We start from the raw sequence: 113,333 nt of genomic DNA on the forward strand, positions 1-113,333 counted from the left end.
GTCTGGAGCGCGCCGGCTGGGCGTCCGCGGCGGCCGAGACACGTGCCCTGGCCGCCCTGGTCGCGCTCGCGCGGGGCCGCCGGGAGCACGCGCGGCGCCTTCTCGCCCAGGCCCGCGAGGGCGGCACGGTGAGCACGAGAGTCGCCGTCCGGCACGCCACGGCGCTGCTGCGGATCGCCGACGGCGACCGGCGCGGCGCGACCGCCGCGGTCCGCGCGGGCCTGCGGGCGGTGGACGAGCACGCCGCCGCCCTCGGCGCGGCCGAACTGCGCGGACGCGCCGCCGGCTGGTCCGCCGAGCTGGCCGCGCTCGGCGTACGACTCGCTCGTGGGCCGCGGGAGCTGCTGCTCGCCGCCGAACGCGGCCGGGCCATCGCCGACCGGCCGCCCGCCGTACGTCCGCCGCGCGACCGGCGGCTGGCCGGGCTCCTGGCCGAGCTGCGCCGGGTCAGCGCCGAGGTGCCGCACCGGCCCGCGCTGCTCTCCGCGCAGGCGCGGCTGGAGGACGCCGTCCGCGCCCGTACCCGGCGGCTGACCTCCACCCGGCCGGCGGTCCGCGGCTGGAAGTGGCTCGTGCCCGCGCTGCGGGAGACCCTCGGCGACCGGGTGTTCGCCGAACTGATCCGCGACGGCGACGACCTGCTCGCGGTGACCGTGGCGGACGGCCGCTGCCGCCGCGTGGCGCTCGGCCCGTACGCCGGTGCCGAGCACGACGTACGGCTGCTGCGCTTCGCGGTGTCGCGCCTCGCGCGGGAGGCGGACGGTGAGGCGGCGGAGCGCGGCCTGGCGGCAGCGGCGGGGCGGCTGGACGCGCGGCTGCTCGGCCCGCTACGGCTCGGCGACCGGCCGCTGGTGCTGGCTCCCACCGGGGCGCTGCACGGCCTGCCGTGGGCGGCGCTGCCGTCGCTGGCGGGACGGGCGGTGACCGTCACGCCGTCGGCCGCGGGCTGGCTGCGGGCGCTGGGGGCGCCCGCGTCGTCCGGGCACGTGACGCTCGTCGCCGGGCCGGACCTCGGGCATGCCGCCCGCGAGGTGGCCGCGGTGCGCGAGCGGTACCCCGGCGCGGTGGTGCTGGAGGGCGCCGCCGCGACGGCGGGCGCGGTCCGTACGGCCCTGGACGGGGCCGCGATCGCCCATCTCGCCGTGCACGGTGAGTTCCGGGCCGGCAACGCCTTGTTCTCCGGCCTCCGCCTCGCGGACGGCCCGCTGGTCGCCTACGACCTCGACCACCTGCGCCGGCCGCCACGGCTGATGATCCTGTCCGCGTGCGACGCGGGGCGGGCCGACGTCCGCGCGGGCGAGGCGGTCATCGGCATGGTCGGCTGCGCCCTGGCTTACGGCGCCGCCACCGTGATCGCCGGCGTCACCCCGGTCGGCGACGCCGCCGCCCGGGAACTCATGGTCGGCCTGCACACGCGCCTGGCGGCGGGCACGCCCCCGGCGGAGGCCCTCGCCGGCGCACCCCGGCCGCGGGCCGCCCTCGGGTTCGTCTGCTTCGGCGCGGGCCGGTGAGCCGCGGGCCGGTACGACGCGAGCCGCGGGAACACGGGCCGGTGAGATACGGGCTGGTGAGGCATGGCGGCGGGACCGCCCGGTAGCGTACGGGCGTGACCGAGCGGATCTTCACCCTCAGTGAGGCGCGCGCGCTGCTTCCCGAGGTGCGCGCGCGGGTCGACGCGATCGTGGCGGCACGCGCCGACCTCGCCGAGCTGTCGTACGCGCTGCGGTCGGGTCAGGCCTCGCGTCTCGGCGGCAAGCCGGAGCAGAAGGGGTACGAGGCGCGCATCGACGAGGCCGTGGGATGGTTCACCATCCAGGGCATCGAGGTGAAGAGCCTGGCCCCCGTGCTCATCGACTTCCCCGCGTACCACGCGGGCCGGTCGGTGCGCCTGTGCCTCCTGGAGGGCGAGCGGGAGCTGACCTGGTACCACCGGACCGAACTCGGCTTCGCCGGCCGCCGCCGTCTGCCGGGCGCCTGACCGGCCTACGACCTGTCGCCGGCGCCCGTCGGCGAGGCGGGCTTCCGGGGGTGCTCAGGCGAAGTAGTGGTCCTCCTTGAGATCGGCGATCAGCCCCGGGCGGGTCGGCTGCCACCCGAGCAGATCACGGGTGATCCGCGCCGAGGCGGGGCCGTCGAATCCCCAGAAGCGACTGAGCCAGCCGACGTACTCTCCGGCCTGTTCGGGGGTGACGGAGACGGCGGGGATGCCGAGACGCGCGGCGAAGATCTCGGCGACCTCGCGGATCGGGACGCCCTCGTCGCCGACCGCGTGCAGCACCGAGCCGGCCGGCGCGGACTCGAGCGCCAGGCGGAACAGGCGCGCGGCGTCGTCGCGGTGGACCGCCGGCCAGCGGTTGGTTCCGTCGCCGACGTAGGCCGCGGCGCCCTTCTCGCGCGCGAAGCCGATCGCGGTCGGGATGAACCCGTTGTCGCCGTCGCCGTGAGTGGCCGGTGGTATCCGCACGACCGAGGAGCGGACTCCGCGGTCGGCGAGCGCGAGAGTGTGGTGGGCGTTGGCGATCCGCCCGTTCGCGCCGCTGACCCGGATGTCACGGTCGCCCGTGCCGGCGGCCAGGCCGTCGCGTTCGGTGGCGACGACGCCGGGCGGGAGCCCGAGCACGCCGAGGATGCCCGAGGCGATGACGAACGGCTTGCCGGAGCCGGCGAGGGCCTCGCCGAAGGCCTCGATCGCCGCGCGGTCGGCGGCGGTGGCCCCGGCGTAGTCGCCGGCGAAGGCGATGTCGTGCTTGAACGCGAGGTGGACGACGCCGTCGGACGAGGCGGCGGCGTCGCGCAGGGTGTCGAGGTCGTCGAGCGAGCCCGGGCGGACCTCGGCGCCCGCGGCCCGCAGGGTCTGGGCCGCGGCGTCGGAGCGGGCCAGTCCGGTGACCTTGTGGCCGGCGGCGGTGAGCTCGGGGACGAGCCCGCGGCCGATCCAGCCCGACGCTCCGGTGACGAGAACTCTCATGGAAGACCTCCAGGACGTGGGTGCCCGCCGAGCGGTCCGCGGCGCGCACCCCTTGATGTCAGCCACTATTCTTTGTACGGTCGTACTAGAAATGTCAAGCTGAGATGAACACCTGGAGGCAGCGATGGCGGGGCGGCCGGTCGACCATCAGCGGCGGGCCGAACTGCTCGACGCGGTGGTCGACTACACGGTCGAGCACGGCTTCTCCGACCTGTCGTGGCGGCCGGTCGCCGCCGCCCTCGGGGTTTCGCCCACGACGCTGGTGCATCGCTTCGGCACCAAGGAGCAGATGCTCGTGGCGATCCTCGGGCGCTTGCGGGAACGCATCTTCGCGGCCACGAACGACGCGATCGGCGAAAAGCCCGACCTGGCGACGGCGGCGCGCGCGGTCTGGACCCGGACCTCCGACCCGCGACGGGGGGCGGAGTTCAGGCTGTTCTTCGCCGTCTACGGGCGCGCTCTGCAGGCACCGGAGCAGTTCGCGGGATTCCTCGATCGGGTCGTCGCCGACTGGATGAACGCCCTACGCGAGGCGCAGGGGCCCGGCACCGACCCGGCGACCGCGACGCGCACGGCCACGCTGGTGATCGCGACCATCCGCGGGCTGCTGCTCGACCTGCTCGCCACCGGCGACCGCGACCGGGTCCAGGACGCGGCCGAGAGCTTCCTCACCACGCTCGAACACCAAGACACGGGCCAACGCCGCTGAGCCGCCGGACGCGCGCGGCGGTGACCCATCGGGCGGCCGAGCCGGTGGACGGTGGGACCGGCCGGAGGGCGAACCCCGGACCGGCCCCACGACCACCCGGAAGCCGCCGGAATGGCCGCCGTCCCACCGCGCGGCGGACGGGGATGGTGAGAGACGGGCCCTAGTCGCTCGTTTCGACCGGGCGGGCGGGGTCGGTGATCCAGTCGGACCATGAGCCGGCGTACAGGGCGGCCGGCACCCCGGCGATGGTCAGGGCCAGGATCTCGTGGGCGGCGGTCACGCCGGAGCCGCAGTACGCGCCCACCTCGGCCGCGTCGGTCGCGCCGAGGCCGGCGAAGCGTTCGCGGAGCAGGCCGGCCGGCAGGAAGCGGCCGTCGACTCCCACGTTGCCGTGCGTCGGCGCGTTGACCGCGCCCGGGATGTGGCCCGCGACCGGGTCGACCGGCTCGATCTCGCCGCGGTAGCGCTCCGGCGCGCGGGCGTCGAGCAGCACGCCGTCCTTGGCCACGGCCAGCGCGCCGTCCGCGTCGAGGAGCGGCAGGTGTCCCGGCGCGGCGGTGAAGTCGCCCTCCCGCACCGTGGGCACCTCGGTCGTGACGGGCCGCCCGGCGTCCACCCAGGCGTGGTAGCCGCCGTCGAGGACGCGCACCCGGTCGTGCCCGAAATAGCGCAGCGTCCACCAGGCGCGGGCCGCGGCGGTGGCGTCGGCGTCGTCGTAGACGACGACGAGGTCGCCCTGGCGTACGCCGGCGCGCCGCATCGCCTCCTGGAAGGCCGACGCGTCGGGGAGCGGATGGCGGCCTCCGGCGCCGGGCGGCGCCGCGAGATCGTGGTCGAGGTCGATGAAGACCGCGCCGGGCAGGTGACCACGCCGGTACGCCTCGATGCCGGGCGGACCGCCGAGACGCCAGCGGACATCGAGGAGGGCCACGCCTCCTCGGGTCCGGACAAGTGACGGAACGTCGATGAGAGGGTGCACACCGCCAGTCTGACCGGTGACCGCACCGTCCGCGAGCGTCGGCTCCTCGTTCATGATTCCCCCGTGAAAGTGAGCAGAGGCACGAGCTGTTCGGCCGGCACGAGAGAGCCGTGCATGCCGACCAGCGAGGACTCCAGCGGCTCGGCCTGAGTGGCGACGATCGCCAGGTCGGCGTACGGCACGGCGACCACGTCGCCGACCCGGTCCGCCATAGTGGCCGAAACCGGCCCGAAAAGGCCGACCGTTATCGCCTCGTCCCGTGTCATCACCCACGCCTGCCCCGCGAACCGCTCCCGCCACACGGCGAGCACGTCGGGGGCCGCGCCCTCCCGCGTGTACAGGTGCCGGGCCCGCGGCTCGCCGCCCAGCAGCGCCACGCCCTCGCGCAGGGCGGGCTCGGCGTCGACGTCGACGCGTGCGGCCGGGTCGGTCATGCCGTGGTCGGCGGTGACGTAGAGGGCGGCGTCCGGTGGCATCACCTCGGCGAGGCGGCGGACGAGCAGGTCGACGAAGGACAGATGGTGCCGCCAGGCGGGCGAGCGCGAGCCGTGGAGGTGACCGGTGGCGTCCAGCTCGCTGTGGTAGACGGTGACGAAGGACCGCTCCCCCTGGCGTACGGCGTGCTCGGCGCCGGCGACGAGCGGGCCGAGCGCGTCCGCCGGCACGTAGCGGGCGCCGCGGTACACCGCGCGGGTCAGCCCGCTGTGCGCGAACGCCCGCGTCGAGACGTGCGCCGCCGCGACGCCCGCAGCGGCGGCCCGTTCGTACACGGTCGCCGACGGCTGCCAGGCGAGCGGGTCGACACCGTCGTCCCAGCGCAGGCAGTTGAGCAGGCGCCCCTCCCCCGGGATGGCCACCTGGTAGCCGAACAGGCCGTGGCCGCCCGGCGCCCGGCCGGTGCCGAAGGAGCCCAGGCTGGTCGCGGTGGTCGACGGGAAGCCGGCGGTCAGCTCGTGCCCGGCGAGGGAGGACAGGAACGGCGCGGCGCCGGCGTGGGCGCGCAGCAGCTCCCACCCCATGCCGTCGACGAGCAGCACGCAGGCGCGCGGCAGCGCGGGCAGGCCCAGGACGTTCACGTGCCCCGGGACGCCCAGCGCGGCCAGCACGGACGGCGTGAGGTCGGCCAGAGATCGACGGCCGTACGCGGGAACGGGAAGGCTCATCGCTCGCGCTGCGCGATGACCTCCGAGAGCGCCTGGGCGAAGGCCAGGGCCTGCTCGACCGCGTCGGCGCCGTCGGCCGCCTCGCTGACCCGCAGCGAAAGGTCGTCGGCGGTCAGAGTGCCGGTGTAGCCGTGGTCGGCCTCGCAGGACTCGTCACCGCAGGAGGCGGGCTCCAGATCGACGTGAGAGATCACTCCCCAGCCGATGGTGACCATCACCTCGGTCGGCGGGACACCGGGAACGTAGGAGGCGGGTTCGGGCACGACGCGCGTCACCGCCACGGACTGGACCCGGCCGAGGCGGACCGCCTCCGTCGTGGTCGAGGCGTGCGGATGCGGCATCGCCTCGGTGGGCGGATGCTCGTCGGTGTGACAGACGAGCAGGCGGGTGGGCGACAGGACGAGCACGGTGACATGCCGGCGTACCTCCATCGCCGGATCGAACGTCGCCTCGTGGTGGACGACATACGCGATCACGGACTCGGTGCCCAGAACCGACTCGACGGCGTCCGCGACGAGCGCGGGGTAGTAGCCGCTCCGCTCGATCGCCGTGCGCAGCCCGTGAGCCATCGCTCGGGTTTCCCTCATGACCCCATCCTGCACTGCCCGGGCGTCACACGCACACGTGCGGGTACAGAAGCGGCATGACTGGTACAGCGGCCTCCCCCACTCCGCCGATGCCCGAGCCCCCGATGCCCCCGCCGGAACCCCCGACACCGCCGCCGGAGCCGCCGCCGGGACCTGTGCCGCCGGCCCCCGGACCGCCCCAGCCGGTCCCCGAGCCGACCCCGAGCCCGATCCCGCCGGTCCCCGAGCCCGTGCCGCCGCCGCAGCCCGAGGAGACACCCCTCTAGGGCCCCAGGTTCCTGAGCCGGCGGGCGTCCTCGGCGGGCCGCCCGTGCGGTCCGGCCAGGCGCAGGCGGGCGCCGCGTACGACCGCGCCCCCCGGGCCGGCCAGCACCGGTTCGAGGTCCAGCCGGGCGACCTCGGGCAGGTCGTCGGCGAGGCGCGACGCCCGGAGCAGCAGGTCCTCCAGCGCTCCGGTGTCGACCGGCTCGGCGCCCCGGTGGCCCAGCAGCAGCGGGGCGGTGCGCACGGCGCGCACCATCTCGGCCGCCTCGACGTCGGTCAGCGGCGCCAGCCGGTACGCCCGGTCCTCCAGGAGCTCGGCGGTCACGTCGTCCAGCCCGAACGACACGATCGCGCCGAACGAGGGGTCCTCGGACGTGCTGATCCGCGTCGCGATGCCGTGCCCGTCCTCCCGGACCGTGATGCCGTAGCAGGCCAGCAGCGCGGCGGTCTCCTCCGGTGAGGGCGTCTCCTGCCCGGCGAGTTCGCCGACGAGCGCGCGGGCCCGGTCCCGGTCCACCCCCGGCAGGTCCGGGATCCGCCCGTGCGGCCGGCGGCGCCAGCCCGCGTACCGGACGGCGTACGCCAGGGCGCGCACCGCGCTCTCCGGCGCCGGGTACGACGGGACGGACCCGTGCAGCAGGCCGCGTTCGCCCAGGTAAGCCGCGATGACGGGCGTGTCCGCGCCGTCGGCGGCGGCGACGATCGCGGCGGCGACGTCGGCGGTCCTGGTGCCGTGGACGGCCGGGGCGAACACGGTGACGACGGCGTCGATCCCCTCGTCGGCGAAGGCCTCCTCCAGCGCGGCGGTGAAGTCGCCGGGCCCCGCCTCGGGCCCGAGGTCGACCGGCCGCCGCGGGCGCAGGCCCGCGACGGTGGCCGCGTCCTGGACGAGGAGCCCGATCGAGTCGGAGTTGCCGACGATCGCGACCCGGTCGCCGCGCGGCAGGGGCTGGTACGCGAGGAGCTGCGCGACGTCGAACAGCTCCCCGAGCGAGTCCACCCGCACCAGCCCCGCCTGCGCGAACAGGGCGCTGACGGCGTGGTCGGGCAGGCTGAGGGCCTGAGCCGCGTGGCCCAGCGGCACGCCCTGGGTCGTCCGTCCGCTCTTGACCGCGACGATCGGCTTCCGCAGGCTGATCCGGCGGGCCAGCCGCGTGAACTTGCGCGGGTTGCCGATCGACTCCAGGTAGAGCAGGACGACCGCGGTGTCCGGATCCTCCTCCCAGTACTGCATCAGGTCGTTGCCCGAGACGTCGGCGCGGTTGCCCGCGGACACGAACGTCGACAGCCCGAGATCGCGCTCGGCGGCCCACTTCAGGATCGTGATGCCGAGGGCGCCGGACTGGGAGAAGAACCCGATGGGCCCGTGGCGCGGCAGCGTCGGCGCGAGGGTGGCGTTCAGTCCGTTGGCGTTGTTGGCGATGCCCAGGCAGTTCGGCCCGACCACGCGCATGCCGCCCGCCCGTGCCAGGCGTACGAGCTCGTTCTGCCGCTCGCGGCCCTCCGGGCCGGTCTCGCCGAACCCGGAGGACAGGACGACGAGGCCGTGCACGTCCTTGGCCGCGCACTGCGCGACCACGTCGCCCACCACCTCGGCGGGCACCGCCACGACGGCGAGGTCCACCTCACCGGGCACGTCGCCGATGGTCTTGTAGGCCCGGACGCTGGAGACGGCGGTGGCGCTGGGGTGCACGGGGTAGACGGGCCCGGCGAAACCGCCCGCGAGCAGGTTGCGCAGCACGCTCTGGCCCACGCTGTGCTCCTCGCGGCTGGCGCCGATCACCGCGACCGAGCGCGGCGACAGCAGCCGGCCGATCGAGCGGGACTCGGCCCGGTGCTCGCGGGCCGCCATGACCTCCCGGGAGGTCTCGGTGGGCTCCAGGTCGAGGGTGAGGGTCAGGACGCCTTCCTCGTACCGCTGCTCGGCCTTGTAGCCCGCATCGCGGAAGACCTTGCTCATGCGGCGGTTCTCGGGCAGGACGTCGGCGATGAAGCGGGTGATGCCGCGTTCGCGCGCCGCGGCGGCGATGTGCTCCAGGAGCACGCTGGCCACCCCGCGGCCCTGGTGGGCGTCCTCGACGAGGAACGCCACCTCGGCGGTGTCCGCTCCGGAGCGCAGGCGGTCGTAGCGGACGACGGCCACCATCGCGCCCCCGATGGTCGCGATGAGCGCCACCCGGTCGTCGTAGTCGACCGTGGTGAAGTGCTCGACCTCCCGGTCGGTCAGCCGCGGGCGCGGGGAGAAGAACCGGTAGTAGATAGACTCCGGAGAGAGCCTGGCATAGAACTCGCGTAGCAGTCCGGCGTCATCCGCCCGGATGGGGCGAAGATGCGCTGTTCCCCCATCGGCGAGGACGACGTCGGCCTCCCATTGGTCGGGATACGGCACAGGTCGAGAGTAATGCGAGATGCTGAAATCGCGTCTCGTTCGATACCCATCCGGGTACCCGGAGCTGTTAGGTTTTTGCTCCGGGTCGCAGCTCCCGCTCGCCCACAAGGGCGGCGACCGCAGAACAGGGTGGTGACGTCATGACGCGCGTGGTCGTGGTCGGTGATCTTATGACCGATGCCGTCGCGCGGGCAGCATACCCGCTGGCGAAAGGCGGCGACACGCCCGCCAAGGTGACGATGCACGGCGGCGGTTCCGGCGCCAACGTCGCGTCCTGGCTCGCCGTCGAGGGCGTCGAGGCCGCCTTCGTCGGGCGCCGCGGCGCCGACATCACGGGCCGCAACCGTGACATGGAACTCATGGGCTACGGCGTCGACGCCCGGCTCGTCATGGACCCCGAACGCGCCACCGGCACCTGTGTGGTCATGGTCACCCACAAGGGCGACCGCACCATGCTGTCGGACCCGGGGGCCAACGCCGCGCTCCTGCCCGAGGACATCCCGCAGGATCTGTTCGCCCCCGGCGCGCACCTGCACGTGTCCGGATACTCCCTGCTCAACGAGGGGTCCCGGCAGGCGGCGCTGCACGCCATGAAGCTCGCGCAGAGCGCCCAGATGTCGATCACCGTCGACGGCGGCGCCAACTCCCTGCTCAAGCGGGCCGGCGCCGAGCCGTTCCTCGACTGGTCCCAGGGCGCCCGGCTGCTGATCGTCAACGCCGCCCAGGCCGAGGCCCTGACCGGCCGGGACAACCCCGAACAGGCCGCCAAGGTCCTGACCGCGTGGTACTCCCAGGTCGTGGTGAAGCTCGCCGAGGACGGCGCGCTCTGGTACACCAACGGCCGCGCCGAGCCCGTGCGCGTCCCGGCGGAGCCGGTCGAGGAGGTCATCGACGGCACCGGCGGCGGCGACGCGTTCACGGCGGGCTTCCTGCCGGCGTGGCTCGACGGCAAGCCCCCGGCCGAGGCCCTGGCCGCGGGGTGCCACCTCGCCGCCCGCGCGATCGGCCACCTGGGCGCCCGCCCGATCCTCTGACTCCCGATCCGGCGTTCCCGCACGGACCCGGCGGCCGGTAAGGCTCAGTCGCGAGGACCGTCCGGCGGTGAGGGCACGAAGTCGTACGGTGCCAGCGGACCCAGGACGCGGAGTTTGATCCGGCCCGCCCAGCGGTAGCCGAGTTCGTCCACGGCCTTGCGGAAGCTCGCCTGGTCGTCCGCGGAGACGAGGAAGGCCGCGTCCGCGGCGGTGTCCTCGTCGACCGGGGGGCGCGGGGCGACGGAGACGGCGTGAGACGACAGCGTCTGCACGAGTTCTTCGGTGTCGACCTCGCGCTTGGCGTCGAGAGCGTGGATGATCAGCTCGCCGAGATGGACGCGGTCGTAGTACGCGGCGGCCTCCGGGAGCCCGCGCAGGCTCTCCCTCAGCCGCATGAGCTCCGGCTCCTCGGCGAGGACCTCGCGCAGCACCGTGTCCTGGACGTAGGTGGCCGACACGCTGAACTCCGCCCGGCCCTCCAGGTCGGCGAGGACGCCGGTGAACCAGTCGTAGTACGGCTCGAGCATCTCCTCCACCACGCCCGCGGCCGTGGTCACCACGGCGCTGAACCGCAGCGGCAGCATGGTGGTGTGCCCCGCCAGCGACGCGACGACGTTCTCGTGCGCGAGGAGGTCCTCGCGGGTGCCCAGCGCCCCGGTGGGCGGGATCTCGCTGATCACACCGGCGAGGTCGCCGTGCCGGACCAGGCGGACCCGGCAACCGCCGGCGCCGAGCAGGCCTTCGGGGACACGCGTGGACGCCGGCACGATGCCGTACACGTAGCAGACCCGCGTCTCCGGATCCTCCGCCTCGGCGTCCCGCGGTATGGCCACGACGCGCCCTCCCTCCGGGGCGGCGAAGTGCGGGACGCCGGTCTCGTCGTACCCGCCGTCGGAGGGCTGGCCGTCCTCCGTACGGGCGGACGGAACGCCGGCCGGTCCGGCGATGCCGGGCACGGGCGGACCGGTGTGCACGGGAACACGGGTGGCCGGGACACAGAAGGCACCGAACACCGGTACGGTCGCCGACGCCGGACCCGACGCCGCGACGGCGGGCCGCGTCTTCCGAGTCAGCCCGAACAGCCAGGCCCCGCGGGCCGCTCCGTTGGTGTTCATACCCTTCCCCCGACGACCAGTGCCCGACGAAACCGGACACCGCTGGCCACAAACCGCAAAACCCACTTTACCTGGGAAGATAGCGGCGAAAAGGATTGTTTCGGATTCGCGAATCGCGCCGGGCCACCGCCGTCCAACCCCTACCGGCCACCGCCGCCCACCTCCCGTCGCGACCGCGCCCAGGCTCGGCGTGCCGGTCGTGTCAGGGTCAGGACGTCACCGCGAGTGCGAGCGGCAGGACCGCCGGGGCGCCGGCCTCCCGCAGCAGCTTCGCCGCGACGGTCACCGTCCAGCCGGTGTCGACCTGGTCGTCCACCAGCAGCACCGGGCCGGTGAGGTCGCCGAGACCCTCCGGGACGGCCATGGCGTTCCAGAGCGTGCGGACCCGCTGGGCGCTGTTGTGCCGGCGAGGCCCCGGGCCGCCGGCGGTGTAGGCGATCTCGCCGAGATAGGGCAGCCGGCCGATCGTGGCGACGCGCCGCGCCAGGTCGGCGATCATGCGGGGGCGGGTCGCGGACGCCATGGCGACCACCGCGGCCGGGCGTTGCTCCCAGTCCCACGCGGACAGCACCGAGACGATCGCGGCGAAGATCTCGTCGGTCACCGGGGCGTCGGGCGCGCCCTCGGCCAGGACGCCGCGCAGCCGGTTGCCCCAGCCGAGGTCGGTGAGCCGTCCCAGCGCGCGGCCGGGCTCGGCCTGCAGGCCCGGCGGGATCCGGCCCGCGATGCCCTCGGCCTTCATTCCCGTCGGCCACATACGGCGCGGTGTCACCTCGACGCCCGGGCGGCTCAGCCGGTCGCGGGCGGACGCGGCGCCGGCGTCGGAGACCTCGGCGGAACGGTGGTGGCCGGTGCAGTTGTCGCAGCGCCCGCACGGGGCGGCCTCGGGATCGTCCAGTTCGCGGCGGAGGAACTCCATGCGGCAGTCGCCGGTCGCCTCGTAGTCGAGCATGGCGCGCTGCTCGCGGGAGCGCTCGGCCGCGACGCGCTCGTAGCGCTCGCGGTCGTAGGCCCACGGCTCGCCGGTCGCGGTCCAGCCGCCGCGCACCCGGCGTACGGCGCCGTCGACGTCGAGGACCTTGAGCATCATCTCCAGGCGGCTGCGCCCCAGGTCGACGCGGGTCTCCAGGGCGGCCGTGGACAGTGTGCCCTCCTCCTCCAGCACGCGCAGCGCCAGGCGTACGACCTGCTCGGAGGGGAAGGCCAGGCCGGCGAAGTACGCCCAGATCTCGCGATCTTCGGCGCCCGGCAGGAGGATCACCTCGGCCCGCTCGACGCCGCGGCCGGCGCGGCCGATCTGCTGGTAGTAGGCGACCGGCGACTGCGGCGCGCCCACGTGCACGATGAAGCCGAGGTCGGGCTTGTCGAAGCCCATGCCCAGGGCGCTGGTCGCGACGAGTGCCTTGACCTTGTTGTCGAGGAGGTCCTGCTCGGCCTGGAGGCGCTCGGCCTGCTCGGTCTGGCCGGTGTAGGCGACGACGGCGTATCCGCGGTCACGCAGGAACGCGGCGATCTCCTGCGCCGCCGCGACGGTGAGCGTGTAGACGATGCCGGATCCGGGCAGCTCGGCGAGCCGCTCCGCGAGCCAGGCCAGCCGGTGCTCGGCGCCCGGCAGGCGTACGACGGACAGGCGCAGGCTCTCCCGGTCGAGCGGCCCGCGCAGGACGAGCGTCTCGTCTCCGGCGCTGAGCTGGTCGGCGACGTCGCGGGTCACCCGCGCGTTGGCGGTCGCGGTGGTGGCCAGCACGGGGATGCCGGGCGGCAGGTCGGCGAAGAGCGTGCGGAGCCGGCGGTAGTCGGGCCGGAAGTCGTGGCCCCAGTCGGAGATGCAGTGCGCCTCGTCGACGACCACCAGGCCCGCGCCGGCCGCGAGCTTGGGCAGGACCTGGTCGCGGAAGTCGGGGTTGTTGAGGCGCTCGGGGCTGACGAGCAGCAGGTCGACGGCGCCGTCCTGGACGTCGGCGAAGACCCGCTCCCAGTCGTCGGTGTTGGAGGAGTTGATCGTGGCGGCGTGGATGCCGGCCCGCTCGGCGGCGGCGATCTGGTTGCGCATGAGGGCGAGCAGCGGGCTGACGATCACCGTCGGGCCGGCACCGCGCTCCCGCAGCAGGGCGGTGGCGATGAAGTAGACCGCGGACTTGCCCCACCCGGTGCGCTGGACGACGAGGGCGCGCCGCCGCTCGACGACCAGGGCGCGGATCGCGGTCCACTGGTCCTCACGGAGCCGGGCGTGCTCCCCGGCGAGCTCGCGCAGGCGCGCCTCGGCGCGCTCCCTCAACCCGATGTCGTCGACCATGGGTTCCTTGGTATCAGCACCCACCGTCGGTTGTGACGCCGCTCGGGAGATCGCGGCTCAGCGGCTCGCGGCGAGCTCGGGCTGGATGACGGCGTCGAGCAGGCCCGGGAACCGGGCGTCGAGGTCGTCGCGGCGGAGCGTGAGGAGGCGCCGGGCGCCCTGGACCCGGGAGTGCGTGATGCCCGCCTCGCGCAGGATGCGCAGGTGGTGGGACATCGTGGACTTGCTGACCTCGAGCCCGGCGTCGTGCTGGATCTGCCCGCAGGAGGACTCGCCGACGCGGGCCAGCGTGCGCACGGTCGCCAGGCGCGCGGGATCGGCCAGCGCCGCCAGCACCTTGGGCATGCTCAGCTCCTCCGCCGGAGGGTGGATCACCTCTTCGCTCACGGGGCCTCCTTCGTCGGCGCCGCGAGCGAAACGCTGCTGCGCTTGCCCGTTCGTTCGTTCCGCTCACTCACCTGTCAAGCATAAATCAGATTTGCCAGGAGTTCGACTCTCGTCGTACTGTTCGACAGTCTTCAAACACTTCGACGATCATCGAACTTCGGGAGCGACGTGTCTTCATCCCTCTCCACTCCTGATCCACGCCGTTGGATGATGCTGCCGGTCATCCTGTCGGCGACGTTCATGGCGATGTTCGACTTCTTCGTCGTCAACGTCGCCGCCCCGTCCCTCGAACAGGATCTGAACGCCGGCCAGGCCGCGCTGGAACTCGTCGTCGGCGGCTACGCCTTCACGTACGCCGGCGGCATGGTGACCGGCGGACGGCTGGGCGATCTGTTCGGCTACCGGCGGCTGTTCCTGACCGGCATGGCGGCCTTCACCGTCGCCTCGCTGCTGTGCGGCCTGGCCCGGTCGCCGGGCGAGCTCGTCGCCGCGCGGCTGCTCCAGGGGCTCACCGGGGCGGCCATGGTGCCGCAGGTGCTCGCTTTGATCACCGCGACGTTCCCGGCGGGCGAGCGGGCGCGGGCGATGTCGTGGTTCGGCGTGACGACCGGGGTCGGCTCGATCGCCGGGCAGGTGCTCGGCGGCCTCCTCCTCGAAGCGAACGTCCTGGGCCTGGGCTGGCGGGTCATCTTCCTGGTCAACGTGCCGGTGGGCGTGGTCGCGCTGGCGTTCGCGCTGCGGCTGCTGCCGCACCACCGGGCCTCGCGGCGGCCCCGGCTCGATCCGCTCGGTGCGCTCGGCGTCTCGGCCGGGCTCGCCCTCCTGCTCGTGCCGCTCATCCTCGGCCGCGAGGAGGGCTGGCCGGCCTGGACCTGGCTGTCCATGGCGGTGTCCATGCCGCTCCTGGCCGCCACTCTGGCCTGGGAGCTGCGGCTCACCCGCCGGGGCGGTGAGCCGCTGCTCGACCTGACGCTCTTCCGCAACCGCGCCTTCGCGGCCGGCCTGCCGGTGAACGTGGCCTTCATGTCCTTCTTCGCGAGCTTCATGTTCGTGCTCACGCTGCTGCTGCAGGGCGGGCTGGGCCTGTCGCCGCTGGAGGCCGGCCTGACGTTCATGCCGATGGGCGTGCTGTTCTCGGTGACCTCGCTCCTGGGCCGTTCCCTGGCCGCCAGGTACGGCCTGCGGGTGATGACCGTGGGCGGCTCGATCACCGCGCTGGGCATCCTGGTGTTGATCGTCGAACTCCAGGCGCTGGGCGGAGCGATCACCCCGGCGTGGCTGCTCGCGCCGATGGCTCTGGTCGGCCTGGGCAACGGGCTGATGCTGCCCACGCTCATCGGGGCGGTGCTGGCCGGCATCGACCCGCGGCACGGCGGTGCGGCGGCGGGCGTACTGACGACGACACAGCAGTTCGCGAGCGCGGCGGGGGTCGCGGTGCTGGGCGCGGTGTTCTTCGGCGGCCTGGGGGACCACCCCTCGCGGGAGGACTTCGCCGCGGCGGCGGAGGCGGTCGCGTTCCTGGCCCTGGCCCTGGTGCTGACCGCGACCGCCCTGATCCTGCTCCTCCCCCGCCCGGCGGCACGCCCGGCACCGGCGGTGGAGCCGGAACCCTCCCTGGAGGCCGCCTGAGCCCGGTCCTCAGGCGGCCGGTGCGCCTACTCCGCCTGAGGAACGTTCTGCAGGATCTCCAGGGATGGTGAGGTCACGTCGCCGTGGCCGGACAGCCGCAGCGTCAGCTCGGTCTCGGCGAGCAGGCACCGCAGCACGTGCCGTACGCCCGCCTCGCCCGCCAGCGCCAGCCCGTACGCGTACGGGCGGGCCACCAGCACCGCCCGGGCGCCCAGCGCGAGGGCCTTGACCACGTCCGCGCCCGAGCGGATGCCACTGTCGAACAGCACGTCGATCTGGTCGCCGACGGCGTGGGTGATGGGCGGCAGCGCGTCCAGGGCGGCGATCGCGCCGTCGACCTGGCGTCCGCCGTGGTTGGACACGACGATGCCGTCCATGCCCGCGTCGACCGCGCGGCGGGCGTCTTCGGTGTCCTGGATGCCCTTGAGCGCGATCGGGCCGTCCCAGTGCTCCCGCAGGAACGCGAGATCGTCCCAGGTCAGCGACGGGTTACCGAACAGCGAGACCCAGTGCAGGATCGGATCGTCGCCCGCTCTGGCGGAGAAGACCGGGTCGGCGAAGTAGTTCTGGTTGCCCAGGCCGCGCAGGAACGGCAGGTAGGCGTTGTCGAGGTCATGGGGCCGCCAGGCGAGCATGAAGGTGTCCAGCGTGACGACGAGCGCCGTGTAGCCGGCCGCCTTCGCCCTCTCGAGGAAGCTGATCGCCAGATCCCGGTCGTTCGGCCAGTACAGCTGGTACCACCGGGGCCCGGCCGCCTCCGCGACCTCCTCCAGCGTGTGCGAGGCGGCCGTGCTCAGCACCATGGTGACGCCCATCGCCCCGGCCGCCCGCGCGACCGCCAGCTCGCCGTCGGGGTGCAGCTGGCGCAGCACGCCGACGGGGCCGAGGAGCACCGGAGCGGGCAGCGTCTCGCCGAGCACCCGGGTCGTGAGGTCGCAGGTCGGGTGGCCGGCCAGCATCCGCGGCACCAGCCGGCGGCGCCGGAACGCCTCGCGGTTCTCCCGTGCCGTGTCGCCCGTTCCGGCCGCCCCCGCGACATAGTCGTACGCCTCGCGGGAGAGCTTCTCCCTGGCCAGGGGTTCGAGCCGGGTCAGGTCGGTCGGCAGGGAGGGGATGATGTCGGTGAGGCCGTTCAGATAGATCTCATTCTGGAAGTCGGCGTACATGCGGCACTCCCCAGCTCATAGACGAATCCGTCCGCCATCTTCCACCATGGGTCCGCGGCACGCCGACGTTCACGGCGCAACCTGTCGGGCCGACCCGTCACAATGACAGTTATGGCACGACGCGGCACGCAGACCCCTCCCCCGCCGGACTTCGAAGAGAACATCGTCGACGTCGATGTCTCAGAGGAGATGCGGGGCAGTTACCTCGAGTACGCCTACTCGGTCATCTACCAGCGGGCGCTCCCCGACGCGCGCGACGGGCTCAAGCCCGTGCAGCGCCGCATCCTCTACTCGATGAACGAGATGGGCCTGCGGCCCGACCGTGGCCACGTCAAGTGCGCCCGGGTCGTCGGCGAGGTGATGGGCAAGCTCCACCCCCACGGCGACTCGGCGATCTACGACGCGCTCGTGCGCCTGGCGCAGCCCTGGTCGATGCGCATGCGGCTCGTCGACGGGCACGGCAACTTCGGCTCGCTCGGCGGCGACGACTCGCCCGCCGCGATGCGGTACACCGAGGCCCGCATGTCCCGCGAGGCCGCCCTCATGGTGGCGAGCATCGACGAGGAGACCGTCGACTTCCGCCCCAACTACGACGGCCAGGAGCAGGAGCCGGAGGTGCTGCCCTCGGCGTTCCCGAACCTCCTGGTCAACGGCAGCTCCGGCATCGCGGTCGGCATGGCGACCAACATGGCGCCGCACAACCTCGGCGAGGTGATCGCCGCCGCGCGACACCTGATCGACAACCCCGAGGCGTCGCTCGATGACCTGATGCGGTTCGTGCCCGGCCCCGACCTGCCGACCGGCGGCAAGATCGTGGGCCTGGACGGCATTCGTGACGCGTACGAGACCGGCCGCGGGATCTTCCGCACCCGCGCCACCGCCCACATCGAGAACGTCACGCCGCGCCGCAAGGGCATCGTCGTCACCGAGCTCCCTTACGCCGTGGGCCCCGAGCGCGTGGTCTCCAAGATCAAGGACCTCGTCAACGCCAAGAAGATCTCGGGCATCTCCGACCTGAAGGACCTCACCGACCGGCAGCAGGGCCTCCGCCTGGTCATCGAGATCAAGAACGGCTTCCACCCCGAGGCGGTGCTGGAGGAGCTCTACCGGCTGACGCCGATGGAGGAGACGTTCGGCATCAACAACGTCGCCCTCGTCGACGGGCAGCCGCGCACGCTGGGCCTGCGCGACCTGCTCCAGGTGTACGTCGACCACCGCATCGACGTCGTACGCCGCCGCAGCCTGTTCCGCCGCAAGAAGCGCGAGGACCGCCTGCACCTCGTCGACGGTCTCGTCATCGCGCTGCTCAACATCGACGAGGTCATCCGGGTCATCCGCGAGAGCGAGGACTCGGCCGAGGCGAAGACGCGCCTGATGTCCGCGTTCGAGCTGTCGGAGATCCAGGCGCAGTACATCCTCGACACGCCGCTGCGCCGCCTGACCAAGTACGACCGGCTCGAGCTGGAGAACGAGAAGGAACGCCTCACCCGCGAGATCGCCGAGCTGACCGAGATCCTGGAGTCGGAGGCCAAGCTGCGGGCGCTGGTCTCCGGCGAGCTGGCCGAGATCGCCAAGACGTACGGCACGCCGCGCCGCACCGTCCTGCTGGAGTCCTCGGGCCAGACCAAGACGGCCGCGGTGCCGCTGGAGGTGGCCGACGACCCGTGCCGGGTGTTGCTGTCCTCGACCGGCCTGCTGGCCCGTACGACGTCGATGGAGCCGCTGCCCGGCGAGGGGGCGCGCGCACCCCACGACGTGGTCGTGTCGATCGTGAGCGCGACCGCGCGCGGCCAGGTCGGCGCCGTGACGAGCGCGGGCCGGATGATCCGGGTGGACGTCCTCGACCTGCCCGCGCTGCCCTCGTCGGCCGCCCCGCCGTCGCTGGCGGGCGGCGCGCCGATGAGCGAGTTCGTCACGCTGGAGAAGGACGAGACCGTGGTCGGCCTGGCATCGCTCGACTCGCCCGGGCTGACGCTCGGCACCGAGCAGGGCGTGGTGAAGCGAGTCGCCCCCGACTACCCGAAGAACGCCGACGAGTTCGAGGTGATCGGCCTCAAGGACGGCGACCGGGTCGTCCGCGCGCTGCAACTCGAATCCGAGGACCACGAGCTGGTGTTCATCACCAGTGACGCGCAGCTGCTGCGCTTCTCCGCGTCCAGCGTCCGCCCGCAGGGCCGTGGGGCGGGCGGCATGGCGGGCATCCGGCTGAGCTCGGGCGCCCGGGTCATCTGGTTCGGCGCCCTCGACGGCGACCTGGAGTCCCGCGTGGTCACGATCGCGGGCAGCTCCACCGCCCTGCCCGGCACCCAGACGGGCGCCATCAAGGTCGCCGACTACGCCGAGTACCCCGCCAAGGGCCGCGCCACCGGCGGCGTCCGCGCCCACCGTTTCCTCAAGGGGGAAGACGTCCTGATCCTCGCCTGGGCCGGCCCGACCCCGGCCAAGGCCTCGGGCATGACGGGCAAACCGCTGGACCTCCCGACCGAACTGGGCCGCCGCGACGGCTCGGGCGTGAAGCTCCCGTCCCCGATCACCGCGATCGGCGGCCCGGTCGGCACGTCCGGCGACGCGCCCGCCCAGGCGACGGAGCCGGCGGAGGAGACCGAGTAAGAGCCCGCGCGGACGGGGACGCAGTCCCTGTCCGCGCGGGCTCTGACCCGCGCGGTACGGGCGGGAAGCCTTCCCGCCCGGTGCGGGCCGCAAGCCTTCCCGCCCGGTGCGGGCCGCAAGCCCTCTCGCCCGGTGCGGGCCGCAAGCCCTCCCGCCCGCACCGGGCACGCCAAGACGGCTCCCCGCCGCCGTACGCCGAGTCATGCCTGTCGTGCGGAGCGATGAGGTTCGCCGGCGGGTCTGGGCGCACGACCGGACGGCTCCGTGCCCGCCGGCGTCTCGGCGTGGGCCGTGGTGCCTGAGCGGGTGGTGGCTCAGCGGTGCAGGGGCTGCTCGCCGTCGCGCTGGGCGGGGATCTTCGGAGGCTCGGCCATGGCCGCGATCGCTTCGAGGAGGTCGTCCGGGGTGCCGCTCGGTTCTTCGTAGTGCCAGAAGCGGACGATGCGCTCGGCGGGCAGCGGGAGGCGGAACTCCTTGTCGGCGAAGGTGCCGGCGGCGCAGAGACGGTCGATGACCGGCGCGTCTTCGGGAAGCTCGGCGGCGTACGCGGCGGCGTTGAGCAGCGCGACCGCGCTCCGCGCGTTGCGGCCCTCGTCGTGGTCGTCGGAACGGTTGAGACGCCACCAGGCGTAACGGCGGAGGCATTCAGCGATCATGAAGGTCTTTCGCACGCCGGTTCTCCTTGAGAAAGCATTCACATAGAGGCATAACGCACAGTAGTCGACTGATCACTTCTTGTCCTCTCCCGTCGCCCTGCGCCGCAAGGATCTACGCGCTCTTGCCCAGGCCCGTACGTATTCGCGGCTCACGGGCCCATACGTCCGCCGCCCGGGCGGCACGCCGACGCATTGTCAGTGGCGTGGTGCACCATCGACGGATCGGCACGGAACACGACCACTAGGAGATCAGGGTGTCCCCCACCAACCAGCGGATAGCCGGCCATTCCTTTCTGGAAGGGATGTACGACGACGACTACTTTCCCGATCACGTCGTCGACAAGGGCAAGGCGATCCTGCTGAGGCTGTGCGAGCGGATCGAGGCCGAACGCCCGGCGGATCTCGCGGCGCTGTACGCGCTCACGAACGCCGCCACGGAGGAGTTCAACGCGCTGGAGGCCGACTTCGAGGCCGCGGACAGCGAGCTCGAGACCGTCGCCCGCGAGCTGATCGGAGAAGAGTTCTGGTTCGTGGCATCGGCGTACGGCTTTCCGGAGGCGGACGCCGAGATGCTGATCGCCGCCCGGGAGTGGTGACGGTCGCGGGCCGTACGGGGTGAGGGGGTCAGTCCAGGTCGGCGAGGCCCTTGCGGTACGCGTACGTCACGGCCTGGGCACGGTCGCGTAGGCCGGCCTTGGCGAAGAGGTTGTTGATGTGGGTCTTGACCGTGGCCTCGCTGATGAACAGGTCGCGGGCGATCTCGGCGTTCGAGCGGCCCGCCGCGATCAGTGTCAGCACCTCGGCCTCGCGCTGGGTCAGGCCGTCCGGAAGGTCTCCCCGGCGGCGGCGCGACGGCTGGCCGCCGGAGGCGAGGGCGTCGACCAGGCGGCGCTGGACCGACGGGTCGAGCTGGGCGTCGCCGCCGCGCACCGCGTCGATCGCTCGCGCGATCTCCTCCGCTCCCGCGTCCTTGGTCAGGTAGCCCCGGGCGCCCGCCTGCAGCGCGGCGAACACCGACTCGTCGTCGCTGTAGGTGGTCAGGACGACGATCTGCACCGCCGGGTAGTCCCTCTTGATGCGCCGGGTGGCCTCGACGCCGTCCACGCGCGGCATGCGGAGGTCCATCAGGACCACGTCGGGGCGGTGTTCGGCGACCAGGCGCACGGCCTCCTCGCCGTTTCCGGCGGAGCCGACGACCTCCAGGCCCGGCAGCAGGCCGAGCAGCAGCACCAGCCCGTCGCGTACGACGGTCTGGTCGTCGACCACCAGTACCCGCGTCACAGCGGCACCCGCAGCAGCACCCTGAACCCCTCTTCCACCGGACCCGCCTCCAGTGTGCCGCCGATCAGCTCGGCGCGCTCACGCATTCCGACCAGACCGTATCCCCCGCCGCTCCCCGCGAGCGGGCCGGGCTCCCCGCCCTCGTCGGTGACCTCCAGTTCGCACCACCCGTCGGTGTAGCGCAGCGCGACCGTGACCGCCGCCCCCGGCGCGTGCTTGCGGACGTTCGTCAGCGCCTCCTGCGCCGTACGGATCACGGCGAGGCCCGCCCTCGCGTCCAGGTCCCGGGGTTCGCCCTCGACCTTCAGCTCGCAGACGGCGTCGGCGAGAAGCCGGTGCTCGTCGGTGAGCTCGCGCAGCACCACGTCCATCGGCGGGATGTCGCCGCGCAGGGTGGCGAGCGCGCGCCGCGTCTCCTCCAGGCCGCTGCGGGCCAGGCCGCGGGCGCGTTCGACCCGGACGAGCGCCTCCTCCGTGCGGCCGCCGACCATGAGCAGCCGCGCCCCCTCCAGATGGACGAGCTGGGCGGACAGCGAGTGCGCGAGGATGTCGTGGATCTCCCGGGCGATGCGGGAGCGCTCGGCGAGGATGAGGTTCTGCTGCTCGGTCAGCCGCGCCGCCTCGCGCGTGTGGTTCGCCCGGATGCCGGTGAACATCCCGAGCATCCCGACGATCGTCCACAGCTCCCCCGCCGGACGCCCCTGGGCGAGGATGCCGACCGTCATCCCGACCGATCCCACGGCGGCCACCGAGACCGAACGCCACAGCGAGCCGGTCGAGCCGGCGAACCCCACACAGGCGAAGATCAGGGCGCTGCCGGGGCGTTCGGGCGCCGCGGCGTACAGCGCGGCCCCGGTGGCGGCGCCGGCCATATAGAGGATCCAGGCGTACGCCGGGGCGCGGCGCCTCATGACCACCGCGACGGCGAAGCAGATCACCCCGCAGAGGACTCCCCCGGTGAGCGCCAGGTCCGCACCGTGCAGCCCGGCGTGCGGGCCCGACCGGTCGTGGTCGCGCAGCATGGCGTACGCGAACCAGGCGATCGCGGCGGTGAGGATGAGGACCCGCATCAGGAGCCCTTCTCGCCAGGGCCCCTCCGCCGAGCCCGACGAGGCGCCCGGCCGGCACTGAGGCCGCAACTGGGCACCGAGCCGACTCCGAAGCTCTGCCATCACGGTTGCACGCTAACCCTGCCCGGGAGTCCGCGGGACCGCCGGCCGATGACGGCGTTCTGGGCGAGCAGCCACGCCGCGACCGAGATGAGCACCGTTCCGCTCCCGGGCCGGACCCCCGCCGCGTACCCGAGGCCGTACAGGCCACCGCGTACGGCGATGGACGCCACGAACACCCCGAACGTCGCCCAGGTCCCCCGGCTCCACAGCGAACCGTCCGCCTCTCGCCACACGCGCATGGTCGCCCCGAGACCGAGTCCGAGCAGCAGAGCCGCGACGATCTCGACGGCGAGCAGGCCGGTGCTGAGCCCGGCGTGATGCGCGTCGATCACGTTGCCCTGCCCGATGCCGATGGCGCCGATGACGAGCGGAATCACCAGCAACCGCCGTTCGTCGACCCGCCGCCGGGTGAACCGGCGCACGATGACGAGTACGACGACGGCGAGGACGATCAGTCCGTTGAGAGCCTCATGCATGGTCTCGACACTAGGAATCGCCGGGCCCGCACGGATCGGCGCGCGGATGGAGCTTGCCCGCCTCCACCCTCGGGTGGACGCCGTTCGCCGAGACCCGCACGCCGTTCGCCGAGACCCGGCGGGCGCGCAGGGTCGTGCTCACGCCGCGCCCGCCGGAGAGGCGTGACACCGCCACCGGAGACCGGGCCGGGCTCCTGCGGGAGGTGCTCGCCTGCGTCAGATGTCGATGCGGGCCTCGTCCAGCTCTGACGCGCCACCCGAGATGAACTCGCGTCTCGGCGCCACGTCCGAGCCCATCAGCAGGTTGAAGATGGCCGCGGCCTCCTCGGCGTCCTCGATGCGGATGCGGCGGAGCATGCGGTGGCGCGGGTCCATCGTGGTCTCGGCCAGCTGGTCGGCGTCCATCTCGCCGAGGCCCTTGTAGCGCTGGATGGGTTCCTTCCACCGGACGGAGCGGCGCTCGAACTCCACGAGCTTCTTGCGGAGCTCGGCGTCGGAGTAGGTGTAGACGTGCTTGTCCTGGCCCTTTTTGGGGTTGGTCAGCTCGATGCGGTGCAGCGGCGGCACGGCGGCGAAGACACGGCCCGCCTCCAGCATCGGGCGCATGTAGCGGTAGAGCAGCGTCAGCAGCAGGGTGCGGATGTGCGCGCCGTCGACGTCGGCGTCGGCCATCAGGATGATGCGGCCGTAGCGCGCCGAGTCGAGGTCGAAGGTGCGGCCCGAGCCGGCGCCGACGACCTGGATGATCGAGGCGCACTCGACGTTCTTCAGTACGTCGGCCACGGAGGCCTTCTGCACGTTGAGGATCTTGCCGCGGATCGGCAGCAGCGCCTGGAACTCGGAGTTGCGCGCCAGCTTGGCGGTGCCGAGCGCCGAGTCACCCTCGACGATGAACAGCTCGCTGCGGTCGTCGGCGGTGCGGCAGTCGACCAGCTTGGCCGGGAGCGCGGAGTTCTCCAAGGCGCTCTTGCGGCGCTGGTTCTCTCGCTGCTGGCGGGCGGCGATGCGGGCCTTGGACGCGGAGACGACCTTCTCCAGCACGGCGCGCATCTGCTGCTTCTGGCCGCGCTTGGGGTTGTCGAACGCGTCCTTCAGCTCGCGGCCGACGACCTGGGAGACGATGCGCGTCGCCGCGGAGGTGCCCAGGACCTCCTTGGTCTGGCCTTCGAACTGCGGCTCGGGCAGGCGCACGGTCACCACGGCGGTCAGGCCCTCGAGGATGTCGTCCTTGATGACCGGGTCGTCGCCGTTCTTCATCAGCTTGGTGGCGCGGAGCTGGTCGTTCAGCACCTTGACCAGGGCGCGGTCGAAGCCGGCGACGTGGGTGCCGCCCTTGGGCGTGGCGATCACGTTGACGAACGACCTGGTGATCGTGTCGTAGCCGGTGCCCCAGCGGAGCGCGACGTCGACGTCGATGTCGCGCTCGACGTCGGTCGGCGTCAGGTGGCCCTGGTCGTCGAGGACGGGGACGGTCTCGGTGAAGTGGCCGCGGCCCTGCAGGCGCAGCACGTCGGAGACCGGCTCGTCGGTGGCCAGGTGGTCGCAGAACTCGCTGATGCCGCCGTCGAAGCGGAACTCGTGCTCGGCGACCTCCTCGCCGCGCTCGTCCCGTACGGCGATGGTGAGGCCCGGCACGAGGAAGGCGGTCTGGCGCATCCGGTCGACGACGACGTCACCGCTGATCGACGCGTCCTTGAGGAAGATCTGACGGTCGGGCCAGAAGCGGACGCGCGTGCCGGTGATGCGCTTGGCGACCCGCTTGACCTGGTGGAGCCCCTGCCGCTTGGCGGGCTTTTTGGTGAACTTGGAGTCGGGACCGTCGCCGGCGAAGTCACCGGGCAGCCCGCGCTTGAAGCTCATCGCGTGGGTGTGCCCGTCGCGGTCGACCTCGACGTCGAGGCGTACGGACAGGGCGTTGACCACCGAGGCGCCCACGCCGTGCAGGCCGCCGGAGGCGGTGTAGGAGATGCCACCGAACTTGCCGCCGGCGTGCAGCCGCGTCATCACCAGCTCGACGCCGGTCAGCCCGGTCTTGGGCTCGACGTCGACGGGGATGCCGCGCCCGTCGTCGCCGACCTCCATCGAGCCGTCGGCGTGCAGCGTGACCTCGATGCGCGAGCAGTGCCCGCCGAGAGCCTCGTCGACGGAATTGTCGATGATCTCCCAGAGGCAGTGCATCAGCCCGCGGCTGTCGGTCGACCCGATGTACATTCCGGGCCGCTTGCGGACGGCCTCCAGTCCTTCGAGCACCGAAAGGTGCCGCGCGGTGTAACCGTGCGAGTCCTCAGCGGCGATAGTGGCGGCGGTCAACGGCTTTGCTCCTCGGGGGTAGGACGTGCGGCAGCAGGCTACCCGTCAGCGCCGACAGTAGCCGACCGGCGCGCCGTTCCGTCCGCCCTCCACCGGTGGTTGCAGATCGCGAACCTCCACCTTTCGTAGGTGGCTATGTCCGGATACGCACCTCTAATGTCCTGCCCATGTCCAACACGATTGTCGCCAATGACCTGCTCAAGCGCTATGGCGACGTGAATGCCGTCGACGGGGTGTCCCTGACCGTGGAGGCCGGGGAGTTCTTCGGCATCCTGGGCCCGAACGGGGCCGGCAAGACCACGACACTGGAGATCATCGAAGGCCTGCGGCAGGCCGACGGCGGGGAGATCTCGGTGCTCGGGCACTCTCCCTGGCCGCGCAACCCCGCGCTGCTGCCGCGGATCGGCGTGCAACTGCAGGCGTCGGCCTTCTTCGAGCGGCTCACCGCACGGGAACAGCTGCGGACGTTCGGCTCCCTGTACGGCGTGCCCGGCCGCAAGGCGGACGCCATGCTCGAGACCGTCGGCCTGGGCGACAAGGCCGACACCCAGGTGGAGAAGCTGTCCGGCGGACAGGCACAGCGCCTGTCGATCGCCTGCGCGCTCGTGCACGAGCCGGAGCTGGTGTTCCTGGACGAGCCCACCGCGGCGCTCGACCCCCAGGCCCGCCGCAACCTGTGGGACGTCCTGCGCGCGATCAACACCGATGGCCGGACGATCGTCCTCACCACCCACTACATGGACGAGGCCGAGATCCTCTGCGACCGCGTCGCGATCATGGACCGCGGCCGGATCCTGCGCAGCGGCGCGCCGGCGGCGCTCGTACGCGACCTGGACGCCGCCGCGCGCGTCAGCGTGTCCAGCGGGACGCTGAGCGTCGACGAGGCACGCGCGCTCCCGGGCGCCGACGAGGTGACCGACGACCAGATCTTGCTGACCATCTCCACCCAGGACGCCCCCAACGTGGTCCGCGCGCTCGCCGAGCGCGGCGCCCTGGACGGGGTCCAGATCAAGGGGTCCACGCTCGAGGACGTCTTCCTCGGCCTGACCGGACGGGAGTACCGCGCATGAGCGAGCGAATCAAAGGCACGCGCCAGTGGTCACCCCCTCCGACGAAGGAGGTCTCGTGAGCGGACGAACCGGCCGTACGTCATCCATGCTCTCTCCCTCGAGGAAGGCGACGTCGTGAGCAGCTTCAAGAGTCTGGCGCGGGCGATGTTCCTGGGTTTCCGCCGCGACCGGGGCGCGCTGTTCTTCACGATCGCGCTGCCGCTGCTGTTCCTGGTGGCCATCGGCGGGCTGTTCGCCCAGCAGTCGACGCCCCGGTCGAAGGTCCTGGAGATCGGCTCGGTGGGCGTCGTCGACCAGATGCCGGCGAACCTGCGCGCCGACTTCGGCAAGTCGCTGAAGATCACCAGGACCACCGATCGGGCCGCGGCGCTGGAGAAGGTCAAGAAGGGCGACTACGACGCCGCGCTCGAACAGACCGGCGACCAGGTCGTCATCCACTTCTCCGCGGCCGACCAGGTGAAGTCGGGCACCGTCCAGGGCCAGGTCAACGGCCTCGTACAGGCCGCGAACCAGGCCGCCTCCGGACAGGCCCCGAAGTATCGCCTGCGGGCCGAGCAGGTGGAGGACAAGTCCCTGAAGGCGATCCAGTACATCACCCCGGGTGTGCTCGGCTGGGCGCTCGCGTCAGCGGGCATGTTCGGCGCGTCCGCCACACTTGTCACATGGCGCACGAAAGGCATCCTGCGCCGCCTCCGGCTGTCGCCCGTGCCGATCCGTACGGTCTTCGCCGCGCGGGTCGCGGTCAGCCTGGGCACGGCCCTGGTGCAGACCGTGCTGTTCATCGGGGTGGCCACCCTGCCGTTCTTCGGGTTGAAGCTGTCGCACTACTGGTGGATGGCGATCCCGATCGTGCTGTGCGGGGTGCTGGCGTTCCTGGCGATCGGCATGCTGATCGGGGCGTGGGCCAAGACCCAGGAGGCCGCGCAGGCGGTCAGCCAGATCGTCGTGCTGCCGATGGCGTTCCTCGGCGGGTCGTTCTTCCCGGTCGATCAGGCGCCGAAATGGCTACGTGTCGTCTCGGAGATCTTCCCTCTGCGCCACCTGAACGATGGCATGCTGAAGGTCATGGCCCGAGGCGCCGGACCGGCCTCGGTGCTCCCGCAGATGGGCATCCTGCTGGGCTTCGCGCTGGTCGCGACGGTCATCGCGGTCCGCGTCTTCCGCTGGGAACAAATCTGAACATTGATCGCGAGGGTGACCTTTGTCACCTCCGGGGGTATTCCGCTCTGGGCGTACACAGAACCCGCATGGGAACGCTCACGTCCGGTTAGATGTTGTCCTAAGCGACCGACCCCGAGACGAGGAAGGCGACGTGACTGGAGCTCTTGCCCCGACCAAGCCGCTGACGGCCGCGGACCGCTGCGACCGCTGCGGTGCCCAGGCCTATGTCCGCGCGGTCCTCGCGGGCGGCGGCGAGTTGCTGTTCTGCGCCCACCACGGCCGCAAGTACGGTGAGTCCCTCCGTGCCGCGGGCGCCGAGATCCACGACGAAACCGACCGGCTGCTTGAGACCCCTGCCACCGCAACTCCCGACGAAGAGCGGTAGGCCAGGCGAGCCGTATCCATAACCGACGAGACGGCGGCCGCCCGCACGGGTGGTCGCCGTCTCAGCTTCTCTTTTTCGCGCGCTCTGGACCGCAGGCCGGGGCGCTGGGGGGACGATGCTGATCCTGCTGCCGCCGTCCGAGGGCAAGGCGACCGAAGGAGACGGGCCCCCGCTCGACCTGGCGGGCCTGAGCCTTCCCGAGCTCACCCGGACACGCGAGCGCGTGCTCACCGCCCTGGAGAGGCTCTGCGCGGGCCGGGAGACGCGCGCACGTGAGGTGCTGGGCCTGTCGCCCGGCCAGGCCGGGGAGATCGCACGCAACCGCGAACTGCGGCACGCTCCGACGCTGCCGGCGTCCCGGCTCTACACGGGCGTGCTGTACGACAACCTCGGCCTCGCCGACCTCGATCCCGACCGCGTGGCCCGCTCGGTCCTGATCTTCTCCGGCCTCTGGGGCGCGCTGAGGGTCACCGACCGCGTCCCCCCATACCGACTGGCCATGGGAGCACGGCTGCCCCGTCTGGGCGCTCTGGCGGCCGTCTGGCGCCCCGTGCTGACCGGCGCGCTGCCGGCCGGCGGCCTCATCGTCGACATGCGGTCGGCGCCTTACGCGGCCGCGTGGCGGCCGGAGGCGGTGCGGATCCGCGTCTTCCGCGAGCGCGAGGGCCGGCGGACGGTGGTCAGCCACATGGCCAAGGCCACCCGCGGCGCCGTGGCCCGCGCCCTGCTGAGCAACGCCGCCGATCCGACGACTCCGGAGGAACTGGTGAAGGTCCTGGCGGATCTGGGGTACGCCGCCGAACTGAACGGGCGTGACGTCGACGTCATCGCCGACTGAGGCCCTTTGCGGATTGTGAGGGGCACCCTCACCCGGCAGGAGGCTGCTGAGGGCGCCCCTCACAGGTCGAACGCGCTCCCCATGCCGGGCTTCGTGCCGGTGTTCGCTCCCGGCCGCCACCGGCGCCACGCCCGGCGGGCAGCGCCGCACAGCGGAGAACGCCGAAGGGCCCGCACCGATCTCGGTGCGGGCCCTTCGGCGTTCGAGGTCTCTCGAAATCAGTCGAGGTAGTCGCGCAGCACCTGCGACCGGGAGGGGTGCCGGAGCTTCGACATGGTCTTCGACTCGATCTGGCGGATGCGCTCGCGCGTCACGCCGTAGACCTTGCCGATCTCGTCGAGGGTCTTCGGCTGCCCGTCCGTGAGGCCGAACCGCATGGAGACCACGCCCGCCTCGCGCTCGCTGAGAGTGTCGAGCACCGAGTGCAGCTGCTCCTGCAGCAGCGTGAAGCTCACCGCGTCGGCCGGCACGATCGCCTCGGAGTCCTCGATGAGGTCACCGAACTCACTGTCACCGTCCTCACCGAGAGGCGTGTGCAGCGAAATGGGCTCACGGCCGTACTTCTGGACCTCGACCACCTTTTCCGGTGTCATGTCGAGCTCCTTGGCCAGCTCCTCCGGGGTCGGCTCGCGGCCGAGGTCCTGGAGCATCTGGCGCTGGACGCGGGCCAGCTTGTTGATGACCTCCACCATGTGGACCGGGATGCGGATCGTACGGGCCTGGTCGGCCATCGCACGGGTGATCGCCTGCCGGATCCACCAGGTGGCGTAGGTGGAGAACTTGTAGCCCTTGGTGTAGTCGAACTTCTCGACGGCGCGGATCAGACCGAGGTTGCCCTCCTGGATGAGGTCCAGGAACAGCATGCCGCGGCCGGTGTAGCGCTTGGCGAGGGAGACGACCAGGCGGAGGTTGGCCTCGAGCAGGTGGTTCTTGGCCCGGCGGCCGTCCTCGGCGATCCACTCGAGGTCGTCGAGCACCTGGAACTCCAGGGACTCGCGTTCGAGGGCGAGCTTCTCCTCGGCGAACAGGCCGGCCTCGATGCGCTTGGCGAGCTCGACCTCCTGCTCGGCGTTGAGGAGCGGGACCTTGCCGATCTGCTTGAGGTAGTCCTTGACGGGGTCGGCGGTCGCACCGGCGGCGGCGATCTGCTGCGCCGGGGCGTCTTCGTCGTCGTCGCCGATGACGAACGACTCGTCCTCCGACGTCGGACCCTTCTTCTCCGCGGCGGGAGCGGGGGTCTCCTCCGGCTCGGACTCCGAAGCGGCGTCGTCGCCCTCGTCGGCCTCGTCGGTCTCGATGTCGGCGGCCTCGACGTCGTCACCGAGGTCGTTCAGGTCCGCCTCGTCGATGTCGGTGACCTCGAGGTCGACGTCGGCGACGTCGTCGCCGTCCTCGGGCTCCTTCGCGGCCTTGCCGGCGGGCTGGGGAGCGGTCTTCTTCGTCGGGGTGGCCTTTTTGGGCTTGGCGGCCTTGGCGGCACTCTTCTTGGCGCGAGCAGGCTTCACCGGCACCTCGGAGGCGTCCTCCTCGACGACGGCGGTCACCGAGTCCTGCTCTTTGGTGGCGGCGGTCGTCTTGGTCTTCTTGGTCGCGGGCGTCGCGCGCTTACTGCTGTTGCGCGCGCGCTTCGGCGCCGCGGAGTCGGCAGCGCTCACCATGACGGTCACACCCTCCTTGCTAAGACTCCGCAAGATGCTCGAGGCCTTCGACACGGGAATGTCGGCCTCCTCGAACGCACGGCGCACATCGTCAGCCTCGAGGTAGCCCTGGTTTCGCCCACGCTCGATCAATTGCCTGACAACGCTCTCGTGCAGCTCGGACGGCTTGGAGGTCGAACTCGCAGGCGACACAAACACCTCTCGAACGAACGTGTGGCTATGTTGACCCAGTGCTGTATCGGGCGCCGGCCCCTTGGATGCTTTGCGTTGAGCAGCGTACCCCTCTCGATCTAGCATTCTGGCACGCCTGCCTATTCCGCACGGTGGAGTCCGGCCCGGTGACCACCACCTTAGAGGGCTCGGGGTGGTCCTTCGTACGTGCTACGCCGTCTTCGGCGGAACATGTAGGGCAAGTACGGTCACGTCATCATCATGGTCATACCCGGCCAGCATCCGATCCACCAGGAAGTCGACAAGTATCTCAGGATCCGCGAGCACCTCGGGCGGAGCATCGGCGGCGATGGCCACGAGTTCGTCGAGGCCGGCGTCGAGTCCCCGTCTTCGGTTCTCCACAAGTCCATCGGAGTAGAAGACCACAGTGTTGCCGGGTGGAACGGAAAACTTTGTCTGATGTCGCTGTGAGGTCCACCCGAGCGGGGTTCCGGCCTCCGCCGAACCGACCTCCGGACGCCGGTCCGGGTAGATCAGCAGCGGCGGCAGATGGCCCGCGTTGCTGATCACGCCCTCGCCGGTGGCCGGGTCGATCACGGCGTACGCCAGCGTGGTGATCTGCTCCAGGTCCTCGGTGGCCGAGAAGAGCCGGTCGAGGCCCGACAGGACCGCGGCGGGCCGCGGATCGTTGAGCGCGAGCGCCCGCAGGGCGTGGCGCACGCGGCCCATTCCGGCCGCGGCCTTCACGCCCTTGCCCATGACGTCGCCGACCACGATCGCCACCCGGTCGTCCTGGAGCGGGAACGCGTCGTACCAGTCGCCGCCGACCTGTACGTGACGTGTCGCGGGCTGGTAGCGGGCGGCGAGCCGCATGGGCGGAAGCTGGGGCAGCCGGTCCGGCAGGAGGCTGCGCTGGAGCGCCTCGGCGGTCTTGTGCTCGCGCTCGAACAGCGTGGCGCGCTCGACCGCCAGCGCGCACTGGCCGGCGAGCGCCTCGAGGAAGACCCGCTCCTCCTCGGTGATCTCGCGCGGCCGGGTGAAGGAGAACCGGAGGGCGCCGAGCGCACGGCCGGCGGCCAGCAGGGGCAGGCCCACCCAGGCGCGTTCGTCGGTGACCTGGACGAACGCGTCGATCTCCTCGGCCTGGATCTGGAGGCGCAGGCTCGTGGGGTTCTCGGCCAGGAACGGGCGCCGCTCGCGTACGGCGACGGACATGACGCTCGGGTCCTCGACGCCGATCTCCTCGCGGGCCGGACCCGGAAGCTCGGGGATGCCGCCCGGCGTGATCGTGCGGAGGCGCACCTTGTCGTCGTCGAGAAGCGCCACCGCGGAACGGTCGGCGCCGATCGCGGACCGGCCGACCTCGGTGATCACGGCGACGACCTGGTTGACCGTCAGCGCCTCGGCCAGCATCGAGGTGGCCTGCTGAAGCCGGGCGGTGCGCAGCGCCGCGGCGGAGAGCTGCTCGGTGAGCCGCCCGCGCATCTCCTCGGCCTCGCGCTTGCCGGTGACGTCGGTGTTCGCGCCGACCCACTCGACGATCTCGCCGTCGCGGCGGATCGGCACCGCGCGCACGTCGTAGTTGCGGTAGCCGCCGGCCCGGGTGCGGATGCGGTAGGTCGCCTCGAAGATCCGGTCACCGGCCACGCAGGCCTGCCAGGCCTCCTCGATGCGGGAGCGGTCCTCGGCGTGCACGGCGCCCAGCCAGCCTTCGGCGGCGTACTCCTCGTGCGTCTGGCCGGTGATCGCGCGCCACTCGGGGGCGTCGTCGACGACCTTGCCGGTGGGCGTGGTCACCCAGACGACCTGGGAGCTGGCCTCCACCAGGGAGCGGTAGCGCTCCTCCTTGCGGCGGATCGCGGCCTCGGCGAGCACGCGGTCGGTGACGTCCACGACGAGGAGGACGACACCGGTGATCTCGCCGTCGGCGGCGTGCGCCGGAAACCAGCAGTGCGCCCAGTGCCGCCCGCCGATCTCCAGATCGACGTCGAGCGCCGGGCGGTCTTCGTCGACGACCTTGCGCACGGCGGTCTCGACGATCTCGCCGAACTTCTCGGAGAGCACCTCGGACGGCTTCTTGCCCTCCAGGTCGGCGACGGTGACTCCGTGTAGCCGGGCCAGCGACTGGTTGGCCCGCTTGAAACGCAGGTCGGTATCGAAGAGCGCGAACCCGATCGGAGCCTCCCGTAGCAACGTGGCGAACAACGCCGAGTCCGACGCGTCGAGACCGGAGATCCGGGGATGCGGCACGGACGTATCGGCGCTCATGCTAGACACCTCCGTCGCGCGCCCGGCCCTACTGCTAGGCATTTCCGCATCACTATGGGTGAATGGGAGCAGGCTAGCGCTCCCGTCCTCCATCACAACACCGCTCGGAGTCAGGTTTTCATCATCTCGATGGTTCGCCGCCGACGGAAGTCCCGTTCGGCATCGTTATCGTCAGCCGCTGACGAACACGGCCCATACCCGCCCGGCCGGCGGCACGGCAGGAGACCGCGCATCCGGCAGGAAGAAGATGATAAGCGCCAGCGGGTGCGTGGCGGGCGAGATCTCCGATCTCGGCGAGTCCCGCGTCCGGCGCGGAGGCGACTTCATCAGGACGGATGCTGCGCGATACCAGATACGGACGTCGCAATGGCGAATATCGGTAATTCTCAATTACCTCATCTTTTCGCCGATGGCCCTGCGCAGACGCGGAATGACGGCCATGACCTCGACGACCGCGTTTGTACAAGTGTACTTGCACGTGCATTCGCACGTTCCTCTTTCCGGGTCGCACGCATACGGTAACGGACGGTAGGTCAATGAACCGCCGGGCGTGTCTCGCGGCCCGGCGTGGCCGCGGCCGGACACGATGGCCCGGACACGATGCCGCCGAGCCCGGGCGACCCCCGGCCGATCTCGGCCCGGCTCCGGCCGATCTCGACCCGGCCAGGCCCGGCCCAGGTCGGCTCGGCCCGGCCGGCGCGGATGCGGGCTACTTCTTCTTCGCGGCGGCCTTGAGCTGCTGTTTGTAGCTGCGTACGAGGCCGAGCGACTCCTCGTCGACGATGTCGGCGACCGAGCGGTGGGCGGACTCCTCGCCGTACGGGCCGGCCGCCTCGCGCCAGCCCTCCGGGCGTACGTCCAGCCGCTTGCCCAGCAGCGCGACGAAGATCTTGGCCTTCTGCTCGCCGAAGCCCGGCAGCTCTGCCACGCGCTTCAGCAGATCCGCGCCGGTCTCGGCTTCCGTCCAGACCCGGGACGCGTCGCCGTCGTAGCGGTCGACCAGCACCTGGCACAGCGCCTGCACCCGCGCGGCCATCGCCTTGGGGAAGCGGTGCAGCGCCGGGCGTTCGCCGAAGACGGCCACGAGCTTGTCCGGGTCGTAGTCGGCCAGTTCTTCGGCCGACGGTTCGTGGCCGAGCCGGCGGGCCAGGTCGGCCGGGGCCGCGAACGCGCGTTCGAGTGGCACCTGCTGGTCCAGCAGCATCGCGATCAGCAGGGCCAGCGGGCTGCGGTTGAGCAGCGCGTTGGCCTCCGGCGCGATGGGCAGCGAAACCGTCACGGCAGTCCTCCAGAAACTCGCGTTCTCGCCCATCATCCTTCCAGAGGCCGCCCGGCGGCCCTCGCCCCGGCGTATGACTCACTCCCGGCTCCGCCACATGGCGATCGCCACGAACACGTACGGCGCGGCCGCCAGGGCGAACAGCGGCCCGGCACCGAGCCGGGAGGAGCCCAGCCCATAGCCGGCGAAGGTCAGGACCGCCACGATCTCGGTGCCGAAGCCCGCCACCGATGTCAGGGTCGCCCGCGCGCCGTCGGAGACGCGTTCCTGCAGCCTCAGGTCGGCGGCGACGATCGCCCACTGGAAGGCGCCGAACGCCACCGCGACCGCCACCAGTCCCACCGGCCGGCCGGACCCGGAGCCCACCGCCAGGAGCGCCGCCGCCACGGCCAGGACCGGTCCCGCCCGCACGGTGCCCCGGCCGCCCAGCCAGCCTCCGGCCGTGATGCCGGCCGTGACGATGAGCACCAGCAGCGGCACGTTCGCCGCCCCGGCGCCGTTCGCCTTCGCCAGCAGCGGGATGTACTCCTCCAGCGCGTCCACTCCGGACACCAGCGCGACGACGAGCATGCCGCGCCGGATCCCGGGGGCTCCGCGCAGTTCGGCGAGGCCCGAGCGGAGCACCGCGCCGTACCGCTCCTCCCGTTCCCCGTCGCCACGCGACTCGGGGAAGGAGCGTCCCACGGGCACGCCCAGCAGGGCGACGGCCACGCTCGCGAGGCCGACGGCCCGGTATCCGCCCGCGTGCAGCACCGGAGACGCCAGGGCCGTCGCCGCCATGACGGCGGTCGTGGCGATCGCACGGGACCGGCCCATGAGCCGCCCGTAGGCGTCGGAGCGGCCGAGGCGGGTGAGCTCGTCGTAGACCAGCGCCTGCAGGGCCCCGGAGCGTACGGCTCCACCGGCGCCCCACAGCACGAAGCCGAGCGCGAAGAACGGGTAGGACGGCAGGAACGTCCAGAGCGCGTAGCCGGCGGCGGTCAGGCCGGGAGCCAGGGTCAGCAGCAGGCGCCGGGAGTAGGCGTCCGCCCAGATCCCGGATGGGATGTCGATCAGGAAGGAGCTGACCGACCACAGGATGAACAGGGACGAGATCTCCGCCCCGGACAGCCCGGCGTCGGCGAACAGCACCGCGTACACCGGGTAGAAGAGGACGAAGTCCTCGAAGAACGCGTAGGCGTACAGCCTGCGCGCGAGCGAGGATTCAGGTGAAGATCAATGTCGCCGTGTCATGACCGCAGCCTACGGGGCCGGTCCGGAGAACGCACCACGAATATGACGGTTTTCTGACGTCACCTCACAATCCATGGGCGTACGGCCCGGCGAGTGCTCGAATAGAGGACGTGAGCAGCGAAGGATCACCGGTCGGGCGTCGTGTCGTCCTCGGCATGGTCGGTCTCGGTGCCCTCGGCGTCGTGACGGGCGCCCAGGTGCAGCGGGGCGTGAACCGCGCGCTCGGGCCGGTCGGCTCGGGGATCTCCGGCATCGTGCCGGCCGCCGGCGGGTTCCGGTTCTACACCGTGACCGGCTCGGTGAAGCGGATCGCGCCCGCCGACTACCACCTCAAGGTTCGCGGCCTGGTCGAGCGTCCGCGCTCCTACAGCTTCGCGGATCTCCAGCACGCGCTTCCACAGACGCGGATGACCGACACGTTCCACTGCGTCACGGGCTGGAGCGTGCCGAACGTCGCGTGGGAGGGCGTCGCGCTGCCGGACCTGCTCGACGCCGTCGGGGTACGGCCCGGCGCGAAGGGCGTGCGGTTCACCTCCTTCGACGGCGCGTACACCGAGAGCCTCACGATGGAGCAGGCGCGCCGCCGCGACGTGATCGTCGCCACCGGCATGCTGGGCGGCCCGGTCAGTCACGACCACGGCGGTCCGGTGCGGATGTACGTCGCGCCGATGTACGGCTACAAGTCGACCAAGTGGCTGAGCGGCATCGAGGTGGTGGGCGACGTGCGTCCGGGCTACTGGGAGGAACGGGGCTACGACGTGGACGGCTGGGTGGGCCGCTCGAACGGGTACAGCTCATGACCGAGCGCAGCGAGGGAATCAGCGGACACGGCCCTGTGGTCACCCCCGCCGACGCAGGAGGACGCGTGACCGAACGGAGCGAGGGAGCCGGGAGCACGGTTCCTCCGGCGAAGGGGCGCATGCCCCGGTTCGAACGCCCGGTGCGCTGGATCCACCACACGACGGCCGTGCTGATGCTGGCCTGCCTCGTGACCGCCGCGGTGCTGTACATCCCCGCGTTCGCCGAGACGGTCGGGCACCGGCACCTGGTCCGCACGATCCACGTCTACGCGGGGTTCGCGCTGCCGGTGCCGGCGCTGCTGGGCTGGGCGTCCCGCTCGTTCCGCGACGACCTGCGCCGGCTGAACCGCTTCTCCCCCGGCGACTGGGCGTGGCTGCGGGGACGCGACCGCCGCGCCACCGCCGGCGGGCGCGGCATCCATCCGGTCGGCAAGTACAACGCGGGCCAGAAGCTGAACGCGGCGTTCGCGGGCGGGGCGATCCTGGTGATGCTCGGCACCGGAACGATCATGACGTTCCCGCACCCGTGGCCCGACTCCTTCCGCGGCGGCGCGACGTTCGTCCACGACTGGCTGTTCTTCGCGATCCTCGTCGTCGTGATCGGTCATCTCTGGTACGCGCTGCGGGATCGCGGCGCGCTCGGCGGCATGTTCCTGGGGCACGTTCCGGAGGACTGGGCGGCGCGTCACCACCCGGCGTGGCTGGACGAGCGGAAGGGACGGGATCGTGTCGCCGGGAAGTCTTGACACCCCTGACGCCAGAGTCGAGATTCGGAGCCGACGCGCACGTCCCCGGATCTTCTGTGGCGGGAGGGTGTCCGCATGTCATCGACGCAGCTCATCTCACGACTGGACGTCTCACCGGCGATCGTGAGGCGGCTCTGCCGCGACTTCGCCGGGCTCTCACGGGAGACCGTCGAACGCTGTGTCGCGGACGTCGGCCTGCGCGGCCGGCATCTGGGTGTGGCCCTCACTCCGGAGATCGTCGAGCTCCTCGCCCGCGAGCACCTCGTGAGCATGGTCAAGTCCGAACCACCCTCCGCACGACGAGCCGAACCTTCTTCGGGCGAGTAGGGTAAGTGGCCGGACACCGGACCACTCCTCCCTCAGGCGCCGCTCCCGGCCGCGCCATGGGACGTATTGCGAAAAGGTAGCTAGGTGAGCGACCTGCGCGAGCCGCTGGATGCGCGAGCACCGCTGGGAGGGCTCATGAGCGAACCGACCGGCGTCCGCCCGCCGTCACGTGGTGAGGTTGCATGACACGGCGCCGCGCACAACCTCCGGAGGCCGTTTTTCAGGAGATGCTCCGCGCCGCACGTGAGCTGCTGGCCGTACGCAGCCCCCTCGACGCCGAGCTCATCGTGAGCGAGATGCTCGGCGCCTGGTGGGGCAAGCGGCTGGCGTACGACGACGTCGAGGAGCTCGTCGGCGAGGCGCTGGTCGACCACGCCGCGAAGGCCGGCACGCCCGCGGCGCTGGCGCTGCTCACCGGCATCGCCTACCTGGGCACGCCGCGGCAGGCGGCCAAGGCCGAGCGCGCCGCGCTCCCGCTCATGGAGGCAGGGGTCGCGCGGCCGGGCTGGGCCGGGCGCGTCGGCATGGTCGTGCCCGACGACTGCTACGTCTCCCGCGACATCTACGGCGACCAGGACTCCATCGTCTGCACCTACACCTACGGCGGTGAGGAGCACCACGCCCTGGTGGTCGTCATCGACCACAACGAGCGCGGCATGGTGGTCGACGCGTGGGTGTCCTCACAGGTGGAGAAGCTGCTCGGCTACTGCCGCAAGGAGGCCGAGGACAGCCCTCTGATGATCTTCGAGCCGCTCCCGGCCAGCCGCGCCCGCGCGATGCTGGAGAAGGCGCTCGCGATCACCGACGACACCGACGAACCGCCGGTCAAGGACACCTTCGGCTCCTACCACGCGTTCGTGCGCGCCCGCATCCGCGCGCTGCCGCCCGGCGGGCGGCGGCCCGCCCCGCCGGTGCACAGCCGCGACCGGCGCGCGACCATGGCGGCGCAGTTCCTCGCCTCCGACGAGGCCGAGGGGTTGTCGGACCGCTCGGCCGCGAGCCGCTGCGTCGACCGGATCATCGACTACGGCTGCGATCACGACTTCGGCCGTCCGCTACGGGTCAGCCCGATCAAGTGCGAGACGTTCTTGCTCCACTACCTTCCGCGCAAGGTCATGCTGTCCCCGGGCGAACAGGACGCCATGCCGCATGTGCTGGCCGCATGGGTGCGCTGGGCGAGCCGGCGCACCCGCCTCCACGAGGAGGGCGTCCGCCAGACCCTCGACAAGGTCTGGGACATCACCGGCAAGTTCGCCGAGGCCTACCGCGACCCGACGACGTTCGGGCTCGACCGCGAGCTCGTCGAGCGGCTGCTGCCCGACGGCGACCTGGAGGCGCTCGCCCGCCGGGCGTTCGCCTTCCCCTTCCTGACCGCGGGCAACGCCGAGATCGACCTCACCCGGCTCGACCCGGCCGACGACCACGACCGCTACCAGCTGCTGGAGTTCGAGCATCCCGACCCGGACCGGGCGCACATCGAGGCGCACCTGCGCCTGGCGCGGCGGCTGTGGGACGGCGACCCGCCCCAGCTGTGGACGATCGCCGAATACCTGCTCGACAAGGGCCACGACCGCCACGACATCCTTCACCGCCTCATGCTCATCGTCGACGAGGTCGGCGACGACCCGCGTGCGCTGCGGTCCGCCCTGCGGAGCCTGCGCGACGAGGTCTGATCCGCGCGCGGCACTCCTCGCCCGCCGGCAGGCCGTCACGGGGGATCCCCGATTCGGCGCGAATCGTGGTAGAGACGTGACGTGCCCGTTCATCCCCCGTTCGGGCGTCCGGCTCGTGCTGAAGGGACCCGTATGGCCGACAGCCTCTACCGTCCGCTCGGTGACGGTCGCTTCCAGGCGACCGAGCTGACCCAGGGGCCGTGGGATCCGCGGCACCAGCACGGCAGCCCACCGGCGGCGCTGCTCACGCGCGAACTGGAGCGCACCGACCCGCAGCCCGACCTGACCGTCTCCCAGCTCGCGATCGACATCCTCGGGCCGATCCCGGTCGGTGAGGTCGCCGTGCACACCGAGGTCGTACGGCCCGGGCGGCGGGTGCAGTCCGTCGCCGCGGAGATGGTCGCCGACGGCCGCCCGGTCGCGTACGCACGCGCCTGGCGTCTGCGGCGCGCCGACACCGAGGTGATCGCCTCCGAGACCGCGGCGGCGCGCTTCCCCCTGCCGGAGACCGCCCTGACCGAGTCGCCGCTGCCCGACTTCGGGTACTTCCACGCGCTCGAATGGCGGTTCGCCGAGGGCGGCGTCCTGCTCAACGGCCCCGCCGTGCTGTGGACCCGGCTCGCGGTTCCGGTGCTGCCGGACGAGGAGCCCACGCCTCTGCAGCGGGTCGCCGGGGTCGCCGACACCGCCAGCGGCATCAGCTCCGAGCTGAGCTTCGCGGCGTACACGTTCTCCAACGTCGACTTCACCCTGCACCTGCTGCGGCCCCAGGCCGGCGAGTGGACCTGCCTCGACGCCGCCACGACGATCGGCCCGGCCGGGAGCGGCCTGTGCCGGACGCGGCTCTACGACGAGCGGGGCGACTTCGGCAGCGTGGCACAGACGCTCTTCGTCGACCGGCGCGACTGACCGTCCGGCGCGGAACGCGGCGGAGGGCCGGGTCGGTCCTCCATAGAGTCACCACCGCCCGCCTCCCGGGCGATTCGGCGCCCGGGGGCGGGCTGTCCGCGCTTGGAGCGGGCATGACTGTTGCATGACCGCTCTCGAGCAACCCGGCATCCTCACCCCCTCCCAGGCGCGCGAGGTCTTCCGCACCGGCGAGGTGCCCGCGACCACGAGCGGCTGGTGCCGGGGGCACGTCCAGGCGAACCTGCTCGCCGTGCCGCGTGACCTGGCCTTCGACGCGCTGCTGTTCGCCCTGCGCAACCCCGGGCCGTGCCCGCTCCTGGAGGTCACCGATCCCGGTGATCCCCACGTCCGCGAGATCGCCACCGCGGACCTGCGCACCGACCTGCCTGCGTACCGGGTGTACGAGCGCGGGCGGCTCGTCGCCGAGGTCGCGGACGCCACCGAGTACTGGCGCGACGACCTGGTCGCGCTGCTGATCGGCTGTAGCTTCACGTTCGAGACGGCGCTCGCCACGGCGGGCGTGCCCCTGCGCCACGTCGAGCAGGGCCGCAACGTGCCGATGTACGTCACGTCCCGGCGGTGCCGGCCGGCCGGGCGCCTGGCCGGGCCGCTCGTCGTCTCGATGCGGCCGGTGCCCGCCGGCCTCGTCGCCACGGCCACCGAGGTCACCGCGGGTCATCCCCTGGCGCATGGCGCGCCCGTGCACGCGGGCGACCCCGCGGAGCTGGGCATCGCGTCGCTCGACCGGCCCGACTTCGGCGAGGCCGTGGAGTTCGCGGACGGCGACGTCCCGATGTTCTGGGCCTGCGGCGTGACCCCGCAGGCCGTCGTGATGGCTTCGGAGGTCCCCTTCGTGATCACGCATTCGCCCGGCAGGATGCTCATCACGGACCGTTCGGATGAGAACCTGGCGCAATGATCGACTTGAACGCGGATCTGGGTGAGGGGTTCGGGCCGTGGCGGCTCGGCGACGACCTCGCCCTGCTGTCCATCGTCACGAGCGCGAACGTCGCCTGCGGCTTTCACGCGGGCGACCCCCTGATCATGCGGCGCACGTGTGCCGCGGCGGTGGAGCGGGGCGTGGCGATCGGCGCACAGGTGTCCTACCGCGACCTGGCGGGGTTCGGCCGCCGGGAGATGGACGTCGCGCCGGAGGAGCTGACCGCCGAGGTGCTCTACCAGATCGCCGCGCTCGACGGCATCGCGCGTGCGGAGGGCGGACGGGTCCGGTACGTCAAGCCGCACGGCGCGCTGTACAACCGCCTCGTGCGCGACCGTGCGCAGGCGGAGGCCGTGGCCGCGGCGGTCCTCGCGTACGACCCGTCGCTGCCGCTGCTGACGCTTCCCGGTTCGGCGCTGCACCGGGTGGAGGGCGTCACGGTGGTCGACGAGTGCTTCGCCGACCGCGCCTACAACCCCGACGGCACCCTGGTGTCCCGGCGCGAGCCCGGCGCGGTGATCGAGGACGAGAGCCGGGTCGCGGCCCGCGCCGTACGGATGGCCGTCGACGGCACGGTCGAGGCGATCGACGGCTCGGAGGTACGGGTGGACGCGCGGTCCATGTGCGTGCACGGTGACACGCCGGGCGCGGTCGGGCTGGCCAGGGCCGTCCGGACGACGATGGAGCGCGCCGGCGTTCAGCTGGAGCCGTTCGCGTGAGGGTGCTCCGGGCGGGCGACGCCGCCCTGCTGATCGAGACCGAGGCGCCGCACCGGCTGCACGCCGCCGTCCGCGCGCTCGGCCGGACCGAGATCGTCGACGTCGTCCCGGGCGCCGGCACCGTCCTGGTGACGACCGCGCCGGGCACCGACCTGGGGCCGCTCGGCAAGCTCCTGGGCGGGCTGCCGCTGCCGGAGACGAGTACGGCGGGCGGCGAGCTGCGCGTACCGGTCGTCTACGACGGCGCGGACCTGGAGGAGGTCGCCTCTCTCACCGGCCTGACCCGCGCGCAGGTGATCGAGCGGCACGCGGCGGCCGAGTACGTCGTGGCGTACCTGGGTTTCTCCCCCGGGTTCGGCTACCTGACCGGGCTGGACGAGAGGCTGCACGTGCCGCGCCGCGACTCCCCGCGCACCGCGGTCCCGGCCGGGTCGGTCGCGATCGCCGGACCGTACGGCGCGATCTATCCCTCCTCCTCGCCCGGCGGGTGGCGGCTGCTCGGCCGTACGACGCTGCGGCTGTGGGACCCCGACCGCGAGCCGCCGTCGCTGCTCCAGCCCGGCACCCGGGTCCGCTTCGAGGCGGGCGCCGCCGACGCCGCGGAGCCCCGCCCATGATCGAGGTCGTGCGGTCCGGGCCGCTGGCCACCGTCCAGGATCTGGGCCGCCCGGGGTACGCGCACCTGGGCGTGCCGCACTCGGGCGCGGCGGACCGGCCCGGCCTGCGCCTGGCCAACCGCCTGGTCGGCAACGGCGAGGGGGCGGCCGGGCTGGAGCTGACCTTCGGGGGCGCCGCGCTGCGGTTCGACGCCGGGGCGTGGGTGGCGGTCACCGGCGCGCCGCTGCCCGTACGGCCGGGGACGATGAACGCGCCGTTCCACGTCCCGGCCGGCACGGTCGTGGAGTTCGGCACGCCGTCCTCGGGGGTGCGCACGTACGTCGCGGTCCGCGGCGGCGTCGAGGCGGAGCCGGTGCTCGGCAGCCGCTCCACCGACGTGCTGTCGGGGCTCGGCCCGCCGCCGCTGTCCGCCGGTGACCGGCTGGCCCTCGGCCGCGCGACGGGCCCGATCGTCGTGGACGTCGCGCCCGTGGCCGAGCCGGACGAAGAGCCGGTGCTGCGGATCGTCCCCGGGCCGCGCGACGACTGGTTCGAGACGCTCGCGCCGCTGACCCGCGCGGCTTACGAGGTGACGGCGCAGAGCAACCGCGTCGGCGTGCGGCTGGCGGGGCCCGCGCTGGCCAGGCGCCGGGAGGGCGAGCTGCCGAGCGAGGGCATGGTCACCGGCTCCCTGCAGGTGCCGCCGAACGGACTGCCGATCATCTTCCTCGCCGACCATCCGACGACCGGAGGTTACCCCGTGGCGGCCGTGCTGGCCGCGGACGACGTCCCGCGCGCGGCCCAGCTGCGGCCCGGCCAGCGCGTGCGGTTCCGGCTCACCAGGGGGTGACCGGCGCGGTCACCAGGAGGCACCGTCCGTGCGCCGCTCCTGCTGCGGCAGCTCGACGACGGCGACGTCGTTGGCGATGCGCAGCCCGGCGGCGGACTCGCGGGCGACCGCCTCGATCAGCGCCCTCCGCCGCGCGGTGGCCACCTGACCCCGCAGGACGATCACATCGTCACGGACGACGACGTCGATGCCGAACTCGACCGTACGGGCGTCGGAGGCGAGCCGGTCCCTGATGCGGACCGCGAGAGGATGCGAAGCGTTGTCGGTGGCCATGCGCGCTCCTTCCCGTGGCTCGTCGTCTCCCGCACGATGGCACAACCGGGCCGGTTCCGCGGCCGGGTCCGAGAAAGGCAGTGCAACTTTCACGCGGGACCGACCTCGCCGTCTGTTCCCGGGCGGCGGCCCGGCAAACACGTCCGCCCCCGCGGCCGAGGACCGCGCCCCTCGCCCGCGTTTCCCGCGCGTTAATTCCTCGCCGCGCGAATAGTAATAATTACCCAATTGTTACGGCAATCAGGGCACCCATCGTCGCTGCTCAGCGGCCTGATGATGTTTGAGCACCGTCCGGCGGTGCGACATGGGGTTGAGGCGGCGCACGGCGGATCGCACCCGGCATGAGTGACCGCAGAATATCCGATTTTGCCCAATCTGTGGTGAGTTTGGCGACATTGTCGTTGTGGCAAGGCTCTAACCCATAGGCCACCGCGTAAAGGAGCACATTTGAGAATCGACATGGTCTCCGAGCACGCCAGCCCGCTCGCGACGCCCGGCGGCGTCGACGCCGGCGGGCAGAACGTCCACGTGGGCGCCCTCGCCGCCGCGCTGGCGCGGCGCGGTCACGAGGTCACGGTGCACACCCGGCGCGACGACGTCGCGCTGCCGGACTCGGTCGGCTACACGCCCGGCGTCACCGTGGAACACGTCCGGGCCGGACCCGCGCGGCCGGTCGCCCGGGACGAGCTCCTGCCGTACATGGCCGAGTTCGCCGAGCGGCTGGCGGGGCGATGGGCCACGGACCGGCCGGACGTCGTGCACGCGCACTTTTGGATGAGCGGGCTCGCGGCGCTGGGCGGAGGACGGGACCTGGAGCTCCCGGTGGTGCAGACGTTCCACGCGCTCGGCAGGGTCAAGCGCCGCTACCAGCGGGACGCCGACACCAGCCCGCCCCAGCGGCTCCGCGTCGAGGCCCAGGTGGGCCGGGACGCCGCGGCGGTGATCGCCACGTGCGCCGACGAGGTGCGGGAGCTGGAGTCGTACGGCGTCCCGCCCGGCGCGGTCCACCTGGTGCCGTGCGGGGTCGACGTCGGCCACTTCCGTCCCGACGGGCCGGTCGCGCCGCGCGGGGACCGGCCACGCCTGCTCACGGCCGGCCGCCTCGTGCCCCGCAAGGGGGTGGACACCGTCATCGAGGCGCTGTGCCACGTGCCGGACGCGGAGCTGGTCGTGGCCGGCGGTCCCCGCCACGCCGACCTCGGACGCGACCCCGAGGCGCTGCGCCTGCGGCGCCTGGCGCTGGCGCGGGGCGTCGCCGACCGGGTTCTGTTCACCGGCGCGGTCCGGCACGAGGACATGCCGGCGCTGATCCGCTCCGCCGACGTCGTCGTGTCCGTGCCCTGGTACGAACCGTTCGGGATCACGGCGATCGAGGCCATGGCGTGCGGCGTGCCGGTGGTCGTCTCCTCCGTCGGCGGTCACCTGGACACGGTCGTCGACGGGGTGACCGGCCTGTACGTTCCGCCGCTGGTGCCGAGCGCGCTGGCCGGGCGGCTGCGGCGGCTGCTGACCGATCCCCGCCTGGGCCCGTCGCTCGCCGCCGCGGCCGCCGTACGGGCGCGTGAGCGGTACTCCTGGAGCCGGATCGCCGCCGAGACGGAGGCGGTCTACAACCGCGTGATCGACGGCCGGGCGGACGCCATGGTCACGACCGGCGACGTACGGTCATGACCGAGCGGAGCGAGGGAATCAAAAAACACGCCCCTGTGGTCACACCCTCCGACCAAGGAGGACCCATGACCGAGCGGAGCGAGGGAATCAAAAAACACGCCCCTGTGGTCACACCCTCCGACCAAGGAGGACCCATGACCGAGCTCACGAGGACCGGCGCGAGGCGTTCCCGGCCTCGTGCCGGTCCGTACGCCGTGCGGGCCGGTGCGTCCGGTGCGCCGGGTACAGCCATCCGCGGAACGCCCGGCTCAGCCCCGGCATGAACGCGTACGTGAGCGTGGGCACGACGACGAGGGGGAACAGCACGGCGCGGAGCGGCAGCGGCCAGCTCTGCGTCCACGGCGCGATGAGCCCCTGGAAGAAGAGGCTGAGCGGATAGACCGCCAGGAGGGTGACCAGCACCATCTTCGTGCGTGCCGGCGGAGGCACCGCGTCGCCCGGGAGGCTGAACCAGGTCTCGAGGCCCGTGGTGTGGTGGCGGTGCTCCTTGGCGATGCCGCCGAGGCGCTCCAGCCACTCGTCGCGCTCGTCCGAGCTCAGCCACGTGTCCAGGTGCTCCTCGTCGATGAAGTTCAGAACCGTGTAGTAGCGGTGCCGCGACCCCTCGGCGCGCAGCCAGGTCGCCCCGCGATGGCCGGGGAAGCCCGCCGCGGTGTCGTTGACGCCGTGCGCCCACGTCTCGAACTCCGCCTCGCGGCCCGGGGTGACGTCCCAGGTGAACACGACGGTGGCAGGCCGGACATCCTGGTCGGAACCGTTCATCCGGCTGGACCTCACCGCTTTTGCGGTGTCGAAACAGCGCGCAGGTCAGTGCACGTTGATGAGCGCCACGCCGACGACGATGCCGGCGGCGGCGAACCGCGGCAGGCCCATCCGCTCGCGGAAGAAGACCGCACCGATGACGGCGACCCCGGCGAGCTGGAAGCCGGTGAGCGTTTCCACCTCAACTGACGGGCGCCCGGCCGGGTAGAGGTTCAGCTCTCATCTGAATCGTCTCTGAATCGTCTGTGGATCGTCGAGCCCCAGGGCGGATGATGGGGCCATGGCGTTGTCCACGGCGTTCACGGAGTTGTTCGGGGTGCGGCATCCGATCGCGCTGGCCCCGATGGGCGGGTCGGCCAGCGGTGCGCTGGCGGCGGTCTCGCGCGGCGGCGGGCTCGGGCTGCTCGGCGCGGGGAGGGGGGCTCGGGCCTGGCTGGAACGCGAACTGCCGATCGTCGCCGAGGGCACGGACGCACCGTGGGGCGTGGGGTTCCAGACCTGGGCCGTCGACGCCGGGGCGATCGAGCTCGCGCTGGAGCACGGCCCGCGGGCGGTGATGCTGTCCTTCGGCGACCCGAGCCCGTTCACGGAACTCATCCGGCGGTCGGGAGCCGTGCTGGTCCTCCAGGTCACCGACCTGGAGGAGGCCCGGCAGGCCGTGGACCTGGGCGCCGACGTCATCGTGGCCCAGGGCACCGAGAGCGGTGGGCACGGAGCCCGGCGCGGGCGGTCGACGCTGCCGTTCGTGCCCGTCGTGGTGGATCTGGCGGCGCCGGTTCCGGTGCTGGCGGCCGGCGGGATCGCCGACGGCCGCGGCGTGGCGGCGGCGCTGGCTCTGGGTGCGGCCGGGGCGCTCATCGGCACCCGCTTCCAGGCCACCGCCGAGGCACTGGCCGATCCCTCGATCACCAAGGCGATCGTCGAGAGCGGCGGGGAGGACACCGAGCGCAGCAGCGTGCTGGACATCGTCCGCGGCTCCCGGTGGCCCTCGAAGTACACCGCCCGGACCCTCGGCCATCCCCACCTCGACCGCTGGCGCGGCCGGGAGGACGAACTCGCCGCCGACGCCTCCGCGCGGCAGGAGTACGACGACGACGTGGCACGTGGCGCCGTCCCTCCGCTGCCGGTCTGGGCGAGCGAGGCCGTCGACCTCATCACCGACCTGCCCTCCGCGGCCGACCTCGTGACCACCCTGGCCACCCAGGCCGAACACGCACTGGACCGGGCCGGAAGGCGGTGATCGCTACCCGGTCGCGCCCCGGCGCACCAGGCCCAGCAGGCGGCGGGTCCGGGAGTCTCCCGTGCCGGTCAGGGCGATGCCGTTGGCCAGCGCCAGCAGGTCGGCCGCGTCCACCCCGGGGTGAACCGCCCCCGACCTCCGCGCCCGGTCCAGCAGGGCCTCGGCGACCGCGCGCATCGACTCGTGCCAGCCGTCGAACAGCTCCGAGCGCCGGCCGGCGCGGTCGTCGGTGAGGGCCAGCGCCAGCTCCCGCTTGGTCGCGACGTGCGCCACGAACGCCTCCAGCCAGGTGAACAGCGCGTCGCCCGGCGGCTCCGCCGCGAGCAGGGCCTCGCCCTGGGCGCACAGCTCCGTCACCTCGTCGGAGTAGACGGCGATGAGGAGTTCCTGACGCGTCGGGAAGTGGCGGTACATCGTGGCGTTGCCGACCCCGGCCCGGCGCGCGACGTCGTCCAGGGGCGCGCCGGCACCCCGTTCGGCGAAGACCTCCTTGGCGGCGGCCAGCAGCAGGTCGTGGTTGCGCCGGGCGTCGGCCCGGCGCGGCCGGCCCTGTGGCTTGGCAGGCTCACGCGGCGGCATTGCCCTCCCTTGCTAACCGGGGTACTCCCCGGTTAATTTACCGTGAGCTTCGAAACGGGGAGTTCCCCGCTTATTCGCGACGAGGAGAACGACGATGACGGATGTCACCCCGGGACCGGGCGAGGTCCACCGGCGCGTGGTCGCTATGTACGGCGAGGTGCTCGCCGGACGGCTCGACGAGGCGCTCGCGCTGATCGACCCGGACGTGATCGACCACCGCGGCGGGTCCTCCGGCGACCACCACGGCATCGGCGCCTGGCGGCGCAAGTGGGAGAGCTTCGGCGAGGGCGGCCCGTTCCATGACGTCTCGGTGACGATCGAGCAGAACGTCGTGGCCGGCGACACCTCGGTCAACCGCTACACCACCCGCGGCACGCACACGGCCTCCGGACGGCGCTATGAGGTCCTCGGCATGGACATGGTCCGCGTACGGAACGGCCGCATCGTCGAACACTGGGCCCTGCGCGACTCCGACGCGATCCGCCACCAGCTCGGCCAGGACACCTGACCCCGCATGAGCGAGCGGAGCGAGAACATCGTGAGCGCGTTCGACTCTCTCGTGGGGCTCTCCGTCGGCGACGCGTTCGGGGCCCAGTTCTTCGCCACGGAGAACCGGCCGCTGCTGCGCGAGGAGACCGCGCTGCCGGCACCGCCCTGGCCCTGGACCGACGACACCGAGATGGCCTGCAACCTCCTCGACGTCCTACGGCGCCACGGGCAGGTGGAGCGCGACGCGCTCGCGGCGGCGTTCGCCGAGCGCTACGACCCCTACCGCGGTTACGGGCCCGGCACCGTGGTCCTCCTGCGCGCGCTGCGCGATGGGGAGCCCTGGCGGTCCGCCACGACCGCGCAGTTCGGCGGGCGCGGATCGATGGGCAACGGCGCGGCGATGCGCGTCGCGCCGCTCGGCGCGTACTACCCCGGCGACCTGGAGCGCGCCGCGCTGGAGGCCACCGCCTCCGCCGTCGTCACGCACGCGCACCCCGAGGGGGTCGCCGGTGCCGTCGCGGTCGCCGTCGCCGCCTCCCGCGCCGCGAGCGGCGATACCTCCGGGCTGGTCGACGCCGTCCTCGCCCACACGCCGCCGGGCCGGGTCCACGACGGTGTGCGCCGGGCCGCCGGCCTGCTGGACCGCACGCGTGAGGAGGCCGCGTACGAGCTCGGCAACGGTGCCCGCGTGCTCGCGCAGGACACCGTGCCCTTCTGCGTCTGGGTCGCCGCGCGCCACCTCGGCGACTATGAGCGGGCCGTACGCGACTGCGTCGCCGTCGGCGGCGACATCGACACGACCGCCGCCATCACGGGCGGCATCGTGGCCGCCCACGTCGGGGCGGAGGGCGTGCCACGCGCCTGGCGCGACGCCCGTGAGCCGCTGCCCGGCTGGCTCTCCCCCGCCACCGGCGAGCCGCGAGGAGTGGATCGAGACGGGTGACGAGGCGGGTTACGAGGCGGGTTACGAGGCGGCGGTCTCCTGCGGACGCGTCTCCAGCCACGGCGCGGCCCGCTCGCGGTCGAGCAGGTCGGGCTGTCGCAGCTCGCCGAGCATGAGGTGGACGAGCGGCGCGGCGTCCTGGGTCCAGGCGTAGCACCGGCGTGCCGAGTCGCAGTGGGCCGCCGCGCGGCTCTGCGCCACCGCGACGATCTCCGGCGCGTCGGCGCGGACCTGTTCGACATCGGCGGCCGCGTCCGCCAGCGGGACGCCCGCCCGCTCGGCGACGGCCCCGATGTCGGACAGCTGGTCGTGCAGCCAGTCCCACGGCGTGGACTTGATCACGTCGGCCCAGTTGCGCTCGCACGGCTCCGCGCCGTCGAAGCGGGGGTGGAAGTGCGCGGCCTCGAACGCCCCCGGCGTGCCGTCGATACGGTCGAACAGGTCGGCACGCCAGACCGGCCGGTCGATGACGATCCGCTGCGCCGCCGACTCGCTGCCGCGAAGCGGCTGCGGCTCACGCAGCCGCAGCTCCAGCCGTACGCCGTGTTCGAGATGGCTGTCCTTGAGGCTCACCTCGAACCAGTGCCGGACCAGGATCGCTGTGTCGTTGTACACGAAGGCGTGCAGCACCTCACCACTCCTTGGTCGTCGTCCGGGCCCGGCCCGGCCAGGCACCGGATCGCGGGAACCGGTAGAGCGTTCTCTACCCGCGCCGACCGCACGGTAGTCGGACGAACGCCTCTTCCACCGGAACAAGTCCCCTTTCACCCCAGGAGCGCCCTCAGCGCCGCATGACGGGACATCTCAGCATTCACCACCGCCGCGGGCACGTCCTCCCACAGCGTCACCCCGCCGTCGCCCCAGACCCCCGCCACGCGGCCGCCGTGCAGCACGACCGGGGAGATCCAGCCGCCCGCGCGGCTCACCTCGGTGCGCCGCCCCGGCGGCACGATCTCGGTCGCCGTCGTGCCGCTGCCGAGGACGTAGGCGTCGAACGCGCCCAGCAGGCGCACGGTCTCGCCCGGCTCGATGGCGAGCAGCTCCTCGGCGTGCGCGGCGAGCATGACGCGGCGCTCGCCCGCCACGTCGACCTCGGTCAGCTCGCCCTCCAGCGCGGCGAACCAGCTTCGTACCACGGGCCTGCGCGTGGCGCCCCGGCTGAGCCAGACCTTGTCGAACAGCTCGGGCGTGGCCGGGCCGTACGCGCCGAGGAAGGCGCGCAGGACCGTGGTGGCCGGGTCGGCGACTTGGGCAGCCACCGCGCCGAGGTGAACGTCACGCGGTTGCCCTTCGGTGGGCCGAAGCAGAGGACGCCCCACCAGGCGAGCGGTTTGAGCAGCGTGCCCCAGCCGGAACCGAGCAGCTCGGCCAGGTGCGCGGAGCCGGTGCGCCCGACGATCTCGGCGGTCAGCTCCTAGAGTTGCGCCGCCGGCGGCAGGCCGAGTCCCCGATGGTGCCTCCGGACGCCTCGTTCGACGAATCGGTCGCCGCGCACCTGAACGCGGTCCTCGACCGTCCCGACTGGGCCCGGCTGGTGGTCTGGCAGGCGCTGGGCGACTGCCCGTTCACCGACTCCGAGGAGGGTGAGCGCTTCACGGCGGCCCAGCGGTCGATGACGGCGAGGGTGCTGGAGGGCATCCGCCGCCGGCAGCGGGCCGGTGAGGTCACCGGTGGGATCGATCCCGCCTTCGCGCTCCTGGTCGCGTACGCCGTGGTCTTCTCGCCGATAACGATGCCGCAGTTCGTCCGGGACATCTTCGGCGAGGACCCGCTGGCGCCCTCGGTCCGGCAGCGGCTCCACGAGCAACTGGTCAAGCTCCTCGGCACCGCCGAGGACTAGGAGGTTCAATGGTCACGGTCGTCTTCGGTGCCCGAGGGAACGTGGGCCGTCATGTCGCCGACGGGCTGCTCGCCGCGGGCGAGCGCGTGCGGGCGACGAGCCGGACCCCCGAGGCGGCCGGGCTCTCGCCACGCCTGGAGGTCGTGGCGGCCGACCTCGAGCGGCCGGAGACACTGCCCGCCGCTCTGGAGGGCGCCGAAAAGGCGTTCCTCTACGCCAAGCCGGACGGCGCGCGGGGCTTCGTCGAGGCCGCCCGGACGGCGGGCGTCCGGCACCTGGTGCTGCTGTCGTCGGCGGCGGTCGTGGCCGGCGACGCCGAGCGGAACCCCATCGCCCGGCAGCACCGGGCCGTCGAAGTGGCGATCGAGCGGTCCGGCATCGACTGGACGTTCATCCGCCCGGGGATGTTCGCCACCAACACCCTGTGGTGGTGGCGGACGCCGATCCGCACCGAGAACGTCGTCCGTACCCCCTATCCGGACGCGCAGACCGCGCCCGTGCACGAGAAGGACATGGCCGCGCTGGCGGTGGCCGCGCTGACCAGGCCCGGCCACGGGCGGCAGGCCTACACCGTGTACGGACCGGATTCGCTCACCCTGCGGCGGCAGGTCGAGCACATCGGCGAGGCCATCGGCCGGCCGATCCGCCTCGACGTGGTCTCCGTGGAGGAGGCACGGGCGGAGCTGGGCCGGACCATCCCGCCGATCGGCGTCGAGACCTTCCTTCGCCAGTGGGCTGCTCGCGACGGCACACCGGCCGAGGTCTCAGCGATCGTCGAGGAGGTCACCGGCCGTCCCGGACGCACCTACGCCCAGTGGGCGGCGGACCACGCCGGCGACTTTCGCCGACCCGCTTCGTCAGGCGCGGCGCTGGGCGAACTCGGCGTACGCCGAGCGGACGTCCTCGCCGGTCAGCGTGGTGAGGTCGGCGGTCGTGGCCGCTGAGCCGAGCGAGGCGATCCGCAGGTCGCGGAACCCGCACGCCTTCTCGTACAGCGAGCGCACGAAGCGGCCGTTGCCCAGCTCGTCGATGCGGCCCTGCCCGCGTACTCGCTGGAAGACGCCGGCGAGGTCGTCGAGCGCGGTCTCCTCCCACGAGTCGCCGGCCGAGGCCGCCAGGCTCACCGCGATCTCCAGCAGCTCGTCGGGCGTGTAGGAGGGGAACGCGACCCGCTCGGAGAACCGCGAGGCGAGGCCGGGGTTGGAGCGCAGGAACCGGTCCATGTCGGCGTCGTAACCGGCCAGGATGACGACCAGCCGGTCGCGGTCGTCCTCGGCACGCTTCAGCAGCGTCTGCACGGCTTCCGCGCCGAACGCGTCGCCTCCGGCGTAGCCGGGGTTGACCAGGGAGTACGCCTCGTCGATGAACAGCACGCCGCCCAGCGCCGAGTCGATCACCTTGTTGGTCTTCAGCGCCGTCGAGCCCAGGTGCTCCCCCACCAGGTCGGCACGCTGCGCCTCGACCACCTCGGGCCGGGCGAGCAGGCCCAGCGCCGCGAAGATGCGGCCGAGCACGCGGGCGACCGTGGTCTTGCCGGTGCCGGGCGGCCCGGCGAAGACGAAGTGGCGCATCGGCGGATGGGTGGCCAGGCCCTGCTCCTGTCGGAGCTGCGCCACGCGCAGCTGGGCCGTGATGGCGTGCACCTGCCGTTTCACCGGTTCGAGGCCGATCATCGCGTCGAGTCCGGCGAGCGCCTCCTCCAGCGTCGGCGTCTCGGCGTAGCCGCGGTAGCGTTCGGTCACCTCGGCGAACGCGAGCTCGATGTCGGCCGCGTCGATCGTGACGAGCTCCTCGGGCGTCGGCTCGGGGGTCTCCGCGGCGCTCCGGGCCCCGTGCCGCCAGCCCCCTCCGACGATCCGCACGTCGCGGGCGCGCGCCGCCCCCTCGATCAGGGAGCGGACGAAGCGGCCGTTGCCCAGCTCGTCGACGATGCCGCGCCGGCTGACCTCCTCGAAGCGCGCCCAGAGCGTGGGCGCCGCGTCCGGGCCGAGCCGGTCGCCGCGCAGCGCGGCGTGGTATTCGGCGATCTGGAGGAGCTCGGACGGTTCGTACCGCGGAAAGCTCACCCGCGTGCCGAACCGGGAGGCCAGGCCGGGGTTGGAGGACAGGAACGCGTCCATCTCGTCCTCGTAGCCGGCCAGGATGATCACGATGTTCTCGCGGTCGTCCTCGGCCCGTTTCAGCAGCGTCTGCACGGCCTCGTTGCCGAACCGGTCGGGCTGCCCGTCGGTGGTGTTGACCAGGCCGTACGCCTCGTCGATGAACAGCACGCCGCCGAGGGCACGGTCCACCAGGTCGTTGGTCTTGATGGCGGTGGCGCCCAGGTACTCGCCGACGAGGTCGGCGCGCTGTGCCTCGACGACCTCGGGCGTCGGCAGCAGCGCGAAGGCGTAGAAGATCTTGGCGACGACGCGGGCGACGGTGGTCTTGCCGGTGCCCGACGGGCCGACGAACACGAAGTGCCGCATCGGCTTCTCGGCGGCGAAGCCGGCCTCCGCGCGCATCCGCGCCGCCTCGATCGACGCCGCGATGGCGCGGACCTGCCGCTTCACCGGCTCCAGGCCGATCATGCCCTCCAGCTCGGCGAGCGCCTCGTTCACCGAGATCTGGGGGACCTCCTCGACGGCGCGCCCGTGCGCCTGAGGCGGGTATTCGTCCGGCTCCTGGTAGTCCTCCTGGGCCCAGCCGGTGTCGTACGCCTCGGCCGGCACGATGCGGCGGGCCTGCCACCAGCGGTAGCAGAGCACGACCAGCGCGGTCGCCCACGCCGGGACGGCGTTCAGGGCGGGGAAGGGATGCGCGAGGGCGGCGGCCACGATCCCGGCCAGGGTGAGGGCGGCCAGGGCCGTTCGCCAGGGGGCGTACGCGCGGATGCGGTGGGCGAAGAAGGCGACCGGGAGCGCGAGGGCGGCGAGGAAGACCGCCTCGTGGCCGCCCGGCGGGTAGAGGCGGCTGACCGGGAGGACCGCGGCCAGCCAGCAGATCACGATGAACGCGGTCGCCATGCCGCTGGGCGAGCGTAGGGTGAAGTCGATGACGAGCAGGATCGTGGCCGCGAAGACGACCGTCGTCAGCAGTGGCCATCCGGTGACGACGGCGACCGCCGCCGCGCCGACGACGAGCACCAGAAACGTCAGCCGCCGCACACCCGCCTGGATCTGGAAATAACGCCAGCGTGCGCGTTCGAACACATCGCGCGCGATCTGCGGGTGCGATCGGGATCTGCCGAACGGTCGCATCGCCCTCCCCTCACGCCTGCAGACGTGTATAGCGCAGATTCACCATGTAATGGCAGAACCTATTGTCTGGCGTGCCCCAATCAAGACGGTTACCGTCCGGCGACAATACGCGGGATTCAGGGCCCGTCCGGTAGTCCCCGTCCGTAGCGAGCGGTGTCCGGGCGGCGCGCCGTGAGGCGGAGAAGGGAGCCGGCCCGGTACGGCCGGCTCCCGGCGACGCGGCGCCGCCCGGGCACCGCTCAGTATGACAGCGGGGCTTTGAGAGGGGTTCCGCCCTGGCTAGGGCGCGTCTCAAAGCCCCGCTGTCCTACTACGCGGCGTCCAGACGCCGCCTCGCCGCGTTGTCGTCGGTCGACAGCCAAACCCAGGCTGACTCCCTCCTCCGCCTTGCGACGCGACGCCTGGACACCGCTCGCTACGGACGGGGACTTTGAGGTGAGACGCGCCCTAGGCTCCGACCAGCCGGTCGGCCAGTTTCTTGTCCTTGGCGACCCGGACCAGCGCGGACGCGAGGCGGGCGAGTTCGCGGTCGCTGACGAGCTCGGCGAGGCGTTTGGGGTCGGTCGGCAGGCCGAGGCGGTCGGCGCCCTTGAGCGCGAGCGCGTCGAAGGACGGGCGCAGCCACGGCCAGACCGCCTGCGCCTCGCGGCAGAAGATCTCGGCTCCGACCGGGCCGATTCCGGGGAACTCCTGGAGGGCCTCCCGGGCGCGCTCGGCGTCCCGCCCGACCTTCTGCGGCAGCCGGCGCAGGTCACCGCCGTAGTCCTCCATCACCTTCTCGGCCATGTCGCCGAGCCGGGTGGAGGTGCTCTCGTCGTAGCGCACATAGTGCGCGCGGCCCAGCGCGTCGACACGCTCCTGCCAGCCGAGCTTCGCCAGGCCGCGCGGCGTCCCGCCGCCGGCCTCGAACAGCTCGTGCGCCGCCGCGACCGCGATGTCCGCGTTGATGCGGGTGCTGAGCAGATTCGTCAGAACCAGGAGCTTGAAAAGGGCCGCCGGCTGGTCCTTGAGCGTGATTCCGGCGTCCTCCGCATAGGTATGGCCCGCTTCGGAGAGCAACGTCTTGGTCGTCTTGTCCATGGGCCACCTCCACTTATGGCGGGCAGGTACGCATTTCCTTACCCCGTGAAGGACCGTCTTAGTGCGGGCACGCGGACGGAGTATCGCTCCAGCAGCTCGGCGTTGCGCTCGTCGCCGCCGGGAACGTTGGCGCTCGCCCACAGCGGCAGCTCCGCGCGGTCGGTCATCCGCGCCAGCAGCAGGTTCCACAGGTACACGCAGGCCAGCGACGACAGGGCCGCCGTACGCGGCGTCCCGGCCGGGTAGGACGCGTCGCCGGGCGGGACGAGCGTGTCGATGATCAGGTCGGCGACCTCGCCGAGCTTCACGCCGGCGCGGGCGGGCGCCGCCGCCATCGACGGGCCGGACACGAACGCGATCACCGGCAGGTCGTACGAGCGGGCCGCGCGGGCCAACTCGACCGGGTAGGGGTTCGCGCCGCTGTTGGAGAAGATCACCACGACGTCGCCGGGCCGGGGCGCCGCCGCCTCCATGATCGGTGCGGCCAGGCCGGAACGGCGTTCGGCCTCGGTCGCCGGCCACGCGCCGTGCAGCGGTGAGATCTCCGGCGCGTACAGCGGATGGACGCAGGCCAGGCCGCCGGCGCGGAAGAAGCCCTCCAGCACCATCGCGAGCGAGTGGCCGGACCCGCCGGCGTAGACGAGGCCGCCGCCGGTCACCGCGGGCAGGAGGATCTCGGCCGCCTGGTCGAGTGCGTCGGCGTTGTGCCGCTCGACGCGGTCGAGGTGTTCGTGCATCCAGTTCATGAGGGATCGGTTTACCAGGCCGCGCCGGCCTCATCCAGGACGCGACCTCGTCCAGGACATTTGTCCCACCGAAGAGTGGATCGACGGCCATGTCCGGCAGGTTCGCCGTGCCCGTAGGGTGTGCCCGTGACCGACAGTGACGGGACGCCGGACGCGCGGGAGGACGACGCGGCGTGCGGGGATGAGCGAACGGCCCACCGCGGCGCGGGCGTCGCCGGGCGGATCGACGACGGGCCCGGCCCGTTCGGGATCTACCCGTGGCTGCTGATCGGGATCGGTGCCGTGTCGGAGGTCGTGCACGGGCGGGCGCGACCGGTCTGGGCCTCGGCGCCGCTGCTGGGCCTGTTCGTCGTGCTGGTCCTCGCGGCGATCTGGTTCGGCTTCCGCCGCGGACAGGGCGACCGGCTGGCGATGGGCCTGCTCGCGGCGCTGACCGTGGACGCCTTCGTACTGAGCGGCTGGTTCGGGCACGGCATGTACATGCTGTTCGCGCTGGTCGCGATGGCCTGTGGCGTGGTGGTGCCGTGGGCGGGGCGGCCGTGGCCGGTGATCGCGGTGGGCACGCTGTCGGTGACGGCCGGCGTTGCCGCCTGGCTCAGAGGCGCGTCGCCCGGCGACGCCTTCACCGTCTGGTACAGCACGCTGATCTCCGGCTTCATCGTCTCGATCATCCTGCTGCTGTTCGGCGCGATCCGCGAGCTCCGCGAGACCCGCGAGGAGCTGGCCCGGACGGCCGTGTCCGAAGAACGGCTCCGGTTCGCCCGCGACCTGCACGACCTGCTCGGCCACACGCTGTCGGTGATGGTGATCAAGGCGCAGGCGGTGCGCAAGCTGATCCCGCGCGACCCCGGCCTGGCGGCGGACCAGGCGGCCGACATCGAGACGATCGGCCGGGACGCTCTGCGGCAGGTGCGCCTCGCCGTGAGCGGCTACCGCGGCCGTGGGCTCGCCGCCGAGATCGACGGGGCGCGTACGGCATTGCGGGACGCGGGCATCGAGCCGACCGTCCGCCAGGAGGGCACGCCGCTCCCGGAGGAGACCGGCTCGCTGCTCGGCTGGGCGGTGCGCGAGGGCGTCACCAACGTCATCCGCCACAGCGGCGCCGCCACCTGCGAGATCTCGGTGCACCGCGGCGCGGGTACGGCCGTGCTGTCGATCCGCGACGACGGCCGCGGCGGATCCCCGGTCCCGGGCAACGGCCTGCGCGGGCTCACCGAACGCGTCAGCGGCGCCGGCGGGCGGCTCCACGCCGGCCCTGATGAGCTGGGCGGGTACGTGCTCACGGTGACGGTGCCGTTGAATACGCTCCCGGTGAAGGGAGACATTTCTTGATCAAGGTACTGCTGGCCGAGGACCAGGGCATGATGCGCGGCGCGCTGGCGCTGCTGCTCGGCCTGGAGGAGGACTTCGAGGTCGTCGGCCAGGTCTCCACCGGCGACCGGATCGTGCCCACCGCACGCGAGGTTCGCCCCGACGTCGCCGTCCTCGACATCGAGATGCCCGGCCGCAGCGGCCTGGACGCCGCCGCCGACCTGCACGCCGAGCTGCCCGACTGCAAGATCCTCATCGTCACGACGTTCGGCCGCCCCGGCTACCTTCGCCGCGCGATGGAGGCGGGCGCGAGCGGCTTCCTCGTCAAGGACGGCCCGGTGGAGGATCTCGCCCGCGCCATCCGCCGGGTGCTCGCGGGCGAGCGGGTGGTCGACCCGGAGCTGGCCACGGCCGCGCTGAGCGCGGGCCCGAACCCGCTCACCGCCCGTGAGCGTGACGTGCTGACCGCCGCGGTCGACGGTTCCACCATCGCCGATATCGCCGGGCGCCTGCACCTGTCGGAGAGCACGGTCCGCAACTACCTGTCCGCGGCGATCGGCAAGACCGGCGCACGCAACCGGATCGAGGCCGTACGCACCGCGCGCCACAACGGCTGGCTTTAGGGCCTGTCCCAAAGCCCCTCTGTCTTTGAGACAGGCCTCAAAGCCGGTCCGCGGACCGGGAGCCCGAAATATCGGCAGAATCGACTGGTGTCGAACATCTTCACGGACTTCGTCCGGGTCTACGCGCAGCCTCGTCGCCACATCACCATGGTCGAGGCGCAGTGGATCGCCTGGACGCTGCTCGGCCCCGGCGGCTCGTACTGGGTGCCGGTCCACATCCGGTGCGGGCCCGAGGGGCGCTACGCCGACATCCAGTACGGCTCGGGGAAGAGCTCCGGCATCGTGGACTTCTGCGAGGACCACGTCGGGTACTGGCGCTACAGCACGATCTGGTGCCGCCACTTCAACGAGGGCGGCGACCAGGATGTGATCTGGTGGGAGGACGTCAACGACGGGCCGCGCCGGTTCTGCCGATACGGCTTCGACGAGGTCCGCGTGACCACCGTCGACGGGCGGCCGCCGGCGGTGCCGGAGGCGCCGTGGCGGCGGCATCGGGACGGCTCCTGGTGGCTCGAGGTCGCCGGGAGTTACCGAACCGGCAACGACCGCTCCGACGACGTCGGGCCCTGCGCCACGCCCACGATGGACCCGCCGGTCCCGGACCCGGCGGTCCTGCCGCTGCCCACGCCGACCACCCCGACCGTCGGCGGCGAGGAACCGACGGGCGTTGATCCGCCCTGGCTCGCCTCTCTCACCGCCGGCGAGTCGACCGCCGTGTCGGTCGAATACCACTGGCGCGGCCGGCTCGTGCACCGGGCGTCGTTCCAGGTCATGGAGCGCTACTACGAGACGACCCCGGACTGGCACCACCGAAGCGCGGACCACTGGGACAACTGCCTCGACCCGGACTTCCTCCGGTTCACCGGCGCGACCGACCTGCTGGCCTCCGAGGAGGTCTACGAACGCGACCGGAGAGACTGGGAGGCGGCCACCTGGTACCACCACCGATGACCCGCCGTCCCGCGGCCACGGCTCCGGAGGCCATGGGTTAAGCAGTGCCGTAGAGCACCGCTGACCTGCGGCGATACCCGGCCACGCTCGCTCTGGTCGAGGAGTTCTCCCGTAGATCTCTCGCGGTGCTTCACACCGCCGCAATTGGACCCTTTCTAACAAGCTTTGCTGATATGGCCTCTTGAGGGGCACCGTCGTCAAGATGGAAGTCCAGTTGGATATTCGGAGTTGTCCAGTATGAAATTTATAGAGCAAGAATCGCTCGCCGCCCTCGAAGCGCGTCTTGTGAAGTCGAGCTGGGAGCAGCGGCCGGATGGACATCCTGGGCTATTCGTAAGGTCAATTTCTTCGGATATATCCTTTCAGGTGTGGCTGGACATGTCCGTCGAGGCGGATGGATCCTTGATGATCTGGCCAACGATCTCAGTGCGGCATTTGGAGATCAGTCGTCTGGAGCCCAACCGTAGAAACAAGTTCGGCTAGCAACAGGAAACTCTGTGCGAAATGACTTCACGGTGCTGTCCCATGACCAGGCAGACGGGCCATGGTACCTGCCCCGACTACAGCAGAGATTTACTAAGGTGGATTCAATGGCTTGAACATCAGCTTTACCTTCAGGAGCTGGCGATCTGGCTCTGGAAAGGTCAGAACCTCGCTTTCCTCGACGATGCCGAACTGCCGCTGAGGAAGCTTCGCCTTGAGGGTAAGAAGCAGGTCGCGACACTCGAGGGGCTCTCCGGTTGCCGCGAGCTGGCGGAGGTCGAAGTGCGGGAAGCGCGGATCGAGAGTCTGGAGCCGTTGAGCGGCCTGACCGCGCTCCGGAGCGTGCGTGTTCTTCCGGGTCCGACGAAGGGGGAAGCCTGCCTCGATCTCTCTGATCTCACCAGGCTGCAAGGGCTTGAAGAGCTGCACCTGGTCTACGCCGGCGCGGTTCGTTCGTTGCGGCCGCTTCTGGATCTCCCGGCACTTCGCGACGTGCGGCTCAGGGGTACCGAGATCCTCGATGGCGATTGGTCGCCACTCAGCAGCCTCGCTACTCGCACCACCGTTGTCCGCCCAGATGAGTAAGGAGGGCGAGTGATGGCAATACCCCAAGGGTAGTCAGTGACACCTGGGCCCGGCCCGTCCTTTGCGTGTCTGTGCAGGTCAGCGGCTAGATCGCGCCGGCTGCGGAAGACGCCCCCTGCAGGATTCGAACCTGCGCACCCGGCTCCGGGGACCGGCGTCAGATCAGGGACAGCTGTCCCTCGATCTCGGGCCGGTGCTTGCGCAGGTGCCGCCACTCGGGCAGGTCGTCGAGGTAGGACCAGGAAAGCCGGTGGTGCGGCGTGGGCCCGAGCCGCCGGAGCGTGTCCTGGTGCACGGGCGAGGGATAGCCGGCGTTGGCCGCGAAGCCGTACTCCTCGTGTCCCAGCCCGGCCATCAGTGTGTCGCGGTGCACCTTGGCCAGCACGGACGCCGCCGCCACCGACACCGACCGCAGGTCGGCCTTGATCTCAGTGCGGACCGGCCACGGCCGCCCGTCGGAGGCCGCCCGGTCGCCGAGGAAGTTGTGGGCGCCGTCGAGGATCACCGCGTCCGGGCGTTCGGGCAGCGCCTCCAGCGCGCGTACGGCCGCCCGGCGCAGCGCCTCGGTCATGCCCACGTCGTCGATCTCCTCCGGGCTCGCGGCGCCCAACGCGTACGCGGCGAGCCAGTCCTCGAGGACCTCGGCGATCGCGGCGCGGCGGCGCGGCGTGAGCATCTTGGAGTCGGTGAGGCCCTCCGGCGGGGCGTCCATGCGGGTGACGGCCGCGCAGACCACGACCGGCCCGGCCCAGGCTCCCCGGCCGACCTCGTCGACGCCCGCGACGCATGCGGCCCCGGCGGCGATCAACTGCTCCTCGACGGCATAGCCGGGGCCGCTCGGGGCAGGCGTGTCCTCGGTTCGCGTGGCGGTCATGAAACCTCCTTCGTCGGAGGGAGTGACCACAGGGCCGTGCCTTCGATTCCCTCGCTTCGCTCGGTCATGATGGCAGGTTCACGGGTCGCGTTCGCCTGTCTCGGCACAGCGCGTCGCCTCGCCCGTCATGGGCTCCGCGGATCCGGGCGTGCAATTTCACGATCGAGCAACGGCGGACCTGACCGAGTGGACGCCGAATCGGTCCGGAGCGGATGATCTGACGGATACGTCCGCAGGAAGGATTGTCATGCGTAATCGGCCGATATACGACGTCGTCGCGCTGCTCGCCCGATGTGGTGTCGGCACGGTGTTCCTGGCCCATGGGTGGCAGAAGATCCAGGTCGGGGTGACCGCCACCGGGCGGAACCTCGACGCGATGGGCACCCCGTTGCCCACCGCCGCAGCGGTCTACTCGACGTTCGTCGAGCTGCTGGGCGGCGCGGCGCTGATCCTCGGCATCGCGCTGCCGGTCGCCGGGACGCTGCTCTTCCTCGACATGGCGGGTGCGCTGATCTTCGTGCACGCCGAGCACGGCGTCTTCCTGGTGGACAACGGGAAGGTCCAGAACGGTTTCGAGCTGGTCCTCGTCCTCGGCCTGGCGTCGCTGGTGTTCGCGGCCGGCGCCGGCGGGCGCATCACGCTGGACCAGCGGCTGTTCGGCGGGCGGAGCCGCGCGGCGGACGAGGACGACGAGGCGCCGCCTCCCTGGCGTCCGGTTCCCGGCACGGCGGAGGAGACGCCCGTCGCGCCGCGCGCCGAGCGCGCCATCGCGGCGGGCGCGTACCCCGAGCCGCCGGCGAGCGAGGACAAGCCCGCGGCCCGGCCCCGGACGGCCGCCGAGATCGTGACCGACACCTCCCGCGACGTGATCGTCGCCGGAGGGAAGAAGCCCGAGCCGTCCGCGGACGACACGGCTCCGCTGCGAACCCGCAAGAAGCCGCCCGAGGCGTCCGCCGACACGACGTCCGCGCGGACCCGCAAGAAGCAGGCCGGGCCGTCCGGCGACGACACCGCTCCCACGCGGACCCGCAAGCGGCAGCCCAAACCGTCCGACTCGTGACGTGCGGACGCCCGGCCGGCGGGCCGGGCGTCCGCCGCGGCGCTCAGCGGCCGCGCAGCCTCCGGTAGCGCTCCACCAGGGTCGCGGTCGAGCCGTCCAGGTCGCCGGTGTCGGCCGCGCCGGTCAGCCGGGGCTCGAGGTTCTTGGCGAGCACCTTGCCCAGCTCGACGCCCCACTGGTCGAAGGAGTTGATCCCCCAGATCGCCCCCTGGACGAACACCTTGTGCTCGTACAGGGCGATCAGCTGGCCGAGCACCGACGGCGTCAGCTCGGTGGCCAGGATCGTGTTGGTCGGCCGGTTGCCGGGGAACGTGCGGTGCGGCACCTGCTCGGCCGGCACGCCCTCGGCGGCGACCTCCTCGGCGGTCTTGCCGAACGCCAGCGCCTGTCCCTGCGCGAAGAGGTTGGCCATCAGCAGGTCGTGCTGCCCCTTCAGCTCGTCCAGCTCGTCGATGGGCCGGGCGAAGCCGATGAGGTCGGCCGGCACGAGCTTGGTGCCCTGGTGGAGCAGCTGGTAGTAGGCGTGCTGGCCGTTGGTGCCCGGCGTGCCCCACACGACCGGACCGGTCTGCCAGGTCACCGGCCGGCCCGAACGGTCGACCGACTTGCCGTCGGACTCCATGTCGAGCTGCTGGAGGTAGTCGGTGAACCGCGACAGGTAGTGGCTGTAGGGCAGCACGGCGTAGGTCTGGGCGTCGTAGAAGTCGTCGTACCAGATGCCGAGCAGGCCGAGCAGCATCGGCAGGTTCCGCTCCGGCGGCGCCGTACGGAAGTGCTCGTCCATCAGGTGGAAACCGTCGAGCATCTCGCGGAAGCGCTCCGGGCCGATCGCGACCATCAGCGACAGGCCGATGGCCGAGTCGAAGGAGTACCGGCCGCCGACCCAGTCCCAGAAGCCGAACATGTTGGCGGTGTCGATGCCGAACTTGGCCACCTGGTCGGCGTTCGTGGAGACCGCGACGAAGTGTTTGGCCACGGCGTCCTCGCCGAGGGCCGACACCAGCCACTGCCGCGCCGAGGTCGCGTTGGTGATCGTCTCGACCGTGGTGAACGTCTTGGAGGAGATGATGAACAGCGTCTCGGCCGGGTCGAGGTCGCGGACGGCCTCGTGCAGGTCGGCGCCGTCGACGTTGGACACGAACCGGAACACGCGCGTCCGGTCGGTGTACGGGCGCAGCGCCTCGTACGCCATCTTCGGGCCGAGGTCGGAGCCGCCGATGCCGATGTTGACGACGTTGCGGATCGGCCTGCCGGTCGCCCCGGTCCACTCCCCCGACCGCACCTGCGCGGAGAAGGCGGCCATCCGGTCGAGGACCTCGTGCACGGCGGGCACGATGTTCTCCCCGTCCACCTCGATGACCGCGTCGCGCGGCGCGCGCAGGGCGACGTGGAGCACCGCGCGCTTCTCGGTGAAGTTGATCTTTTCGCCCGAGAACATCGCGTCGCGCAGCTCGGTCACCTTGCGGGCGGCGAGGAGCTCACGCAGCAGCCGCAGCGTCTCATCGTTGATCCGGTTGCGCGAGTAGTCGACGTACAGGTCGCCGGCCTCCAGTGAGTACCGGCTCCCCCGCTCGGGGTCGGCGGCGAACAACTCGCGCAGCTGCAGCTCGTGCGTCTCCTCGTAGTGCCGCCGCAGCGCCCGCCACTCGTCGGTCTGGTCCAGCCGCACGCTGTCGGACATCCCTTTGCCTCCGTCTCATCTGGCTACCCGGCCATCCAATCGAACGCGCGGCGCCCGCGCGCATCGAACCCTCGTTCAGGGCACCCGGGCGGTCCACTCGTCGGTGCCGAACTTGCCGGCCACTCTCTTCTCGGCGGCGCTCAGCTCCTCTGCGGTGAGCCGGTCGCCGGTCAGCCCGTACCGGCCGCGGAAATGACCGATCATCCGGTCGATGATCTCCGACCGCGGCAGGCCGGTCTGGCGCCGCAGGGGGTCGACGCGCTTGCGCGCGCTCTTGATTCCCTTGTCCGACAGCTTCTCCCGGCCGATCCGCAGCACGTCGAGCATCTTGTCCGCGTCGATGTCGTACGACATGGTCACGTGGTGCAGGACGGCGCCCGAGCTGAGCCGCTTCTGCGCGGCTCCGGCGATCTTGCCCTGGTCGGAGGTGATGTCGTTGAGCGGCTGGTACCAGGCGCGGATGCCGAGCTCGCCGAGGGCGCCCAGCACCCAGTCGTCGAGGAACGCGTAGCTGTCGGCGAAGCTCATGCCCTGGACGAGGGTGGCCGGGGCGTACACCGAGTAGGTGATCGTGTTGCCCGGCTCGATGAACATCGCGCCGCCGCCGCTGATCCGCCGGACCACCGTGACCCCGTGCCGGCGCGCGGCCTCGGCGTCCACCTCGTTGCGCAGCGACTGGAAGCTGCCGATCACCACCGCGGGCGCGGCCCACTCCCACACGCGCAGCGTCGGCGGCCGGCGTCCGGCGCCGACCTCCTCGGTGAGGACCTCGTCGAGCGCCATGTGCAGCGCGGGGTCCTGCGGGGGTTCGTGGACGAGCCGCCAGTCGTAGTCGCGCCAGTCGCTCGCGTCGGTCAGCGCCCGGCGTACGGCGATGCCCACGGCCTCGGCGGAGAACCCGAGCATCATCGTGCCCGGCGGCAGCTGCGCGTCGATGCGGGCGGCGATGTCGCGGGCCTCCAGGTGGGCGGGCAGGCCGTTCAGCGCCGTGGTGATCCGCTCCAGGGCGTGGTCGGGTTCGAGGAAGAAGTCGCCGCTGACCAGCGCGTGCCGCAGCCGGCCGTCCTCGAGATCGAAGTCGACGACCACGAGCTTGCCCCCGGGCACCTTGTACTCACCGTGCATGTCGGTTTCCCCGCTCCGTGTGCTGGCGTCCCCGTGACGCGATCACCTCAACCCCGCCGGCGCGTCCGCGATTCCATGGATCGGTCCGTCGCGGATAATCCGGCTCCGATCGGACCGCATAGACTCCGAGCATGACCGCGAGCGCCCCGAGCCGGACCGTCGTCGACCTGTCCTTCCTGTTCTCCCAGGCCAGCCACGTGCTGGAAACGCAGATGGCGGCGGCCTTCACCGAGATCGGCATCACACCGCGCGAGTACTGCGTGCTGTTCCACGCCCAGGAGGCCGAGCGCACCCAGATCCAGCTCGCCAAGATCTCCGACCTGGACAAGACCACGATGGTGGTGACCGTCGACGAGCTGGAGAAGGCCGGGCTCGCCGAGCGCCGGCCGTCGAGCACCGACCGGCGGGCGCGGATCATCGCGGTGACCGAGGCGGGCGAACGCGCCGTCGCCGCCGGGATGAAGATCGCCGACCGGGTGCACCGCGAGGTGCTCGACGCGATCCCCGACGAGCAGCGCGAGGTGTTCCTGAGCGCGCTGACCGGGCTGGTCGCGGGCCATCTGTCCACGCCCTGGGAGGGCGAGCAGCCGGTACGGCGGACGCGCCAGAAGAAGATTTAGATCCGCTCGGGATCGTCTACTTCAAAACTATCTGTTACGGTCTCTCCTGTCGCCCATGCGAACAGGAGCTGTTCTCGATGTCTCGCCCTTCCCGTACCGCCGCGCTCGTCGCGCTCTGCGCCGCGATGCTGATGATCGTTCTCGACGGCAGCATCGTCACCGTCGCTCTCCCCGCGATCCAGAGTGACCTGCGCTTCTCTGCCTCGAACCTCACCTGGACCGTCAACTCGTACATGATCGCCTTCGGCGGTCTCCTGCTGCTGGCGGGACGCCTCGGCGACCTCGTCGGGCGCAAGCGGATGTTCGTCGCGGGCCTGGCGGTCTTCACCGTCGCGTCCCTGCTCTGCGGCGTGTCCACCGGCCAGGACATGCTCATCGCTGCCCGGTTCGTCCAGGGCGTGGGCGGGGCGATGACCTCGGCGGTCAGCCTCGGCATGATCGTGACGCACTTCCCCGAGCCGCGTGAAAGGGGCCGGGCGATCGGCGCCTACGCCTTCGTCGGCGCCGCGGGCGCGTCGATCGGCCAGGTGCTCGGCGGGGTCCTCACCGAGGCCGTGAGCTGGCACTGGATCTTCTTCATCAACCTGCCGATCGGCGCCGCCGCCGCACTCCTGGCCGTACGGGTGCTGGAGCCCGACCAGGGCCTCGGCCTCCGCGCGGGAGCCGACCTGCCCGGCGCCCTCCTGGTGACCGCCGGACTGATGCTCGGCGTCTACACGATCGTGGAGACGAGCCGGTACGGCTGGGGCTCCGCGCACACCCTCGGCTACGGCGCGCTCGCGCTCATGCTGCTCGCCGGGTTCGTCGTACGGCAGGCCACGGCCGCGGCGCCGCTCCTGCCCCTCAAGATCTTCCGGTCGCGGACCGTCGCGGGCGCCAACGCCGTCCAGGTCCTGATGGTCTCGGCGCTGTTCGGGTTCCAGATCCTCATCGCCCTCTACCTGCAGCAGGTGCGCGGCTACGGGGCGGCGGGGACCGGGCTGGCCATGCTGCCGGCCGCCCTGGCGATCGCCACCGTCTCGCTGGTCCTGTCCGCGCGGCTCAACGCGCGCTTCGGCGAGCGCCGCGTGCTGCTCGCCGGGATCGCCCTGCTGGTCGTCGGTATCGGGCTGCTCACCCGCCTGCCGGTCCACGCCGGCTACGCCGTGGACCTGCTGCCCACGATGCTGCTGGCAGGCGGCTTCGGCCTGGCGACCTCCGCGCTCACGACCCTGGGCATGTCCGGCGCGGGCGCCGGCGACGCGGGGCTCGTCTCGGGGCTGTTCAACACCTCCCAGCAGGTCGGCGGGGCGCTCGGCGTGGCGGTGCTGTCCACGTTCGCGGCGGCGCGCACGCGAGGGCTGACCGGCGCCGGGCACGACCGCGCCACGGCGCTGACCGGCGGCTTCCACGTGGCGTTCGGCATCGGCGCCGGTCTGCTGGTCGCCGCGCTCGTCCTCACGGCCGCGGTCCTGCGGCGGCCCCGGGTCCCGGTCGCGCAGGAGCAGGCGCGGCCCGAAGAGGCGCCGGCGCCCTCCCCCGCCGCCTGAGAGACCGTCCGGAGGCCTGGCCTGCCGCGCGGCGGGCCAGGCCTCCGGACGGTTCCGCGCCGGTTTCGCGGTGAGCGCTCATCCGGACAGGGCGTTCAACTCGCCATAGTCCAGAGCGCCGGTGAGTTCGTCGTACGTGCCGCTCGACAGCACCTGGCGGGCGGCTCGCCGCACGACGGCGTAGGCCGCCTGGGCGATCGAGGATCCCAGGCTGATCCGCGAGACGCCGAGCTCCGCCAGCGTCGCGACGTCGGGCGCGCCCGGCCCGGCCATCACGTTCAGGGGCAGCGTCGTGCCCTCGGCGAGCGCGGCCACGGTCCCGGCGTCGGTCACGGCCGGGACGAAGATCCCGCTCGCGCCCGCGTCGGCGTAGGCCGCCGCGCGGGTCAGGGTGTCGCGCAGGCGGGTGTCCGGGTCGCCGACGCCCCGGAGATAGGTGTCGATGCGGGCGTTGAGGAAGAGCGGAACGTCCGCTGCGTCGGCGGCCCGGCGGGCGGCCGCGATGCGTTCGGCCTGGTCGGCGAGTTCGCGCAGCGTCGCGGGACCGGCGGCGTCCTCGAGGTTGACTCCCACGGCCCCGGCCGCGAGCACCCCCTCGACCGTCTTCGCCACTCCGTCGGGCGTGTCGGAGTAGCCGCCCTCGATATCGGCGCTCACCGGGACGTCGACGGCGGCGGCGACCCGGGCGATGAGGTCGACGGCCCGGTCCCGCCCCAGAGCGTCGCCGTCGGGGGTGCCCAGGCTCCAGGCGACCCCGGCGCTCGTGGTGGCGACCGCCCGGGCGCCGGCGTCCACCACGAGGCGGGCGCTGACGGCGTCCCAGGCGTTGGGCAGGACCAGGAGACCGTCGTGCAGCGCGTGGAACAGCTCGGCCCTGGCCTTGATGTCAGATGTCATGAGGGCAGTCCACCAGCCGCACATCAGCGATATCCGGCGAAAATCCGACATCGACGTCCGATCCGGCGGCGCGCGCGGGCAGATCGAGCGCGCCCGCACGGCCTGCGACACGCGGGAGGCGTAGCGCAGGCGTCCGGGCGCGCCTGAGCGGTAACACTCCAGGTCATGAGGGACGAAACGCCACTGTGGCTGTTCGGGGACCAGCTCGGCCGGCACTTCCACGCGACGCCGGAGAACCGGGGCCGGGAGGTGCTGCTGATCGAGTCGGAGGCCGCGCTGGCGCGGCGGCCCTTCCACCGGCAGAAGCTGCACCTGGTCCTGTCGGCGATGCGGCACCTCGCCGGGGAGCTCGGCGACCGGGCGACGCTGGTGCGGGCGCGCACGTACCGCGAGGGCCTGGCGCGGTTCGGGCGGCCGGTCGTCGTGCACGAACCCGGCTCCCACGCCGCGGAACGGCTGGTCGCGGGCCTGATCGAGGAGGGGCGGGTCGAGGCCGAACTGCCCACGCCGGGATTCATCCGGTCGAGGAGGGACTTCGCCGCCTGGGCGGACGGGCGGGGACGCCTGGTGATGGAGGACTTCTACCGGGACCAGCGACGCCGGTTCGCGATTCTGGTGGAGCCCGACGGCGACCCGGTCGGCGGGAGGTGGAACCTCGACCGCGACAACCGTGAGCCGCCGCCGCACCGGGCCGTCCTCGGCGTGCCGAGGGCCTACCGGCCACGCGAGGACGAGGTCGACCGGGGCGTACGAGACGACCTGGACCGGCTGCTGCGGACCGGGCGGATCGGCCCGGTCGGCGTGGACGGGCCACGGCTGTTCGCCGCCACCCACGACGAGGCGCGGCGGGCGCTGCGGAGGTTCCTCACGACGCGGCTCGCCTCGTTCGGACCGCACCAGGACGCGATGCTCGCCGGAGACTGGACGATGTCGCACGCCCTCCTCTCGGCGCCGCTGAACCTCGGCCTGCTCGACCCGCTCGCGGTCGTCCGCGAGGCCGAGACCTGCCTGCGGAGCGGCGAGGCGCCGTTGAACAGCGTGGAGGGGTTCGTCCGGCAGATCCTGGGCTGGCGGGAGTGGATCTGGCACCTGTACTGGTACCTGGGGCCGTCCTACCTCGGCCGCAACGCGCTGGACGCGCGCACCCCGCTGCCGGACTGGTGGCGGCGGCTGGACCCGTCCCGGGTGAGCGCCCGCTGCCTGCGCACGGCGCTGGCCGGGGTACGCGACCGCGCGTACGCCCATCACATCCAGCGGCTGATGGTGCTGGGCAACTTCGCCCTGCAGCGCGGCTTCGCGCCGCGCGCGCTCACCGAGTGGTTCGCCACCGCCTTCGTCGACGGCCACCCGTGGGTCATGCCGGCGAACGTCATCGGCATGAGCCAGTACGCGGACGGCGGCGTCGCGGCGACCAAGCCGTACGCCGCCGGGGGCGCGTACATCAACGCGATGAGCGACTACTGCCGGGACTGCCGGTACGACCCGCGGATCCGGCTCGGGCCGGACGCCTGCCCCTTCACCGCGGGTTACTGGGCCTGGCTGGACCGCAACGCGACCCGGCTGGCGGGGAACCGCCGCATGTCCCGGCCGCTGAGCGGGCTGCGCCGCCTCGCCGACCGCGAGGCCGTCGTCGAGCAGGAAGAGCACCGGAGGCGCTACTGAGAAATGCGCCCGGACTTTTTACCCGGTTCTCCGGCCGATGGTCACCGTCGTTTCAGGCCGCGGGAACGCCGTCCGCGGCATTGACATCCTTGTGGAATCGCTTGTGAATGTAGAGCCGCTCGCCGAGCGACTCACAGCGCCACCACAGGCCGGACGGCGGGCCGATGCGGATATTGCGCGGGAGCTCGCGCAGGATCTGTTTCACCGGAGTCATCCGCAACCGCCCGGAAGAGCAGATCAGGATGCGCCGGTCGGTCACCACGACGACGCGGTAGGCGTTGGCGAAAAGGATGATCCAGTAAGAGATCAGGGCCAAGTACTGGCTGGTCGTCTGGGCACAGAATATCGACTGGATGGTCTCACCGGGCTGCAGCAGATGCGCCGCGTTGTCCCGGAGCTTGTCACGGATGGCCACGTTTCGGCCCTTTCTCGAATATCGCGGGGAGCGCCAAAGATTACTGGTGCCGGAGCCGGGCGTCCACAGCACCGCCGTACTTGACGGCTTGACCTCAATATTGGTTGAGGTTTCAGGATGGTGGCCTCATCGACGACGGGGAGGAATCTGTGAGCACCATCAGCGTCGGCGCGCGGCCCGCGAGGCGGGTGAGCCCGCCGGTGACGGCGGTCACGGTGCTGCTCGGCGTCCTCGCGCTGGCCATGTCGATCGCGGGCACCGCCGTGGCGGTCCCCCGCATCGGCGACGACCTGGAAGTGTCGGGGCCGGCCCTGCAGTGGGTGGTCGCCGGATACAACCTGACGTTCGCCGCGTGCACGCTCGTGTGCGGCTCGCTGGCCGACCTGTTCGGCCGCCGCCGCGTCTTCACGCTCGGCGCGGCGCTGTTCACGGTGGCCGCGCTGGCCGGCGCGGTCGCGAACGGCATCTGGCTGCTGGACGCGGCACGGCTGCTGGCCGGCGCGGGGGCCGCGGGGATGATGGCCGCGGGCGGCGCGATCCTGGCCGCGACGTTCGACGGCGCCGCGCGCACCCGTGCGTTCGCCGGAATGGGCACCATGGCGGGCGTCGGCATCGCGATCGGCCCGAGCCTGTCCGGCTGGATGATCGGCGGGTTCGGCTGGCGCGGCACGTTCGGCGCCTATGTGGTCGTCGGCCTGCTGGTCCTGGCGGGCAGCCGGTTCGCTCCCGAGTCGCGGGCCGGCGAGCGCCCCCACGTGGACAGTGCAGGGATCAGCACGTTCGTCGGTGGGCTCGCCGCACTCATGTTCGGCGTCATGCGAGGCCCGGAGCAGGGCTGGAGCGCCGCGCCGGTGCTGGTCGCGCTGGTCGCGGGAGCCGTCCTTCTGGTGGCCTTCGGTGTGGTGGAAGGCCGCGGCGGCCACCCGGTGCTGGACCTGACGCTGGTCCGGAACCTCCCGTTCATGGGCTGGTGCCTGGGCACTCTGGCGACCTCGATCGGATTCGTCGGTGTGCTGGTCTTCCTGCCCACCTACTTGCAAGGCGTGGATGGAGTGCCGGCGAGCGAGGCGGGCGTGACGATGCTCATGCTGACCGCGCCGGTCCTGGTCGTTCCGCCGCTGGGCGGCTGGCTGGTGACCCGCGGCGTGCCCGGCCGGGCTCTGATCACGGTGGCGCTGGGCCTGGTCGCGGCGGGCAACGCCTGGCTGACCGTGCTGCATCCCGGCATCGGCGCGGCCGGGCTGCTCGGCCCGCTGTCGCTGATCGGTGTCGGGATGGGCCTGTCGTTCGGAATCACCGACGGCCAGGCCATGAACATCGTCGAATCCGCCCGCGCCGGGACGGCGGCGGGCTTCCTCAACACCGTGCGCGGCGCGGCCGAGGCCCTGGTCATCGCGGTGTTCGGGGCGGTGCTGGTCAGCCTCATCCAGAACGAGACCGGATCGTCGGCCGCGGCGGCGCGGATCGCGGCGGGCGAGGTCGCCCCCGCGGAACGCGCCGCCTTCACCGACGCCTGGCACTCCGCCCTCAGCGGCGTCGCCCTGGTCACCGCCCTGTGCGCCGTCGTCGTCTTCGTCCTGCTCCGGCCACGCCGCGCCTCCGCGTGACCGGTGGTGAAGCCGGGCCCGGCGGGCGCCGGCATGGTGCCGACGCCCGCCGGGTGCGTTCCGCCGCTCGCGGCGGAACGCACCCGCTCACGCCTTCGCGATGATCGCCTCGGTCAGGCCGCGCGGGACCTCGGCGTAGGAGTCGAACTGCATCGAGTGGCTCCCCCGGCCCGAGGTCCGGCTGCGCAGATCACTGACGTAACCGAACATCTCCGACAGCGGCACCAGTGCCCGGATGAGGCGGGCGCCGGCCCGCTCGTCCATGGTCTGGATGTGGCCGCGGCGTGCGTTCAGGTCGCCGATGACCTCGCCCATCGCGCTGTCGGGCGTGATGACCTCGACCGCCATCACCGGTTCCAGGAGCACGGGTGCCGCCTGGCGGGCGGCCTCGCGGAACGCGTGGTACCCGGCCTGCCGGAACGCGAGCTCGGAGGAGTCCTGCTCGTGGAAGGCGCCGTCGAGAAGCGTGACGCGTACGCCCGTCATCTCATGCCCGGCCACGATGCCGGCCTGCATCGCGTCCTGGCAGCCGGCGTCCACCGACGGGATGAACTCCTTCGGGATGCGGCCCCCGGTGACCTTGTTCACGAACTCATAGCCGTCCGCGATCGGTTCGATCGAGATCTGCACCTTGGCGAACTGTCCCCTGCCTCCTGTCTGTTTCCGATGCGTGTGGCCGACCTGCGCGACCGGTCTGCGGATGGTCTCCCGGTAGGCGACCCGGGGGCGGCCGAGCTCGGCCCGTACCCCGAGGTCCCGTGCCATCCGGTCGACGAGGATCGACAGGTGCAACTCGCCCATCCCGCCGATGACGGTCTGGCCGGTCTCCCGGTCGGTGCGCACCGCGAAGGACGGGTCCTCCGCGGCGAGCCGCTGGAGCGCCGGCAGCAGCCGCTCCTCGTCCGCCCTGGACGTGGGGCGCACGGCCGCCTCGATGACGGGTTCCGGCAGGTCCATGGACTCCAGGACCACCGGGCGCCGGTCGTCGCACAGCGTGTCGCCGGTCGTGGTGGCCTTCAGCCCCATGAGGACGACGATGTCGCCGGCGCCCGCCGAGTCCAGCTCCTGCCGTCTGGCCCCGTACATCCGGAAGATCCGGCCGATCCGTTCCTTCCGGCCGCTCACGGAGTTGAGCACCGTCGCGCCCGGCTCCAGCCGGCCGGAGTAGATCCGGGCGAACGCCAGCGCACCGAGGTGCCGGTCGGTCACGATCTTGAACGCCAGCGCGGCCAGCGGCTCGTCGTCGGACGGTGCGATCCGGCCGCCTCGCTCGTCGTCGAGGACCTCGACGTCGAGCGGTGACGGCAGGTAGCGCACGACCGCGTCGAGCAGGGGCTGGACGCCCTTGTTCTTGAACGCGGTGCCGCACAGCACCGGCGTGACCGTGACGTCCGCCGACGTGCCGGAGGCGATGGTGACCCGCCGGATCGCCGCGTGCAGGCGCTCCTCGGACGGCTCCCGCCCTTCGGCGTACAGCCGCATCATCTCCTCGTCGTGCTCGGCGACCGTCTCCAGCAGCCGGTCGCGCCACTCTCCGGCGGCCCCGGCGTACGCGGCCGGGATGTCGATGACCTCGTACGCCTCACCGAGGCGGGCCTCGGCGTGCCAGACGCATGCCTTCATGCGGACCAGGTCGACGACACCGGTGAAGCCGGCCTCGGCCCCGATCGGCAACTGCACGACCAGCGGCACCGCCCCGAGCCGGTCGGCGATCATGTCGACACAGGCCGGGAAGTCGGCTCCCGCGCGGTCGAGCTTGTTGACGAAGCAGATCCGCGGGACGCCGTACCGGTCGGCCTGGCGCCAGACGGTCTCGGACTGCGGCTCCACGCCCGCGACCCCGTCGAACACCGCCACGGCGCCGTCGAGCACCCGCAGGCAGCGCTCCACCTCGACGGTGAAGTCGACGTGGCCCGGAGTGTCGATGATGGTGACGGCGTGCTCGGCGCCGTCGACCGTCCAGTGACAGGTGGTCGCGGCGGACGTGATCGTGATGCCGTGTTCGCGCTCCTGTTCGGTGTGGTCCATCAGCGTGTCGCCGTCGTGGACCTCGCCGATCCGGTACGAGACGCCGGTGTAGTACAGAATCCGCTCGGTGGTCGTCGTCTTGCCCGCATCGATGTGGGCCATGATCCCGATGTTGCGGACCGCGGCCAGATCCAGACGAGTCGTGGCGGCCATGGGCTTCGATCCTTTCTGCGCTCGATGGGTGAACGACGACCGGTCGTACCAGCGCCCAAGTATCAAGCCGCGGCTCTCACCGGCGCACGCCATTTTCCGGCCTCGGCGAGGGCCCGCCCGCGGAGAAGCCGTCGTGCCACGCGCCCTGCTCTGCGACGGGCCTCAGGGCCGCTGCTTCCGGTAGCGGCCGGGGGCGAGGCCGAACGCTCGTTTGAAGGCGCCGGCGAACGCGTACTCCGAGCCGTAGCCGACCCGTGCCGCCACGGCGCTCAGCGGCAGGTCGGAGTCGCGCAGCAACCCGGCGGCGAGAGTCATCCGCCACCAGGTCAGGTAGCCCAGCGGCGGCCTGCCGACCAGCGCGGTGAACCGCCGGGAGAAGGCCGCGCGGGACATCCCCGCCCGGGCCCCGAGCTCCTCGACCGTCCACGGCCGGGCCGGATCGTCGTGGAGCGCGTTCAGGGCCGCCACGATGCGTGGATCGCGTAGCGCCGCGGTCCAGCCGGCCGCGTGTTCCTCCGGCTGCTCGTCGAGCCAGCCGCGCACCATGTAGACCAGTAGCGCGTCGAGCAGCGACGGCAGGACGGCGTCCGCTCCCGGACGGCGCCGTTCGAGTTCGGTGCCGAGCAGGTCGATCGCGGCGCGCAACGACGGATGGCACCCGACGCGGGCCGGCAGGTGGATGATCTGCGGAAGCTCGTCCAGCAGAGGGTGCCGGCGGGTCCCGTCGACCAGGTAGGCGCCGCAGAGCAGCACGACGGAGTCGCCGTGGCCGTCCAGCGAGACCTGGTCCTCGACGTCGGCCAGCGAGGTGACCGGAGGATCGGCCGGAGGATCGGTGAAGCCGTCGGCGAGCTCGTGGGCGCTCCCGTGCGGCAGCAGCACCGCGTCGCCCGTACCGAGCATGATCGGCGGGCCCACGCCGGAGGTCAGCCGGCACGCTCCCCGCAGGACCACGTGGAAGCCCGCTCCCGCGAACGACGAGTGGCGTACGGCCCACCGGCCGCGCCTTCCGGTGCGCGCCGAGTGCGGCCTTCCCGACCGCATCGCGGTGATCGCGTCACTGAGCACGTCCATGAAAGTCACCGTAACGCCGATGATCGAGACGCTGGAGTATTCATCGAGCATTCTCGCGCATTGATCGTCTCAAGGCTGGTTCCTAGCGTTGACCCATCCGAACGCGAGGAGAGAGCCACATGAAGATCGCCGTTTATGGGGCGAACGGTTATACCGGAAGGCTCGTCGTCGCCGAGCTGTCCCGGCGGGGCATCGGCACCGTGCTGGTGGGGCGCGGCCTCGCCCGCCTCCGCGAGGCGGCGGCCGAGGCCGCGGCGGCGGAGGCCGAGACGCGCGTCGCCGGGGTCGACGACACCGCCGCGCTCGCCGGCGCCTTTCGCGGCTGCGACGCGGTGATCAACTGCGCGGGCCCGTTCGTCGCTTCCGGTGAGGCGGTGGTGCGCGCCGCGATCAGGGCCGGCTGTCACTACGTGGACATCGCGGGCGAACAGCTCTACCTGAAGCGGATCCACGACACGTTCGCGGCGGAGGCCGCGAACGCCGGGGTGACCGTGGTGCCCGGCGTGAACGACGACGGCCTGCCCAGTGACCTCATCGCACACCTGGCCGCCCGGCGGGTCGCGCCGGTCACCGAGCTCGTCATCGCCCTGGACCTCACCCGCGGCGGCGCCGCGCCGTCTCGCGGCACGCTGCGCTCCGCGCTCGCGAACCTCGGCACGCTGACCGGCGGCGGCCTCACCTTCCGCGACGGCGACTGGCTTCCCGACGTCCCGGTCCGGAGAACGTCGGTCGTCTTCCCGTGCGGTCCGGAACCGGTTCCGGCCGCCCGGTTCCCCCTGCCCGGTGTCGTCACCGTTCCCCGGCACGTGCCCGCCCGGTACGTGGAGGGGGTGGTCGGAGCGGACCTGGTGGCCGCCTTCTCCGCGGTCACTCCCGAGCTGGTGGACGGCCTGCCCGACGGGCCGTCCGAGGACGCGCGCCTCGGCGGGCGGTGGACCGTCGTGGCCGAGGCCACCGGCCGCGACGGGCGGTCGGCCCGTGGCGTGGTGTCGGCCCCGGACACGTACGGCTCCACCGCCGTCATCGCGGTCGAGAGCGCGCGGCGGCTCGTCGTCGACGGAGCCGAGCCCGGCGTACCGGCCCCGGCCCAGGCCTATGACCCGACCGGCTTCCTGGACTTCCTGACCGGACACGGCGCCACGTGGACCCTCGAGGTCGAACCCGCGGGCCGTGACGAGGCCGGCGCCGTGCCCGGTGGGACGGGCCCGCCGGGCACGGCGCGGGTCAGGTCGTGCTGAGCGCGACCGTGGGCGAGACGCGGGCGGCGCGGACGGCGGGATAGAGGCCGGCGACCGTCCCGACGAGCAGGGTCGCGGCGAACGCTCCGGCGAACACCTGCCACTGCAGTGCGACCGGCAGGCCGCGCGCCAGCGCGTACGCGATCGTGACGATGGCGCCGAGCAGCCCTCCGGCGACCCCGCCCAGGGCGGACAGCAGGAGCGACTCGGTGAGGAACTGGGTACGGACGTGCCCTCGGGTGGCGCCGAGCGAGCGGCGCAGGCCGATCTCGTGGCGGCGTTCGAGCACCGAGATGACCATGGTGTTCGCGACGCCGACCCCGCCGACGAGGAGGGCCACCGCACCGAGCCCGAGCAGCGTGTCGGTGAACGCCGCGTTGGCGGCGGCACGTGCGGCCAGCGCGTCCGACGGGCGGCTCACGTCGACCTCTTCGGGGTTCTCCGGGTCGATGGTGCGGGCGAGCAGCGACTGCACGGTCGTCACCTGGCCGGGGTCGGAACGCTCGTAGATCGTCGTGGGATGGCCGTCGAAGTCGAGATACGCCCGGGCGGTGTCCCAGCCGACGAGGGCGGAACGTTCGACGTCCGGAGCCAGCGGGGCCGGGCCGAGGACGCCGATGACGGTGAACCACCGGTTCGCCACCCACACGGGCGCGCCCGGTTCGTCGACGCCGAGCCGCCGCGCCGCGACCGAGCCCAGGACGATCGCGGGATAGCGGGACGTCGCCCCGTTCAGCCACGTGCCCCGGGCGACCGTCACCCGCAACGTGCGCGGCAGGTCGGGCGTTGCCGCGGTCACCACGAGCCCGCCGGTCTCCTCTTTGGGGATCTTGTCGGTACGCCGGATCGCGGCGTCGGTGTCGCCGGTGGCCGCGACGGCCCGGACGCCGGGGATCCGCCCGGTCATCTCGGTGGCGGTGTCCGGCAGCGTGGCCTTCTCCCCGGTCAGGGCGTCGCCGGGCGAGGCGGTGAGCAGGTTGGTGCCCAACCGGTCCAGCTGCTCCAGCAGGTCGGCGCGGCCCGACTCGGAGATGCCGAGCACGGCCACCATGGTCGCGATGCCGATCGCGATGCCGAGCGCGGACAGCAGCACGCGCGTCGGCCGGGTGCGCAGGCCGGTCGCGCCCACCCGCAGGGCGTCGCGGGGCCGTAGCCGGGCCGGGGTGAGTCTCATCGCGGCTCACCGCCGGCGGTCATGGCGCGGTCGTCGGCCACCACCGCGCCGTCGCGCATCCGCACCCGCCGGGGCACGGCGCCGGCGACCTCCAGGTCGTGGGTGATGATCACGACGGTGGTTCCCGCGGCGTTGAGCTCGGTCAGCAGGCGCAGCACCTCGGTGCCCGAGGCGGTGTCGAGGTTGCCGGTGGGCTCGTCGGCGAGCAGCAGCCGCGGCTCGCCGACGACCGCGCGGGCGACGGCCACGCGTTGCCGCTCACCGCCGGACAACTGGCCGGGCCGGTGCCGAAGCCGGTGGCCGAGGCCGACCCGCTCCAGGGCCTCGGCGGCCCGCTCGCGGCGTACGCGCAGGTCCGGCCCGGCGTACAGCAGGCCGTCGGCGACGTTGTCCAGCGCGCTCACGCCGTCGGCCAGGTGGAACCGCTGGAACACGAAGCCGATGAACCGCGCCCGCAGGGCGGACAGCTCCCGGTCGCCGAGCCGGCCCACGTCGTGGCCGACGACGCGCACGGTGCCGCGCGAGGGCCGGTCGAGCGTGCCCATCAGGTGCAGGAGGGTCGACTTGCCCGACCCGGACGGTCCGACGATGGCCGTCAGCTCCCCGTCGCCGATGGACAGCGACACGTCTTCGAGCGCGGTGACCCCTCCGGGGTAGTCCTTGCCGACGCCTTCCAGTTCGACCGCGGCGGTCATTTGCCCGGCACCCCCACCTTCACGCCGGGCGCCAGTCCCGGCCCGCCGACCTCGACGCGCCCCTGCGCGTACAGGCCGGTGCGCACCGGTACCACGTCGACCCGGCCGTCCCGGACGACCTGCACGCCGTAGCCGCCCTCCCTGAGGGCGAGCAGCGCCTCGACCGGTACGGACAGCACGTTCTCGTGACGCTCGCTCTGCAGCTCGACGCTGACCGGCGCCTTGTCGAGCCGCCCGGCGTCCTTGGGGTCGTCGAGGGCGATGTCCACCTCGATCGTCGACTCCGTGGAGGACGAGGAGGAGCCCGGCTTCTTCGTCACCGCGACCGTGCCGACCTTGGTGATCCTGCCGGACGCCGTCTTGCCGCCCGGCAGTTCGACGGTGACCGCCGCGCCCTTGCGCGCCAGTTGCTGGTCGTCGGTGTCCAGGTCGACCCTGATCTGACGCTCGGTGCCGGTGACCTCGAACACCGGCTTGCCCGCCACGGTACGGCCGCCGAGCTCCGCCTTGCGTTCGGTGATCCGCACCGCTCCGGGTGCGAAGATCACCTGTGCCCCGTCGACCGCGCCGGTCTGCTCCAGCCCGCGGTCCTGTTGCCACTTCTCGACCGCGCTCGCGGTGGCCGCGGTGAAGTGGTCGTCGACCGTGACGCCCGCGCCGTAGCCGAGGGCGTCCAGGTTGCGTTCGAGCTGTTTCACGTCGGGGCCGTCGCTCGTCCCCTCCGACAGCGTCCGGTACATCGGCTCGTCGCCGTACATCAGCGTGACCGGTTCGTTGTTCAGGTCGTACAGCCGTCCCCCGCGCTTGACCGTGGCGCCGACACCGGCGATCCAGGTGACCGTCCCGGACGCGGCACCGACGAGCGCCCGCTCGTCGCCGTACCCGAGCGTGCCGTCGACCGTCTCGGTGTCGATGAGGTCGCCGCGGGTGACGGTTCCGGTGGCCGCGGGCAGGTTCCGCGCGCCGGGCGCGCCGCCGTCGCCGCCGGTCATCGCGGTCGCCATCGCGGCGCCGCCGCACCCGACGGCCACCAGCGTGACGGCCGCCACGGCCGTCTTCCGGCGTTTCACCGCGCCAACCCGGGGAGCTCCTTGCGGCACTTCTCCGAGGCCGTCTTGTACGCGGGCGAATCGCGGTCAACGTCTCCGAAGTCGGGCCGGCCGTTCTTGGGGTCCGGCATGTCCACGCCGTTCTTCCGCATGCACTGGGCGAATTTCAAGAGCAGGTCGTCCTTCTTCGCGGGGTCGGTGGCATAGGCCTTGATGCCGGGCGGCAGCTTGTCCTGACACTTGGCCATGGCGCCGGACTTGCGCAGTTGGGACGCGTCGACGCCCGTGCTCTCGATCCACTCCGCGAGGCCCTGCCCCGCCTTGGGATCGGCGACGTCGACTCCCTGGCCGCGCAGGCACTTGGCGAACTCCACCAGCTGGTCCGTGTCGGCGCCCGCCGAGGCACCGCCGCTCGCGGGCCGGTCAACGCCGCCACTCGAACCACCGCCGCAGCCCGACAGGGCCACGGTCGCGGCCACGCACAGCACGGCGGCGGCCATCGGCGTCGAACGGAATCCCGGGACCATGTCTTCCTCCCTCGTTCGCGGGTCGTACGAGGAGGAGTAGAGCGGTCGCGAGGTAACCAGGGCGTTACCCGATCCGGATTAACGCCGAGGTCACACGGCGCCTGACACGATGGGGGCGAAGCGGCGGAAAGGGGCCGATGACGTGCGGATTCTGGTCGTCGAGGACGAGAAGCTGATGGCGGACGCCATCGCCGAGTGGCTGCGCCGCGAGGCGCTGGCCGTGGACGTGACCTACGACGGGGAGACCGCCCTGGAGCGCCTCGGGGTGAACGACTACGACGTCGTCGTCCTGGACCGCGACATTCCCGTCGTCCACGGCGACGAGGTGTGCACGGCGGTGATCGAGTCGGGCGCGCGGACGCGGATCCTGATGCTCACCGCCGCCGGGACGCTACGGGACCGCGTGGAGGGGCTCGGCCTGGGCGCCGACGACTACCTCCCCAAGCCGTTCGCGTTCGCCGAGCTGTCGGCCCGGGTGCACGCACTCGTCCGGCGGGCCCGCCCGGTCGCTCCGCCGGTGCTCCGCCGGGCCGGCCTCCGCCTGGACCCGGCGCGGCGGGAGGTCCACCGCGACGGCCGCCCCATCGCGCTCGGCAACCGGGAGTTCGCCGTCCTGGCCGAGCTGTTGCGCGCCGACGGAGCCGTCGTCTCCGCCGAACAGCTCCTCGAACGCGCCTGGGACGAGCACATCGACCCGTTCACCAACATCGTCCGGGTCACCGTCATGAAGCTGCGGCGCAAGCTCGGTGACCCTCCCGTCGTACGGACCTTGCCGGGAGCGGGGTACTACATCCCATGAAGACGCTGATCCGGGCCCGCTGGACCGTACGGGTCCGGCTGACCGCACTCCACGCGGCCCTCTTCCTCGTCGCCGGCACCTTGCTGCTCGGCGTGACCTACCTGCTCGTGCAGCAGAGCCTGGACCACCGCGACGGCCTCCTCAGCCGGCGAACGTCGATGATCAAGGCCGCGTCCCTGCCCGCCGACCTTCGCGTGGAGCTCCAGGACGGCCGGTGGGTGAACCCGCAGCAGTTCGTCGGGGAGGTCGAGGCCGAGCAGCACCGGCAGCACGAGCACCTGCTGGAGTCCTTCCTCACGCGCGGCGCCATGGCGCTGGGCGGTGTCGGGATCATCGCCGCCGCGCTCGGCTGGATGCTCGCCGGACGCGCGCTGCGTCCCGTACACAGGATCACCGACACGGCGCGGCGGATCGCCGGAGCGGACGGGGCCGGACGCGGGCTGCACGAACGCATCGCGCTGCGTGGGCCGGCCGACGAGGTCAAGGAGCTCGCCGACACGTTCGACGTGATGCTGGAGCGGCTGGACGGCTCCTTCGACGGGCAGCGCCGGTTCGTCGCCAGCGCATCGCACGAGATGCGCACTCCGCTGGCGATCAAACGGGCGCTCATCGAGGTGGCGATCACCCGCCCCGGCGCCTCGCGCGACGCCCGTGAGCTGGGCGAGAGCCTGCTCGAGATCAACGCGCGCCACGAGCGCCTCGTCGATGGCCTGCTCACGCTCGCCGACAGCGAGAACCGCCCGGCCGAGGTCCGCCCGGTCGACCTGTCCGACGTGGCCGCCGGCGTGATCGAGGACGCGGCGACGCCCGCGGGCAAGGCGCGGGTGGACCTCCGGCCGCCGGACCTGGCCTCCGCGCCCACCACCGGCGACCCGTACCTCGTCGAAAGGCTCGTCCACAACCTCGTGGAGAACGCCATCCGGCACAACCACCCGGAGGGCGGCTGGCTGTCCGTACGCACCTGGCAGGCCGACGGCCGCGCGCTGCTGCGGGTCGCCAACTCCGGGCCGGTGATACGGGACTACGAGACGGAGACTCTCTTCCAGCCGTTCCGCCGCCTGCGGGACCGGCGGGCCGCGGCGCGCCCGGGCGCCGACCGCGGCTTCGGACTGGGCCTGTCCATCGTGCGGGCGATCGCCACCGCCCACGGCGGCACGGCCGACGCCGAGCCCCACCAGGGCGGTGGCCTGGTCGTCACCGTCGCCCTCCCGCCGGCCCCACCGCCCTGACCGGCGAGGTTCAGAGATCCTGTCCGGAGGAGGCGGTGGAACGGAGGGCGGCGATCAGCCACTGGAAGCAGGGAACGGCTGACGGCGGTGGCGCCTGGCCGTCGATGATCGCCAGCAGCTGCCAGTACCGCTCCACCCGGGCGTCGGTGAACGTCTCGAGCTGCTCGAGTATCCGGGCCCGCCGTACGGCCGGGGTCTCCGGGGCGACGATGCGGTCGAGCACGGCTCTGCCCTGGGCGGAGCCGGGCTCGACTCCCTCCGCCAGCGCTCCTCCGGCGTGTTCCACGACCGCGTGGTAGTCCGGGCCGAACTCCAGCTCGTCGGCCCCCCGTCCGGCGACCGCCATGGCGCGCACCCGGCGCCGGAAGTCCTCGTCCGCGACGAGTTCACCGAGCTCGATCCAGGCGTCCACCTGCTCGGGCGCCGGGTCGTCGGGCAACGCGGGCAGCCGCCGCATGCTGTCGGCGATCCCCATGGCGGGGGCGTCGGGGTCGAGGTCCGCCACGACGTACTGGACGAACTCATCGATGATCTGCTGCCGCTCCTGGGCGGACATCTGGGCCAGCTTGTGCATCAGCAACGTCTCCTCGATCGTGCTCGCGCGCTCGGCGACGGTGCTGAGCACCGCCCGGCGCAACCGCAGCGTCCGGATCTCCACGTCGAGCGCGGCGACATGCGCCGACGCCACCTCCCCCACGGTGACGGCCTTGGACAGGACCGCCTCCACCACGTCCAGCCCGAGACCCAGGTCCCTGAGGGTGCGGACCAGCTCCAGCCGGGCCACCGACTCGGCGTCATAGAGGCGATAACCACCCGCGGACCGGCCGACGGGTGGCACCAGCCCCGCGTCGGACCAGAACCGGATCGTCCGCGCCGGCAGTCCGCACCTCTCGGCCAGCTGTCCGATGGTGAACAGCCCCGCGCTCGTACTCATGGAGACGACTGTGCACCTTCCACCCGCTGGAACCTCAAGCCGAGGGCGGCGATCAGCAGCCGATCAAGGCGATCCTTCCGGCGGCCGTCCGCACGCGGATCCCGCCGGCGGGGACATCTCCGCGGCCCTCTCCCCAGACGGGTGATCACCTGGTGCTGCGCCGGAAGGAGCGGCGACACTGCCATGGGCCCTGGCGATGCCCTGACATGGCGGTGGGCATTACCGGGTGTTCCCCGTCCGGAGGGCGCCCGGCACCAGGGACAGCGGCATCGGCGGGAGCGGGTTCCAGGTCGCCGAGATGCCACGCATCAGCAGGGCGCAGTCGAGCGTGGCACTGCCCGGCGGAAACCGGTCCTGCTCATCGAAGAACGTGGAACGCGCGGCGTGGATTTCGACGGGGTCCACACGCCAGGAGCCGGTGTCCAGTTCCATTCCGTCCAGACGGCTCCCGTCCCGGCCGGTGGAGAAGCCCACCGACCCGCTGCGGAAGAACTCCGACGCCTCCGTCAGGTCGGTGAACAGGGCGCTGCCCTGGAACCTCTCGGCCACACCGACGTCGACACTCACGCGGGTTGTGCCGTCACGGCTGGTGTAGCCGACATGGAGGTCCCGCGACGTCTCCCCTACGTCGAACGAGGCGCGGTGATGCCTCCCGGGGAACAGCCGCCCGCCCACCAGGACGTTGACGATCGATCCGCTGTCCCGGCGCGGGATGTAGACCCCGGTCCGGAGCCCTTCCGGACCGTCCCATTCGACCGCGATGCGATGCGCGGCGTTCTCGCTGCGCAGACCGGGTCCGTACGGCACCGAGCGCGGGCGGACCTGACCCAGGCGGATGAGGCAGATCCCGGCGACCGCGTGGCCGTCGACCTGCTGGGGTCGCAGCGGGGCCGGTAACAGCCCGGCGATGACCGTTGGGGCGACGCGGTAGTTCACCAGGAGGCGGCGCTCGACGACGCTCGACAGGCGTGGCCGCCTCATGCCGGTCCCCGTTCGATGGCACGCCGCCTGAGCCGTCGGGAGATGGCCTCCTCGGGACAGACCGCGCACTAATGGTTCTGGGCGGCTGCACGGCGCCGGAGCCACTCGGCGCGCAGTTCCTCGTGCGGTCTGCGCAACGAGCGGGGCGTGTTGGGCGGCGCCACGTCGTAGCCGGAAAGGCTGGACGGCGGACGGGGGCCGACGGCCACGCCGGAGTTGACGGCGTTGGTCGGGCACAGGAGTGCCAGACGGCCCACCCCGTCGGCCCAGACGCGCACCCGCCAGACCCGGAATCCGGGATGGACGGTCACGCGTTCGATGTTCTTCCAGGGAATGCGGTGCCGCTTGAACGAGGTCACCAGCTCCACACCGGAGTCATCCATGACCACGCGGCTGCGGAGCGCGGCGGCCATCAACACGGTCAGGCCGAGGAGCAGCAGCACGATGAGGAATGCGCCAACGCGCCGGACGGCCGAATGGTCCGGCAGATCGTCGGTGATGAGGAGCCAGGCCGTCTTGGCGGACATCCCGGCGAATGCGGCGACTCCGAAGAGCAGCAGCCCGACCGTACGGCGACAGCGGAGCGTGCGATGCCCTGACATGTCGGTGGATGCTATCAATCGGTGCGGCGGTCGACCCGGTGCCGCCTGCCTGCTGTTTCAGCGGCGAGGGAAGGTGGCCAGTTCGGTGAGCGCCTGGTCCAGGTCGTCGCAGACGCCTTGACGGAGCAGACGCGTGAACACCGGGTCTCCGGTCGCGGCGAGTTCGCGGACGCCGTCGGCGTGGGCTTCGATGCGTTCCCGCACCACCGTGAGGAAGTCCGCGGTGCCGCCCGGCCAGCCGTACGTGCCGAGGAACCGGTGGAGCCGTTGTGGCCGGGCCGCGAAGTCGGTGAACCCTTCGGCGGCGGCGACGTGGCGGGCGTGCAGTGGCACCCAGCTGAAGGCGGTGAAGGCCAGGTCCCATTCGGGCGTTACGGGGCCGGCGAGGTCCCAGTCGAAGAATCCGGCCAGCCGGCCATCGTGCCAGGCGGCGTTGTAGGGGGCTGCGTCGTTGTGGCCGATGATCAGGCCCGGCGACCAACGGCCGCCGCCGCGCCAGACGGCGTCGGGTGCCGGGACGAAGTCGGCGACCGCCTCGTGGTAGGCGCGCGCCCAGCGCGCCACCTGGTCGAGCGCCTCCTCGGCGTGCACCCAGGCCGGCCAGGGTCTGCGCGTGCCGACGGTCCGGCCTTCGAGGAAGGTGAGGACCTCCCGGCCCTGCTCGTCGAAGCCGAGCGGGCGTGGAGCGGCGGTGAACCGTCTGCTCGCCAGGTGGGTGAGCAGCGCGTGCACCGCGGGCGTCCAGGGACCGGCGACGCGGCGGACGGTGTCGCCCAGCCGGACGGCACCGCCGGTGTTCCCGCCATCGAGTCGTTCCTCGGCCACGGGGAGATCCTGACACGACCGCCCTCGGCGTGTCGGAGGCTCACCCGCCGACGTGCGACGGCGCGGACGTGAGCGTGTCCCATGCGGCCATCGCGCAGGTGATGACCGCCTCCAACTCGGCGCGGGTGGCGCCGTCGCGGGCCTGTACGGAAAGGCCCTGCACCACGGTGGCGTAGTAGCGGGCGATGGCGTCGAGGTCGGCGGGCGGCACGGTGAGGTCGCCGTCGGTGACGCCGCGAGCGAGCCGGTCCTTGATGGTGGCGAGCACGTCGCGCCGCAGGTCGGCCAGGAACTCCCGGACCGCGTGGTTCTCCACGGCTCCGGTGGGCGCGGCGAGGACGAGCATGCAGTAGTGCGGGGTGTCGGGACGGGTGATCTCGTCGGCGGTGGCGCGCAGCATGGCGTGGATCGCGGCGCGCGTGGTCGGCCGCTCGTGCAGCGCGCGCCTGGGCGGCTCGCCCGAGGTCGTGCCGTAGAGCGCCATGACCTTGCGGAACAGCTCCTCCTTGCTGCCGAAGCAGGCGTAGATGCTGGCCGAGGCGATGCCCATGGCCTGGGCCAGATCGCTCAGCGAGGTGCCCTCGTAGCCCCGCTCCCAGAACAGGTCCAGCGCTTGGCGCAGCGCGGTGTCCGGGTCGAAGGTGCGTGGCCTGCCGCGAGTAGCCATCCCGTCTCCGTACTTGTTTGTCGTTCGATCAATTTACCTTGACCTGCGCCGCACGGCCGTGCCACGATTTGTTGGTCGTTCGACAAACAAATAGGAAGCCGATCACCATGAGCACTCCCGCGACCATGCGCGCCCTGCGGCAGACATCCCTGAACGGCCCCCGGGACCTGCGCCTGGTCACCGACGCGCCGGTGCCGAGCCCAGGCCCGGGCGAGGTCCTGATCCGGGTCACCGCCGCCGGGGTCAACTTCGTCGACATCTCCCAGGCCCGCGGCACGTTCGCCGGCGGCCCGCGGCCGCCGTACGTCGCGGGCATCGAGGGCGCCGGTGAGATCACGGCCGTCGGCGAGGGGGTGACCGGCCTCGAACCCGGGGCCCACGTCGTCGGCGTCGACGTCGGCGGCGGCGCGTTCGCCGAGTGCATGGTGCTCCCCGCGGCCGCCGCGCTGCCGGTGCCGGAAGGCTGGGCCGACGAGCAGGCGCTGGGCCTGGTCGTGAACTGGCCGACCGCGCTGGCGGCGCTCAAGCCGCTGGGCGGCGTCACCGCCGGGCAGACCGTGCTGATCCACGCCGCGGCCGGCGGGACCGGCCAGGCCGCGGTCACCATGGCCAAACACTTCGGCGCGACGGTGATCGCCACGGCCTCACCGGGCAAGCACGAGGCGGTGCGCGCGCTGGGCGCCGACCACGTCATCGACTCCCGCGGCGACGACATCGCCGCCGACGTCCTGCGGCTGACCGGCGGTGCGGGCGCCGACCTGGTGCTGGAGTCGGTCGGTGGCGCCACCCTCGACGCCAGCCTCGCCGCGGCCAAACGGGTCACCGGCCGGGTCGTCGTCTACGGCATGGCCGCCGGCGAGGCCGCCATCACCAACTGGGAGCTGGTCTACCAGCACCAGATCCACCTCATCGGCCTGAACATCGGCACCCTGATCCAGGCCGCACCGCAGATCTTCGGCGAGGTCATGGGCCGGTTGTTCGAGCTCCTCGCGGCCGGGGTGCTCGGCCCCGGCCGGCCCACCGCGTACGAGCTGGCCGAGGGGCCCAAGGCACTCGCGGAGCTCGAAGCGCGGGCCACCGTGGGCAAGCTGGCACTGCTGCCCTGAGCAGCCCCTGCCGCCGTACCGGCGGAAACAGGTCGAAGGGGACCCGGAACATCCCCGGGTCCCCTTCGTCACCGGGCATGACGGCCGTGGCCGGTCAGGCGTCCTTGATGGCGCGGGTGAACCTCACGACGCGTTCGGCCTGGACGCGGGCGGCGGCACGGGTGACGTCGCCGACCGGGGCGGTACCGCCCTGATCGAAGTGTGAGGTTCCGTACGGGTTGCCGTCGCCGAACTTGGCCGGGTCGGTGTAGCCGGGCGGGACGATGATGCCGCCGAAGTGATGGAAGGTGTTGGACAGGGCGAGCAGGGTGGACTCCTGGCCACCGTGCGCCGTGCCGGTCGAGGTGAAACCGCTGTAGACCTTGTCGGCCAACAGCCCCTGGTGCCACACCGGCCCGAGCGTGTCAAGGAACTGCTTCAACTGCGCGGAGATGTTGCCGAAACGGGTCGGCGAGCCGAGCAGCACCCCGTCGGCCCAGACCAGGTCGTCGGCGGTGGCCAGGGGGACGTCGGCGGTCGCCTCGGCATTCTCCGCCCATGCGGGGTTGGTGTCGATCGCGGACGCCGGTGCGAGTTCGGGGACCTTGCGCAGCCGGACATCGGCGCCGGCCTTCTCGGCGGCCACGGTCATTTCCCGGGCCATCTCGGCGATCGTTCCGGTGGCGGAGTAGTAGACGACGGCGATGTTGACTTGCTCCATGGTGACCACTTTCTTCTAGCGGTGTCAGGGCTCAACGGTGTGGAGGTCGACCGCGTCGGCGATGGCGCGGTAGCCGTGTTGTCGAGGTGGACGTGGTGTCCGCTGTCGTAGGCGGCACGGGCCCGGGCCCGCGGTCGTCGACGACACGGTCGAAGTCGACGCGTCCACAGGTGAGTCGCTGGGCAGCCGGTTACCGCCGATACCCGCGGCCGGCCCGCCGAGCCCCCGGGATCACCTGGCGCAGGGGGTCGTCGGCGAAGCCCTTCGCCGACCAGTTGGGGCCCGTACCAGTCCATGGACGGATGCCGACCTCCTCGATAGTCCAGCGGCAAATAATTCAGCGCTGGAATACTTTGGATGATACTCAAGTTCCTTCAGTACGCAAATTTCCAGCGTGGTAGCTTTTCTGGCATGACCGAGACCCCGTGGCTCAACGACGACGAGCAGCGGTGTTGGCGGGCTTTCGGCCTCGCCACGCGGCTGCTGACCGATCGGCTGGAACGGGACCTGCAGGAAGCCGCTGGGATGCCCCCGACCTACTACGAGTTGCTCGTCCTGCTGTCGGAGGCGCCCGGCCGCACGATGCGCATGAGCGAACTGGCGCACTGGACCCATTCCAAGCCGAGCCGCATCACCCACGCCGTCGGCAAACTGGAGCAGGCCGGCTGGGTGCGGCGTGAGCACCTGACGTCCGATCGGCGCGGCTGGCTCGCCGTGCTCACCGATGACGGCCTGGCCGCACTCCGCGCCGCCGCGCCGCGTCATGTCGAGAGCGTCCGAGCCCACCTGATCGACCTGCTCTCACCCGAACAGGTCCAGCAGCTCGGCGCCATCAGCGAGACGCTGCTCGAGCACCTCATCACGGCCGAGCCCGACCCGCGGCCTCGATCCGCTTCGATGGGTCCGTCACCGATCGAGCCGTGAGGCTGGCCGCCCTAACGCAACGGCCGGGTCGTGAAAGCGCGGAGCGGGGAGCCGGCGTCTCGTCGACTCCCCGCTCTGACCTGCCATCTAGCGCCCTAAGTGGTGCCGAGAACACCGGGGCAGAGCACTTGTTCGGAGGGTGCGGTGTTCTCCGCCGCCCGGCCGCAGCGGAGCCCGTACCAGGGTCACTCGGGCCGGGTGAACGCCTCGCAGAGGAACGACAGGGCCTTCTCGCACTCCTCTTGGAGAGGGCCACGCGTGCCTGATTCCAGCCAGAACGTGACGGCGACACGCATCGCGTCCGTGACGGCGTGCGTGAGCACGTGGGCACGCAGTTCGGCGTCGTAGGTCCTGGGGCCGTCAGCGAGCAGAGCCGTCACGAAATGCTCCTGGCCTCCCCGCCAGACGAGCTGGAACATCCTCGCCTGGAGAGCGGGCACCGTCTGGACAAGACGGTATCCGCGCAGGGTGCGAGCCGGATCGCCGACGCTCAGACCGGCGAGCATCGCACGCGCCACGAAGTCGACGTCGGTCTCCCCCGGGCGACGCTCGGCCAGCGCCTCGCGGGTCGCCTCCTCGACACCCTGTCCGCCGAGAAGGACGTCCTCCTTGGCGGGGAAGTAGCGATAGAACGTCCGCGGCGAGACGTCGGCCGCAGCAGCGATCTCCTCCACCGACACCGCCTCATACCCCTTGTCCTCGAACAGGCGTAGAGCGACATCGATGATCGCTTCCTGGGTGCGCTTCCTCTTGCGTGCACGCAGGCCGGTGTCCTCGCTGCTGGCCGTCACGGCCTCAGCGTAGCGATCCACTGACACTCACGCCAAATGTCAGAGTTGCCAAATGGCAGACGTGTCACTATCGTCCCGGGCCATGCGATTCACCGACGCGATCAACCAGTTCCACCAGGCCTACAGCGACCACGACATCGACGGGGTGCTGGCCTACCTGGCCGAAGACGTGACCATCCAGTTCCCGACCAGTCCGCACCCCATTCGCGGCAAGCAGAAAATCCGGCCGGTCTGGTCGATGGTGTTCACGACCGTCATCCCCGACATTCGCCAGGAGATGCTCTCGACAGTGACACACGGACAGTTCGCGGCCTGCGAGTTCGTCGAAACCGGAACGCTCACCATCCCGTCCGAGGTGACCGATCCGTTGGGCCTCGCTCCGGGCGGCCGGCCCTATTCGATGAACATGGCCTCTTTCTTTCACTTCGACGACGAAGGCCTCATCGACGAGATCCGCTCCTACTGGGACACCGGGAGCTTCGCGGAGCAGATCGGGATCGACATCGGAGTCATCCGGTCCCTGCAGGCCCGCGCCCACGCGGCTTAGAGAGCATCGAACGCCGTCTACCCGAACGGATGCGCCATGCCGACGAACGGCCTCGTCGACCGCCCGCCACCGCACCAGACGTCCGTCGCGGGTCATTGCGCATGCTCAGCGAACCGGCAAGACACCATCGATGAACGACAGCCGTCTTTCCGAGACATCGACATCGGCGCATCACTCTGATACGCCGAAGGGGAACCGACCACAGTCGGTTCCCCTTTTCGATCCGGCGGCTCAGCCGGAGTCGATCAGACTGAGCTGGTTCAGCGGATGAAGGTTCGCTCGATATCAGCTGCAGCCGCTGGTGGAGCCGCAGCCCTCGCAGACGTAGCAGCTGCCCGCCGGGCGCATCTTCGTGCCGCACGTCAGGCACAGCGGGGCGTCGGCGGTGCGGCCCTGGTGGCTCTCGATCAGCTCGGTCGAGGAGTGGGCGCCGGCGCCGGCCTGGGAGGACTTCTCCGGCTTCGGGCGCTCGACCGGGGCCGACTGGGCCAGCGTCTCCGGGTCGACGTCGTCGTCGGTGTGCAGCGACGCCGGGTCCTGGCCGGCCGCCTGGGCGGCGCGCTCCTCGGCGGAGAAGATGCCCAGCTCGGCCCGCGTCTCGTACGGCAGGTGGTCCAGGGCGAGACGGCGGAAGATGTAGTCCATCATGGAGTTCGCCATGCGGATGTCCGGGTCGTCGGTCATGCCCGCCGGCTCGAACCGCATGTTGGTGAACTTCTCCACCCAGGTCTCCAGCGGCACGCCGTACTGGAGGCTGATGGAGATCGCCATGGAGAAGGCGTCCATGACCCCGGCCAGGGTGGAGCCCTGCTTGCCGAGCTTGAGGAACACCTCGCCGAGGCCGTTGTCCGGGTACGTCGAGGCGGTCATGTAGCCCTCGGCGCCACCGACGGAGAAGCGGGTCACCGTGGCCGGGCGCCGCTTGGGCAGCCGCGTGCGCACCGGGCCGACCTCGACGGGGGCCGCGGCCGGCTCCGCCTTCTCCTCGGCCTTCTTCTTCGCCACCGACAGCGGCTGGCCGACCTTGCAGTTGTCGCGGTAGATCGCGAGCGCCTTGAGGCCGAGCTTCCAGCCCTGGAGGTAGACCTCCTCGATGTCCTCGACCGTCGCGCTCTCGGGGACGTTGACCGTCTTGCTGATGGCGCCGGACAGGAACGGCTGCGTCGCGGCCATCATCCGGACGTGGCCCATCGGGCTGATCGCGCGCTCGCCCATCGCGCAGTCGAACACCTCGTAGTGCTCCGGCCGCAGACCTGGGGCGTCGACGACGTGGCCGTGCTCGGCGATGTACTCCACGATCGCCTCGACCTGCTCGGGCTGGTAGCCGAGCTTCTTCAGCGCCCGCGGCACGGTGTTGTTCACGATCTGCATCGACCCGCCGCCGACGAGCTTCTTGAACTTCACCAGCGCGAGGTCGGGCTCGATGCCCGTCGTGTCGCAGTCCATCATCAGGCCGATCGTGCCGGTCGGCGCCAGCAGCGAGGCCTGGGCGTTGCGGTAGCCGTTCCTCTCGCCGACCTTGAGGCACTCCTGCCACTGCCGGGTCGCCTCGGTGTGGATGGCCTTGTCGATCTCGTCGAGCGTGCGGACCTGGTCGTTGGCCGCGGCGTGCTTGCGCATGACCCGCTTGTGGGCCTCGGCGTTGCGCCCGTAGCCGTCGTACGTGCCGACGACGCCGGCGATTTCGGCGGAGCGCCGGTAGGCGACGCCGGTCATCAGCGAGGTGATGGCCGCGGCGAGCGCACGGCCGCCCTCGGAGTCGTACGCGTGGCCGGTCGCCATCAGCAGCGCGCCGAGGTTGGCGTAGCCGATGCCGAGCTGGCGGTACGCCCTCGTCGTCTCAGCGATCTTCTCGGTCGGGAAGTCGGCGAAGGTGATGGAGATGTCCATCGCCGTGATGATCAGCTCGGTGAGCTTGACGAAGTTGTCGACGTCGAAGGTGTTGTCGTCGTTCAGGAACTTCAACAAGTTGATACTCGCCAGATTGCACGACGAGTTATCAAGGCTCATGTATTCGGAACAAGGGTTACTTGCGGTGATGCGCCCGGTTTCCGGGTTGGTGTGCCAGTCGTTGATCGTGTCGTCGTACTGGATGCCGGGGTCGGCGCACTCCCAGGCCGCCTTGGCGATCTTGTTGAAGAGGCCCTTCGCGTCGACGGTGTCGATCACCTCGCCGGTCAGGCGGGCCCGCAGGCCGAAGGAGGAGCCGGACTCGACGGCGCGCATGAACTCGTCGCTGACCCGGACGGAGTTGTTGGCGTTCTGGTACTGGACGCTGACGATGTCCTTGCCGCCGAGGTCCATGTCGTAGCCGGCGTCGCGGAGCGCGCGGATCTTGTCCTCCTCGCGCGCCTTCGTCTCGATGAACTCCTCGACGTCGGGGTGGTCGACGTCGAGCACCACCATCTTGGCCGCCCGCCGGGTGGCGCCACCGGACTTGATCGTGCCCGCCGAGGCGTCGGCGCCGCGCATGAACGAGACCGGGCCGCTCGCGGTGCCACCGGAGGAGAGCAGCTCCTTGCTGGACCGGATGCGGGAGAGGTTGACACCCGAGCCGGAACCGCCCTTGAAGATGACACCTTCTTCCTTGTACCAGTCCAGGATGGACTCCATCGTGTCGTCCACCGACAAGATGAAGCACGCGCTCACCTGCTGCGGCGACGAGGTGCCGACGTTGAACCACACCGGCGAGTTGAAGCTGAACACCTGGTGGACCAGCGCGTGCGTCAGCTCGTGCTCGAAGATCTCGGCGTCTTCGTCGCTCGCGAAGTAGCCGTGCTTGCGGCCGGTCTCGGCGTACACCCCAACGACCCGGTCGACCAGCTGCTTCAGGCTCCACTCCCGCTGCGGCGTGCCGACGGCGCCCCGGAAGTACTTCGAGGTGACGATGTTGGTCGCGTTGACCGACCAGAACTCGGGGAACTCCACACCGCGCTGCTCGAAGTTGACCGAGCCGTCGCGCCAGTTGGTCATGACGACGTCGCGGCGCTCCCACCGGACCTCGTCGTACGGGTGAATGCCCGGCCGGGTGAAGATGCGGCGCATCTTCAACCCCTTGCGGCCGCCCCTCCCGCGCCGTGCCTGGCCGCTCACCGTCTCCGTCATGACCTCCCCCTTCTCAGGCCGAACCGGCCCATTCCAAGGATTACCTCGTACAACACGCGATCGGGCGCCGGTGTTACCGGTCGCGCTCCGCCGCGCGAAGAGTCTCGATTTCCTTCTCGAAGTCGTCGATCGACTCGAACCCCCGGTAGACGGAGGCGAACCGTAGATAGGCGACCTCGTCCAGCTCGCGCAGCGGCCCCAGGATGGCCAGCCCCACGTCGTGCGAGCGCATCTCGGCGGTGCCGGTGGCCCGGACGGCCTCCTCGACACGCTGTCCGAGCTGAGCCAGTGCGTCCTCCGTCACCGGGCGCCCCTGGCAGGCCCGGCGCACCCCGGCGACGATCTTGTCGCGGGAGAACGGCTCGGTGACTCCGCTGCGTTTGGCGACCATCAGGAGTACGGTCTCCTGGGTCGTGAAACGACGACCGCACTCGGAGCACGACCGGCGCCGCCGGATCGCCGCGCCGTCGTCGGTGGAGCGACTGTCGATCACCCTGCTGTCGGGGTTGCGGCAGAACGGGCAGTGCACGGTCGACCCCCCTCCCCCGGCGTTACGTCTCGATTACAGCGGCTTCACTGCGTAACCACAACCTGTGGTGAACTACACCCGTGTAACTACTAGATGTTGTGGTCTACCGTACGGCTCCGCGGAGGCCTCCGCAACCTCGTCGGCAACAGGAGCACGAAGAGCCCGCTCACGTCACGGCGACGTCGGCGTGTCGCGCCCTCGCCCGGTGGGGGAACCGGCGAGCGGCGAGGCCGTCAGCGCGCGGGGATGTAGACCTTCTGGCCCGGATTGACGACGGCGCTGGACAAGGCGTTGAGGTCGATGATGCGCTGCACCGTGACGCGGGGGTCGACCTCCGGCCGGGCGCGTACGGCGATGCCCCACAGCGTGTCGTGCGGCCCCACGACCACCGACTCACGGGCGACCGCCGGCCCTCTCTCCCTGCCGGACGTGGCGCGGGCGCCGTGCCGCGCCCCCATCCAGAAGCCGGCGAGGAGCACCAGGGCCACGGCACAGACCACGACGACCCGGCCGCGCCGGGTGAGCCGCACGGGCGCGGCGGGACGAGGCCGAGCAGATGAGTTCACGCCTCCTCCTTCATCGAAGGGGAGACCCGGCACACGTGTTCGTCGATTCGCTCGCTCATGTCGATCTCCCCTCGCCGAGTCGAAAGAGATTTCGATCGAACATCAGTACGAGTTGTACCGCGAGAGCCGACGAATTTCCAGGACATCTTCGAACAGGTGTTTGATCATTTAGCGCGAAGGCGCTAACGTCCGTGTACAGGAACGAAATACCGGCGACAGCGCGTCACCGGAGCACAGTCATCCAGCGGAGACATAGATGAGCAAGGTTCGGGAAATGCCCGACGGCCCGCGCGACGAGTCGGGGCTGACGGCACGCCAGCGCAAGGTTCTGGAGGTGATCCGCGACTCCGTCCAGCGCCGCGGTTACCCTCCGTCGATGCGCGAGATCGGCGAGTCGGTCGGGCTGACGAGCACCTCCAGCGTGTCGCACCAGCTGCGCGCGCTGCAGCGCAAGGGCTTCCTGCTGCGCGACCCCAACCGCCCGCGCGCCGTCGTGGTCCGCATGCCCGGCTCGGCCGCCGTACGGAGCGAGCCGGAGTCGTACGAGACGGCCTCGGGGCAGGAGACGGCGACCCGTCCCGCGCCCGCGTACGTGCCTCTCGTGGGCCGTATCGCCGCCGGTGGCCCGATCCTGGCCGAAGAGGCCGTGGAGGACGTCTTCGCGCTGCCCAAGCAACTCGTGGGCGAGGGCACGCACTTCCTGCTCAACGTCACCGGTGACTCGATGATCGAGGCCGCGATCGCCGACGGCGACTGGGTGGTCGTCCGCCAGCAGCCGGTGGCCGAGAACGGCGACATCGTCGCCGCCATGATCGACGGCGAGGCGACGGTCAAGACGCTGAAGCGCCGCGACGGCAAGGTGTGGCTGATGCCGCACAACCCGGCGTACGACCCGATTCCGGGCGATGACGCGACGATCCTCGGCCGGGTCGTCGCGGTGCTGCGCAAGATGTGATCGACGCGTCTCCGGACTGTGCACGGTGAGGGCGCCCCGCCATGGGGTGCCCTCACCGCATTTTGATGTCGTCTTTGCGGGCATTCACCCCGCTACGGCGTGCGTCCGGGGCCGGTCTCGAGGGCCCCGCCGGCAGGCGACGGGGCCTCGAGACGGGCACTACGCCGGGACGATGTTGACGATCTTGGGAGCGCGGACGACGACCTTGCGGATGCCGCGGTCGCCGAGGGCGGCCTGGATCTTCTCCGACGCCAGCGCCAGCCGCTCCAGCTCCGTCTCGCCGATCTCCGGAGAGACCTCGAGCCGGTCGCGGACCTTGCCCGCCACCTGGACCACACAGGTCACCGACTCCTGGACCAGCAGGGCCGGCTCCGCCGTCGGCCAGCCGGCCTTGGCCACGGACCCGTCGCGGCCCAGGCGCTCCCACATCTCCTCGGCGGTGTAGGGCGCCACCAGCGACAGCATCACCGCCAGCGTCTCGGCCGCCTCGCGTACGGCGGGATCGGCCGGGCCCACGCCGGAGTCGATCGCCCTCCGCGAGGCCGAGGTCAGCTCCATCATGCGGGCCACCGCGACGTTGTAGCGGTGCGCCTCGACCAGCCGGGTGACCTCATCGATCGTGCGGTGGGTGACCTTGCGCAGCTCGACGTCGCCCGAGGCCGGGTCGGCGCCGGGCGCCGAAGCGACGTCGGCGGCCACCCGGTGCGCGCGGGCCAGGAACTTCACCGCACCGGACGGCGACACGTCGGCCCAGTCGATGTCGTCCTCCGGCGGCCCGGAGAAGATCATCGTCAGGCGCACCGCGTCGACGCCGTACTCGGCGATCTGCTCGCCCAGGTCGACCAGGTTGCCGGTCGTCTTGGACATCGCGGAGCCGTTGAGGATCACCTGGCCCTGGTTGACCAGCCGGGTGAACGGCTCGACGCAGTCCAGCATGCCCATGTCGTACAGCACCTTGGTGAAGAACCGGCTGTACAGCAGGTGCAGGATCGCGTGCTCGACCCCACCGGTGTACTGGTCGACCGGCATCCACCGGCGGGCCTTCTCGACGTCGAACGGGCCCTCGGTGTAGTCCGGCGAGCAGTAGCGCAGGAAGTACCACGAGGAGTCGACGAAGGTGTCCATCGTGTCGGTGTCGCGCTTGGCCGCGCCGCCGCACTTGGGGCACGCGACGTTGACCCAGTCGGTGGCGGCCGCCAGCGGCGAGACGCCGCGCGGCGCCAGGTCCGCGCCGCGCAGGTTGTCCGGCAGGCGTACGGGCAGCTGCTCGTCGGGGACCGGGACCTCGCCGCACGCCTCGCAGTGGATGATCGGGATCGGCGTGCCCCAGAAGCGCTGCCGGGAGATCAGCCAGTCGCGCAGGCGGTAGTTGACGGCCGCCTTGCCCAGCCCGCGCTCCTCCAGGATCTCGGTGATCCGCGGGATCGCGGCGGACTTGGTCAGGCCGTCCAGCGGGCCGGAGTTGACCAGCTCGCCCTCGCCGGGGGTCGCGACGCCGGACTCGGCGGGGTCGGCCTCGCCGGTGTGCACGACGACCCGCACCGGCAGGTCGAACTTGCGCGCGAAGTCCAGGTCGCGCTGGTCGTGCGCGGGCACCGCCATGATCGCGCCGTGGCCGTACTCCGCCAGGACGTAGTCCGAGGCCCACACGGGCATGCGCTCGCCGTTGACCGGGTTGATCGCGTAGCGGCCCAGGAAGACGCCGGTCTTCTCGCGGTCGGCGGCCAGCCGCTCGACCTCCGACTCGCGCGCCACCGTCTGGCGGTACGCCTCGAACTCGGCCCGCTGCGCGGGCGCGCAGATCTCGTCGGCCAGCGGGGCGTCGGCGGCGACCACGAAGAACGTCGCGCCGTACAGCGTGTCGGGCCGGGTCGTGTAGACGGTGACCGGCTCGTCGCGGCCCTCGATCTCGAACACGACGTCGGCGCCCTCGGACCGGCCGATCCAGTTGCGCTGCATCGTCAGCACGCGCTCGGGCCAGTCGAGGCCGTCCATGTCGGCCAGCAGCCGGTCGGCGTACTCAGTGATCTTGAAGTACCACTGGGTCAGCAGGCGCTTTTCCACCAGGGCGCCACAGCGCTCGCAGTGGCCGGCGATGACCTGCTCGTTGGCCAGCACGGTCTGGTCGTTGGGACACCAGTTGACCCGGCCGCCCCGGCGGTAGGCCAGCCCGCGCTCGTAGAAGCGCAGGAACAGCCACTGGTTCCAGCGGTAGTACTCCGGGTCGGAGGTGTGCAGCCGGCGCGACCAGTCGAAGGAGATCCCGTAGCGGTGGAACGACTCGGCCTGCGTGTCGATGTTGGCGTACGTCCACTCCGCCGGGTGGGAGTCGCGCTTGATCGCGGCGTTCTCGGCGGGCAGGCCGAAGGAGTCCCAGCCGATGGGGTGCAGGACGTTGAAGCCGTGCTGGTTCCAGTAGCGGGCGCTCACGTCGCCGATGGCGTACGCCTCGGCGTGGCCCATGTGGAGGTCGCCGGAGGGGTAGGGGAACATGTCCAGCGCATACTTGCGAGGCCGCTCATCACCGGGGTCCTCACCGGCGGTGAAGGGTTTCAGCTCCTCCCACCGGCCCTGCCATTTCTCCTGAATCGCCCGTGGGTCAAAGTTCTCGTCGGCGCCAGTCATCGTTCCTCGTCTGATTCGCACGGCTTCGGCTCCACGAAACTGTGCCCCTTAGAAGGTCTCTCCGCATGAGAAGGCCCCTCGCACAGGAGGGGCTGCCGCGTCGACCGATCGGTTACGTCAACGCGGCCGGCTAAGGAGCAGCCGAGAGCGCATATCCCAAGACTAGCGCAGACGCAAGCAAGAACCGTCGGGCTTCAACGCCACGGGTGACGCCGCCCTCCCTCACGGGTCAGCTTACTTTTAGGAAGGTTTCCAGTAAATTCCCGAGCAGGGTCCCCGCCAGGACTCCCCATCCGAGGAGGTCACCCATGCACGGAAAGCTCGCCCTGGCCGTCGCCGGCGCCGCGGCCGTGGCGGTACCCCTGCTCACCGCCACCCCCGCCTTCGCCCACGGCTACACCACCTCACCGCCCAGCCGCAGTTACCGCTGCGCCCAGCACCAGGTCACCGACTGTGGTCCGATCCAGTACGAGCCGCAGAGCGTCGAGGGCCCGAAGGGATTCCCCCAGGCCGGCCCGGCGGACGGCCAGATCTGCAGCGCGAACCACACGGAGTTCGCCCAGCTCGACGACCCGCGCGGCGGCGCCTGGCCGGCCGCCTCGATGACGAGCGGCGCCTCGTACGGCTTCTCGTGGACCTTCACCGCCATCCACGCGACCACGTCGTTCCGCTACTTCATCACCAAGACCACCTACGACCCGACCAAGCCGCTGACCCGGGCCGCCCTGGAGTCCACGCCGTTCCTGCAGGTGAACTACGGCGGTCAGCGGCCGCCGAACCCGGTCACCCACACCGGCGCGCTGCCGACCCGGCACGGCCGCCAGCTCATCCTCGCCGTCTGGGACATCGCCGACACCGGAAACGCCTTCTACTCCTGCGCCGACGTCGTCTTCAGCTGACCGCTCCGCTGCGATATCAATGGGAACCTCCCCATTGATATCGCAGCAGGAGGCGCCGATGCTCAACCTCTCGGTCGTTCTGGACGACGCCGCACGCGACAATCCCGACCACGAGGCACTGGTCTTCGGCGACATGCGCCTGTCGTACGCGTTCGTGAACCAGATCGCGAACCAGGTGGCGAACCTCCTGCGCGCCCGCGGTGTGCGGCCGGGCGACAAGATCGCGCTCGCCTGCCCCAACCTGCCGTACTTCCCGATGGTCTACTTCGGGGCCCTCAAGGCCGGCGCCGTGGTCGTGCCGCTCAACGTCCTGCTGAAGCGCCGGGAGATCGCCTACCACCTGGAGGACTCCGAGGCGAAGGCCCTGTTCTGCTTCGAGGGCACGCCGGAGCTGCCGCTGGGCGAGGCGGGCTGGGGGGCGTTCGGCGACGTGCCGGGCTGCGAGCACTTCTTCGTGCTGCCCGCCACTCCCCTGGCGACCGAGGTGCCGTACGGCGAGTCGATCTGGGCCGCGCTCGCCGGGCAGCCGCAGGAGTTCGAGACCGCGCGGACGGACGCCAACGACACGGCGGTGATCCTCTATACGAGCGGCACGACCGGCCGGCCCAAGGGCGCCGAGCTCACCCACCAGAACATGCTGCTCAACGCGATGGTCTGCGACAGCATGTTCGAGACGACCGGCGACGACGTCTTCCTGGCCGCGCTCCCCCTTTTCCACGCGTTCGGCCAGTCTGTGGTCCTTAATACGGGCTTCCTGCGGCACGCCACGATCGTGCTGATGCCGCGCTTCGAGGCGGGCGCCGCGCTCGACCTCATGCTCGCGGAGAAGGTCACGTTCTTCGCCGGGGTCCCCACGATGTACTGGGGGCTGCTCACGCACGAGGGCGGGCACACGCAGGAGGACCTCGAGCGGATCGCCGCGTCCCTCTCGACGGCGTCGAGCGGCGGTGCCGCCCTGCCGCTGGAGGTCCTGAACCGGTTCGCCGAGCGCTTCGGGGTGAACATTCTCGAGGGCTACGGCCTGTCGGAGACCTCGCCCGTCGCCTCCTTCAACCGGCCCGACCGCCCGGCGCGCGCGGGCTCGATCGGACGGCCGATCTGGGGCGTGGAGATGAAGCTCGTCGACGAGGACTGGAAGGACGTGGGCGACGGGCCGGGCGAGATCGCCATCCGCGGGCACTGCGTCATGAAGGGGTACCACCGGCGCCCGGAGGCCACCGCCGAGGTGCTGCACGACGGCTGGTTCCGTACCGGCGACATCGCCCGGCGCGACGAGGACGGCTACTACTACATCATCGACCGCTCGAAGGACATGATCATCCGCGGCGGGTTCAACGTGTATCCGCGGGAGATCGAAGAGGTGCTGATGACGCATCCCGACGTCTCGCTCGCCGCCGTCGTCGGAATCCCGCACGACACCCACGGCGAGGAGGTCAAGGCGTACGTCATCCCGGTGCACGGCGCCACGATCAGCGAGGAGGCGCTGGTCGCGTGGGCCAAAGAGAACCTCGCGAACTACAAGTACCCGCGCGTCGTGGAGTTCCGCGACGAGCTGCCGATGACCGCGACCGGGAAGATCCTCAAGCGCGAGCTTCGCTAATTCCGTACGCTTACGACCCGTGAAGACCTTGATTGCCGCCGCTGCCGCGTTCGTCCTAGTGGCGGCGGCGGCGACCGTCTTCCTGTTGAACCGCCACACCGACAGCGGCCCGGACGTCTTCGCCGGGGCCTACCCGCTGGTCACCGCCGACCCGACCGGTGTGCCCGCGCTGTCCTGGCGGCCCACCGGCACGCCGGCGGGCCCCCTGCCGACCTTCCGCGGCTCCGGATCACCGGTGACCGGGACGATCACCGACCGGCAGAGCGGGATCTCCTACGCCCTGCTGGGGTCGCCCTGGAAGCGGCTCACCTCCCGGCTGAGCTCGGCCCACACCTCCGGTGAGGAGGTCGACAGCAGGCGCAAGGACTCCAAGCACTTCTGGTACGCCGCCGTCTACGTCGGCCCGCTCGACCCGAAGCTCGCCGTCGCCGGTTCGCAGCGGCTGCGCGCCGCCGCCGAGCTCACCGGGAAGGAATTCGTCGACGAGCTGTACAGCGACGACGGCCGGCGGCAGGAGCTGGCCGGCGCCGCGATGACGGTCGACCACCGGGCCGCCTGGGTCAGCGCGTTCCGGATGACCCACACGGCGGCCGGTGACCGCGTGGAGAAGGGCCAGACCGAGGTCGTCGTCGCGGTCGATACCGGCCGCCGGATGCCCGCGATCGTGGAGATCACCATCCCGAGCAACCAGCCGAACCTGCTGCCCGACATCAACCACGTGGTGCGCTCCCTCCACGTGGTGCGCTGAGTCTCCTGCCGGCCGAGTCCTACAGCTCGTACGGCAGGCGCTTGATGCCGTTGATGAAGCTCGACAGCAGGCGGTCCGGCGGTGCGGTCGAGCGGATGCCCGGCACGTGACGGAACAGCTCGCGGAACATCACGCCGATCTCGCGGCGGGCCAGGTGGGCGCCCAGGCAGAAGTGCGGGCCGGGCCCGCCGAAGCCGATGTGGGGGTTCGGGTCGCGGGTGATGTCGAACACCTCGGGGTCGGTGAACACCGCCTCGTCGCGGTTGCCGGACCAGTAGTACAGCAGGAGCTTGTCGCCCGCCTTGAACTCGTGCCCGTTCAGCTCGGTGTCGCGCGTCGCCGTACGGCGCATCCAGATCACCGGAGAGGCGTAGCGGACGATCTCCTCGACCGCGCCGGGCAGGCGCGTCTCGAAGTCGGCCAGCAGCAGCTCCCGCTGGTCCGGGTGGACGGTGAACAGCTTGAGCCCGTGCGCGATCGCGTTGCGGGTCGTCTCGTTGCCCGCCACGACGAGCAGGATGAAGAAGGAGCCGAGCTCCTGGTCGGTCAGCGACTCGCCGTCGATGTTGGCGTTGACGAGCGCGGACACGAGGTCGTCGGAGGGGTTCTCGCGCCGCTGCCGGCCGAGGTCCTCGACCAGGTCCTTCAGCGTCTGGCCGGCCTGGAGCAGCTTGAGGGCGTACTCCTCGTCGTTCTCGGGCAGGAACTCGGCGTCGCCGCCACCGAGGATGATGTTGGAGTTGTCGAAGACGGTCTTGTAGCCGCTCTCGGGGATCCCCATCATGTCGCAGATGATCTTGAGGGGGAGCCGCGCGGCAACGTCGGCGACGAAGTCGCCGGAGCCCTTCGCGACGATCTCCTCGATGATCTGGTCCGCGACCGCCTGCACCTGGTCCTCGAAGCGCTGGATCATGCGCGGCGAGAAGGCGCGGGAGACGATCCGGCGGATCTTGGCGTGCCGCGGGTCGTCCATGTTGATCATGGAGCCGAAGTACTCGTTGAGGTCCGGCGGCATGTCCGTGATGTTGATGGCGCCCTTGCCCGAGCAGAAGTCCTGCGGGCGCCGGGAGGCCTCCACGATGTCCGCGTGCCTCACGAGCGCGTAGTAGCCCGGGCCCGTCGGCATGATCGTCTGCTCCGGCTCGCGGAAGAACGCCGGGTGCGGCAGCTGCCGCAACGCGCGGAAGGCCTCGTGCCGCTCGCTCAGCGGACGGGCCCAGAAGGCCCAGTCGGTGAGGTCGATCTCCGACGGTTCGAGCGCGCCTGTGGTCACGGCCTGGTCAACTCCCCCAACTAGAATCGCGTTCGGGTCTCATCCTGCCAAGCCGGAACGACCGAGGACAAGTGACTTGGGCAAATCCGCCGATCATGCGGCCAGCCACTCCAGGATGAGCGCGTTGACGGCGTCGGGCCGTTCCAGGTGCAGGAAGTGGCCCGCCCTGGGGATGATCTCCGTACGCGAGCCCGGCGGGAGGTGCGCCGCGACGTCGCCGGCCAGGGAGACGTCGAGACAGCCGTCGTCGCGGCCGTGCAGGTACAGGGTCGGCCGTTCGCCGCGGGCGCCGGCGGACTCCTGCTCGGCGGCGTAGGCGGGCTTGTGCCGGGACGCGTCGAACATCGCCGCGTAGTAGCCCATCGCGGCGGAGAGGTTGGCGGGCTCGCGCAGGCACGCCTTGGCGTGCGCCAGGTCCTCGGCGGCGTCGTAGCCGGGCGACCAGTCGGCCCAGAGCCGGTCGAGGAACGCCATGTCGTTCGCCGCGACGGCGGGCGCGCCCAGCGGCGTCTGCACCAGGAACATGTAGAACGAGCGCCGGAGCTGGTCGTAGTCGAAGAACCCCGAGGCGAGGGCGGAGATCGGCGGCACCGCCATGGCGACGGCGCGGCGCCAGCGCCCGGGCGCGTGCGCGGCCGCCGCGTACGTCGCGGCCGCGCCCCAGTCGTGGCCGATGAGCACGGCGTCCGCACCCCCGCCGAGCGCCGCGTGCAGGGCGTTCGCGTCGGCGGCGAGCGCTCCGGTCTGGTACGCGCCGTCCGCCGGGACGCTCGTCGGGGCGTAGCCGCGCTGGAACGGCGCCACCGCGTGGTACCCCGCGTCCGCGAGCGCGGGCAGCAGGTGGCGCCAGGTGTGGGCGGAGTCGGGGAAGCCGTGCAGGCACAGGGCGAGCGGGCCGTGGCCGGCCTCGAGGTACCCGAACGTCAGGCCGTTGGCCTCGATCGTCTGGATCACCGTCATGACCGCGACGTTAGGCGGGGCGCGAGACGCTGTCCACGGCCGCCGGCCCGTGGGCCGGCGGCCGTGCGGATCAGCGGGGGAAGGGCGGCTCGAAGGAGGGGCGCAGCGGCATGCCCGAGCGCCCGTCCTCGTGGAGCTTCACGCCGAGCACCTGGTGGAGCTGGATCCAGTTCAGGTCGAACCCGAGCCGCGAACCGGCCATGTAGAGCCGCCAGACCCGTGCCGTGCCCTCGCCGACCTCGGCGACCGCCTCGTCCCAGTGGTCGTCGAGGTTGCGGCACCAGCCGGTGAGGGTCTTGGCGTAGTGCTCGCGGAGGTTCTCCTCGTGGCGTACCTCGAAGCCGGCGTCGTGCATCCGCGAGACCAGGTGGCCCGGGCCCTCCAGCTCTCCGTCGGGGAAGACGTACCGGTTGATGAAGCCGTCCTTCTTCATCGCCGGGCCCGTGTCGTCGGGCCGGGTGATGCAGTGGTTCAGCAGCCGGCCGCCGGGCTCGAGCTTGCCGTACAGGAAGGAGAAGTAGGACTCCAGGTTGTCCTTGCCGATGTGCTCGGTGAGGCCGATCGAGCTGACCGCGTCGAAGCCGGTCTCGGTCACGTCGCGGTAGTCCAGGTGGCGGACCTCGGCGAGCTCGGACAGCCCGGCCTCGGCGATCGCCTTCTGCGCCCATTCGGCCTGCTGCTTGGACAGCGTGACGCCGAGCCCCTTGACGCCGTACTCGCGTGCGGCGTGCATGACCATGCCGCCCCAGCCGCAGCCGACGTCGAGCAGGCGCATGCCCTTCTTGAGGTCCAGCTTGCGGGCGACCAGGTCGAACTTGTGGAACTGCGCCTGTTCGAGCGTCGCGTCCTCGGCCGGGAAGCAGGCGCAGGTGTAGGCCATCGAGGGTCCGAGCACCCATTCGTAGAAGGTGTTGGACACGTCGTAGTGGTGGGAGATGGCCTTCGCGTCGCGGCGCTTGGAGTGCCGCAGCCCCGCGAGGAACGGCAGCCGCTCGACGCGCACCTCCTGCGGCGGCGGCTCCAGGCGCTTCAGGGCGGCGGCGCGCAGCAGCGGGTCGCCGAGGATGCCGCGCAGCAGTGTGCGCTTGTCCGCCCAGGTCATATCGCCCATCGCCGACTGCATCCGGGACAGCGCCGTGTACATGTCGCCGTCGACGTCCAGGTAGCCGGAGACGTACGCGCGTGCCAGCCCGATCGCGCCGGGGGCGTGGGTCAGATAGGAGACCGCGTACGGCGACGCGACGGTCACCGTCACGTCGGCGTCGGCCGGTCCGGCGCTGCTGTCGTCATAGGCCAGGAACCGTACCTGCGCGTCGCGGCCCACGACGCGCTCGAATACCTCCGCGAGCCTCATGTTCACCTGCCTCGTACCGTTTTGTCGTAAAGGTCGAGCAACCGCCCGCCGGGGTCGTAAGTCTCCTTCAGCCGTCGGTAGGTGTCCCCGTCGTAGTGGCGCCAGAAGTCATCCCGCGTGTAGTACGCGGTGGAGTACAGCGACTTGTGCCCCTCGAGACGGGCGACCTCGCGCTCGATCAGGCGGTTGTGGTGCTCGGGCAGGCGGCCGGGCGGGATCGGCACCGTGCCCCAGAAGCCAGCGTTCACGTACGTTCGTCCCGGTTCGAGCGGATACAGCGGCCATGACTCCTGTGCCCGCAGCGGGCAGAGCCACACCGGGCTCATGCGGATCTCCCGGCCGAAGAAGTCCAGGAACTCCGGGAGCCGCTCGGCCGGCACCTCGACGTCCTGGATGACGTCCTCGCGCGGAGGCCGGCCGAGCCAGCGGTCCACCCGGGCCGACATCTGTGTGCGCTTGTCGAGGGCGACGATGCGGCGGTAGACGTCGGAGCGCTTCTTGGCGGCGGGCCAGGCGCGGCGCACGAGCGGGTTCTGCACGCCCAGCGCCCGCGAGCACCAGAACCAGTCGGTGTCCCAGCGCCACAGGTAGCCGTGGGTGGTGAGCACGTCGGTGGGCGCGGTGGTGGCGTTCAGCCAGCGGGGCGTGATGCTGCGGTCCTGGATCGACCGGTAGTAGATCTTCTGCCCCGTGTAGTCGGAGACGTGGCGCGCCGTGTCGGCGAACCGGCCCAGCGTCAGGTAGAGCTCGTCGCCGCCGAAGACGACGCCGTCGACGAAGTCGTAGTCCGGCGCCAGCTTGTCGATGGCGTCCGTCAGCTCCCGCGCCGAGCCGAACCGCACGTGCCACAGCTCGACGAACGGCTTCACCGGCTGGAGCCGGATCGTCAGGCGCAGGGTGTAGCCGAGCGTGCCGTAGGAGTTGGGGAAGCCGTAGAACAGGTCGCGGTGCTCGTTGTCGCGCGTCGCGGTGACGATCTCCCCCGCGCCGGTGATGACCTCCATCTCCAGGACCGACTCGTGCGGCAGGCCGTGGTGGTACGAGGAGGACTCGATGCCGAGCCCGGTGACCGCGCCGCCCAGGGTGATGGTCTTCAACTGCGGGACGACGAGCGGCATGAGCCCGTACGGCAGCGTCGCGTCGACCAGGTCCTCGTACGTCGTCATGCCCTGGACGTCGGCGGTGCGGCGCTCCGGGTCAACGCTCAGCACCCGGTTGAACCCGCTGACGTCGAGCCCTGGCGCGCCCGCGTCGTCGCGGAAGCGGAACAGGTTGGAGGTGCGTTTCGCCAGGCGTACCGGGGTTCCTTCGGGAATCGACCGGTAGGACCCCAGGAGTTTTTCGGTTGCCGCACGGTGACCATTCACCGGACGATCGTCTCATCCCGCGCGCCGCGGTCGAAGACCGGCCGCGTGTGATGTCCCCGGTTCGCGTGTAATGTCCGGATCATCGGCACGCATGGGGGTGTGGCAGTGGCAAAGCTCTACGACGCCATCGACCAACGACTACGAGACTTCATCGAAGCTCAGCCGATGTTCTTCGTCGCGACCGCGCCTCGCGACGGCGGCCACGTCAACGTCTCTCCAAAGGGCTACCAGGACACCTTCGCGGTGATCGACGAGCGGACCGTGGCCTACCTCGACCTGTATGGCAGCGGCGCGGAGACCATCGCCCACCTGCGCGACGACGGGCGCGTCACCGTGATGTTCTGCTCGTTCGCCCGGCAGCCGAAGATCCTGCGGCTGTACGGCACGGGGCGCGTGGTCCGGCCGGACGCCGACGGGTGGGACGCCCTCATCGGCCGCTTCGGCGACGGTCACGCGGGCACCCGGGCGATCGTGGTCATCGACGTCGAGCGCGTGGCCGACTCCTGCGGATACTCCGTGCCGTTCATGGAGCTCGTCGGCGAACGGCCCCTCCTCGACGACCAGCACCGGCGCCGCCCGGCCGAGCAGTGGCCGCTCCGCGTGCGGCGCAACGCCGAGAGCATCGACGGGCTGCCCGCGCTCGAACCCGACCACCCGGACCCCGGTCAGCGCACGATGCGGAGCGTGAACGGGTAGCGGAACGGCGTGCCGGCGAGCGCCAGGAACGCCGCGACCAGGCCGACCGCCCAGGCGACGGCGTAGGCGACCGCACCGATGCCCAGCGTCACCACGGTGACCGCCAGGAGGGTGAGCTGGAAGTTCAGCGCCGCGGCGATGTGGTGCCGCACGTACGGCGAGCGCCGGGCTCGCGTGCACATCATCACCAGCGGGCCGACGAACAGCGTCACGGTGCCCAGCACGTGGGCGAGCGCGGCGAGCAGGCGCTGCTCCGCGGTCGGGTCGGCCAGGTCGTCCGGCGCCGGCACCGGCGCGGGCGGCGGCGCCAGGTCCGACAGCACCGCGGCGAGGTCGTCTCGGGTCTTGGCCGTCATGGCGAGATGTAGCCGCAGGTCCAGCTCGGCGTTGTCGAGCCGCCCCTCGGCGTACGCCTGCTGGAGCCGTTCGACGACCGGATCGCGTTCGGCGTGGGAGACGCGCAGCGCTCCGGGGTGCACGGGAGTGGTCATGTCCCCGATCCTGCGCGCACCCGCGGCGGGAAGACCATCGGGGATTCCCCCGACTCGCCCCTGAGGCCACCCCCAGCTCCCCTTAGGCTGGCGCCGGTGACCACCGAACGTCCCGACGTGCCGCTGATCGCCGACGAGCGCACGATGCTGCGCGCCCACCTCGACTACCACCGGGCCACCCTCGCCTGGAAGTGCGACGGCCTGGACGACGACGGGCTGCGCGCGCGGGCGTCGAAGCCCTCGGCGCTCTCGCTGCTCGGGCTGGTCCGCCACATGGCCGAGGTGGAGCGCACCTGGTTCCGCAAGACCGTGAACGGCGAGCACGACCTGCCCAACGTCTGGTCGCACGCCGACGACTACCAGACCGCCTATGACCCGTCCGGCTGCACCCGCGAGGAGGCCTTCGCGGCCTGGCGGGCCGAGGTGGAGCACGCCCGCCGCATCGAGCGCGCGGCCCCGTCGCTGGACCTGGTCGTCCACCAGCCCCGCTGGGACGAGGACGTCTCGCTGCGCTTCGTCATGCTGCACCTGATCCACGAGTACGCGCGGCACAACGGCCACGCCGACCTCGTCCGCGAGGCGATCGACGGCACCGTGGGCGCGTGACGCCGGCCCGGCAATGACACCACGACCACGAAAGCCGGTTCGAACACTCGCCGAGAACGAGCTACGCCCTTTGTCGGATCAGCGCCGTGCGTCGGCAAGTCGCGACACCAGGGTGATGAACTGACGCCGCTGGGCGGCCGTCAGAGGCGCCAGGAACTCTGACTCGCGGGCCCCACTCCTCCAGCGCGGCGAGGAGTCGGTAGTGGTAACCGCGCAGTCCGCCGCCATGGGCCTCCAGACCGGCGCTGAGCAGCCGCGAGGAGCGTGTGTGCGCCCGACTGACCAGCCAGGTTGCGCGTCCTTCGAGCCGGGTGAGATCGGCGCCGGTGCCGTGGTGAGGCATGGGCACGCACCCAGCCTGACAGTTGTGGGCCACACCAACACTCGCTATGTTGCCTAGACCAATACTGGTAAACCCACCGCCAAAGAGATCTGACAGTGAGCACGTCGCCGAAGAACGATCCTGGACGAGCGCAACCCACACGTGACCGCTCGGTACGACTCACGCTCAACGATTTCGTCCCCGGCGCCGTCGAGGCATGGTGACACACATCCTTTACCTCCAGAGCCCAAAAGCGCATCGATGCACGTAATCGATGGCCGACTCGACGCGGGGACAGCGCCTCGGCGCCCCGCCGTGCCGCCTTCGTTCGCCACGGACGGAGCAGATGAACCGACCTTTCGGGACAGTTATGCCGCCTGATGAATGTGAGGTTCTGTGGCTGACGCAGCCGGACTTTTCGCGGTCGTAGCATCGTTGCTCCGCCGCCCCGCCGTGGCTTCGGGCATGCGCTCGGTCGCGGACGCCACGGTAAAGGCGGCCGACAGGCTCAAAGTGCCGCTCCGCCGCTGGTCCGGAAAGATCCGCGCCCGATCGGTGCCGCGCGCACTTCGCCGTGTGACGGGCGATCCGGTCGACGTGGCCAGCGGTGAGGTGCTGATGCACCAGACCGACGTCGCACTGGCCGGGGTACTGCCATTGGTGCTGGAGCGCACGCACGTCTCGTCATATCGGCAGGGAGGTCTTTTCGGAATCTCCTGGGCGTCCACGCTGGATCAGCGCCTGGAGATCGATGAGCGCGGAGTGTGTTTCGCCTCTGACGATGGCATGGTCCTGGTGTATCCGCCACCGGCCTCCACCGGGATGGCGGTCCTGCCGTACGAGGGACCGCGCTGGCCGCTGACCCGTACCGGCGAGGGGTATGCGATAACGGATCCAGCGCTCGGCCGGACCCTGCATTTCCACAGTCCGATGCCGGCCGAACGCGATGGGCGGCTGTGGCGCCTGACGACGATTTCGGATCGCAACGCGAACCGGATAGATTTCCTCCGTACCGAAGAGGGAACACTCAGCGAGGTATACCACCGAGGTGGTTATCGGGTCGGTGTCGACATCGAAGGAAACCGAGTCGTCGCACTGCGACTGCTCAGCGGTCCGGCCGATGGCGACGCGGATGACCAGGTTTTGATTCGCTACGGTTACGACGGCACCGGAAATCTGACCGAGGTCATCAATTCTTCAGGAAAGGCGCTGCGGTTCCGGTACGACGAAGAAGGGCGGCTCACCGAGTGGATCGACCGGAACGATGAGTGGTATCGCTACACATACGACGACTCGGGCCGTTGCGTCAGCGGTACCGGGTCGGGTGGCGCCCTCGGCGTGAGCCTTTCCTATGCGGATCAGATCACCGTCGCCACTGACTCGCTGGGAAATTCCACCACGTACCATTTCAACGAGCTGGGCCAGATGGTCGCCCAGGTCGACTCGATGGGCCATCTGACGCGATCGGAGTGGGACCGCTTCGACCGGCTGCTGAGCAGAACCGACCAGCTCGGTCGTATCGCTCGCTACGGCTACGACGAAGCGGGCGGCCTGACCACGGTCGCGTTGCCCGGCGGTTCGGTGACCACGATCGCTCGCAATGAACTCGGCCTGCCGATCCAGGTCACGGCGCCCGACGGGGCGGTCTGGCGGCAGCGCTTCGACGAGCGGGGCAACCTGCTCACGGTGACGGATCCCCTGGAGGGCACGACCCGGTTCTCCTACGACGGGCACGGGCATCTCGCCGCGGTCACCGACCCGCTCGGCAACACGACACGTGTCCGCCCGAACTCCGTCGGCCTGCCGATCGAGGTGACCGACCCGCTCGGCAACGTCATTCATTGCGAGCGCGACGCGCTGGGACGGGTCACGGCGGTCACCGACGCGGTCGGCGGCATCACCCGATTCGGCTGGACCACCGAGGGCAACCTGGCCTGGCGGACTCTGCCCAGCGGAGCGACGGAACGGTGGCGATACGACGCCGAGGGCAATCCGACCGAGCACGTCGACGCGGTCGGGCGGATCACCCGGACCGAATACACCCACTTCGACCTGCCCGCCGCCCGAATCGCCGCCGACGGCACCCGGCTGGACTTCGAGTACGACACACAGCTACGGCTGACGAGCGTACGGAACCCGCAGGGCCTGGTGTGGCGATATACGTACGACGCGGCCGGCCGTCTGGTCAACGAGGTCGATTTCGACGGCCGGCAGGTGACCTACGACTATGACGCCGCGGGACAGGTGTCCTCGCGCACGGACGACGCGGGGAACACGACGCGCCTCATCCGGAACACGCTCGGCGGCGTGGTCGAGAAACACACCGGCGACGGTGTCACCGTGTTCGCCTACGACTTGGCCGGACGCCTGGTCCGCGCGGCGAACGACGCGGCCGACGTGCACCTCACCCGCGATGCCCTCGGCCGGGTGATCGCGGAGACCGTGAACGGCCGCACGCTCGCCTCCATCTACGACGCGGCGGGGCGGCGCGTCGGCCGGCGCACCCCGGTGAGCGCCGAAACCGCCTGGGAATACGACTCGGGCGGGCGTCCGGTCGAGCTGGTGACCGCGGACCGGAACATCCGCTTCGCCTATGACCCCGCCGGCCGGGAGATCGAACGCGGCATGAGCACCGGCGCCTACTCCGGCGTCGCCTTTCTCCAGCGCTGGGACGCCGACCATCGGGTCACGGCGCAAACACTCCGGAAAGTGTCATCGACGCCGATCGCCGACCCAGAGCAGCCGATCCAGCACCGGACCTATGACTACCGCCCCAACGGAGAACTCATCGCCGTCGCGGATCGTCAGTCCGGACCCAGGAATTTCACGTTGGACGCGATCGGCCGCGTCACCGAGGTCGACGGACACGACTGGATCGAGCGGTACCGCTATGACCCGGCCGGCAATCTCACCGAGGCCACGTGGCCCACCCGGCCTCAGGACATGCAAGCCGACGGCGGACGCGAATACGCGCGGATGCTGGTCCGCCGGGCCGGTGGCATGCGCTACGAACACGATTCCCGAGGCCGTGTGGTGGCGCGGCGGTACCGGACCCCTTCCGGAGAGTCACGCGAGTGGCGGTTCACCTGGAACGCGGATGACCGCCTGACCTCCGTGGCGACACCGGACGGCCGGCGGTGGCGCTACTCCTACGACCCGTTCGGACGGCGTACCGCGAAAGAATGCCTTCGCCCGGATGGCACGGTCGCCGGGCGTGTCGACTTCACCTGGGACGGGTTCTCCCTCTCCGAGCAGATCGACCGCGACGAGGCCGGCCTCGTCTCCACCACCTGGGACTACCGGCCTGGCGGAATCGAGGCCATCGTCCAGACCGTACGGACGTCCACGCTGGACGCGCCACACCGGTGGATCGATCAACGGGTCTACGCGATCGCCACCGACTCCGCAGGCGCTCCCGTGGAGATGGTGGACGCGGACGGCGAGGTCGTCTGGCGTTTTCGCGCCACGCTGTGGGGAAACCACATTCCGGCCGAGAAAAACAACGCCTATTGCCCGTTGCGTTTTCCAGGCCAGTATCACGACCCGGAAACCGGACTGAACTACAACGTTCATCGCTACTACGATCCCGTAACCGCCCGCTACCAGAGTCCTGACCCACTCGGCCTAATCTCCCACGCCAACCCCTACGCTTATGTCCACAATCCCACCCGATGGGCCGACCCTCTGGGCCTCAGTCCCTACCTGATAAAAATGCAACGAAATCGAGTGCCCGAGAAGCTTGCCGAGGAGATGGCGGATAATGTACCCGTGATGACGGAAGGCACCTACGTGTTTCGCCATATACTGGAAAGTATTCCTCGCGGGCAGACCCGGCACTACAGGTGGGCGGTCGACGAACACGGAGTGCTGAAACTCACGTTTCCCGGCCCAAGCACAAGCCATGCGGTGATGACCGGCGGAGGGCCGGTGCGAGGCGCTGGAATGGCCGAGATCGGGCCGGGTTACCATCTTATGACCGGAGAACCAATCCTAACCGTTCACGAACTCACAAATGAGACCGGACATTTCTTGCCGCCGCGAGGTCTCGCCCAGCAGTTCATCGACGTCGGAACCGACGCGTTCGAACGCAACGGCATCCAGGTGGCGATCAAGAGGATTCACCCTGGGATCTGACCACGTCGGCTCGTCAGCCTCCGTGGAAGTAGACCCGGCCCGGCTTGAGCGGGTGCGCCGCGAGGAGTTCGGGCACGGTGACGAACGTGAATCCGCGCTTGGCGAGGCCGCGGAGGATCTTCGGCACGGCGCGCACGGTCGTCGGGTGGATGTCGTGCATGAGGATGATGTCCCCCCGGTGCGCTCGCGTGATGGCGCGGTGGGCGACGATCGCCGAGTTCCGGTCGAGCCAGTCGTCGGTGTCGACGTTCCAGATGACCTGCGCCAGCCCGAGGCGCCGGGCGACCTTGCCGACGTGCCGGTCGGTCGCCCCGTACGGCGGGCGCATCAGGTGGACCGGCCGGCCGGTCACCCGGGTGATCGCGGTGAGCGTCCGGATGAGCTGCTCGCGGATCTGCTTCTCCGAGAGGTGGTCGAGGTCGGGGTGGCTCCACGTGTGGTCGCCGATGGCGTGGCCCTCGGCCAGTTCCTGGCGTACGACCGCCTCCCGGCCGTGGATGTTCCCGCCGATGAGGAAGAACGTGGCCTTGGCGTGACGGGCGGCGAGCATGCGCAGCAGCCGGGCGGTGTACGGGCCCGGCCCGTCGTCGAACGTGAGGGCGACGCACTTCACCTTGCGGCAGTCGACGGGCGGCCGGCTCGGCGCGGGCCGCCGGCGCCGTACGGCGGGACGGCGCGCGCCCGGCGGAGGACCGCTCGCCGCGGCGGGGACCCGCGTCTCGTTCGCGCGGGCGGGACCGAGGCCGCTGAGCCAACCGAGGAAGAGCACCCCGGCGACCATGCCGGCGACGACCCGCGCACGGCCTGCGGGAATGGCGAACCGCATCAAGGCCCCCGTATTTGCCTTTGTCACGACAACGCACAGGCTAGCGGTGCAGAACGCTGATAAGTGTCGAGTTGTGCCGGTCTCATGATTTATGTCGCCGGGAACCGCGAAGGCGGCAGCGACGTTGAAGACGTGACCGATGACGGGTACGGGGGCAATGGCTTTTGAGGAGGGCCTCGATGAAGTGGGGCGATCGCTTCGGGATTCGCCGCCGGCGAGGTGCTGACAGGGTGACCACCCTCGACCGTGAGGCGACCGACGCGGACATCGAGTCGCTGATCGCCTTCGCCCGCAGCCGTACGGGGGTGGAGTTCTACGTCGAGCCGGAGACGTTCGCGACCGACACGACGGCGATGGCGATCGCGGCCGACGGCGAATGGACCCGCCGCCGCGTGGGCTCGCCGAGCGTGATCCAGAAGGTCGCCCGCGATCTGCGCCTGCCGGTCTACGACGTGCAGATCACCGGCTATCCGCAGCGGATGCGCGACTTCAACGAACGCCGCCGTCGCCAGGGCGGCGCGTCACTGTGACGGTGAGACGCAACGGGGACGTGCGGCGGTAATGGGCGTCCGGGGTCCGCGGCAGCGGTAGCGTCTGTCGTCGTGCCCGACGACCTCCTCGACTCCGCTTCCGGCGAGACCGACCTGCCTGATCTGCCCGATGTCTCCGCCCTGCTGGCCGCCGCGGTCTCCGGCGTCGGCGGCGCCGAACGGCCCGGCCAGGTGAAGATGGCCGACGCGGTCGCGCACGCGATCGAGTCCGGCGAGCATCTCGCCGTCCAGGCGGGCACGGGAACGGGCAAGTCCCTCGCCTACCTCGTGCCGGCGGTGCGCCACGCGGTCGCCGGCAACGCGTGCGTGGTCGTGTCCACCGCGACGATCGCCCTCCAGCGCCAGCTCATCGACCGTGACCTGCCCCGGCTCGCCGAGTCGCTGAAACCGCTGCTCGGCCGCGAGCCGGTCTTCGCCATCCTCAAGGGTCGCCGCAACTACCTGTGCCGGCACCGGCTGCAGGTCGACGCGCCGGACGACCCGGAGGAGATCCTGTTCGACCCGCAGACCGTGTCGGCGGCCGGGCGGCAGGTGCAGCGCATCCACGAGTGGGCCGAGACCACCGACACCGGCGACCGCGACG

General features: G+C 71.4%; 107 protein-coding genes (1 of these 107 running past the window's edge). 51 read left to right on the plus strand and 56 right to left on the minus strand.

Annotated elements, in window-relative coordinates; all coding sequences use genetic code 11:
• Both ABEA10_RS28560 and ABEA10_RS28565 read left to right on the plus strand, forming a co-directional pair.
• Positions 1-1,511, plus strand: a 1,511-nt coding sequence (locus tag ABEA10_RS28560) for a CHAT domain-containing protein (RefSeq protein WP_345469103.1), incomplete at its 5' end; no start/stop codon positions are given.
• A 95-nt stretch (positions 1,512-1,606) separates the two neighbouring features.
• Positions 1,607-1,978, plus strand: a complete 372-nt coding sequence (locus tag ABEA10_RS28565; RefSeq protein ID WP_345469105.1) for a DUF2203 domain-containing protein — start codon at positions 1,607-1,609, stop codon at positions 1,976-1,978.
• Positions 1,979-2,032: 54 nt separating this feature from the next.
• On the opposite strand, the gene ABEA10_RS28570 is transcribed toward ABEA10_RS28565, so the two are convergent.
• Positions 2,033-2,968, minus strand: coding sequence for an SDR family oxidoreductase (locus ABEA10_RS28570; protein WP_345469106.1), 936 nt, complete (start codon positions 2,966-2,968; stop codon positions 2,033-2,035).
• A gap of 124 nt (positions 2,969-3,092) precedes the next feature.
• On the opposite strand from ABEA10_RS28570, the gene ABEA10_RS28575 reads away from it, so the two are divergent.
• On the plus strand, positions 3,093-3,677 hold the full coding sequence (locus tag ABEA10_RS28575; RefSeq protein ID WP_345469107.1) for a TetR/AcrR family transcriptional regulator: 585 nt from the start codon (positions 3,093-3,095) through the stop codon (positions 3,675-3,677).
• A 160-nt stretch (positions 3,678-3,837) separates the two neighbouring features.
• On the opposite strand, the gene ABEA10_RS28580 is transcribed toward ABEA10_RS28575, so the two are convergent.
• The 4 genes from ABEA10_RS28580 to ABEA10_RS28595 form a co-directional block, all read right to left on the minus strand.
• Positions 3,838-4,656 carry a sulfurtransferase gene (locus ABEA10_RS28580; protein ID WP_425550976.1) on the minus strand — a complete coding sequence of 273 codons (819 nt, stop codon included), beginning with the start codon at positions 4,654-4,656 and terminating at the stop codon, positions 3,838-3,840.
• Between the two features lie 50 nt (positions 4,657-4,706).
• Positions 4,707-5,819, minus strand: a complete 1,113-nt coding sequence (locus ABEA10_RS28585; protein WP_345469110.1) for an alkaline phosphatase family protein — start codon at positions 5,817-5,819, stop codon at positions 4,707-4,709.
• A complete protein-coding gene (locus ABEA10_RS28590; RefSeq protein ID WP_285580151.1) occupies positions 5,816-6,406 on the minus strand; it encodes a DUF5998 family protein in 591 nt (196 codons plus the stop codon). The genes ABEA10_RS28585 and ABEA10_RS28590 overlap by 4 nt, the downstream gene beginning before the upstream one ends.
• A 262-nt stretch (positions 6,407-6,668) precedes the next feature.
• Positions 6,669-9,059, minus strand: coding sequence for a bifunctional acetate--CoA ligase family protein/GNAT family N-acetyltransferase (locus ABEA10_RS28595; protein ID WP_345469111.1), 2,391 nt, complete (start codon positions 9,057-9,059; stop codon positions 6,669-6,671).
• Between the two features lie 140 nt (positions 9,060-9,199).
• Here ABEA10_RS28595 and ABEA10_RS28600 point away from each other — a divergent pair, with 140 nt between their 5' ends.
• Complete coding sequence (locus tag ABEA10_RS28600) at positions 9,200-10,093, plus strand: carbohydrate kinase family protein (RefSeq protein WP_329240665.1); 894 nt, start codon at positions 9,200-9,202, stop codon at positions 10,091-10,093.
• 44 nt (positions 10,094-10,137) lie between these two features.
• Here ABEA10_RS28600 and ABEA10_RS28605 read toward each other — a convergent pair whose 3' ends face one another.
• From ABEA10_RS28605 to ABEA10_RS28615, 3 genes are all read right to left on the minus strand, one after another.
• Positions 10,138-11,208 carry a GvpL/GvpF family gas vesicle protein gene (locus tag ABEA10_RS28605; RefSeq protein WP_345469113.1) on the minus strand — a complete coding sequence of 357 codons (1,071 nt, stop codon included), beginning with the start codon at positions 11,206-11,208 and terminating at the stop codon, positions 10,138-10,140.
• Between the two features lie 208 nt (positions 11,209-11,416).
• Positions 11,417-13,504, minus strand: coding sequence for a RecQ family ATP-dependent DNA helicase (locus ABEA10_RS28610; protein WP_345469114.1), 2,088 nt, complete (start codon positions 13,502-13,504; stop codon positions 11,417-11,419).
• Positions 13,505-13,561: 57 nt separating this feature from the next.
• Positions 13,562-13,891 carry an ArsR/SmtB family transcription factor gene (locus ABEA10_RS28615; protein ID WP_345469116.1) on the minus strand — a complete coding sequence of 110 codons (330 nt, stop codon included), beginning with the start codon at positions 13,889-13,891 and terminating at the stop codon, positions 13,562-13,564.
• Between the two features lie 207 nt (positions 13,892-14,098).
• Between ABEA10_RS28615 and ABEA10_RS28620 the strand changes: the two genes are divergently transcribed.
• A complete protein-coding gene (locus ABEA10_RS28620; protein WP_345469118.1) occupies positions 14,099-15,520 on the plus strand; it encodes an MFS transporter in 1,422 nt (473 codons plus the stop codon).
• A gap of 26 nt (positions 15,521-15,546) precedes the next feature.
• Here the strand turns inward: ABEA10_RS28620 and ABEA10_RS28625 are convergent, their stop codons facing one another.
• A complete protein-coding gene (locus tag ABEA10_RS28625) occupies positions 15,547-16,686 on the minus strand; it encodes a lactate 2-monooxygenase (RefSeq protein WP_345469120.1) in 1,140 nt (379 codons plus the stop codon).
• 111 nt (positions 16,687-16,797) lie between these two features.
• On the opposite strand from ABEA10_RS28625, the gene ABEA10_RS28630 reads away from it, so the two are divergent.
• Positions 16,798-19,296: a DNA gyrase/topoisomerase IV subunit A gene (locus ABEA10_RS28630; protein ID WP_345469121.1), complete on the plus strand. Its 2,499-nt coding sequence runs from the start codon at positions 16,798-16,800 to the stop codon at positions 19,294-19,296.
• 314 nt (positions 19,297-19,610) lie between these two features.
• Here ABEA10_RS28630 and ABEA10_RS28635 read toward each other — a convergent pair whose 3' ends face one another.
• A complete protein-coding gene (locus ABEA10_RS28635) occupies positions 19,611-19,967 on the minus strand; it encodes a hypothetical protein (RefSeq protein WP_345469122.1) in 357 nt (118 codons plus the stop codon).
• A gap of 239 nt (positions 19,968-20,206) precedes the next feature.
• On the opposite strand from ABEA10_RS28635, the gene ABEA10_RS28640 reads away from it, so the two are divergent.
• Entirely contained in the window at positions 20,207-20,548 is a 342-nt protein-coding gene (locus ABEA10_RS28640; RefSeq protein ID WP_329240685.1) for a DUF5713 family protein, read from the plus strand.
• 28 nt (positions 20,549-20,576) lie between these two features.
• Here ABEA10_RS28640 and ABEA10_RS28645 read toward each other — a convergent pair whose 3' ends face one another.
• From ABEA10_RS28645 to ABEA10_RS28665, 5 genes are all read right to left on the minus strand, one after another.
• On the minus strand, positions 20,577-21,233 hold the full coding sequence (locus ABEA10_RS28645) for a response regulator transcription factor (RefSeq protein WP_345469124.1): 657 nt from the start codon (positions 21,231-21,233) through the stop codon (positions 20,577-20,579).
• Positions 21,230-22,303 (minus strand): sensor histidine kinase, encoded by a 1,074-nt coding sequence (locus tag ABEA10_RS28650; RefSeq protein ID WP_345469125.1) that lies wholly within the window; start codon positions 22,301-22,303, stop codon positions 21,230-21,232. The genes ABEA10_RS28645 and ABEA10_RS28650 overlap by 4 nt, the downstream gene beginning before the upstream one ends.
• A gap of 101 nt (positions 22,304-22,404) precedes the next feature.
• Positions 22,405-22,881 carry a hypothetical protein gene (locus tag ABEA10_RS28655; RefSeq protein ID WP_329240695.1) on the minus strand — a complete coding sequence of 159 codons (477 nt, stop codon included), beginning with the start codon at positions 22,879-22,881 and terminating at the stop codon, positions 22,405-22,407.
• A gap of 10 nt (positions 22,882-22,891) precedes the next feature.
• Positions 22,892-23,023, minus strand: a complete 132-nt coding sequence (locus tag ABEA10_RS28660; protein ID WP_345469126.1) for a hypothetical protein — start codon at positions 23,021-23,023, stop codon at positions 22,892-22,894.
• Between the two features lie 74 nt (positions 23,024-23,097).
• Positions 23,098-25,191, minus strand: a complete 2,094-nt coding sequence (locus ABEA10_RS28665; protein ID WP_345469127.1) for a DNA gyrase/topoisomerase IV subunit B — start codon at positions 25,189-25,191, stop codon at positions 23,098-23,100.
• 167 nt (positions 25,192-25,358) lie between these two features.
• On the opposite strand from ABEA10_RS28665, the gene ABEA10_RS28670 reads away from it, so the two are divergent.
• The 4 genes from ABEA10_RS28670 (at position 25,359) to ABEA10_RS28685 (ending at position 28,645) form a co-directional block, all read left to right on the plus strand.
• Positions 25,359-26,261 carry an ABC transporter ATP-binding protein gene (locus tag ABEA10_RS28670; protein WP_345469128.1) on the plus strand — a complete coding sequence of 301 codons (903 nt, stop codon included), beginning with the start codon at positions 25,359-25,361 and terminating at the stop codon, positions 26,259-26,261.
• Between the two features lie 114 nt (positions 26,262-26,375).
• Positions 26,376-27,440, plus strand: coding sequence for an ABC transporter permease (locus tag ABEA10_RS28675; protein WP_345469130.1), 1,065 nt, complete (start codon positions 26,376-26,378; stop codon positions 27,438-27,440).
• Positions 27,441-27,573: 133 nt separating this feature from the next.
• On the plus strand, positions 27,574-27,807 hold the full coding sequence (locus tag ABEA10_RS28680; protein WP_329240707.1) for a DUF7455 domain-containing protein: 234 nt from the start codon (positions 27,574-27,576) through the stop codon (positions 27,805-27,807).
• Positions 27,808-27,922: 115 nt separating this feature from the next.
• Positions 27,923-28,645 carry a YaaA family protein gene (locus tag ABEA10_RS28685; protein ID WP_345469132.1) on the plus strand — a complete coding sequence of 241 codons (723 nt, stop codon included), beginning with the start codon at positions 27,923-27,925 and terminating at the stop codon, positions 28,643-28,645.
• Between the two features lie 218 nt (positions 28,646-28,863).
• On the opposite strand, the gene ABEA10_RS28690 is transcribed toward ABEA10_RS28685, so the two are convergent.
• The 4 genes from ABEA10_RS28690 to ABEA10_RS28705 all read right to left on the minus strand — a co-directional run bounded on the left by ABEA10_RS28690 (position 28,864) and on the right by ABEA10_RS28705 (position 35,206).
• Positions 28,864-30,495 (minus strand): RNA polymerase sigma factor, encoded by a 1,632-nt coding sequence (locus tag ABEA10_RS28690; RefSeq protein WP_345469133.1) that lies wholly within the window; start codon positions 30,493-30,495, stop codon positions 28,864-28,866.
• Between the two features lie 189 nt (positions 30,496-30,684).
• Positions 30,685-32,742, minus strand: a complete 2,058-nt coding sequence (locus ABEA10_RS28695) for a SpoIIE family protein phosphatase (RefSeq protein ID WP_345469134.1) — start codon at positions 32,740-32,742, stop codon at positions 30,685-30,687.
• A 709-nt stretch (positions 32,743-33,451) separates the two neighbouring features.
• On the minus strand, positions 33,452-34,021 hold the full coding sequence (locus ABEA10_RS28700) for an HhH-GPD-type base excision DNA repair protein (protein ID WP_345469136.1): 570 nt from the start codon (positions 34,019-34,021) through the stop codon (positions 33,452-33,454).
• A gap of 78 nt (positions 34,022-34,099) precedes the next feature.
• On the minus strand, positions 34,100-35,206 hold the full coding sequence (locus ABEA10_RS28705) for an MFS transporter (RefSeq protein WP_345469508.1): 1,107 nt from the start codon (positions 35,204-35,206) through the stop codon (positions 34,100-34,102).
• A 158-nt stretch (positions 35,207-35,364) separates the two neighbouring features.
• On the opposite strand from ABEA10_RS28705, the gene ABEA10_RS28710 reads away from it, so the two are divergent.
• From ABEA10_RS28710 to ABEA10_RS28750, 9 genes are all read left to right on the plus strand, one after another.
• Positions 35,365-36,054 (plus strand): molybdopterin-dependent oxidoreductase, encoded by a 690-nt coding sequence (locus tag ABEA10_RS28710; RefSeq protein WP_345469138.1) that lies wholly within the window; start codon positions 35,365-35,367, stop codon positions 36,052-36,054.
• A gap of 65 nt (positions 36,055-36,119) precedes the next feature.
• Positions 36,120-36,800: a cytochrome b/b6 domain-containing protein gene (locus tag ABEA10_RS28715; protein WP_345469139.1), complete on the plus strand. Its 681-nt coding sequence runs from the start codon at positions 36,120-36,122 to the stop codon at positions 36,798-36,800.
• Positions 36,801-36,875: 75 nt separating this feature from the next.
• The gene (locus ABEA10_RS28720; RefSeq protein WP_345469140.1) at positions 36,876-37,127 is read left to right on the plus strand and encodes a hypothetical protein; all 252 of its coding nucleotides are present in this window, start codon (positions 36,876-36,878) and stop codon (positions 37,125-37,127) included.
• 182 nt (positions 37,128-37,309) lie between these two features.
• Positions 37,310-38,800: a hypothetical protein gene (locus tag ABEA10_RS28725; RefSeq protein ID WP_345469143.1), complete on the plus strand. Its 1,491-nt coding sequence runs from the start codon at positions 37,310-37,312 to the stop codon at positions 38,798-38,800.
• Positions 38,801-38,932: 132 nt separating this feature from the next.
• On the plus strand, positions 38,933-39,709 hold the full coding sequence (locus tag ABEA10_RS28730) for a thioesterase family protein (protein WP_329240733.1): 777 nt from the start codon (positions 38,933-38,935) through the stop codon (positions 39,707-39,709).
• A 124-nt stretch (positions 39,710-39,833) separates the two neighbouring features.
• Positions 39,834-40,628: a putative hydro-lyase gene (locus ABEA10_RS28735; RefSeq protein ID WP_345469146.1), complete on the plus strand. Its 795-nt coding sequence runs from the start codon at positions 39,834-39,836 to the stop codon at positions 40,626-40,628.
• Positions 40,625-41,368, plus strand: a complete 744-nt coding sequence (locus ABEA10_RS28740) for a LamB/YcsF family protein (protein ID WP_345469148.1) — start codon at positions 40,625-40,627, stop codon at positions 41,366-41,368. The genes ABEA10_RS28735 and ABEA10_RS28740 overlap by 4 nt, the downstream gene beginning before the upstream one ends.
• Positions 41,365-41,985 (plus strand): 5-oxoprolinase subunit PxpB, encoded by a 621-nt coding sequence (pxpB, locus tag ABEA10_RS28745; protein ID WP_345469150.1) that lies wholly within the window; start codon positions 41,365-41,367, stop codon positions 41,983-41,985. The genes ABEA10_RS28740 and pxpB overlap by 4 nt, the downstream gene beginning before the upstream one ends.
• Positions 41,982-42,815, plus strand: a complete 834-nt coding sequence (locus ABEA10_RS28750; protein WP_345469152.1) for a 5-oxoprolinase subunit C family protein — start codon at positions 41,982-41,984, stop codon at positions 42,813-42,815. The genes pxpB and ABEA10_RS28750 overlap by 4 nt, the downstream gene beginning before the upstream one ends.
• Before the next feature lie 9 nt (positions 42,816-42,824).
• Here the strand turns inward: ABEA10_RS28750 and ABEA10_RS28755 are convergent, their stop codons facing one another.
• Positions 42,825-43,088 carry a BON domain-containing protein gene (locus ABEA10_RS28755; protein ID WP_345469154.1) on the minus strand — a complete coding sequence of 88 codons (264 nt, stop codon included), beginning with the start codon at positions 43,086-43,088 and terminating at the stop codon, positions 42,825-42,827.
• Positions 43,089-43,535: 447 nt separating this feature from the next.
• Between ABEA10_RS28755 and ABEA10_RS28760 the strand changes: the two genes are divergently transcribed.
• Entirely contained in the window at positions 43,536-44,759 is a 1,224-nt protein-coding gene (locus ABEA10_RS28760) for a glycosyltransferase (protein WP_345469155.1), read from the plus strand.
• A 144-nt stretch (positions 44,760-44,903) separates the two neighbouring features.
• Here ABEA10_RS28760 and ABEA10_RS28765 read toward each other — a convergent pair whose 3' ends face one another.
• Together ABEA10_RS28765 and ABEA10_RS28770 are read right to left on the minus strand one after the other, a co-directional pair.
• Positions 44,904-45,521, minus strand: a complete 618-nt coding sequence (locus ABEA10_RS28765; RefSeq protein WP_345469156.1) for an antibiotic biosynthesis monooxygenase — start codon at positions 45,519-45,521, stop codon at positions 44,904-44,906.
• Positions 45,522-45,566: 45 nt separating this feature from the next.
• Positions 45,567-45,701: a hypothetical protein gene (locus ABEA10_RS28770; protein WP_345469157.1), complete on the minus strand. Its 135-nt coding sequence runs from the start codon at positions 45,699-45,701 to the stop codon at positions 45,567-45,569.
• Between the two features lie 100 nt (positions 45,702-45,801).
• On the opposite strand from ABEA10_RS28770, the gene ABEA10_RS28775 reads away from it, so the two are divergent.
• Positions 45,802-46,761 carry an NAD(P)H-dependent flavin oxidoreductase gene (locus tag ABEA10_RS28775; protein ID WP_345469158.1) on the plus strand — a complete coding sequence of 320 codons (960 nt, stop codon included), beginning with the start codon at positions 45,802-45,804 and terminating at the stop codon, positions 46,759-46,761.
• Positions 46,762-46,764: 3 nt separating this feature from the next.
• Here ABEA10_RS28775 and ABEA10_RS28780 read toward each other — a convergent pair whose 3' ends face one another.
• Entirely contained in the window at positions 46,765-47,340 is a 576-nt protein-coding gene (locus tag ABEA10_RS28780; protein ID WP_345469160.1) for a TetR/AcrR family transcriptional regulator, read from the minus strand.
• 94 nt (positions 47,341-47,434) lie between these two features.
• On the opposite strand from ABEA10_RS28780, the gene ABEA10_RS28785 reads away from it, so the two are divergent.
• Entirely contained in the window at positions 47,435-47,848 is a 414-nt protein-coding gene (locus ABEA10_RS28785; RefSeq protein ID WP_345469162.1) for an ester cyclase, read from the plus strand.
• 6 nt (positions 47,849-47,854) lie between these two features.
• Entirely contained in the window at positions 47,855-48,772 is a 918-nt protein-coding gene (locus ABEA10_RS28790; RefSeq protein ID WP_345469164.1) for an ADP-ribosylglycohydrolase family protein, read from the plus strand.
• A 21-nt stretch (positions 48,773-48,793) separates the two neighbouring features.
• Here the strand turns inward: ABEA10_RS28790 and ABEA10_RS28795 are convergent, their stop codons facing one another.
• Together ABEA10_RS28795 and ABEA10_RS28800 are read right to left on the minus strand one after the other, a co-directional pair.
• Positions 48,794-49,402: a hypothetical protein gene (locus tag ABEA10_RS28795; protein ID WP_345469166.1), complete on the minus strand. Its 609-nt coding sequence runs from the start codon at positions 49,400-49,402 to the stop codon at positions 48,794-48,796.
• 134 nt (positions 49,403-49,536) lie between these two features.
• Positions 49,537-50,253 carry a DNA glycosylase AlkZ-like family protein gene (locus tag ABEA10_RS28800; RefSeq protein ID WP_425550977.1) on the minus strand — a complete coding sequence of 239 codons (717 nt, stop codon included), beginning with the start codon at positions 50,251-50,253 and terminating at the stop codon, positions 49,537-49,539.
• On the opposite strand from ABEA10_RS28800, the gene ABEA10_RS28805 reads away from it, so the two are divergent.
• Both ABEA10_RS28805 and ABEA10_RS28810 read left to right on the plus strand, forming a co-directional pair.
• Positions 50,145-50,612: a hypothetical protein gene (locus ABEA10_RS28805; protein ID WP_345469171.1), complete on the plus strand. Its 468-nt coding sequence runs from the start codon at positions 50,145-50,147 to the stop codon at positions 50,610-50,612. The genes ABEA10_RS28800 and ABEA10_RS28805 overlap by 109 nt on opposite strands.
• 8 nt (positions 50,613-50,620) lie before the next feature.
• The gene (locus tag ABEA10_RS28810) at positions 50,621-51,556 is read left to right on the plus strand and encodes an NAD(P)H-binding protein (protein ID WP_345469174.1); all 936 of its coding nucleotides are present in this window, start codon (positions 50,621-50,623) and stop codon (positions 51,554-51,556) included.
• Here ABEA10_RS28810 and ABEA10_RS28815 read toward each other — a convergent pair.
• The 3 genes from ABEA10_RS28815 to ABEA10_RS28825 all read right to left on the minus strand — a co-directional run bounded on the left by ABEA10_RS28815 (position 51,470) and on the right by ABEA10_RS28825 (position 55,677).
• Complete coding sequence (locus tag ABEA10_RS28815) at positions 51,470-53,851, minus strand: AAA family ATPase (protein WP_345469176.1); 2,382 nt, start codon at positions 53,849-53,851, stop codon at positions 51,470-51,472. The genes ABEA10_RS28810 and ABEA10_RS28815 overlap by 87 nt on opposite strands.
• Before the next feature lie 447 nt (positions 53,852-54,298).
• On the minus strand, positions 54,299-54,931 hold the full coding sequence (locus ABEA10_RS28820) for an HhH-GDP family DNA glycosylase (RefSeq protein ID WP_329240778.1): 633 nt from the start codon (positions 54,929-54,931) through the stop codon (positions 54,299-54,301).
• 38 nt (positions 54,932-54,969) lie between these two features.
• Positions 54,970-55,677 carry a sugar isomerase domain-containing protein gene (locus ABEA10_RS28825; RefSeq protein ID WP_345469180.1) on the minus strand — a complete coding sequence of 236 codons (708 nt, stop codon included), beginning with the start codon at positions 55,675-55,677 and terminating at the stop codon, positions 54,970-54,972.
• 126 nt (positions 55,678-55,803) lie between these two features.
• Between ABEA10_RS28825 and ABEA10_RS28830 the strand changes: the two genes are divergently transcribed.
• From ABEA10_RS28830 to ABEA10_RS28845, 4 genes are all read left to right on the plus strand, one after another.
• Positions 55,804-57,009 (plus strand): sensor histidine kinase, encoded by a 1,206-nt coding sequence (locus ABEA10_RS28830; protein ID WP_345469184.1) that lies wholly within the window; start codon positions 55,804-55,806, stop codon positions 57,007-57,009.
• The gene (locus tag ABEA10_RS28835) at positions 57,006-57,611 is read left to right on the plus strand and encodes a response regulator transcription factor (RefSeq protein ID WP_329240787.1); all 606 of its coding nucleotides are present in this window, start codon (positions 57,006-57,008) and stop codon (positions 57,609-57,611) included. Before ABEA10_RS28830 ends, ABEA10_RS28835 begins: the two co-directional genes overlap by 4 nt.
• A gap of 87 nt (positions 57,612-57,698) precedes the next feature.
• Entirely contained in the window at positions 57,699-58,562 is an 864-nt protein-coding gene (locus ABEA10_RS28840; RefSeq protein WP_345469187.1) for a hypothetical protein, read from the plus strand.
• A gap of 525 nt (positions 58,563-59,087) precedes the next feature.
• The gene (locus ABEA10_RS28845) at positions 59,088-59,630 is read left to right on the plus strand and encodes a hypothetical protein (protein WP_345469189.1); all 543 of its coding nucleotides are present in this window, start codon (positions 59,088-59,090) and stop codon (positions 59,628-59,630) included.
• A 157-nt stretch (positions 59,631-59,787) separates the two neighbouring features.
• Here ABEA10_RS28845 and ABEA10_RS28850 read toward each other — a convergent pair whose 3' ends face one another.
• Positions 59,788-60,504 (minus strand): ribonuclease HII, encoded by a 717-nt coding sequence (locus tag ABEA10_RS28850; protein ID WP_345469191.1) that lies wholly within the window; start codon positions 60,502-60,504, stop codon positions 59,788-59,790.
• Positions 60,505-60,751: 247 nt separating this feature from the next.
• On the opposite strand from ABEA10_RS28850, the gene ABEA10_RS28855 reads away from it, so the two are divergent.
• A complete protein-coding gene (locus ABEA10_RS28855; protein WP_345469194.1) occupies positions 60,752-61,564 on the plus strand; it encodes a DoxX family membrane protein in 813 nt (270 codons plus the stop codon).
• Positions 61,565-61,607: 43 nt separating this feature from the next.
• Here the strand turns inward: ABEA10_RS28855 and pgi are convergent, their stop codons facing one another.
• Both pgi and lplAB read right to left on the minus strand, forming a co-directional pair.
• Positions 61,608-63,245, minus strand: coding sequence for a glucose-6-phosphate isomerase (gene pgi / locus ABEA10_RS28860; protein WP_345469196.1), 1,638 nt, complete (start codon positions 63,243-63,245; stop codon positions 61,608-61,610).
• A gap of 75 nt (positions 63,246-63,320) precedes the next feature.
• The gene (lplAB, locus tag ABEA10_RS28865) at positions 63,321-64,370 is read right to left on the minus strand and encodes a lipoate-protein ligase LplAB (RefSeq protein WP_345469198.1); all 1,050 of its coding nucleotides are present in this window, start codon (positions 64,368-64,370) and stop codon (positions 63,321-63,323) included.
• Positions 64,371-64,501: 131 nt separating this feature from the next.
• Between lplAB and ABEA10_RS28870 the strand changes: the two genes are divergently transcribed.
• Together ABEA10_RS28870 and ABEA10_RS28875 are read left to right on the plus strand one after the other, a co-directional pair.
• Complete coding sequence (locus tag ABEA10_RS28870) at positions 64,502-64,990, plus strand: MarR family winged helix-turn-helix transcriptional regulator (protein ID WP_345469200.1); 489 nt, start codon at positions 64,502-64,504, stop codon at positions 64,988-64,990.
• A 77-nt stretch (positions 64,991-65,067) separates the two neighbouring features.
• The gene (locus tag ABEA10_RS28875) at positions 65,068-66,519 is read left to right on the plus strand and encodes a DHA2 family efflux MFS transporter permease subunit (RefSeq protein WP_345469202.1); all 1,452 of its coding nucleotides are present in this window, start codon (positions 65,068-65,070) and stop codon (positions 66,517-66,519) included.
• A 78-nt stretch (positions 66,520-66,597) separates the two neighbouring features.
• Here the strand turns inward: ABEA10_RS28875 and ABEA10_RS28880 are convergent, their stop codons facing one another.
• Complete coding sequence (locus ABEA10_RS28880; protein WP_345469203.1) at positions 66,598-67,416, minus strand: isocitrate lyase/PEP mutase family protein; 819 nt, start codon at positions 67,414-67,416, stop codon at positions 66,598-66,600.
• 165 nt (positions 67,417-67,581) lie between these two features.
• On the opposite strand from ABEA10_RS28880, the gene ABEA10_RS28885 reads away from it, so the two are divergent.
• Positions 67,582-69,078 carry a cryptochrome/photolyase family protein gene (locus ABEA10_RS28885; protein ID WP_345469204.1) on the plus strand — a complete coding sequence of 499 codons (1,497 nt, stop codon included), beginning with the start codon at positions 67,582-67,584 and terminating at the stop codon, positions 69,076-69,078.
• Positions 69,079-69,130: 52 nt separating this feature from the next.
• Here ABEA10_RS28885 and ABEA10_RS28890 read toward each other — a convergent pair whose 3' ends face one another.
• Positions 69,131-69,493 carry a hypothetical protein gene (locus tag ABEA10_RS28890; protein ID WP_345469205.1) on the minus strand — a complete coding sequence of 121 codons (363 nt, stop codon included), beginning with the start codon at positions 69,491-69,493 and terminating at the stop codon, positions 69,131-69,133.
• Between the two features lie 149 nt (positions 69,494-69,642).
• Here ABEA10_RS28890 and ABEA10_RS28895 point away from each other — a divergent pair, with 149 nt between their 5' ends.
• Entirely contained in the window at positions 69,643-71,100 is a 1,458-nt protein-coding gene (locus ABEA10_RS28895; RefSeq protein ID WP_345469208.1) for an MFS transporter, read from the plus strand.
• An 87-nt stretch (positions 71,101-71,187) separates the two neighbouring features.
• On the opposite strand, the gene fusA is transcribed toward ABEA10_RS28895, so the two are convergent.
• Both fusA and ABEA10_RS28905 read right to left on the minus strand, forming a co-directional pair.
• Positions 71,188-73,281, minus strand: a complete 2,094-nt coding sequence (gene fusA / locus ABEA10_RS28900; RefSeq protein ID WP_345469210.1) for an elongation factor G — start codon at positions 73,279-73,281, stop codon at positions 71,188-71,190.
• A 162-nt stretch (positions 73,282-73,443) separates the two neighbouring features.
• The gene (locus ABEA10_RS28905) at positions 73,444-74,355 is read right to left on the minus strand and encodes an AraC family transcriptional regulator (RefSeq protein WP_329240832.1); all 912 of its coding nucleotides are present in this window, start codon (positions 74,353-74,355) and stop codon (positions 73,444-73,446) included.
• 119 nt (positions 74,356-74,474) lie between these two features.
• On the opposite strand from ABEA10_RS28905, the gene ABEA10_RS28910 reads away from it, so the two are divergent.
• Positions 74,475-75,593, plus strand: coding sequence for a saccharopine dehydrogenase family protein (locus ABEA10_RS28910; RefSeq protein ID WP_345469218.1), 1,119 nt, complete (start codon positions 74,475-74,477; stop codon positions 75,591-75,593).
• Here ABEA10_RS28910 and ABEA10_RS28915 read toward each other — a convergent pair.
• The 4 genes from ABEA10_RS28915 to ABEA10_RS28930 are packed head-to-tail and all read right to left on the minus strand — an operon-like array spanning position 75,580 to position 79,038.
• Positions 75,580-76,767, minus strand: coding sequence for an ABC transporter permease (locus ABEA10_RS28915; protein WP_345469220.1), 1,188 nt, complete (start codon positions 76,765-76,767; stop codon positions 75,580-75,582). The genes ABEA10_RS28910 and ABEA10_RS28915 overlap by 14 nt on opposite strands.
• Positions 76,764-77,462 (minus strand): ABC transporter ATP-binding protein, encoded by a 699-nt coding sequence (locus ABEA10_RS28920; RefSeq protein ID WP_345469222.1) that lies wholly within the window; start codon positions 77,460-77,462, stop codon positions 76,764-76,766. Before ABEA10_RS28920 ends, ABEA10_RS28915 begins: the two co-directional genes overlap by 4 nt.
• A complete protein-coding gene (locus tag ABEA10_RS28925) occupies positions 77,459-78,532 on the minus strand; it encodes a peptidoglycan-binding protein (protein ID WP_345469224.1) in 1,074 nt (357 codons plus the stop codon). Before ABEA10_RS28925 ends, ABEA10_RS28920 begins: the two co-directional genes overlap by 4 nt.
• Positions 78,529-79,038: a hypothetical protein gene (locus tag ABEA10_RS28930; protein WP_345469226.1), complete on the minus strand. Its 510-nt coding sequence runs from the start codon at positions 79,036-79,038 to the stop codon at positions 78,529-78,531. Before ABEA10_RS28930 ends, ABEA10_RS28925 begins: the two co-directional genes overlap by 4 nt.
• 142 nt (positions 79,039-79,180) lie before the next feature.
• Here ABEA10_RS28930 and ABEA10_RS28935 point away from each other — a divergent pair, with 142 nt between their 5' ends.
• Positions 79,181-79,837 carry a response regulator transcription factor gene (locus ABEA10_RS28935; RefSeq protein WP_345469228.1) on the plus strand — a complete coding sequence of 219 codons (657 nt, stop codon included), beginning with the start codon at positions 79,181-79,183 and terminating at the stop codon, positions 79,835-79,837.
• The gene (locus tag ABEA10_RS28940) at positions 79,834-81,066 is read left to right on the plus strand and encodes a sensor histidine kinase (protein ID WP_345469230.1); all 1,233 of its coding nucleotides are present in this window, start codon (positions 79,834-79,836) and stop codon (positions 81,064-81,066) included. Before ABEA10_RS28935 ends, ABEA10_RS28940 begins: the two co-directional genes overlap by 4 nt.
• Before the next feature lie 10 nt (positions 81,067-81,076).
• Here ABEA10_RS28940 and ABEA10_RS28945 read toward each other — a convergent pair whose 3' ends face one another.
• The 5 genes from ABEA10_RS28945 to ABEA10_RS28965 form a co-directional block, all read right to left on the minus strand.
• A complete protein-coding gene (locus ABEA10_RS28945) occupies positions 81,077-82,000 on the minus strand; it encodes a helix-turn-helix domain-containing protein (protein ID WP_345469233.1) in 924 nt (307 codons plus the stop codon).
• A 219-nt stretch (positions 82,001-82,219) separates the two neighbouring features.
• Entirely contained in the window at positions 82,220-82,981 is a 762-nt protein-coding gene (locus tag ABEA10_RS28950; protein ID WP_345469235.1) for a DUF2071 domain-containing protein, read from the minus strand.
• 68 nt (positions 82,982-83,049) lie between these two features.
• Entirely contained in the window at positions 83,050-83,583 is a 534-nt protein-coding gene (locus ABEA10_RS28955; protein WP_345469238.1) for a PH domain-containing protein, read from the minus strand.
• A 57-nt stretch (positions 83,584-83,640) separates the two neighbouring features.
• Positions 83,641-84,408, minus strand: a complete 768-nt coding sequence (locus ABEA10_RS28960; protein ID WP_345469240.1) for a phosphotransferase — start codon at positions 84,406-84,408, stop codon at positions 83,641-83,643.
• 40 nt (positions 84,409-84,448) lie between these two features.
• Entirely contained in the window at positions 84,449-85,075 is a 627-nt protein-coding gene (locus tag ABEA10_RS28965) for a TetR/AcrR family transcriptional regulator (RefSeq protein ID WP_345469243.1), read from the minus strand.
• 107 nt (positions 85,076-85,182) lie between these two features.
• Between ABEA10_RS28965 and ABEA10_RS28970 the strand changes: the two genes are divergently transcribed.
• Positions 85,183-86,181 carry an NADPH:quinone oxidoreductase family protein gene (locus tag ABEA10_RS28970; protein ID WP_345469245.1) on the plus strand — a complete coding sequence of 333 codons (999 nt, stop codon included), beginning with the start codon at positions 85,183-85,185 and terminating at the stop codon, positions 86,179-86,181.
• Positions 86,182-86,275: 94 nt separating this feature from the next.
• Here ABEA10_RS28970 and wrbA read toward each other — a convergent pair whose 3' ends face one another.
• Entirely contained in the window at positions 86,276-86,881 is a 606-nt protein-coding gene (gene wrbA, locus ABEA10_RS28975) for an NAD(P)H:quinone oxidoreductase (RefSeq protein ID WP_345469247.1), read from the minus strand.
• A gap of 411 nt (positions 86,882-87,292) precedes the next feature.
• On the opposite strand from wrbA, the gene ABEA10_RS28980 reads away from it, so the two are divergent.
• On the plus strand, positions 87,293-87,805 hold the full coding sequence (locus tag ABEA10_RS28980; protein ID WP_345469248.1) for a MarR family winged helix-turn-helix transcriptional regulator: 513 nt from the start codon (positions 87,293-87,295) through the stop codon (positions 87,803-87,805).
• A gap of 185 nt (positions 87,806-87,990) precedes the next feature.
• On the opposite strand, the gene ABEA10_RS28985 is transcribed toward ABEA10_RS28980, so the two are convergent.
• Positions 87,991-88,596 (minus strand): TetR family transcriptional regulator, encoded by a 606-nt coding sequence (locus ABEA10_RS28985; RefSeq protein WP_345469250.1) that lies wholly within the window; start codon positions 88,594-88,596, stop codon positions 87,991-87,993.
• Positions 88,597-88,678: 82 nt separating this feature from the next.
• On the opposite strand from ABEA10_RS28985, the gene ABEA10_RS28990 reads away from it, so the two are divergent.
• Complete coding sequence (locus ABEA10_RS28990) at positions 88,679-89,143, plus strand: nuclear transport factor 2 family protein (protein WP_345469253.1); 465 nt, start codon at positions 88,679-88,681, stop codon at positions 89,141-89,143.
• 285 nt (positions 89,144-89,428) lie between these two features.
• Here ABEA10_RS28990 and ABEA10_RS28995 read toward each other — a convergent pair whose 3' ends face one another.
• Entirely contained in the window at positions 89,429-92,248 is a 2,820-nt protein-coding gene (locus tag ABEA10_RS28995; RefSeq protein ID WP_345469254.1) for a vitamin B12-dependent ribonucleotide reductase, read from the minus strand.
• A 73-nt stretch (positions 92,249-92,321) separates the two neighbouring features.
• Positions 92,322-92,741 (minus strand): transcriptional regulator NrdR, encoded by a 420-nt coding sequence (gene nrdR, locus ABEA10_RS29000; RefSeq protein ID WP_345469510.1) that lies wholly within the window; start codon positions 92,739-92,741, stop codon positions 92,322-92,324.
• On the opposite strand from nrdR, the gene ABEA10_RS29005 reads away from it, so the two are divergent.
• Positions 92,662-92,832, plus strand: coding sequence for a hypothetical protein (locus ABEA10_RS29005; RefSeq protein ID WP_345469514.1), 171 nt, complete (start codon positions 92,662-92,664; stop codon positions 92,830-92,832). The genes nrdR and ABEA10_RS29005 overlap by 80 nt on opposite strands.
• Positions 92,833-93,010: 178 nt before the next feature.
• On the opposite strand, the gene ABEA10_RS29010 is transcribed toward ABEA10_RS29005, so the two are convergent.
• Positions 93,011-93,343 (minus strand): LysM peptidoglycan-binding domain-containing protein, encoded by a 333-nt coding sequence (locus ABEA10_RS29010; protein WP_345469256.1) that lies wholly within the window; start codon positions 93,341-93,343, stop codon positions 93,011-93,013.
• A 256-nt stretch (positions 93,344-93,599) separates the two neighbouring features.
• Between ABEA10_RS29010 and lexA the strand changes: the two genes are divergently transcribed.
• Positions 93,600-94,298, plus strand: a complete 699-nt coding sequence (gene lexA / locus ABEA10_RS29015) for a transcriptional repressor LexA (protein ID WP_329240905.1) — start codon at positions 93,600-93,602, stop codon at positions 94,296-94,298.
• Positions 94,299-94,457: 159 nt separating this feature from the next.
• Here the strand turns inward: lexA and leuS are convergent, their stop codons facing one another.
• A complete protein-coding gene (gene leuS, locus ABEA10_RS29020; protein ID WP_345469259.1) occupies positions 94,458-96,923 on the minus strand; it encodes a leucine--tRNA ligase in 2,466 nt (821 codons plus the stop codon).
• Positions 96,924-97,231: 308 nt separating this feature from the next.
• On the opposite strand from leuS, the gene ABEA10_RS29025 reads away from it, so the two are divergent.
• Genes ABEA10_RS29025 through ABEA10_RS29035 form a run of 3 tightly spaced genes read left to right on the plus strand, consistent with a single transcriptional unit; the run spans position 97,232 to position 100,170 of the window.
• A complete protein-coding gene (locus tag ABEA10_RS29025; RefSeq protein WP_345469260.1) occupies positions 97,232-97,822 on the plus strand; it encodes a lytic polysaccharide monooxygenase auxiliary activity family 9 protein in 591 nt (196 codons plus the stop codon).
• 58 nt (positions 97,823-97,880) lie between these two features.
• Positions 97,881-99,422, plus strand: coding sequence for a long-chain-fatty-acid--CoA ligase (locus tag ABEA10_RS29030; protein ID WP_345469261.1), 1,542 nt, complete (start codon positions 97,881-97,883; stop codon positions 99,420-99,422).
• A gap of 19 nt (positions 99,423-99,441) precedes the next feature.
• Entirely contained in the window at positions 99,442-100,170 is a 729-nt protein-coding gene (locus ABEA10_RS29035; RefSeq protein WP_345469262.1) for a hypothetical protein, read from the plus strand.
• A gap of 19 nt (positions 100,171-100,189) precedes the next feature.
• On the opposite strand, the gene ABEA10_RS29040 is transcribed toward ABEA10_RS29035, so the two are convergent.
• The 4 genes from ABEA10_RS29040 to ABEA10_RS29055 all read right to left on the minus strand — a co-directional run bounded on the left by ABEA10_RS29040 (position 100,190) and on the right by ABEA10_RS29055 (position 105,124).
• The gene (locus ABEA10_RS29040; RefSeq protein ID WP_345469264.1) at positions 100,190-101,443 is read right to left on the minus strand and encodes a cytochrome P450; all 1,254 of its coding nucleotides are present in this window, start codon (positions 101,441-101,443) and stop codon (positions 100,190-100,192) included.
• 93 nt (positions 101,444-101,536) lie between these two features.
• Positions 101,537-102,403 (minus strand): alpha/beta fold hydrolase, encoded by an 867-nt coding sequence (locus tag ABEA10_RS29045; RefSeq protein WP_345469266.1) that lies wholly within the window; start codon positions 102,401-102,403, stop codon positions 101,537-101,539.
• A 70-nt stretch (positions 102,404-102,473) separates the two neighbouring features.
• Positions 102,474-103,757: a class I SAM-dependent methyltransferase gene (locus ABEA10_RS29050; protein WP_345469268.1), complete on the minus strand. Its 1,284-nt coding sequence runs from the start codon at positions 103,755-103,757 to the stop codon at positions 102,474-102,476.
• A 2-nt stretch (positions 103,758-103,759) separates the two neighbouring features.
• A complete protein-coding gene (locus ABEA10_RS29055) occupies positions 103,760-105,124 on the minus strand; it encodes an FAD-binding oxidoreductase (protein WP_345469270.1) in 1,365 nt (454 codons plus the stop codon).
• A gap of 105 nt (positions 105,125-105,229) precedes the next feature.
• Between ABEA10_RS29055 and ABEA10_RS29060 the strand changes: the two genes are divergently transcribed.
• Positions 105,230-105,820 carry a pyridoxamine 5'-phosphate oxidase family protein gene (locus ABEA10_RS29060; RefSeq protein ID WP_345469272.1) on the plus strand — a complete coding sequence of 197 codons (591 nt, stop codon included), beginning with the start codon at positions 105,230-105,232 and terminating at the stop codon, positions 105,818-105,820.
• Here ABEA10_RS29060 and ABEA10_RS29065 read toward each other — a convergent pair.
• Complete coding sequence (locus ABEA10_RS29065; RefSeq protein WP_329240929.1) at positions 105,790-106,311, minus strand: DUF1707 and DUF4870 domain-containing protein; 522 nt, start codon at positions 106,309-106,311, stop codon at positions 105,790-105,792. The genes ABEA10_RS29060 and ABEA10_RS29065 overlap by 31 nt on opposite strands.
• 96 nt (positions 106,312-106,407) lie before the next feature.
• On the opposite strand from ABEA10_RS29065, the gene ABEA10_RS29070 reads away from it, so the two are divergent.
• Together ABEA10_RS29070 and ABEA10_RS29075 are read left to right on the plus strand one after the other, a co-directional pair.
• Positions 106,408-106,917, plus strand: coding sequence for a DinB family protein (locus tag ABEA10_RS29070; RefSeq protein WP_345469275.1), 510 nt, complete (start codon positions 106,408-106,410; stop codon positions 106,915-106,917).
• 787 nt (positions 106,918-107,704) lie between these two features.
• Positions 107,705-111,373, plus strand: coding sequence for an RHS repeat-associated core domain-containing protein (locus tag ABEA10_RS29075; protein ID WP_345469277.1), 3,669 nt, complete (start codon positions 107,705-107,707; stop codon positions 111,371-111,373).
• Positions 111,374-111,386: 13 nt separating this feature from the next.
• Here ABEA10_RS29075 and ABEA10_RS29080 read toward each other — a convergent pair whose 3' ends face one another.
• Complete coding sequence (locus ABEA10_RS29080; RefSeq protein WP_345469279.1) at positions 111,387-112,199, minus strand: polysaccharide deacetylase family protein; 813 nt, start codon at positions 112,197-112,199, stop codon at positions 111,387-111,389.
• 179 nt (positions 112,200-112,378) lie between these two features.
• Between ABEA10_RS29080 and ABEA10_RS29085 the strand changes: the two genes are divergently transcribed.
• On the plus strand, positions 112,379-112,729 hold the full coding sequence (locus ABEA10_RS29085; RefSeq protein ID WP_345469281.1) for a hypothetical protein: 351 nt from the start codon (positions 112,379-112,381) through the stop codon (positions 112,727-112,729).
• A 114-nt stretch (positions 112,730-112,843) separates the two neighbouring features.
• Positions 112,844-113,333, plus strand: the 5' end (the start) of a protein-coding gene (locus ABEA10_RS29090) for an ATP-dependent DNA helicase (RefSeq protein WP_345469512.1). 1,511 nt of this gene lie beyond the right edge of the window; only the first 490 of its 2,001 coding nucleotides appear in the window; it begins with the start codon at positions 112,844-112,846; its stop codon lies off the right edge, out of view.

This window comes from Actinoallomurus oryzae, assembly GCF_039541955.1.
GTDB lineage: Bacteria > Actinomycetota > Actinomycetes > Streptosporangiales > Streptosporangiaceae > Actinoallomurus > Actinoallomurus oryzae.

Bases quoted from the DNA above. Each gene is read 5' to 3' on its own strand.
- ABEA10_RS28920 (WP_345469222.1), bottom strand. From the start codon at position 77,462: ATGACCGCCGCGGTCGAACTGGAAGGCGTCGGCAAGGACTACCCCGGA.
- ABEA10_RS28670 (WP_345469128.1), top strand. From the start codon at position 25,359: ATGTCCAACACGATTGTCGCCAATGACCTGCTCAAGCGCTATGGCGAC.
- leuS (WP_345469259.1), bottom strand. From the start codon at position 96,923: ATGACTGGCGCCGACGAGAACTTTGACCCACGGGCGATTCAGGAGAAA.
- ABEA10_RS28785 (WP_345469162.1), top strand. From the start codon at position 47,435: ATGACGGATGTCACCCCGGGACCGGGCGAGGTCCACCGGCGCGTGGTC.
- ABEA10_RS29030 (WP_345469261.1), top strand. From the start codon at position 97,881: ATGCTCAACCTCTCGGTCGTTCTGGACGACGCCGCACGCGACAATCCC.
- ABEA10_RS28815 (WP_345469176.1), bottom strand. From the start codon at position 53,851: ATGCGACCGTTCGGCAGATCCCGATCGCACCCGCAGATCGCGCGCGAT.
- fusA (WP_345469210.1), bottom strand. From the start codon at position 73,281: ATGGCCGCCACGACTCGTCTGGATCTGGCCGCGGTCCGCAACATCGGG.
- ABEA10_RS29045 (WP_345469266.1), bottom strand. From the start codon at position 102,403: ATGACGGTGATCCAGACGATCGAGGCCAACGGCCTGACGTTCGGGTAC.
- ABEA10_RS28930 (WP_345469226.1), bottom strand. From the start codon at position 79,038: ATGGTCCCGGGATTCCGTTCGACGCCGATGGCCGCCGCCGTGCTGTGC.
- ABEA10_RS29085 (WP_345469281.1), top strand. From the start codon at position 112,379: ATGAAGTGGGGCGATCGCTTCGGGATTCGCCGCCGGCGAGGTGCTGAC.
- ABEA10_RS28950 (WP_345469235.1), bottom strand. From the start codon at position 82,981: ATGAGGCGGCCACGCCTGTCGAGCGTCGTCGAGCGCCGCCTCCTGGTG.
- ABEA10_RS28970 (WP_345469245.1), top strand. From the start codon at position 85,183: ATGAGCACTCCCGCGACCATGCGCGCCCTGCGGCAGACATCCCTGAAC.
- ABEA10_RS28740 (WP_345469148.1), top strand. From the start codon at position 40,625: ATGATCGACTTGAACGCGGATCTGGGTGAGGGGTTCGGGCCGTGGCGG.
- ABEA10_RS28750 (WP_345469152.1), top strand. From the start codon at position 41,982: ATGATCGAGGTCGTGCGGTCCGGGCCGCTGGCCACCGTCCAGGATCTG.
- ABEA10_RS29075 (WP_345469277.1), top strand. From the start codon at position 107,705: ATGCGCTCGGTCGCGGACGCCACGGTAAAGGCGGCCGACAGGCTCAAA.
- ABEA10_RS28845 (WP_345469189.1), top strand. From the start codon at position 59,088: ATGACCAGGCAGACGGGCCATGGTACCTGCCCCGACTACAGCAGAGAT.
- ABEA10_RS28620 (WP_345469118.1), top strand. From the start codon at position 14,099: ATGATGCTGCCGGTCATCCTGTCGGCGACGTTCATGGCGATGTTCGAC.
- ABEA10_RS28720 (WP_345469140.1), top strand. From the start codon at position 36,876: ATGTCATCGACGCAGCTCATCTCACGACTGGACGTCTCACCGGCGATC.
- ABEA10_RS28650 (WP_345469125.1), bottom strand. From the start codon at position 22,303: ATGCGGGTCCTCATCCTCACCGCCGCGATCGCCTGGTTCGCGTACGCC.
- ABEA10_RS28875 (WP_345469202.1), top strand. From the start codon at position 65,068: ATGTCTCGCCCTTCCCGTACCGCCGCGCTCGTCGCGCTCTGCGCCGCG.
- ABEA10_RS29065 (WP_329240929.1), bottom strand. From the start codon at position 106,311: ATGACCACTCCCGTGCACCCCGGAGCGCTGCGCGTCTCCCACGCCGAA.
- ABEA10_RS28575 (WP_345469107.1), top strand. From the start codon at position 3,093: ATGGCGGGGCGGCCGGTCGACCATCAGCGGCGGGCCGAACTGCTCGAC.
- ABEA10_RS28655 (WP_329240695.1), bottom strand. From the start codon at position 22,881: ATGCATGAGGCTCTCAACGGACTGATCGTCCTCGCCGTCGTCGTACTC.
- ABEA10_RS28790 (WP_345469164.1), top strand. From the start codon at position 47,855: ATGAGCGAGCGGAGCGAGAACATCGTGAGCGCGTTCGACTCTCTCGTG.
- pgi (WP_345469196.1), bottom strand. From the start codon at position 63,245: ATGTCCGACAGCGTGCGGCTGGACCAGACCGACGAGTGGCGGGCGCTG.
- ABEA10_RS29050 (WP_345469268.1), bottom strand. From the start codon at position 103,757: ATGAGGCTCGCGGAGGTATTCGAGCGCGTCGTGGGCCGCGACGCGCAG.
- ABEA10_RS28810 (WP_345469174.1), top strand. From the start codon at position 50,621: ATGGTCACGGTCGTCTTCGGTGCCCGAGGGAACGTGGGCCGTCATGTC.
- ABEA10_RS28730 (WP_329240733.1), top strand. From the start codon at position 38,933: ATGGCCGACAGCCTCTACCGTCCGCTCGGTGACGGTCGCTTCCAGGCG.
- lplAB (WP_345469198.1), bottom strand. From the start codon at position 64,370: ATGCACGGTGAGTACAAGGTGCCCGGGGGCAAGCTCGTGGTCGTCGAC.
- ABEA10_RS28965 (WP_345469243.1), bottom strand. From the start codon at position 85,075: ATGGCTACTCGCGGCAGGCCACGCACCTTCGACCCGGACACCGCGCTG.
- ABEA10_RS28980 (WP_345469248.1), top strand. From the start codon at position 87,293: ATGACCGAGACCCCGTGGCTCAACGACGACGAGCAGCGGTGTTGGCGG.
- ABEA10_RS28685 (WP_345469132.1), top strand. From the start codon at position 27,923: ATGCTGATCCTGCTGCCGCCGTCCGAGGGCAAGGCGACCGAAGGAGAC.
- ABEA10_RS28725 (WP_345469143.1), top strand. From the start codon at position 37,310: ATGACACGGCGCCGCGCACAACCTCCGGAGGCCGTTTTTCAGGAGATG.
- ABEA10_RS28755 (WP_345469154.1), bottom strand. From the start codon at position 43,088: ATGGCCACCGACAACGCTTCGCATCCTCTCGCGGTCCGCATCAGGGAC.
- ABEA10_RS28955 (WP_345469238.1), bottom strand. From the start codon at position 83,583: ATGTCAGGGCATCGCACGCTCCGCTGTCGCCGTACGGTCGGGCTGCTG.
- ABEA10_RS28630 (WP_345469121.1), top strand. From the start codon at position 16,798: ATGGCACGACGCGGCACGCAGACCCCTCCCCCGCCGGACTTCGAAGAG.
- wrbA (WP_345469247.1), bottom strand. From the start codon at position 86,881: ATGGAGCAAGTCAACATCGCCGTCGTCTACTACTCCGCCACCGGAACG.
- ABEA10_RS28945 (WP_345469233.1), bottom strand. From the start codon at position 82,000: ATGAGTACGAGCGCGGGGCTGTTCACCATCGGACAGCTGGCCGAGAGG.
- ABEA10_RS28870 (WP_345469200.1), top strand. From the start codon at position 64,502: ATGACCGCGAGCGCCCCGAGCCGGACCGTCGTCGACCTGTCCTTCCTG.
- ABEA10_RS29025 (WP_345469260.1), top strand. From the start codon at position 97,232: ATGCACGGAAAGCTCGCCCTGGCCGTCGCCGGCGCCGCGGCCGTGGCG.
- ABEA10_RS28765 (WP_345469156.1), bottom strand. From the start codon at position 45,521: ATGAACGGTTCCGACCAGGATGTCCGGCCTGCCACCGTCGTGTTCACC.
- ABEA10_RS28910 (WP_345469218.1), top strand. From the start codon at position 74,475: ATGAAGATCGCCGTTTATGGGGCGAACGGTTATACCGGAAGGCTCGTC.
- ABEA10_RS28995 (WP_345469254.1), bottom strand. From the start codon at position 92,248: ATGACGGAGACGGTGAGCGGCCAGGCACGGCGCGGGAGGGGCGGCCGC.
- ABEA10_RS28855 (WP_345469194.1), top strand. From the start codon at position 60,752: ATGCGTAATCGGCCGATATACGACGTCGTCGCGCTGCTCGCCCGATGT.
- ABEA10_RS28590 (WP_285580151.1), bottom strand. From the start codon at position 6,406: ATGAGGGAAACCCGAGCGATGGCTCACGGGCTGCGCACGGCGATCGAG.
- ABEA10_RS28905 (WP_329240832.1), bottom strand. From the start codon at position 74,355: ATGGACGTGCTCAGTGACGCGATCACCGCGATGCGGTCGGGAAGGCCG.
- ABEA10_RS28570 (WP_345469106.1), bottom strand. From the start codon at position 2,968: ATGAGAGTTCTCGTCACCGGAGCGTCGGGCTGGATCGGCCGCGGGCTC.
- ABEA10_RS28780 (WP_345469160.1), bottom strand. From the start codon at position 47,340: ATGCCGCCGCGTGAGCCTGCCAAGCCACAGGGCCGGCCGCGCCGGGCC.
- ABEA10_RS28600 (WP_329240665.1), top strand. From the start codon at position 9,200: ATGACGCGCGTGGTCGTGGTCGGTGATCTTATGACCGATGCCGTCGCG.
- ABEA10_RS28610 (WP_345469114.1), bottom strand. From the start codon at position 13,504: ATGGTCGACGACATCGGGTTGAGGGAGCGCGCCGAGGCGCGCCTGCGC.
- ABEA10_RS28990 (WP_345469253.1), top strand. From the start codon at position 88,679: ATGCGATTCACCGACGCGATCAACCAGTTCCACCAGGCCTACAGCGAC.
- ABEA10_RS29080 (WP_345469279.1), bottom strand. From the start codon at position 112,199: ATGCGGTTCGCCATTCCCGCAGGCCGTGCGCGGGTCGTCGCCGGCATG.
- ABEA10_RS28605 (WP_345469113.1), bottom strand. From the start codon at position 11,208: ATGAACACCAACGGAGCGGCCCGCGGGGCCTGGCTGTTCGGGCTGACT.
- ABEA10_RS28880 (WP_345469203.1), bottom strand. From the start codon at position 67,416: ATGACATCTGACATCAAGGCCAGGGCCGAGCTGTTCCACGCGCTGCAC.
- ABEA10_RS28775 (WP_345469158.1), top strand. From the start codon at position 45,802: ATGGCGTTGTCCACGGCGTTCACGGAGTTGTTCGGGGTGCGGCATCCG.
- ABEA10_RS28825 (WP_345469180.1), bottom strand. From the start codon at position 55,677: ATGAACTGGATGCACGAACACCTCGACCGCGTCGAGCGGCACAACGCC.
- ABEA10_RS28585 (WP_345469110.1), bottom strand. From the start codon at position 5,819: ATGAGCCTTCCCGTTCCCGCGTACGGCCGTCGATCTCTGGCCGACCTC.
- lexA (WP_329240905.1), top strand. From the start codon at position 93,600: ATGAGCAAGGTTCGGGAAATGCCCGACGGCCCGCGCGACGAGTCGGGG.
- ABEA10_RS28695 (WP_345469134.1), bottom strand. From the start codon at position 32,742: ATGAGCGCCGATACGTCCGTGCCGCATCCCCGGATCTCCGGTCTCGAC.
- ABEA10_RS28915 (WP_345469220.1), bottom strand. From the start codon at position 76,767: ATGAGACTCACCCCGGCCCGGCTACGGCCCCGCGACGCCCTGCGGGTG.
- ABEA10_RS28625 (WP_345469120.1), bottom strand. From the start codon at position 16,686: ATGTACGCCGACTTCCAGAATGAGATCTATCTGAACGGCCTCACCGAC.
- ABEA10_RS28820 (WP_329240778.1), bottom strand. From the start codon at position 54,931: ATGGACAAGACGACCAAGACGTTGCTCTCCGAAGCGGGCCATACCTAT.
- ABEA10_RS28850 (WP_345469191.1), bottom strand. From the start codon at position 60,504: ATGACCGCCACGCGAACCGAGGACACGCCTGCCCCGAGCGGCCCCGGC.
- ABEA10_RS28885 (WP_345469204.1), top strand. From the start codon at position 67,582: ATGAGGGACGAAACGCCACTGTGGCTGTTCGGGGACCAGCTCGGCCGG.
- ABEA10_RS28735 (WP_345469146.1), top strand. From the start codon at position 39,834: ATGACCGCTCTCGAGCAACCCGGCATCCTCACCCCCTCCCAGGCGCGC.
- ABEA10_RS28940 (WP_345469230.1), top strand. From the start codon at position 79,834: ATGAAGACGCTGATCCGGGCCCGCTGGACCGTACGGGTCCGGCTGACC.